66 protein-coding genes, 2 pseudogenes and 1 other annotated feature are annotated in these 86,798 nt (G+C 68.5%); of the genes and pseudogenes, 33 read left to right on the top strand and 35 right to left on the bottom strand.

The window, feature by feature from the left end; genetic code table 11:
- The 3 genes from DKT69_RS19845 to DKT69_RS19855 all read left to right on the top strand — a co-directional run.
- A partial coding sequence (locus tag DKT69_RS19845; RefSeq protein WP_109803023.1) for a replication initiator occupies positions 1–1,181 on the top strand: 1,181 nt, incomplete at its 5' end.
- Positions 1,178–1,375, top strand: a complete 198-nt coding sequence (locus DKT69_RS19850) for an excisionase family DNA-binding protein (protein ID WP_109803024.1) — start codon at positions 1,178–1,180, stop codon at positions 1,373–1,375. The genes DKT69_RS19845 and DKT69_RS19850, both read left to right, overlap by 4 nt.
- Positions 1,375–2,595 (top strand): tyrosine-type recombinase/integrase, encoded by a 1,221-nt coding sequence (locus tag DKT69_RS19855; protein WP_109803025.1) that lies wholly within the window; start codon positions 1,375–1,377, stop codon positions 2,593–2,595. The genes DKT69_RS19850 and DKT69_RS19855 overlap by 1 nt, the downstream gene beginning before the upstream one ends.
- Positions 2,596–2,970: 375 nt before the next feature.
- Here DKT69_RS19855 and DKT69_RS19860 read toward each other — a convergent pair whose 3' ends face one another.
- The 13 genes from DKT69_RS19860 to DKT69_RS19920 all read right to left on the bottom strand — a co-directional run bounded on the left by DKT69_RS19860 (position 2,971) and on the right by DKT69_RS19920 (position 19,163).
- Positions 2,971–4,671 carry an IS1634 family transposase gene (locus tag DKT69_RS19860; RefSeq protein ID WP_109803026.1) on the bottom strand — a complete coding sequence of 567 codons (1,701 nt, stop codon included), beginning with the start codon at positions 4,669–4,671 and terminating at the stop codon, positions 2,971–2,973.
- A 401-nt stretch (positions 4,672–5,072) separates the two neighbouring features.
- On the bottom strand, positions 5,073–6,581 hold the full coding sequence (locus tag DKT69_RS19865; RefSeq protein WP_201749755.1) for a CoA-acylating methylmalonate-semialdehyde dehydrogenase: 1,509 nt from the start codon (positions 6,579–6,581) through the stop codon (positions 5,073–5,075).
- A 465-nt stretch (positions 6,582–7,046) separates the two neighbouring features.
- Positions 7,047–7,868 (bottom strand): NAD-dependent epimerase/dehydratase family protein, encoded by an 822-nt coding sequence (locus DKT69_RS19870; RefSeq protein ID WP_161557896.1) that lies wholly within the window; start codon positions 7,866–7,868, stop codon positions 7,047–7,049.
- An 80-nt stretch (positions 7,869–7,948) separates the two neighbouring features.
- A complete protein-coding gene (locus tag DKT69_RS19875) occupies positions 7,949–8,878 on the bottom strand; it encodes a dihydrodipicolinate synthase family protein (RefSeq protein ID WP_109803028.1) in 930 nt (309 codons plus the stop codon).
- The gene (locus DKT69_RS19880; RefSeq protein ID WP_109803029.1) at positions 8,875–9,501 is read right to left on the bottom strand and encodes a thiamine pyrophosphate-dependent enzyme; all 627 of its coding nucleotides are present in this window, start codon (positions 9,499–9,501) and stop codon (positions 8,875–8,877) included. Before DKT69_RS19880 ends, DKT69_RS19875 begins: the two co-directional genes overlap by 4 nt.
- 15 nt (positions 9,502–9,516) lie before the next feature.
- Positions 9,517–10,143 (bottom strand): thiamine pyrophosphate-binding protein, encoded by a 627-nt coding sequence (locus DKT69_RS19885; protein WP_109803030.1) that lies wholly within the window; start codon positions 10,141–10,143, stop codon positions 9,517–9,519.
- A gap of 72 nt (positions 10,144–10,215) precedes the next feature.
- Positions 10,216–11,313: a mandelate racemase/muconate lactonizing enzyme family protein gene (locus DKT69_RS19890; RefSeq protein WP_109803031.1), complete on the bottom strand. Its 1,098-nt coding sequence runs from the start codon at positions 11,311–11,313 to the stop codon at positions 10,216–10,218.
- Positions 11,314–11,380: 67 nt separating this feature from the next.
- Positions 11,381–12,403 carry an ABC transporter ATP-binding protein gene (locus DKT69_RS19895; RefSeq protein ID WP_109803032.1) on the bottom strand — a complete coding sequence of 341 codons (1,023 nt, stop codon included), beginning with the start codon at positions 12,401–12,403 and terminating at the stop codon, positions 11,381–11,383.
- The gene (locus DKT69_RS19900) at positions 12,400–13,458 is read right to left on the bottom strand and encodes an ABC transporter ATP-binding protein (RefSeq protein WP_109803033.1); all 1,059 of its coding nucleotides are present in this window, start codon (positions 13,456–13,458) and stop codon (positions 12,400–12,402) included. The genes DKT69_RS19895 and DKT69_RS19900 overlap by 4 nt, the downstream gene beginning before the upstream one ends.
- A complete protein-coding gene (locus DKT69_RS19905) occupies positions 13,448–14,350 on the bottom strand; it encodes an ABC transporter permease (RefSeq protein ID WP_201749748.1) in 903 nt (300 codons plus the stop codon). The genes DKT69_RS19900 and DKT69_RS19905 overlap by 11 nt, the downstream gene beginning before the upstream one ends.
- Before the next feature lies 1 nt (position 14,351).
- Positions 14,352–15,311, bottom strand: a complete 960-nt coding sequence (locus DKT69_RS19910; RefSeq protein ID WP_109803034.1) for an ABC transporter permease — start codon at positions 15,309–15,311, stop codon at positions 14,352–14,354.
- A gap of 29 nt (positions 15,312–15,340) precedes the next feature.
- Positions 15,341–16,963, bottom strand: coding sequence for an ABC transporter substrate-binding protein (locus tag DKT69_RS19915; RefSeq protein ID WP_109803035.1), 1,623 nt, complete (start codon positions 16,961–16,963; stop codon positions 15,341–15,343).
- Positions 16,964–17,129: 166 nt separating this feature from the next.
- Positions 17,130–19,163 (bottom strand): CocE/NonD family hydrolase, encoded by a 2,034-nt coding sequence (locus tag DKT69_RS19920; RefSeq protein WP_109803036.1) that lies wholly within the window; start codon positions 19,161–19,163, stop codon positions 17,130–17,132.
- A 214-nt stretch (positions 19,164–19,377) separates the two neighbouring features.
- Here DKT69_RS19920 and DKT69_RS19925 point away from each other — a divergent pair, with 214 nt between their 5' ends.
- The 9 genes and pseudogenes from DKT69_RS19925 to fabG all read left to right on the top strand — a co-directional run bounded on the left by DKT69_RS19925 (position 19,378) and on the right by fabG (position 29,984).
- A complete protein-coding gene (locus DKT69_RS19925; RefSeq protein WP_161557897.1) occupies positions 19,378–20,118 on the top strand; it encodes an IclR family transcriptional regulator in 741 nt (246 codons plus the stop codon).
- Entirely contained in the window at positions 20,115–21,290 is a 1,176-nt protein-coding gene (locus DKT69_RS19930) for an aminotransferase class V-fold PLP-dependent enzyme (protein WP_201749749.1), read from the top strand. Before DKT69_RS19925 ends, DKT69_RS19930 begins: the two co-directional genes overlap by 4 nt.
- A gap of 43 nt (positions 21,291–21,333) precedes the next feature.
- A complete protein-coding gene (locus tag DKT69_RS19935) occupies positions 21,334–23,736 on the top strand; it encodes a thiamine pyrophosphate-binding protein (protein ID WP_109803038.1) in 2,403 nt (800 codons plus the stop codon).
- Positions 23,737–24,046: 310 nt separating this feature from the next.
- A complete protein-coding gene (locus tag DKT69_RS19940) occupies positions 24,047–25,159 on the top strand; it encodes an acyl-CoA dehydrogenase family protein (RefSeq protein ID WP_109803073.1) in 1,113 nt (370 codons plus the stop codon).
- Positions 25,159–26,427: a CaiB/BaiF CoA transferase family protein gene (locus DKT69_RS19945; RefSeq protein WP_109803074.1), complete on the top strand. Its 1,269-nt coding sequence runs from the start codon at positions 25,159–25,161 to the stop codon at positions 26,425–26,427. The genes DKT69_RS19940 and DKT69_RS19945 overlap by 1 nt, the downstream gene beginning before the upstream one ends.
- On the top strand, positions 26,424–27,224 hold the full coding sequence (locus DKT69_RS19950; protein ID WP_109803075.1) for an acyl-CoA dehydrogenase family protein: 801 nt from the start codon (positions 26,424–26,426) through the stop codon (positions 27,222–27,224). The genes DKT69_RS19945 and DKT69_RS19950 overlap by 4 nt, the downstream gene beginning before the upstream one ends.
- Positions 27,221–27,979, top strand: coding sequence for an SDR family oxidoreductase (locus DKT69_RS19955; RefSeq protein WP_109803039.1), 759 nt, complete (start codon positions 27,221–27,223; stop codon positions 27,977–27,979). The genes DKT69_RS19950 and DKT69_RS19955 overlap by 4 nt, the downstream gene beginning before the upstream one ends.
- Entirely contained in the window at positions 27,972–28,883 is a 912-nt protein-coding gene (locus DKT69_RS19960; protein WP_161557898.1) for a 2-hydroxy-3-oxopropionate reductase, read from the top strand. Before DKT69_RS19955 ends, DKT69_RS19960 begins: the two co-directional genes overlap by 8 nt.
- 344 nt (positions 28,884–29,227) lie before the next feature.
- Positions 29,228–29,984 (top strand): annotated as a pseudogene (gene fabG / locus DKT69_RS19965) (3-oxoacyl-ACP reductase FabG).
- 762 nt (positions 29,985–30,746) lie between these two features.
- On the opposite strand, the gene DKT69_RS19970 reads toward fabG, so the two are convergent.
- Positions 30,747–31,799: an ISAs1 family transposase gene (locus DKT69_RS19970; RefSeq protein WP_236648107.1), complete on the bottom strand. Its 1,053-nt coding sequence runs from the start codon at positions 31,797–31,799 to the stop codon at positions 30,747–30,749.
- Between the two features lie 306 nt (positions 31,800–32,105).
- Entirely contained in the window at positions 32,106–33,332 is a 1,227-nt protein-coding gene (locus DKT69_RS19975; protein WP_109803041.1) for an XdhC family protein, read from the bottom strand.
- Between the two features lie 232 nt (positions 33,333–33,564).
- Here DKT69_RS19975 and DKT69_RS19980 point away from each other — a divergent pair, with 232 nt between their 5' ends.
- From DKT69_RS19980 to DKT69_RS20015, 8 genes are read left to right on the top strand one after another with little or no spacing between them, the layout of a single operon-like run.
- Entirely contained in the window at positions 33,565–34,410 is an 846-nt protein-coding gene (locus tag DKT69_RS19980) for an ABC transporter substrate-binding protein (protein WP_161557899.1), read from the top strand.
- 47 nt (positions 34,411–34,457) lie between these two features.
- On the top strand, positions 34,458–35,612 hold the full coding sequence (locus tag DKT69_RS19985; RefSeq protein WP_109803043.1) for an amidase: 1,155 nt from the start codon (positions 34,458–34,460) through the stop codon (positions 35,610–35,612).
- Between the two features lie 18 nt (positions 35,613–35,630).
- Complete coding sequence (locus tag DKT69_RS19990) at positions 35,631–36,452, top strand: amidohydrolase family protein (RefSeq protein WP_201749752.1); 822 nt, start codon at positions 35,631–35,633, stop codon at positions 36,450–36,452.
- On the top strand, positions 36,449–37,138 hold the full coding sequence (locus DKT69_RS19995; protein ID WP_146231146.1) for a CoA transferase subunit A: 690 nt from the start codon (positions 36,449–36,451) through the stop codon (positions 37,136–37,138). Before DKT69_RS19990 ends, DKT69_RS19995 begins: the two co-directional genes overlap by 4 nt.
- Before the next feature lies 1 nt (position 37,139).
- A complete protein-coding gene (locus DKT69_RS20000; protein WP_109803046.1) occupies positions 37,140–37,811 on the top strand; it encodes a 3-oxoacid CoA-transferase subunit B in 672 nt (223 codons plus the stop codon).
- A gap of 1 nt (position 37,812) precedes the next feature.
- Positions 37,813–38,343 carry an acetyl-CoA carboxylase biotin carboxyl carrier protein gene (locus DKT69_RS20005; protein WP_109803047.1) on the top strand — a complete coding sequence of 177 codons (531 nt, stop codon included), beginning with the start codon at positions 37,813–37,815 and terminating at the stop codon, positions 38,341–38,343.
- 5 nt (positions 38,344–38,348) lie between these two features.
- Entirely contained in the window at positions 38,349–39,707 is a 1,359-nt protein-coding gene (locus DKT69_RS20010; RefSeq protein WP_109803048.1) for an acetyl-CoA carboxylase biotin carboxylase subunit, read from the top strand.
- The gene (locus tag DKT69_RS20015) at positions 39,704–41,146 is read left to right on the top strand and encodes a pyruvate carboxylase subunit B (protein WP_161557900.1); all 1,443 of its coding nucleotides are present in this window, start codon (positions 39,704–39,706) and stop codon (positions 41,144–41,146) included. Before DKT69_RS20010 ends, DKT69_RS20015 begins: the two co-directional genes overlap by 4 nt.
- Positions 41,147–41,253: 107 nt before the next feature.
- Here the strand turns inward: DKT69_RS20015 and DKT69_RS20020 are convergent, their stop codons facing one another.
- Genes DKT69_RS20020 through DKT69_RS20030 form a run of 3 tightly spaced genes read right to left on the bottom strand, consistent with a single transcriptional unit; the run spans position 41,254 to position 43,654 of the window.
- Positions 41,254–42,084 carry an ABC transporter permease gene (locus tag DKT69_RS20020; RefSeq protein WP_109803050.1) on the bottom strand — a complete coding sequence of 277 codons (831 nt, stop codon included), beginning with the start codon at positions 42,082–42,084 and terminating at the stop codon, positions 41,254–41,256.
- Complete coding sequence (locus DKT69_RS20025; protein WP_109803051.1) at positions 42,084–42,863, bottom strand: ABC transporter permease; 780 nt, start codon at positions 42,861–42,863, stop codon at positions 42,084–42,086. The genes DKT69_RS20020 and DKT69_RS20025 overlap by 1 nt, the downstream gene beginning before the upstream one ends.
- A complete protein-coding gene (locus DKT69_RS20030; RefSeq protein ID WP_109803076.1) occupies positions 42,860–43,654 on the bottom strand; it encodes an ABC transporter ATP-binding protein in 795 nt (264 codons plus the stop codon). Before DKT69_RS20030 ends, DKT69_RS20025 begins: the two co-directional genes overlap by 4 nt.
- Before the next feature lie 265 nt (positions 43,655–43,919).
- On the opposite strand from DKT69_RS20030, the gene DKT69_RS20035 reads away from it, so the two are divergent.
- Both DKT69_RS20035 and DKT69_RS20040 read left to right on the top strand, forming a co-directional pair.
- Positions 43,920–44,729 (top strand): IclR family transcriptional regulator, encoded by an 810-nt coding sequence (locus DKT69_RS20035; protein ID WP_161557901.1) that lies wholly within the window; start codon positions 43,920–43,922, stop codon positions 44,727–44,729.
- The gene (locus DKT69_RS20040; protein ID WP_109803053.1) at positions 44,726–45,937 is read left to right on the top strand and encodes an MFS transporter; all 1,212 of its coding nucleotides are present in this window, start codon (positions 44,726–44,728) and stop codon (positions 45,935–45,937) included. The genes DKT69_RS20035 and DKT69_RS20040 overlap by 4 nt, the downstream gene beginning before the upstream one ends.
- Positions 45,938–45,997: 60 nt before the next feature.
- Here the strand turns inward: DKT69_RS20040 and DKT69_RS20045 are convergent, their stop codons facing one another.
- The 7 genes from DKT69_RS20045 to DKT69_RS20075 form a co-directional block, all read right to left on the bottom strand.
- Positions 45,998–47,443, bottom strand: coding sequence for a UbiD family decarboxylase (locus tag DKT69_RS20045; RefSeq protein ID WP_109803054.1), 1,446 nt, complete (start codon positions 47,441–47,443; stop codon positions 45,998–46,000).
- Positions 47,440–48,237 (bottom strand): alpha/beta fold hydrolase, encoded by a 798-nt coding sequence (locus DKT69_RS20050; protein WP_109803055.1) that lies wholly within the window; start codon positions 48,235–48,237, stop codon positions 47,440–47,442. Before DKT69_RS20050 ends, DKT69_RS20045 begins: the two co-directional genes overlap by 4 nt.
- A complete protein-coding gene (locus DKT69_RS20055; RefSeq protein ID WP_109803056.1) occupies positions 48,234–48,695 on the bottom strand; it encodes a (2Fe-2S)-binding protein in 462 nt (153 codons plus the stop codon). The genes DKT69_RS20050 and DKT69_RS20055 overlap by 4 nt, the downstream gene beginning before the upstream one ends.
- Positions 48,692–51,028, bottom strand: coding sequence for a xanthine dehydrogenase family protein molybdopterin-binding subunit (locus tag DKT69_RS20060; RefSeq protein ID WP_201749753.1), 2,337 nt, complete (start codon positions 51,026–51,028; stop codon positions 48,692–48,694). Before DKT69_RS20060 ends, DKT69_RS20055 begins: the two co-directional genes overlap by 4 nt.
- Positions 51,025–51,858, bottom strand: a complete 834-nt coding sequence (locus DKT69_RS20065; protein WP_109803058.1) for an FAD binding domain-containing protein — start codon at positions 51,856–51,858, stop codon at positions 51,025–51,027. The genes DKT69_RS20060 and DKT69_RS20065 overlap by 4 nt, the downstream gene beginning before the upstream one ends.
- On the bottom strand, positions 51,855–52,496 hold the full coding sequence (locus DKT69_RS38415; RefSeq protein WP_161557902.1) for an SRPBCC family protein: 642 nt from the start codon (positions 52,494–52,496) through the stop codon (positions 51,855–51,857). The genes DKT69_RS20065 and DKT69_RS38415 overlap by 4 nt, the downstream gene beginning before the upstream one ends.
- 355 nt (positions 52,497–52,851) lie before the next feature.
- Positions 52,852–53,601, bottom strand: a complete 750-nt coding sequence (locus DKT69_RS20075) for an isochorismatase family protein (protein WP_161557903.1) — start codon at positions 53,599–53,601, stop codon at positions 52,852–52,854.
- Positions 53,602–53,883: 282 nt separating this feature from the next.
- Between DKT69_RS20075 and DKT69_RS20080 the strand changes: the two genes are divergently transcribed.
- Together DKT69_RS20080 and DKT69_RS20085 are read left to right on the top strand one after the other, a co-directional pair.
- Positions 53,884–54,846 carry an ABC transporter substrate-binding protein gene (locus tag DKT69_RS20080; protein WP_161557904.1) on the top strand — a complete coding sequence of 321 codons (963 nt, stop codon included), beginning with the start codon at positions 53,884–53,886 and terminating at the stop codon, positions 54,844–54,846.
- A 4-nt stretch (positions 54,847–54,850) separates the two neighbouring features.
- A complete protein-coding gene (locus DKT69_RS20085; protein ID WP_201749754.1) occupies positions 54,851–55,510 on the top strand; it encodes an isochorismatase family protein in 660 nt (219 codons plus the stop codon).
- On the opposite strand, the gene DKT69_RS39965 is transcribed toward DKT69_RS20085, so the two are convergent.
- Positions 55,472–55,867, bottom strand: a complete 396-nt coding sequence (locus DKT69_RS39965; RefSeq protein ID WP_368666263.1) for an integrase core domain-containing protein — start codon at positions 55,865–55,867, stop codon at positions 55,472–55,474. The two genes, DKT69_RS20085 and DKT69_RS39965, sit on opposite strands and share 39 nt — an antisense overlap.
- Before the next feature lie 236 nt (positions 55,868–56,103).
- On the opposite strand from DKT69_RS39965, the gene DKT69_RS20095 reads away from it, so the two are divergent.
- A complete protein-coding gene (locus tag DKT69_RS20095) occupies positions 56,104–56,679 on the top strand; it encodes a nucleotidyltransferase family protein (protein WP_109803078.1) in 576 nt (191 codons plus the stop codon).
- 917 nt (positions 56,680–57,596) lie between these two features.
- Here the strand turns inward: DKT69_RS20095 and DKT69_RS20100 are convergent.
- Both DKT69_RS20100 and DKT69_RS20105 read right to left on the bottom strand, forming a co-directional pair.
- Positions 57,597–57,878, bottom strand: a complete 282-nt coding sequence (locus DKT69_RS20100) for a YrhB domain-containing protein (protein WP_109803062.1) — start codon at positions 57,876–57,878, stop codon at positions 57,597–57,599.
- Positions 57,879–58,024: 146 nt separating this feature from the next.
- Positions 58,025–58,435: a hypothetical protein gene (locus DKT69_RS20105; protein WP_236648108.1), complete on the bottom strand. Its 411-nt coding sequence runs from the start codon at positions 58,433–58,435 to the stop codon at positions 58,025–58,027.
- A 122-nt stretch (positions 58,436–58,557) separates the two neighbouring features.
- On the opposite strand from DKT69_RS20105, the gene DKT69_RS20110 reads away from it, so the two are divergent.
- From DKT69_RS20110 to DKT69_RS20120, 3 genes are all read left to right on the top strand, one after another.
- Positions 58,558–59,394 (top strand): hypothetical protein, encoded by an 837-nt coding sequence (locus tag DKT69_RS20110; RefSeq protein WP_109803063.1) that lies wholly within the window; start codon positions 58,558–58,560, stop codon positions 59,392–59,394.
- Positions 59,395–59,809: 415 nt separating this feature from the next.
- Positions 59,810–60,706, top strand: coding sequence for a hypothetical protein (locus DKT69_RS20115; protein WP_109803064.1), 897 nt, complete (start codon positions 59,810–59,812; stop codon positions 60,704–60,706).
- A 520-nt stretch (positions 60,707–61,226) separates the two neighbouring features.
- Positions 61,227–62,000, top strand: coding sequence for a hypothetical protein (locus DKT69_RS20120; protein WP_146231150.1), 774 nt, complete (start codon positions 61,227–61,229; stop codon positions 61,998–62,000).
- A 977-nt stretch (positions 62,001–62,977) separates the two neighbouring features.
- Here DKT69_RS20120 and DKT69_RS20125 read toward each other — a convergent pair.
- Together DKT69_RS20125 and DKT69_RS20130 are read right to left on the bottom strand one after the other, a co-directional pair.
- Entirely contained in the window at positions 62,978–63,604 is a 627-nt protein-coding gene (locus DKT69_RS20125; protein WP_109803080.1) for a maleylpyruvate isomerase N-terminal domain-containing protein, read from the bottom strand.
- 142 nt (positions 63,605–63,746) lie between these two features.
- Positions 63,747–64,306 (bottom strand): annotated as a pseudogene (locus tag DKT69_RS20130) (TetR/AcrR family transcriptional regulator C-terminal domain-containing protein); the annotation flags it as partial.
- A 77-nt stretch (positions 64,307–64,383) separates the two neighbouring features.
- On the opposite strand from DKT69_RS20130, the gene DKT69_RS20135 reads away from it, so the two are divergent.
- Entirely contained in the window at positions 64,384–65,448 is a 1,065-nt protein-coding gene (locus DKT69_RS20135; RefSeq protein WP_109803081.1) for an integrase core domain-containing protein, read from the top strand.
- A 413-nt stretch (positions 65,449–65,861) separates the two neighbouring features.
- Here the strand turns inward: DKT69_RS20135 and DKT69_RS37830 are convergent, their stop codons facing one another.
- The 3 genes from DKT69_RS37830 to DKT69_RS20145 all read right to left on the bottom strand — a co-directional run bounded on the left by DKT69_RS37830 (position 65,862) and on the right by DKT69_RS20145 (position 76,086).
- Positions 65,862–66,311, bottom strand: a complete 450-nt coding sequence (locus tag DKT69_RS37830; protein WP_146231151.1) for a hypothetical protein — start codon at positions 66,309–66,311, stop codon at positions 65,862–65,864.
- A 50-nt stretch (positions 66,312–66,361) separates the two neighbouring features.
- On the bottom strand, positions 66,362–73,117 hold the full coding sequence (locus DKT69_RS20140; RefSeq protein WP_109803066.1) for a polymorphic toxin-type HINT domain-containing protein: 6,756 nt from the start codon (positions 73,115–73,117) through the stop codon (positions 66,362–66,364).
- 215 nt (positions 73,118–73,332) lie between these two features.
- On the bottom strand, positions 73,333–76,086 hold the full coding sequence (locus tag DKT69_RS20145; protein WP_236648109.1) for a LamG-like jellyroll fold domain-containing protein: 2,754 nt from the start codon (positions 76,084–76,086) through the stop codon (positions 73,333–73,335).
- Between the two features lie 704 nt (positions 76,087–76,790).
- Between DKT69_RS20145 and DKT69_RS20150 the strand changes: the two genes are divergently transcribed.
- The 3 genes from DKT69_RS20150 to DKT69_RS20160 all read left to right on the top strand — a co-directional run bounded on the left by DKT69_RS20150 (position 76,791) and on the right by DKT69_RS20160 (position 79,527).
- Positions 76,791–77,423, top strand: a complete 633-nt coding sequence (locus DKT69_RS20150; RefSeq protein WP_109803067.1) for an adenylate kinase family protein — start codon at positions 76,791–76,793, stop codon at positions 77,421–77,423.
- A gap of 430 nt (positions 77,424–77,853) precedes the next feature.
- Positions 77,854–78,114: a hypothetical protein gene (locus DKT69_RS20155; protein WP_109803068.1), complete on the top strand. Its 261-nt coding sequence runs from the start codon at positions 77,854–77,856 to the stop codon at positions 78,112–78,114.
- A gap of 339 nt (positions 78,115–78,453) precedes the next feature.
- A complete protein-coding gene (locus DKT69_RS20160; protein WP_109803083.1) occupies positions 78,454–79,527 on the top strand; it encodes an integrase core domain-containing protein in 1,074 nt (357 codons plus the stop codon).
- Here DKT69_RS20160 and DKT69_RS37835 read toward each other — a convergent pair.
- Positions 79,502–79,975, bottom strand: coding sequence for a hypothetical protein (locus tag DKT69_RS37835; RefSeq protein WP_146231152.1), 474 nt, complete (start codon positions 79,973–79,975; stop codon positions 79,502–79,504). The genes DKT69_RS20160 and DKT69_RS37835 overlap by 26 nt on opposite strands.
- A gap of 760 nt (positions 79,976–80,735) precedes the next feature.
- Positions 80,736–81,970, bottom strand: a protein-coding gene (locus DKT69_RS20165; protein ID WP_438361846.1) for an IS3 family transposase whose coding sequence is annotated in 2 segments (ribosomal slippage) — positions 80,736–81,691 and positions 81,691–81,970 — 1,236 coding nt in all. Because the reading frame shifts where the segments join, the coding sequence is not laid out codon by codon here.
- Positions 81,564–81,695: a sequence feature (AL1L pseudoknot), on the bottom strand. It overlaps the preceding gene by 132 nt.
- Before the next feature lie 323 nt (positions 81,971–82,293).
- On the opposite strand from DKT69_RS20165, the gene DKT69_RS20170 reads away from it, so the two are divergent.
- A complete protein-coding gene (locus tag DKT69_RS20170; protein WP_161557905.1) occupies positions 82,294–86,397 on the top strand; it encodes an NACHT domain-containing protein in 4,104 nt (1,367 codons plus the stop codon).
- Positions 86,398–86,798: the final 401 nt, after the last annotated feature.

Below are 86,798 nucleotides of genomic sequence, written 5' to 3' on the forward strand. Positions count from 1 at the left end.
CCTCGTTCGGCGCGGTCCACCACCGGCACGTCCCCCGCCACACCTGCGCCACCCGGCAGCGCTGTGACTGCCGCCCCGCCCCGTGCCGCGCCCGCAGTACCTCCGGTACCTGCCCGCACGGGCAGCCCGCGGTGTGCTTCGCCCGTCACGACGCCGACGATCCGCGGCTCGGGCAGCCGTTGTGCCTTGACTGCTACAACCACGGCCACCAGGTCGTGTGGAACTACTTCTCCGGGGAGCTGTGGCGGCGCACCAAGCAGGCCATCGAACGCCACCTCGCCACCCTCTGCCGCCGACGCGGCATCCCCTTCGTCCGGGTCGTCACCGCCTCCGGCAAGGCCCGCTCGGTGCCGCCGGTACGGGTGTCACACGGCAAGGTCGCCGAGATGCAACGCCGAGCAGCCGTGCACTTCCACGCCCTGCTGCGCCTCGACGGCATCGATCCCGACGACCCGGATGCTCTCGTGCCACCACCGGCCGGCATCACCGTCGACGACCTGGAGGCTGCCATCCACGCCGCCGCCTCCCAGATCACCGTCACGACACCTCCGCACCCCGATCGGCCGCAGGGCTGGATGGTCGCCTGGGGCGAGCAGGTCGACGTCCGGCGCATCAACAGCGCCAACGGCGAGCTGACCGACGACAAGGTCGCCGCCTACCTCGCCAAGTACGCCACCAAGGCGACCGAGGCCACCGGCCACTGCTCCACCCGACTCACCCCCGCCACGGTCGACGACTACGCCAACCCGGAAGGCGACCACCTCGCCCGCCTCATCGACGCCTGCTGGCGACTCGGACGCCCCACCCAGCACGCCACGGCCATGGGCGCCCCAACGGTCGACGACCGTCAAGGCCACCTTGACACCAAACCGAACCCCTACGCCGGGCTGCGGCGCTGGGCGCACATGCTCGGCTTCGGCGGCCACTTCCTCACCAAAGCCCGCCGCTACTCCGTCACCTTCGGCCAGCTCCACGACACCCGCGCCACCTACCGCCGCATCGAGGACGACGAACCCGCCGACACCATCAACGTCGGCACCCTCGCCTACATCGGGGCCGGCTGGCTCACCGAAGGCGACGCACTCCTCGCCAACACCGCCGCCAGACAACGACGCGAGAGCAGACGCGTCGGCCGGGAAGAACTCGCCCACGAAGCTTGGCTCATCGGGGCCGCCGCATGAGCCGACACCTCAACCCTCGCTGGTACTCCCCCGCCGAGGTCGCCGTCCTGCTCGGCTTCGGCATTTCCAAGGTGAAGATGAAGATCGCCACCGGCGAGCTGCGCTCCATCAAGGACGGCAAGTACCGCCGCATCCTCCCCGAATGGGTCGACGACTACATCCGCGAGCAGGTCGAACGCCAGGAGGCCGCCTGATGCCCGCCCGTGCCCGCGCTAACGGCGAAGGCTCCATCTTCCCCTACCGCAACGGCTTCGCCGCCTACGTCTGGGTCACCAAGCCCGATGGCAGGCGCACCCGCAAGTACGTCTACGGCAAGACGCGGGAGGCCGTTCACGACAAGTGGATCAGGCTGCACCAGCAGGCGAAGCAGGGGCCAGTGGCGACCAGCGTCCCGATGGTCGGCAGCTTCCTCACCTACTGGCTGTCGGAAATCATCGAGCCCAACCGGGCACCCCTGACCTACGCCACCTACGAGACGTTCGTCCGCCGTTACATCGCCCCCGGCCTCGGGTCCAAGCGGCTCGACCGGCTCCAGTCGCGCGACGTGCAGAGCTGGATCAACCAGGTGGCCCGCACCTGCCAGTGCTGCGCCCAGGGCAAGGACGCCGCCCGCCGCAAGGACAAGCGCCGCTGCTGCGCCGTCGGCCGCTGCTGCCAGGCCGTCCCGTCGACGCGCACGGTCAGCGACATCCGCGCCGCGCTGCGAGCAGCCCTCACCCACGCCCAAGCCGAAGACCTCATCATCAAGAACCCGGCCGTGGCGGTCACCCTGGCCACCGTCCGCCGCCGACGCGGCAATTCCTGGTCCAGCGACGAGGCCAGCAAGTTCCTGGAGTCCGCCCGCCACGACGAGGACCCGCTCTACGCCGCCTACGCCCTGGTCCTCGTCACCGGCTTGCGCAAGGGCGAGGCGTTAGGGCTCACCGGGGAGGACGTGAACCTCGACGCCGGGGAGTTGACCATCGGCCGCCAACTGCAACGCGTGCGCGGCCAACTCCTCCACCGCGACACGAAGACCCAGGCATCCGACGCCACACTCCCCCTGCCGGGCATCTGCTTAACGGCACTAGCAATCAGAAAGGCACAACGGGACGAGGCACGGATAACCGCCGGCAAGGCATGGCACGAAACCGACCTCCTATTCACCACCCGCTATGGCTCGCCCATCGAGCCACGCAACTTCCAACGCTCCTGGCAGACGAGGTGCGAGAAAGCCGGAGTCAAGCCGATCACTGTCCACGACGCCAGGCGTACCTGCGCCACCCTGCTCGCCGACCTCGACGTCCACCCGAGAGTCGCCATGCAGGTGCTTCGGCACGCCCGGTTCTCCGTGACCATGGAGATCTACACCCAGGTCTCGTCCAAGGCGACCCGGGAAGCACTCAAGCGCCTCGGCGACTCCCTCGGCCGCTGACGCCGCTGCTGTACTTCACTGCTGTACGACAGCAGAAAGGCCACCTCCCAATACCGGGAAGTGGCCTTTGACCTGCGTGGGCGATACTGGGATCGAACCAGTGACCTCTTCGGTGTGAAGCGGGACGCTGCGATGCGTCTGACCTGGGAAGACGCAAAACCGCAGGTCGGGGCCCGTGCTGTTCAGCGCAGTTCAGTGCTGTTCGACGCAGTTGAAGGCCGTTCGGCGCACCCCGCTGCTCCCAATCCGCTCCCCGGTCCCGCCTGCGTTCCGCAGCTTCGCTTCGATATAGTCCGCGAATCTGGGGCTTGAGCTGGGCAAACACGGGTCGGCCCGGTGAAATGGCGTGTCACTAGGCCGGGGTGTTCGTGCTGGTCAGGCGGTTGCGGGTGTCGCGTTGATGACGCGTGGCGGTTCGGTGATCTTCAGCTTGGCGAACAGGGCCTTCTGGGGCTGCGACAGCTCGGTGCGCTGGCAGAAGGTGCCGGCGGCGCCGGTGAACACGCCGACGTGCAGCCGCTCGGCGTCGGCGCGGATTTTGCTCCAGGTGTGGCCGGTGGTGGTCTCGGCGACGCGGATGAGCAGCAGCCCCAGCCAGCACAGCAGGATGTGGGCGCGGATGCGGTCTTCGCGGCGGTGGAACACCGGCCGCAGGTCGAGGGTGGTCTTCATGTCGCGCCAGCCACGTTCGACTTCGAGGAGCTGCTTGTAGCCCAGGGCGATGTCCTCGGCGCTCAGCTTCGGGTCGGAGCAGCGCAGCAGGTACTTACCGTCCAGGCGCGCCTCGGCCTTGACCGCCGCTTGGTCGATGCGCAGCAGGCCGCCCGGTGTGACACGTAGGTAGCGGTGCAGGCCGGGCTTGGTGGAGATCACCCCGCGTAGCTCGGCGCGCTTCGTGGCGCTCAGCTTGTCCGAGCCGTCGATTTTGGCGGTGAGCTGGGCGATCAGCCGCTCGCGGATGGCGGCGTCACGCTCGGCGGCGTCGGGGTTGAAGCAGATCACGAACCGGTCATCGGCGCCGATGTTGACTTCCTTGACCTGCAGGTTGTCGGCGACGGTGGCGTAGTGGTCCTGCCGGGCCAGGGCGGCGTCGGCCTCGGCGGTGCCGGCGCGCAGCTTCTCACCGAGGATGTAGTTGCCGCCGCCCTGCTGCAGGAACCTTCTGTTCTCCGCGGAGGCGAAGCCGCGGTCGGCGACCCACACGACACGGGCGAGGCTCCACTCCCGCATGTCGGTCTTGACCTGGCGGATCAGCGCCGAGTCACCCGTGTTACCCGGCCAGCACCACACCCGCACCGGGATGCCGGTGCGGGTGACAGCCATGCCGACCACGACCTGGGGCAGGTCGTCGCGGTGGTCCTTGCTCTTGCCATGAGTGCGAAATCCGGCCTGCTTGACCGCTGCCGGGTCGTCTTCGGTCACGACCTTGCCCTTGTCGTCGCGCCAGAGCACCTCATCGGTCTCGTCGAGTTCGAAGTAGGTGCTGGTCGTGTCGAAGAACAACAGGTCGACTTCGAGGTTGAGCAGGTCGGCGATGCCGTCGTAGATCGCGCGGGTCAGCGCGGGCTCGACCTCGATCAGGTCGTCCATCGCCCGGTAGCAAGCGTCGTCGGTGACCGACGGCAGGCCGGGCAGGTGCACGTCGTGGCAGACCCACTCGGACGCGGCCAGCTTCGATGACGGCTTGAGTGCCCGGTTCGCGACCAGCGCGAACAGCACCCGTTCCACGTCGACCTCCCGGCGGCCAGCGCCGACCATGCCGCGCATGATCTTGTCGATGCCCAGCTGCCGCCACAGGCCGTCGAGCAGCCACGCCCCGCCCAGCGGCCGGGACTCCACGAACGACAACCCCGCCGGGGCGGCCGCGGCGAGGGCGTCGGCCGGGTCCAGCAGCCGTGACAGGGCCTCGACCAGCCGGCGCACGCCGGCCACATCCAGCTGGTCCTCACGGCCGAAGGAGTACAACACCCGCGTCCTGGACGCCTTCGCCACCGGATCCCACTCGTTGTGGGCCAACTGCAGGTAGCGGATCGCCTGCCCGTCGCGGGTCTTACGCGTCGACGCCTTCACGTACACGCGCCAGACCGTACACCGACTATGACGCCCCCGATAGATCCCCAGCTAGACGAAGTCATCCACGGTCAGGCGTGTCACTAGGGGTTTTCGCCGTTTCCACCAGTCTGCAACGCCCTGACCTGCACCTTCAGGCCCGGGCGCCGACTATATCGACGCGAACCTGCGGAACGCAGGTCCCGGGGCTAGCCGCGACGGCAGATCTGCAGTGGTCTGCCCCGGGCTCTCCAAAATCGCGTTGATGAATTCTGATGTCACCCGCCCGTTAGAGAGCGTGACGTGACGCGGCGTGGCTACTGTATCCACCGGAGCTCCGGCGCAAGATCCTGGATCTGATCGGGGCGGGTCGGCCAGTGACCGATGTCGCGCGTCATTCTGCCACCGGCGCCGGGCTGTGGAGGATCTCAGTCGTTTCGCGGAAAGCCCAGGTTGAGCCCACCGTGGCCCGGGTCGAGCCAGCGCGAGGTGACGACCTTGCCGCGGGTGTAGAAGTGGACGCCATCCATGCCGTGGGCGTGGGTGTCGCCGAAGAGGCTGTCCTTCCACCCACCGAACGAGTAATAGGACACCGGCACCGGGATCGGCACGTTGATGCCGACCATGCCGACCTCCACTTGATTCTGGAAGCGCCGCGCCGCGCCGCCGTCGTTGGTGAAGATGGCGGTGCCGTTGCCGTACGGGTTGGCGTTGATAAGGTTTAGCCCCTCCTCGTAGGACTTCACGCGAACGACGGACAGCACCGGGCCGAAGATCTCGTCGCGGTAGATGGACATCTGCGGGGTGACGTGGTCGAAGAGGGTCGGCCCGAGCCAGAAGCCCTGGTCGCCGCCATCGAACTCGTCCTTGCGCCCGTCGACGACCAGGGTCGCGCCCGCATCGACGCCTGCCTCCACATAGCTGGCCACCTTGTCGCGGTGCGCGCTGGTGACCAGTGGCCCCATGTCGCATCCGCGGGTGCCGTCACCGGTGCGCAGCTTGCGCATCCGGTCCGTAATCTTTTCGATGAGCTCGTCGGCGATGGTGTCGACCGCGACGAGCGCCGAGATCGCCATGCAGCGCTCGCCGGCGGAACCGAAGCCCGCGTTGATCGCGGCGTCCGCGGCCAGGTCGAGGTCCGCGTCGGGCAGGACCAGCATGTGGTTCTTGGCGCCGCCGAGGGCCTGAACCCGCTTGCCGTGCGCCGTCGCGGTCTCGTAGACGTACCGGGCGATCGGGGTGGAGCCGACGAACGAGACGGCCTTGACGTCAGGGTGGGTCAGCAGCGCGTCGACGGCTTCCTTGTCCCCGTGCACCACGTTCATCACGCCGTCGGGAAGACCGGCCTCGCGCCAGAGCCGCGCCATGGCCACGGCCGCCGACGGATCCTTCTCGCTGGGCTTCAGGACCACCGCGTTGCCGCAGGCGATGGCGATGGGGATGAACCACAGCGGGACCATGGCGGGGAAGTTGAACGGGGAGATCACGGCGACGACGCCGAGCGGCTGCCGGAGCGAGTACACGTCCACCTTGGTGGAGGCGTTCTCGGTGAACCCACCCTTCAGCAAATGCGGGATCCCGCAGGCGAACTCGGCGACCTCCAAGCCCCGCGTCACCTCGCCGAGCGCGTCGTCGAGCACCTTGCCGTGCTCGGCGGTGATCAGCGCGGCGATCTCCTGCTTTCGGGCGTTGAGAAGCTCCCGGAAGGCGAAAAGTACCTGCGTTCGCTTGGCCAGCGACGTGTCGGCCCAACCCTCCCACGCGGTCCGGGCCGTGGCCACGACCTCGCCTACGAGGTCCGCGGATGCCAGGTCGACACGGCCGGTCACCTCCCCGGACGCCGGGTTGAAGACTTCGCTGGTCCGTCCGGAGGTGCCATCCCAGCGGCCGCCGATGAGATGTGTGATGCGGGCGGGTTCGGTACCCAGGGTGCTCATGCTGATAGTCCGTCCGCGTACGGGCGGTGTGCCGAGTGGTCGTGGGATTTCGGAGCCGGGTGAGGGCGATTGAGCTAGCGGCTCAAGGGCGCGCAGCGTCCACGACATGATCAGCTCTGAGACGCATTCACAAACTCGAAATTCTTGTTCACCACGTTGGCCAGCGGCGCCAATGACGTAGCTCTGAAGGCTTTGGACGGACATACACTGCGAGCACGCCTTCGCGGTATCCGTACCGCTTTGGGTGCACCACCGACAGGGACGGAGCGACGCGGGAGGCTCCATCCATGCCCTGGTCGAGGTGCGGAGCGGGTGCCGTTGCGGGCCGTCGGCTGTTGTTCGATGCAGTTCGGCGCCGGTCAGTGCACTCCCTGCTCCCAACCCGCTCCCCAACTGTCGTTGGACAAACGTCGGAATCCAGATAGGCGTGGCGATACGATCCGGCCGCCCTTAATGTCCAAAATCTCATGATCTCGTGAATTTAGCGCGGATGGGGCGCTGTCTGTCGAGGGTGTAGGCCGGCGTCGCGAGGACGCCGCCTTGGACGCTGTCCGTGGCCGGCTCCCAGGTCGACCCAGGCGGGTGGCACTCGGCGCTCTCGCTCGGGTGGTAGCCGAGAGCGCGACCGGGCTCATGGTCCCACCATCCCAGTTCGTTTGCGGAGACGGCATAAAAGGTCGTGTATCGGAGATCGGGGGCTGCCATCGCCGCGACGAAGGCGGCCGTTGCGTCTCTGGGGCTGAGCCAGGTATGGCGGTGTCGAGGCTCGGTCGGACGGGGCAGACAACTTCCAATGCGCAGGCAGGCCACCTCAAGGCCAAACTTGTCGGCGTAGAGTCTGGCCACTGCTTCGCCCGCAGCCTTGCTGACGCCATAGAACCCGTCCGGGCGTACCGCCATGTCCGGGCCGACCGGTACGCCCGTCGGGTAGAAGCCGGTGACATGGTTGCTGCTGGCGAAGATGACGCGCCCGACGTTTGCCCGCCGGGCCGCCTCGAACACGTGGTAGGTACCGACGATGTTGACCTCGGTGAGATCCCGGAAGTCGGCCTCGTCGGCTATGCCGGCGAGGTGGATGACGCCCTGGACGCCGGCCATCGCCTCGGTGAGGCCGGTCAGGTCCTGCAGGTCCAGGCGGTAAACGCGCTCGCTGGACGAGTCGGCGGTCAACGGCTTGATGTCAAGTAGCCGCAAACCCTGCACGACGGAGCGTAGTCCGGTACGCAGAATTCCACCGATCTGCCCAGCGGCTCCGGTGAGCAGCCACTCGCCGTCCAGCCTTGTCATCTTGCCTCCCATGGGTGGGGCGTCGCTGGCACGGCGATCGCCCGAGCGGGTCGGCGCGGACACGGCTCGGCCATCGGGGGTCAGTCGACCGGTTGCAGCCAGGTCAGCAGCGCAGGGTCAGCGGCCAGCCTGGCATCGAGCGTCGCGCGTTGCTCGGGTGACAGGGCCGGCAGCGGGGACCGGGGTGCTCCGCCGGGTAGCCCGCGCCGGTCAAGCAGGTGCTTCGCGGACGCGATGTAGGGCAGCCCGGCCGTCGCGGCCTGCAACCGCGCGACGGTGAGCTGCAGGTCCCGGGCTTCGGCGAGGCGTTCCTGGCGGTGCGCGGCAACGATGGCCGCGAACAGTTCGGGAACCACGTTGGCCAATGTGGACACCGCGCCCGCAGCGCCCATCGTCAGGGCTCCCAGCAGCAGAACGTTGTTCCCTGTGTACACGATCGGCGGATCGGGCTGGGACAGGTAGGTGGTGATCCGGGCAAGCGAGTCCCCGGTGTCCTTGAGCCCGCGCAGGTTGGGGATCTCGCGAATCATTTTGATCACGAGATCCGGGCCCAGGGCGTAGCCGGTCCGGTCCGGATTGTCGTACACGTAGTGGGCACAGTCGGGCGCAGCCTCCGCGATGCGGGTGAAGTGCGTCAGCTGGGATTCCGGCGTGTACGGGAAGAACAGTGGTGGTAGCGACGCGAGTGCGGTGGCTCCGCACCCGGCCGCGTGGCGGGCAAGCTCCACCGCCGTTGCGGTGTCCGCGGCGCCGCAGTGCACGACTACGGGCACCCGGGACGAGACGAGTTTGAGCGCCGCCTCGGTGAAGGCCTTGCGCTCATCCGGCGAGAGCAGGAGGCCCTCCCCCGAGGTACCGAGGATGAACAGGCCGTCGACGCCGTGGCTGATCTGGAAGTCGATCAAAGCGGCCAGCGCGGTCTCATCCGGATTTCCGTCGGATTGGTACGGCGTCACGAGGGCGGAGAGAACGCCCTGTGCGTGCGGTGCCTGTGTCGCTGTGGTGCTCATGCCTGCCCCACCTGGCTCTGCTGAAGGGCGCGCATCACGGTGCGGGCCTCGTCGCCCATCCGGGAGAACTGCGAGTCAGGGGTCTCCTCTTGAAGGTTGACGCCCGACCACTGCGTCCGGTCCGCGGCGTCCTTGTCGATGTCCAACCGGATCAGGCACGGTCCGGCGGCGGCTAGAACTGTGTCAAGGTCGGAGGCGAGTGCGGCGGGGTCGGAGAAGCTGTACGTCGCCGCGTAGCCAGCGGCGGTCGCTAGTCCCGTCCAGCTGATCCGGTCCGCAGCGGGTAACGCGAAGTTGGCGCCACCCTCAAACCAGACACCGTTGTCGAAGACGAAGTGGTAGAGGTTCCTCGGCTGGACCCCGGCCACCGTCACCAGCGACCCGAGTTGCATGAGCAGGCTCCCGTCCCCGTCGAGCAGGAGCACGCTTCGGTTTGGTTGCGCAATGGCGATTCCCAGGCCAAGCGCCGACGCACCTCCCATCAGCGGCACGCAACTTAGGTTGAGCGGGCTCGGGGACAGCCGCGGGAACTGCCGCAGCGAAGACATTGTCGAGATGACGACGGCGTCCGGCGGCCGGTGGGCCGCGATCACAGACGCCGCTTGGGCCGTGCTCATTGCCATTGTCCTGACCCCCTGTCAGCGCTTCGCGTCGTGGACTTGTGCCGCGTCGGGCGCACCGCCCGCACCATCGCCATCGCTCGTCGGAACGCCGGGCCAGGCGGTGTACGTGCCGATCAGTGTCGCGCAGGGCCACTGCCGCTCCTGCGACAGTCGATACGCCTTGCTCACGTTGCCGACGTCCTCCGGTCGCTCGCATGCGATGTACGGGATGTCGAGAGCGTCGAGAATGCGCTCGCAATTGCGGACCAGCGGCCGTGTGGACTCCTGCCGCGACCTGCCGAGGTTGGCGTACTCCCGCCCGAACTGCCCGATCATCATGAACAGCGGCAGGCGCGCGTCGATACCCACGGCGCGAACCGCGTTGAGCGAGGCGTAGAGCCCCTGGTTCTGCATCATGACCATCGGACGCGCTCCGCCGATGTGCAGGCCAGCCGCCATGGTCACGGCCTCGTCCTCGGTGCACGTGTAGATCAGCTGCGGGTGCGTTGCCGGCTTCGCCTCCAAGGCGCGGTAGACCGACAGCATGACGTAGTCGGGGACGGTGATCACATGGGTGATGCCGCAGTCGAGGAGTTCGCGCACCACCGCCTCCGGGTCAAGCTGATGCGTTGGCGGACGGGTGTCCTGCTGGTCTGGATTCATCGCACACCTTTCTCAGTGAGCGTGGTTCGGTGTCGGGCGCCGTCGGTCATGCCGCGTGGGTCAGCGTCCGCGTCATGAGCGGGAGGTTCTCGTCACGCGCGTCAGGCGGTCGGTGGCGAAGGCCAGCCCATGCCCGGGTGGCGTCGCGGCGCGCAATCCGTCGCTGGTCAGGGTGACCCCGCTGGGCCGCGACAGCGCGCCGAGCGCGTCAAGTGACGCAGAGTCGATGTCCTCGACCAGCGCCGGCAGGGGCAGGCAGAGCGCGAGCTGTCCCGAGATGTCCGGTAGCAGGTGCGGCATGACGGGGATGTCGAAGGTCCGGGCGAGCCGGGCGATGCGAAGGAACGGGGTGATCCCGCCGACGCGGCAGACGTTGGGTTGGACGAAGTCGCATCCGCCGGCAGCGAGCAGATCCCGGAACTGGCGTTCGGTGTAGAGGCTCTCCCCCGTGGCGATGGGGATGTCGATCGCCTGACGCAGGTGTGCGTACCCCTGGGTGTCATCGGCGGGTAGCGGCTCCTCCAGCCAGTGGATGTCGAAGGCGGACAGGGCCTTCGCCGCGCGGCGGGCGGCGGGGACGTCCCACAGCTGGTTCGCGTCGATCATGAGCACTCGGTCGGGCCCGATGATGCGGCGTACCGCGGCGACCCGTTCGACGTCCTCGTCCAGCTCGGGCCGGCCGACCTTTATCTTGAATCGGGTGTGTCCCGCCGCGACCCAGCGGCGCGCCTGTTCCTCGAGCTCCGCCAGGGACAGGTGCCGGTTGACGCCGCTGGCGTAGACGGGCACCTGGTCGCGTTGCCGTCCGATGAGGTCGACGAGGCTTGACCCCGCCCGCTTCGCCGTCAGGTCCCACAGCGCGGTGTCCACGGCGGCGATCGCCAGGGTGGTGATGCCACCCGCGCCGGCCTCGCGCAGCCGCCACCACAACCGGTCCCACACGGCTTCGGGCGCCACTGGTCCGCCCTCGACGAACGGGCGGCAGTCCTCCTCGATCATCGTCTGGATGGCGAGGGCACCGATCTGGGGGGTCCAGCTGAAGCCCTGCCCGACCAGGCCGTCGCTGCTCTCCAGCTCTGTCACGATCAGGTATTGGCAGGTCACGTCGATGTCCCACGGTTGCGACATTGGCAGCCGGTAGGTGCTGGCGGTCAGGCGGTGCACACGCATGAGGTCGTCCTTCCGCGTCGAGGACTGGTCGGCTGGTACCTGGCGGGATCTGCTGCCGGCGTACCTGTCACACCGGCGTTCCGGCGGCTCTGATCTTCGACGAGAGGTGACAGCTCGCGAGGTGCCGGGAATCGACCTCGGCGAGTGGCGGCACCTCGCGGCAGACGGCTTCGGCAAAGCGGCAGCGGGGGTGGAAGCTGCACCCCGATGGCGGGTTCTTTGGGCTCGGTATCTCCCCGGGCAGCAGCAGCCGCCGCCGTCCCTGCCGGCGGTGGGGGTCGGGCTCGGACACCGAGTCGAGCAGGGCGCGGGTGTAGGGGTGGGCCGGGGCGTCCAGCACCTGCTCCGCGGGGCCGATCTCCGCGACCCGGCCGAGGTACATCACGGCCAGCCGGTCGGCCAGGTAGTCGACGATTCTCAGGTTGTGCGTGATGACCAGGTACGTCAGGCCGTGACTGGCCCGCAGCGAGCGCATCAGGCTCAGGATCTTCGCCGCGGCGGAGACGTCGAGGCCGGCCGTGGGCTCGTCCGCGACCAGGAAGTCGGGGTGCAGCGACAGGGCGCGCGCTATGCCGATTCGGCGGGCCTGCCCGCCGGACAGCTCGTGCGGGTACTTCTCGGCGAGCGTCGCCGACAGTTCGACCATCTCCAACAGCTCAGCGACCGAGTAGCGCTGGTCTGCCGGCACGTCGTGAATGCGGTACGGCTCGGTGAGAAGGTCCGACACGCGAAGCCGCGGCGAGAGGCTGCCGTGCGGGTCCTGGAAGATCATTTGCATCTTCGGTCGCAGTCGGCGGAACTCCGCGCCCCGGAGCCCCGTGATGTCCCGTCCCTCGAAGAAGATCTGCCCGTGCGTCGCGGGGGCCAGTCGTAGGATGGCGCGGCCCAGCGTCGTCTTGCCCGAACCGGACTCGCCCACGAGGCAGACCACCTCGCCGCGGCGGATGTCCAGGTCGACGCCGTCGACGGCGCGCACGGCGGCGGGCTGGCGGCCGCGGAGGCGCTGGAACCACCACTGCCGGTCGACGTAGTGCGTTCGCAGCCCTCGCACGCTGACGATGGCGTCCGGGCGGTCATGGTCGTTGGTCACGGCTGTTCCTTCCGCCCGGTGGTCGCCGCGCTCGGCTGGCGCAGGTTCGCGTGCCCCGACTCGGGGTCGTAGAGGTGGCAGCGCACCCGCTGCCCCGTCACCTCGACGTACCGGGGCCGCTGCTCCCCGCAGCAGGGTTCGGCGTGCGCGCACCGGTTCGCGAACGCGCAGCCCTCGGGAAGCTCCGCGAGGGACGGCACCCTTCCGGGGATTGTCGGGAGTTCGGACCCTCGCCGCCGTCGCGACGGGACGGACGCCAGCAGCGCCTCGGTGTAGGGGTGCAGCGGGCGGTCGAACAGTTCCGTCACCTCGGCCTCCTCGACGGTCCGGCCGGCGTACATCACCACGACCCGGTCGCAGATCTGGGCCACCACTCCCAGGTCGTGGGTGATGAACAGGATCGTGGTCCCGCGTTCGTCGCGCAGGTCGCACAGCAACTGGAGGATCTGCGCTTCGAGGGTCACGTCCAGGGCCGATGTGACCTCGTCGGCGATCAGCAGTGCCGGTTCCAGCAGGAGCGCCATCGCGATCATGATGCGCTGGCGTTGGCCACCCGAAAACTCGTGCGGGTATGACCTGAGGCGGGCCGCCGGATCGGGAATGCCGACCCGCTCCAGCATCTCGACGATGCGGCGCCGAGCCTCCGCGCGGTCCGCCCGCGCCGGGGAGTGGGCGCGCAGCACGTCGAGCATTTGGCTGCCAATCGTCAGCGTGGGGTTGAGGCTCGTCAGCGGATCCTGGAAGACCATGGAGATCTCGGTGCCCCGCAGCCGCCTGCGCTCCTCCGGCCCGAGCGTGAACAGGTCGCGCCCCTGGTAGAGCGCCCGCCCGCCGGTCACCTCGCCGTTCGGGGGCAGTAGTCCGAGCAGCGCGGCCGACAGCGTTGACTTGCCGCAGCCGGACTCCCCGACGATGCCGATGATTTCGCCCGGCCGGGCTGTGATGGTCACGTCCTGCAGGGCGGCGAGGGCGCGCCCCTGCGAGTGGTACGTGACGTCCAGACCGTCGACCTCAAGCAGGTACGGGTCGTTCTTGATGCGACCGTCATCGGTCATAGCGCAACCCCTTTGCTCCGGACAGGCGTGGATCGGAGACGTCGCGCAGGGTTTCGCCGAGTGTCGTGAACCCGATGGTGGTCAGCACGAGCGCGAGCGCCGTCCAGAGCACGGCCCACGGCGCCTCGTACACGTCCGCGAAGCCTTCGCTCAGGATGACGCCCCACGAAGGTGTCGGAGGCTGCACGCCCATGCCGAGGAACGACAGGCCGGCCTCGACCGTGATGGCGCTCGGGATGTTCATCGCCAGCAGGATGAACAGCGGCGCGATGACGTTGGGCAGCACGTGTACGCCGATGATCCGCAGGGTGCCGGCGCCCAGGGCCCGTTCGGCCTCGATGAAGGGGCTCTGCCGCAGGGCGAGCACGGACGCCCGGGTCACTCGCGCCGACTGTGGTGCGAAGGTGATGGCGACGACGATCACGAGGTTGGTCAACGAGGGGCCGAGCACCGCGACGAGCACCAGCGCGAGCACGACCGACGGGAACGCCTGGATCGTGTCCATGAACACGACGACGGCGTTGTCCACCCACCCGCCCCGGTATCCGGCGACGAGCCCGAGCAGGAGTCCGAGCACGAGTGAGGTGCATACGGCGGGGAGCGCGACGGCGAGTTCGATGCGGACGCCGAGCAGGATCCTCGACAGCAGGTCACGGCCGAGACCGTCGGTGCCGAGCAGGTGGCTGCCGGAGGGGCCCTGGAGCCGGTTGGGGATGTCCTGCGTCGCTCCGTCGTAGGGCACGACGTGCGGGGCGAACACGGCGACGAGCAAGAGCGCGGCGACAACCGCCACGCCGAAGGCGCCGGCGGGGCGCCGGACGAGGCGTCCGAGCAGCGGACGGAGGCCCGCCGAGGTGGGCGGTACCCGGTCGGGAGCGGGGGCGATGGTCACGTCAGGCTCCTACCGCGGACTCCTCGACGCGGATCCGTGGGTCCACCAGCCGGTAGGACAGGTCCGCGAGGAGGTTCGTGAGGACGTAGAACAGGGCGATCACCAGGACGGCGCCTTGCACGACGGGAAAGTTTCGCTCGGAGATCGCTTCCACGGTGAGGCGCCCGAGTCCCGGTCGGGAGAAGATGATCTCGACGAGGACAGCGCCGCCGAGCAGGTCGGCGAGGCCCGAGCTGAGTACGGCGAGCGTGGGGATGATGGCGTTCTTCAACGCCCACTTGTAGAAGATGATCCGGTCGCGCACGCCGAACGCCCGGGAGGTGCGCACGTAGTTGGAGCCGAGCACCGACAGCATGCTGGTGCGCACGAGCCGCGCCACGTATCCGATCCACGTGATCGCCAGCGCGGACGCCGGCAGGACCAGGTGTATGGCGTAGTCCAGGGGGTTCGCGAAGCTGCCCGTGCCGACCGCCGGTAGCACGTCCAGTTGGACGGCGAAGACGATCAGCAGCAGCAGTGCGGCGATGTAGGACGGCATCGTGATGAAGCCGATGGACAGCAGCGCCATGGCCCGGTCGGCCAGCGAGTTCTGCCGCCGGGCGGCGTAGACCCCGAGCGGTATGCCGACGAGCGCCGCGAGGGCCAGTGCCGTGATCGCGAGCACCACGGTGTGCGGGATGGCCTGCGCGATGAGCTGGGTGACCGGCGTGCGGGACAGGAAGTCCAGACCGAGGTCGCCCTGCAGGGCGCCGACGACGAAGTCCCACACCTGGATGGGGATGGGATTGTCGAGCCCCATTTCCGCACGGACGACCTCGACCTGGGCCGGCGTGGCCTGTGGACCGAGGACGATCTCGACCGGATCCCCGGGCACCAGGTGCACGAGGAGGGAGAGAAAGGTCATCACGGCGAGCACGACGATGACCGTCATGCCGAGCCGCTTGAGCAGGTACGTGGCCACGAGTTGTCTCCGGTAACTGTCGGCGCGGTCTAGGCGTCCCGGCCGAAGGTCCAGGGGATGAAGTCCCCGTCCGGGCGGACCGGCGCCTTCAGGCCCTTGCGCTTAGCCAGGGACGCCGTCGGCCACGCCACCCACAGCGCCACCGCGTCCTCATCCATGAGCTGCTGCATTCGGATGTACATCTCGTTGCGCTTGGCGGGGTCGATCTCGACGAGCGCCTCGTTGTGCAGGCGGGTGAACTCCTTGTTGTCCCAGTTCATCCAGTTCCACTCGCCGATCTGGTCGCTGGTGAACCACTTGGTCGACCAGGACGGGTCGGGCTTGGTGGAGTAGCTCATGTAGAAGAGCTGCTTCTGGGCGTTCGCCTCCGGCGTGGCCTGGTTGAAGACACCGCCCTCCTGGACCAGCACCTTCACGTCGAAGCCCACTTCGTTGAGGTTGGCCTGCACGATCTCGGCGACCTTGGCCCCGCCGGGCGTTCCGGTCGACACCGACATCTCGATCTTCATGCCCTGCGCGCCGGCCTTGGCCAGGAACTCCTTGGCCTTGGCCAGATCGCGCTGGTAGACGGGCGCGTCCTTCCAGTAGCCGATCGGCATCCCGGGCGCGACGATTCCGGTCGCCCGGGTCCATTGGCCGTTGAAGGCACCGGCGATGATGGAGGGAACGTCGATGCCGTGGATGACCGCCAGCCGCACGTCCTTGTTTTTGAAGTTGGGGTGGCCGGCGTTGATGCCGATCCAGTTGTAGCGCAGCGAAGTCTTCTCGATGACCTCGAAGCTGTTGTTCTTCTTGACCCGCGCGACTGTCGTCGGTCCCAGCACGGCGAAGTCGAGCTCGTCGGTCTCCAGCGCAATGGTCGTCGGGTTGTCCTCGGCGATGACGACGAACCGCAGTTCCCCCCACAGCGGCTTGTCCGCGTAGTTGGCCGCGCCGCCGTAGTTTGCGAACTTCTTGAGCACGACCTGCTGGTTGCGCTTCCACTCGACGAACTCGTACGGGCCCGTGCCGATCGGGCTGGTGCCAAACGCCTCGCCCCGCTCCTCGACCGCCCGCTTCGACACGATCTCACCCGAACCGACCGGCAGGGTCGTGGCGAGCAGAGGAGCAAACGGCTCCTTCAGTACGATCGTCCCGCTGTACTTGTCGTGGACCTCGACGCCCTTCAACGCAATCCAGTCCGACCGGTACGCAGACTTGATCTTCGGCTCGGTCAGGCCGGCGATGCGCTCGTACGAGAACTTGACGTCCTCGGCCGTCAGCTCTCCGTAGCCGCCGTGGAACTGGATTCCCTTCTTCAGGGTGAAGTCGTAGCGCAGCCCGTCGCTGGACGGTTCGAACTTCTCCGCCAACTCGTTGACCAGCTCGAACTTGTCAGGCCGGTAGGTCACCAGGTGCTCGAAGATGTTGGCCCGGACGGTCGTGTTGGTGTGCCCGGCGTTGAACGCCGGGTCCAGGTTTGAGATGTCCTCGTCGAGGTGGATCCGCAGCAGCTTGGTCGAGATGTTCGCCCCGGCCCCCTCCTCGCCGCCGCAGGCGGCCAGCAACGAACTCACACCGGCGAGGGATACGCCGAGCGCGGAGTACTTGAGCAGGTTGCGGCGGCTCAGACCGCCAGGGGTCCGGTTACCGATGTTGTTGCTCGCGTCCATGAGTTCCACCTTCGAACTGTGCAGATGGCGGGGGCAGGGGCCAGGGACCGTCTCGGTGTCATGCGGTGCCGTCGGCGACGGTGACCAGCCTCACGTTTGTTCCGCTGAGATGAAAACAGTTCTATCCAGCGAAAGTCAACAGTCTCTTCGGCGCCGGTCGGGGTGGTTAGCAGTGGTCACGGGGGACTTCGAACGCGCGGGTGTTCGCGAAGACGCGGACCTCGCCCTCGAAGGCCTCCACTGTGTTCGTCACCAGGAAGCTCTCGCCGTCGGCCGTCATGGCGCTGCGGGCCTCGATGCGGATGCGCCAGTCGTCGCGGGCCAGGTGGTAGGTCGTCTCGCTGCTCACCCTGGCGGAGAGCGGGTCGCCCTCAGTGATCGCGTACGTCTCGAGCCTGGATCGCCGTTTCGCGAGCCCGGTGGCGGTCACCGTTGTGTCGTCCTCCGACCTGCGCAGGATCTCCACCTTCCCGGTCGCCAGGTCGCGGACGACCACCCGCTGTCCGGCGGGGTCGCTGGGCCTGGACACCACCGGCGCCGGTGCCGCTACCTCAGGCTCGCCGAAGGACGCCAGGTGCCCGTCCTCGGCCCGGGGGGTGCGAACCGGCAGGTCCAGGCGGGTGGATCCGCTGGTGAACAACGACAGCGCGAACGGCTTCGGGGGCGGCCATACCCATGGCCAGTAGGAGGACGAGACGGCCAGGCGTAGCCAGTGCCCCGCCGGGATCGCCTGCGCGATGGCGTTCATCGGCACCGTGACCTCGTAGCGTCGGCCAGGTTCGAGGGCCCGGGGATGCTCGTGGCCGTCCGCGTGGCTGAGGTTGAGCACGCCGCGCGTCACGAGTAGCGACGAGCCGTCCGGCGCGACGTCACACAGCCGGACGACCACCGTGGCGAGCGGCTGCGACGCGGCCAGCGAGAACGTGACCTCGGGGAAGCCGAAGATCTCGATCCGGTCCGCCAGCGGCTCCGTGTCGAAGCACAGCGACCGGGCGTCCTCGGCCCGCTGGTCCAACGGGAGGTCGGCCGCACCGCCGCCCGGGCACCAGTCGCCGGCGTCCAGGCCAACGAGTTGAGTCCCGTCGATCTCCAGGCGCCGTTCCGCGACCGGGTGGTCGACGAGTGCTCCCGCATCCAGCGTGTACGTCAGGCGTTGGTCGTCCGTCCGGGGCCACGACGGCTCGGCCACCCATCGCCCGGGGCGCACGTCGTAAGCGGGCCGGGGCGGTACCGGCTCCTGCATCCAGGCGCGAAGCACGGGCTCGTCCATGATTCCGGTATCGATTCCCTTGAGCCAGTGGTCCCACCAGCGCAGGCACTCCTGGAGGAACCCGATCGCGGGGCCGGGGACTCCAGACTCCGGATACTGGTGGCCCCACGGGCCGATCAGTGCCTTGCGTGGACCGGGGAGGCCGGCGAGCAGACGCGGGATCGCGTTGGAGTATCCGTCCGCCCAGCCACCGACGGAGTACACGGGGCATTCGATCGCCGAGTAGTCCTCACAGACCGAGCCGTGCTTCCAGTAGTCGTCGCATCGCTGGTGGCTGAGCCAGGCCTCGACGAACGGCGGGCTGCCCTCCAGGCGCTCCAGCCACATCTCCCGCCAGCGCTCGCCGACCACGGCCGGGTCCGGCGGCAGCGCGTTGAAACCGAGCATGGTCGACGCCCAGGGCAGCATCTTCGAGGCGAGAACGGTCCCGCCCAGGTAATGGACGTCGTCGGCGTACCGGTCGTCCGTGGAACAGACAGTGATGATCGCGCTGAGCTGCGCGGGACGGCGAGCCGCGATCTGAAGCCCGTTGAAACCGCCCCACGACTTGCCGATGATCCCGACCTTTCCGGTGCACCACGGCTGCTCAGCCAGCCAGGCGAGCACCTCCAGCGCGTCGTCCTGCTCCTGGGCGAGGTACTCGTCCAGGAGCACGCCCTCGGACTCGCCGCTGCCCCGCATATCCACCCGGACCGCGGCGTAGCCATGCCCAGCGAAGTACGGATGCATCTGCGAGTCGCGCACGACCGTGCCGTCGCCCTTGCGGTACGGGATGTACTCCAGGATCGCGGGGACCGGGTCGGAGGACGCGTCCACGGGCAGCCACACCCGGGCGGAGAGCCGGACGCCGTCACGCATGGGGATCCAGACGTGGTCGATCACGTCGACCGGACGATCGAAGTGAGTCTTGACCTTACGGGCTCGTGCCATGCCGCCCCTCTGTCTTTCGCCCACCCGCATCTGCCGCTCACCGCGCCATTAGGTCGTCGTCGCAGGCCCCGGCGGAGGGCTTCTGCCGGCGACCGGGGTCGGCTACGTTGACGTTCTACGTTGGTTGACAACGGGCGGGCCCTAGTAGACCATTTCCGGCGAGATGAAATCAGTTCAAGCCAGCGAAAGTCAACACGTTGAGTCCCTCGGTCGGGTGCTCGACGTGCTGGAGCTGTTCACGGCGGCCGGGCCGGAGTTGTCGCTCACGGACATAGCCGAACGCCTCAAGTGGCCGGCGCCCACGGCGCATCGAGTCGTCTCGACGTTGCTGGCGCGTGGATTCCTGGCACGGGACCCACGCACCAAGCGCCTCCGCATCGGGATGAGCGTTATGCGGCTGGTCGGACCGCTCATGTCCGGCCTGGCGCTGCCCGACCTCGCCTTGCCGTTCCTGCGCGACCTGGCGCAGGACACCGGCGAGACGGTCAACCTCGCCGTTCTCGACGGCGCGGAGGTTCTCTACCTTGCCTCCGCACCGGGCAGCTTCCTGCTCCGCGTCGACACGACACCGGGGCTGCGCACCCCGGCGCACTGCACCGCGCTCGGCAAGTGCATGCTCGCCCAGCTCGACCCCGACGACGCGAGACAGCAGCTCGGCAAGGCGCCGTATGTGGCGCGCACCGATCGCAGCGTCCACTCCTGGAAGCAACTCGCCCCCCAGCTCGACACCATCCGCAGCGATGGCTACGCGCTCTCGCTGGAGGAGTACGAGGCGGGGCTGAACTCCTGCGCGGTCCCCGTCCCGACCCACAACGGGGTGATCGCGGCGATCAATATCGCGGCGTCCGCGATCCGGGTACCTGCCCAGGACCTGGTAGCCACGTTCGTCCCCCGGCTGAGGGCGACCGCCGAGGCCCTCGCGCGCGCCCAGGGACTCGAGCCGGAACCTACATGAGCACCAGTGCCGTCGCCCGCGACGACCTGCACGACCAGTTCCTCCTGGACCCCGGCCTCGTCCACCTGAACCACGGCGGGTTCGGCGCCTGCCCGAGGCCCGTGTTCGACGCCCTCCAGCGCTGGCAGCGAGACCTCGAACGCCACCCGTCCGCGATGCTCTCCCACGGTTACGACGCACTGATGGAGGGCGTACGCGAGCGCCTGGCCGGATTCCTCGGCTGCTCCGCGCGCGACCTGGTCCTCGTCCAGAACACGACGGCCGGTCTGAACGCCGTTGCTCGCTCGCTGCGGCTGCGACCCGGCGACGAGGTGCTGGCGACCGACCATGAGTACGAGGCGATGGACCTGCTGTGGCAGCACGTCTGCGCCGAGGCGGGGGCCCGTTACGTCCGCCAACGTCTGCCGCTGCCCGTCGAGGACCACGGCGACCTGGTCGAGGCGGTGTGGTCGGCGGTCGGCCCGGCCACCCGCGTCATCTTTCTCAGCCACATCACCTCCAAGACCGCTATCACCCTGCCCGTGGCCGAGATCTGCCGCCGCGCCCGGGCCGCCGGCATCATGACCGTGGTCGACGGGGCACACGCCCCCGGACAGATACCCTTGCGGCTCGACGCGCTCGGCGTGGACGTGTACGCGGCGAGTTGTCACAAGTGGCTGTGCGGGCCGCGGAGTACCGGCTTCCTCTACGTCCGCCCTGAGTATCAGTCCGGCATCCTTGCGCCGCTCATCAGCCACGGTTCCCAGCCGGGGTCGACCTTCCTCGAACGCCACCGGTGGCAGGGCACGCGCGACCCGAGCGCATTCCTGGCGCTACCGACCGCCATCGACTGCCAGCAGACCCCAGCGTGGGATGCCGCCCGGCGCCGCAGCCATGAGCTGGCCCGGGTCGCACGCGCCGCAGTCAGCGAGCTGTTTCACCTCGAACCGTTCACGCCGGACTCCGATGACTGGTTCGTCCAGATGGTTTCGGTGCCGCTGCCACCGTGCGACGGCGCGGCGATGCGGCGCCGGCTGTGGACCGAGCACCGGATCGACGCACCGGTGCGTGACTGGGCCGGCGGATCACTGATCCGCGTCTCAGTAAACGCCTACAACACCAGCGACGACCTCGACCGCCTGGTCGACGCGCTCGGCGCGCTGTTCACCACCCCTCGCGCCGCCCGACGGTGATGCGCGTATCCACCCGTCCGTGACCCCGAGAGGACCGGGCCCAATGACTGGCATCCAGGTAGCCGCCGAACCTTCTGCTCTCCCCGCGACCCACCATGCGGGCCTCGACATCGATGTCCTCGAGGAGATCCAACGGCGCGTACTGTGGCTGGCAACCCGCATCGTGGACGCGGCCAACCACGACCGCGACACCGGTGACGGCGTCAAGGTCGGCGGGCACCAGGCGTCGAGCGCATCGCTCGTGTCGGTGATGACGGCGTTGTGGTTCGCGCACCTCGATGCCGCGGACCGAGTGAGCGTGAAACCGCACGCGTCGCCGGTTTTCCACGCAATCCAGTATCTGCTCGGCAACCTTGACCGGTCCTACCTGACCAAGCTGCGGGCCCGTGGTGGGCTGCAGTCGTACCCGTCGCGGACCAAGGATCCTGACGACGTCGACTTCTCCACCGGCTCGGTCGGCTTGGGTGCCGCCGCACCGCTGTTCGCCGCGGTGACCCGTCGTTACGTCGATGCGCACTTCGGCGTCCGGCCGCGGTCGCGGTTCGTCGCCCTGATGGGCGACGCCGAACTCGACGAGGGAAACGTGTGGGAGGCAATCGCCGATCCCTCGACCCAGGGGCTCAGCAACGTCATGTGGGTGGTGGACTTCAACCGCCAATCGCTGGACCGCGTGGTCCCCGGCGTGCGCGTCGGGCAGTGGAAGCAGCAGTTCGCCGCCGCCGGCTGGCACGTCGTCGAGGTGAAGTACGGCCGCCGGGCACGCGCGGCGTTCCAACGGCCCGGCGGTGAGCGACTGGTGGCCTGGATCGACGCCATGCCCAACGAGCAGTACCAGTCGCTGTTCGGGCTGGGCGGGCCGGAGTTGCGCAAACAGTTCCTCGACGGCGCCCCCTCCGAGGTGGAGTCCTTCATCGCGGACCTGGACGACACGGAACTCGCCCGGTTGATCACGGATCTTGGTGGTCACGATCTCCCGTCGCTTCTCGAGGCCTTCGCGGCCTGCGATGCCGTGACCGACCGGCCGAGCGTCGTCTTCGCCTACACGGTCAAGGGATGGGGGTTGCCGATCGCCGGTAACCCGCGCAATCACTCCGCCCTGTTGTCCAAAGAACAGGTGGACCTGCTGCGCGCGTCGCTTGGACTCGACCGCGGCAACGAGTGGGACCGGTTCGACCCGTCGACCCCCGCCGGTCGGTGGATCGCCGCCCGGCGCACCCACCTGGCGCGACCCTCCGTCAGCAGGTCGCGGCCAGTCCAGGTGCCGGCCAGCAGTGGGCTGCGCGCCGGGAGGCAGACGTCGACGCAGGAAGCCTTCGGCCGGATCCTGAGCGAGCTGTCCCGACACCGCGAGGTCGCCCCGTACCTGGTGACGACGGCCCCCGACGTGGCCACGTCGACCAATCTTGCTGGCTTCATCAACCGCGCAGGCGTCTTCTCGCCGACGGAGCAGCGGTCGTGGAACACCGACCCGGTGCTGCGCTGGGCGGAGGGCCCAACCGGGCAGCACATCGAACTCGGCATCAGCGAGATGAACCTCTTCCTGCTCCTCGGCCAGCTCGGACTGGCTCGGGAACTGTCGGAACAGCCACTGCTCCCTGTTGGCACCGTCTATGACCCGTTCGTGCTGCGGGGCCTGGACGCCTTCATCTACTCGGTCTACTCCGGGGCCCGGTTCGTCGCGGCGGGAACACCGTCCGGGGTCACCCTGGCTCCCGAGGGTGGCGCCCACCAGTCAACGATCACACCCAGCGTCGGGCTCGAGCTGCCGAACACGACGTTCTTCGAGCCCGCCTACGCGGCCGCGGTCGACTGGCTGCTCTGCGATTCGCTGCGACGCATCGCCGACGGTGCCAACACCGGAGCCGAAGCAACGCCGGAGGAGTCCGGTGCCTACTACTTCCGGCTCACCACGCGGCCGCTGGACCAGGCACCGTTCGAGACGGCGCGGGCCCGGATAAGTGACGCGGTGCTGCGACGCCAGGTCCTCGCCGGCGCCTACCGGCTGGTCGACGCCAGCGACCTCGCCGCACGTGGCGCGCCTCAGGTGCACCTGGTCGGTTCCGGGGCCGTCCTGCCCGAGGTTCTCGCTGCCGCGGCTGAACTCGCCGACGAGGGCATCGCCGCGCACGTCGTGGACGTGACGTCCCTGGATCGGCTCTACGGCGCGTGGCAGAGCAGCCTGCGGCGAGGCATCCGCTCCGCGCGGGTGCCCTCGATCCCCGGAGTGCTGGCCGCTGCCTTCCCGGATCGCGCGCCGGTGGTCACCGTCCACGATGCGGCCTCGCACACGATGGCCTGGCTCGGGTCCGCGCTCGGCGTCGCCTGCGTTCCGCTGGGCGTTGACGCTTTCGGCCAGTCCGGCACGGTGCACGACCTGTACGAGCTGCACGACCTGCTGCCCGGCAGCATCGTCAACGCGGCGCTCGCCGCGCTGGCGTTGCGCTGACCAACGACTCCACCGTCGACGGCATGACGCTCCCGGCGCCGGGATCTCGACCCGGCTGGCCTTGACCGGCTCGCAGCGGCAATCCTATGCTTCCGGCGTGTGAAAGATGGTTCCGATGGATGGAACGTCTGCGCAGCCCCTCCGCGGCCCGACCGGCGGCGCGCTTCCCGCCCGCAGGGCTCGACGTCGCGGCCAACTCACCACCGTTCCGACTTTGGCGGTGGGGCCCGCAGCCGGCATCGCCGGTGGGCTTCGGCAGACACGTGCCGGCACGGATCGAAGCGACTGATTGGCGAGGAACGTTGTGGTGATGGGTGACCTGACAGACCGGGTGGAACAGTTCGCCGCCGCGTTGTCCGCAGTGCTCGCCGAGCGTGGCGAGAACAGGTACCAGGGCATGCCCTCCGATGCCGACTCCCGCTACGCGTACAAGGAGATGGGTAGGGCCGGGATGATCGGCCTGCACTGGCCGGAGCGCCTCGGCGGTCAAGGCATGAGCCCCCTCGACACGTTGTCCGCCGAGGAGCGGTTCGGCTACCACTGGCTCCCGCTGTCCAGCTACCTACTGTCCGTCAAGACAATCGGCAACGTCATGCTCCAGTTCGCCACGCCGGAGCTGCTCGAACGGTTACTTCCGCCAGTGGCGGCCGGCGATCTGGTGTTCTGCCAGGGCTTCTCCGAGCCCGAGGCGGGCTCCGACCTCGCCTCACTACGCACGCGCGCGGTGCTGGACGGCGATCGGTTCATCGTCAACGGCCGCAAGATCTGGACGTCGAGCGCCGAATACGCGGACTGGATTTACCTCGCCGTCCGGACCGACACCCAGCGGCCCCGGCACCGAGGACTGTCGGTGCTCGTCGCGGACATCAACACCCCGGGAGTCGAGGTACGCGTGCACGAGACACTCGGCGGTGGAACCCTCGGCGAAGTTCTCCTTGAGGATGTGGAGATCCCGGCCGACCAGATCGTCGGTGAGCTGCACGGCGGGTGGAAGGTGCTCATGGGCACCCTCGACTTCGAGCGGGTCACCAGCGAGAAGGTCGGCGTCGTCCACTGGCTGCTCGACCAGTTGGAGCCGCACTGCACGACCGCAGCCCATCGGCAGGCCCTGCGCCGGCTCCGCGGTGAGGTACAGGCCGCCCGGCTGCACGGGCGGCGGGCCACCGAGCTGCTCGCCCGGCAGCAGCCGGCGAGTAAGGCGTCGTCCATGGCGAAACTGTCGGTCGCCAAGCTGATGCAGCGGCTGGCCGGCGCGGCCGTCGAGATCCTCGGGCCGCAGGCGCTCATCGAGCCCGGTGGCGATGGGCCGGCAGAGGGTCGCATCGCCGCCTTTCACCGGGCCGCGGTGGCGACCACCATCGCCGGCGGCGCCTCGGACATCCAGCGACGGGTCATCGCCCGTCAGGGGCTGGGGTGCGCCTGATGGATTCCGCGACCACCGACCGCGCGACCGCACCAGCCCGGCGGTTACCGCTTGCCGGAGTCCGCGTGCTCGACTACGCACAGTACGTGGCCGGCCCTTTGGCGACGATGCTCCTGGCGGATCTCGGGGCAGACGTCGTCAAGGTCGAAGGGCCCGGCGGTGACGCCTGGCGCCACTACGAGCCGCACGCGCCCGGCCAGAGCAGCTACTTCTACTCCCTCAACCGCAACAAGCGGTCGGTCATGCTGGACCTGAAGACGGCGGAGGGACGCGCGGCGAGCGATCGCCTGATCGCCACCGCAGACGCGGTCGTGCACAACCTGCCAACAGCGCGGGTGGTGTCGTTCGGGCTTGACCGGGACAATGTCCGCCGCCTGAACCCCCGCGCCGTCTGCGTGTCGATCTCCGCCTTCGGCAGCCAGGGCCCCGACTCTGGGCGCCTCGGCTACGACCTGATCGCCCAGGCGCTATCCGGCCTGCTCATGGCCGACGTTCGGGTCGGCGACGAGGTACCGCGCCGCTCCGGCGGGATCCCGATGGCCGACCTCACCACCGGACTGTTGGCCGCCATCAGCGTCCTGGCCGGGCTCCACCAACGTGCCTCGGACGAGGCTCCAGGCATCGAGGTCTCGCTGCTTGGAGCGGCGCTTACCACCCAGGTGCAGCGGTTCGTGCGACTGGAGCGATCGGAGGCGGACCAGGTGCCAGCGCAGCCGCTGACCCGCGCCGACATCGAGGCCATGGCCAGGGCTACCGCGGCCGGCGAGGAGATGGAGCCCTACTACCGCTGCTATGAAACGGCGGACGGGTACGTCGCCCTGGCATGCTTGAACGTGAGCCAGCGACGCCATGTGCTGGAGGTGCTGGGCCTCGACGATCCATGGGTCGAGAACCCCCAGGCCGCTCCCGCCAACCCGGCCGAGCGCTTCCGCCGAGTCGCCACACATCAGCAGTTCGTGGCCGCGTTCCGGCAAAGGACGACCGCAGAGTGGATCATGCTGCTCGGATCCCGGAACATCCCGGTCGGCGAGGTGCGCCAACTCAGCCAGTTGTTCGACGACGAGCAGGTGCAGACCAACGGGCTCGTGCAGTGTGTGCACCAGCCCGGCGTGGGACCGGTACGGCTGCTGGGCAACCTGTTCATGATCGACGGCGTAGCTACGCCTGCGGAGCGGCATGCGCCGGGGCTGGGAGAACACACCCGCGAGGTGCTCGATTCGTTACCCGCGATCCACATTATCGAAGGAGGTCGAGCGTCGTGCCGATGACCGAGGTCGCCGCATTCACGTCGTCCATCCGATCCATCGTCGCCGACCACTGCTCCCCCGGCCCATGGCGGCCCGGCAGCACCGAGGACGACCGGCTGCCGGCGCTGCGAAAGCACCTGGACAGCGCCGGTTGGTTCGATCTGGCCGACGATCCGCAGGCCCTGCCATTCCTCGGTCCGGCCGCGGTGGAGCTAGGCCGCGGCCCGGCGGCGCTGCACGAACTCGACGCCCTGCTCGGCGGCAGCCCGTACGTGTCAGGGATGACCCGCTACGCCGAGCCCGGCGACCGCGCGATCGTGCCCGGCGGAGACGGCCTGCGGGTGGCGACCATCGCCGCGGTTAAACCTGTCCCGTACGGGGACTGCATCGCCGCGGCCCGCGCCCATATCGACGGCGGCGAGTTGATGGACCCCGCCGAGGCGGGCAGGCGAGAAGCTGCGTGGGTGACCGCGACCGTCGGGTACCTCGCCGGTCTGACCGCCGAGGCCCTGCGGCTGGCGCTGGAACACACGACGACCCGACAGGCGTTCGGCGGGACGCTTGCCGGGCTGGACAGCGTCCAGCAACGGCTCGCCGACGCCGCCCTCTGCGCCGACGGCCTGCTGCTGCTGGCAGAGGGTTCGCCCGACCTGGACGCCCTGGCGTACGCGGGGCCGGCGGCGTGCGCTGCGCTGGCCGAATGCCACCAGGTGGTCGGTGCGATCGGCTACACCCTGGAGTTCCCGCTCCAGCGGTACTCGCGGCGGGCGCGGGCGATCCATCTGTGGGCCGACGCGTGGATCGAGGCACGCTCGTGAGCACCTTCGTCATCACCGGTGGCAGCGCAGGCATCGGGTTCGGCATCGCCCGCCGCCTCGGCCGTGACGGGCACGAGCTGGTCCTGGTTGCGCGCGGCGAGGATCGGCTGGCCGAGGCGGAGCGGCGCCTACGTGAGGAGGGCGTGAGCTGCCGAAGCGCAGCCCTCGACGTGCGCGACGCCGAGGCCGTCACGGCGCTGATCAACCGGCTGCCCACAGTCGACGGCGTGGTCAACAACGCCGCCGGAAACTTTGCCTGCCCCACCGTCGACCTGTCGCCGAACGGCTTCCGGGCAGTCGTAGAGATCTCCCTGTACGGGACGTTCTTCCTGTCCCAGGCGCTGGCCCGTCGGCTGATCACCGAAGGGCGACCTGGGGTAATCCTGAACATTGTCGCCACCTATGCGTGGACGGGTGCGCCTGCCGTGGCACACTCCGCAGCGGCGAAGGCGGCGATGCTCGCGTTCACCAAGTCCGTGGCCCGTGAGTGGGGACCACACGGGATTCGCGTCAACGCACTGGCGCCCGGCTTCGTCCCGACGTCGGAGGCCACCGCCAACATCCTGTCCGACGACTCCGCGCAGGCCGCGATGCTGGACCTCATCCCGCTCGGCAGGTTCGGCGACGTCGACGACATCTCCGAATCCGCCGCGTTCCTACTCAGCGAGCGGGCCGCCTACGTGACCGGCGCCGTGCTCACGGTCGACGGCGGCAGGTCACTGGGCGTCGCGATGCACCGTGCAAAGCATGGGTAGCCCCACAGGAGGAACCGGAATGGCAACCAGACTGGCGTTCATCGGACTCGGCATCATGGGCACGCCGATGGCTGAGCACCTCGTCCGGGCCGGATTCGACGTCACCGGTTACAACCGGAGCCCCGCGAAGACCCGTCGTCTGGTGGAAGCCGGCGGCCGCGCCGCGAACAGCATCGAGGAAGCCGTCGCGGACGCCGACATCGTGTGTGTCATGGTGCCCGACTCGCCGGACGTGCGGGAGGTGCTGGCCGGCACTGGCGGCGTCTTCGACACCGCCCGGCCGGGAACGCTCGTCATCGACTTCAGTAGCATCCGCCCTGACGTCAGCAACGAACTCTGGCACCAGGCGAAGGCCAAGGGCTTCCGGCTTCTCGACGCGCCGGTGTCCGGAGGACAGGCCGGCGCGGTCAACGCCACCCTGTCGATCATGGTCGGCGGGGAAGTTGCAGACGTCGAGGCGGCGCAGCCGGTACTCCAGGCCGTGGGGAAAACCATCGCTCACGTCGGCCCGCCCGGCTCCGGCCAGACCGTCAAGGCGGCAAACCAACTCATCGTGGCCGGGCACCTCGAACTGCTGGCCGAGGCGATCGTCTTCCTGGAGGCCTACGGCGTTGACACGAGAAAGGCGATGACCGTCCTGGGTGGTGGCCTCGCCGGCAGCGCCGTGCTCAACCAGAAGAGCGAGGCGATGCTGACGCGATCGTTCCAGCCCGGATTCCGGGTGGAGTTGCACCACAAGGATCTAGGCATCGTCACCTCGGCTGCCAGGGAAGCAGGAGTGGTGATCCCGCTCGGGGCCCTGGTCGCGCAGCTGATGGCATCGCTCAAGGCCCAGGGCAACGCGGACGACGACCACTCCGCACTGCTGAAGCTGCTGGAGCGACTTAACGGTCGACGCAGCTAACGGTCTTTGGTGGTGACGCTCCTGGTCGGCAAGTGTTTACACCGAGTCGCGCCGGTGAGGATGGCCTGGTCTGGACCGCTCTACCACCTCGCTGCGAGGTACGGGGGAAGCCAGCCGTGGTGCTGCACGACGCGCTGGCCTGCGGCCGGGTCGTTGCCGGGCGTATGCATCATACGGCGCTCGCTGCACCCGCGAACGACTCCTCGGTCCCTCCGCCGGATTTCGGTACGGGCTGGAAACGATGTGCATCGGCGGCACCCAGGATCGTCGGGCGCTTGACGAAGAGGCGTGACTCAATCGACATCGATCCCGGCATCGGGAGCCTGGAAGGAGAGAGCAGGAAGATGAGTGATTCGCCCCGTGTCGCAGTGGTCACCGGGTCGGCGCGCGGAATCGGCGCCGCGACAGCGCAACGACTAGCGGCGGAAGGATTCGCGGTCGCCGTGCTGGACCTCGAGGTGCCGGCAGCAAAGACTACTGTGGATGCCATCGAGTCTTGCGGCGGCCGCGCACTCGCGGTCGGTGCCGACGTGTCTGATCCCGATCAGGTCAGCGCCGCGGTCGACCGGATCAGCACCGAGCTCGGCGCCCCGACCGTCCTGGTCAACAACGCCGGCGTGACCCGGGACAACCTGCTGTTCAAGATGACCCTCGACGACTGGGGCAGTGTCGTCAACGTGCATCTGCCCGGGTCCTTCCTCATGACCAAAGCAGTGCAGAAATACATGGTGGACGCGAGGTTCGGCCGCATCGTCAACATCTCGAGTACCTCCGCCCTCGGCAATCGCGGCCAGTCCAACTACTCAACGGAAGGCCGGCCTGCAGGGCTTCACCAAGACGCTCGCCATCGAGCTCGGCAAGTTCGGTGTGACCGCGAATTGCATCGCGCCCGGCTTCATCGTCAGTGACATGACGAAAGCGACCGCTGAACGCGTCGGAGAGGACTGGAACACGTATCTCTCCACCCGCACGAAACAGATCCCTGTGGGCCGCGCCGGGCAACCCGAGGACATCGCGCACGCCGTCTCCTTCCTCGTGAGCCAAGGCGCCGGATTCGTGTCCGGACAGGTCATCTACGTAGCGGGCGGGCCGAAGGCATGAGCCACGCCGCATTACGGGCAGGCTGTTGAAAGTCCAGGAGGTAGCTATGCTCGTCGGCCGAGGAGAACGTCGCCCGGCTGACCAGCGAGCCACGGATGCTGACGCCTTCGGGTCCGCCGAAGAGGTCACCAAGCAGGAGGCCCTGGTCAGCGCACTGCTGGTGGGATCGGAGTCTCAGCTCCTGGGACATGCACCGGCGCCTGCGCGGTTGGGGGCAGGGTCAGGCGTCGATTCAGCGGCCTCGCTCCTGGCCCGACCAGGTGTCCGAAAGATCTATCGACTCGGGTCGATCACAAAGCCACAGCGGAGTGACCACTTGGGTCTTCACTGGGAGGTCAAACAGATCCCGCCGCCGCATCATTGCTGGTCAGCCGCCTTAGCCGACGTGATGTCGGTTGACCACTTCTGTCGCGGTGACCACTTCGTCGACGTGCACCCAATCTGCTCCCAGCGCAAGGATCGGCCCTACCGCTGATTCCTTACCGCCCTGACCTGCACATACACCTTCACCAGGTCGACTAGAGCGTCGTCGAAGTTAGCGCGCTGCCGTTGAGCACTGCGGTGTGAAGCAGGACGCCGCACCGCCCCTGAGCAGGCAGAACGTAGAACCCGCTGGTAGGGCCGGTGCGATTGGGTGCAGTTCCGCGCCGTTCGGTGCAGTTCCGCGCCGTTCAGCGCACCCCGTTGCTCCCACCCCGTTCCCCCATCATCGGTGGGGCGGCCGTCAGGGCCGCTGCAAGGTAGGGATATGACCTTTTCAGGTCAGTCCGAGGAGTTGTAGGGCTCGGTGTGGGTTTCGGCTGTTGCGGCGTAGCGCTTGGCGATGGTGGTGAGACCGGACAGTCGGAGCAGGCTGATCACGGTGTTGCGGAGGGTGGCCAGGGCGCGGGGTGCGTTGCCGGTGCGGACGCGGCTGGCGTCTTCTCGGTAGGTGGTGTCGCGGATGTGGTGTAGCACCTCGATCGTCCAGTGTCCGCGGAGCCAGTCGGCCAGGTCGGTGGGGCTGGCCTGGGTGGCGGTGAGGTTCGTGATGGCGTAGACGTTGACGGTGCTCCAGCGTCCGGTGGCGGTGTGGAGGCGGCGCCGGCGGATCCGGATCGCTTGCACGGCGTGCGGGAAGTCCAGGGCGAGTGGCCCGGTGCAGGTGACCGTTTGCAGTCGGCGGATGTCGTGGCGGCCGTGGCCGCGGCCGCGGGTGGTGTCCAGCACCGGGATCTTTGCCCAGGGCAGCGCTTTGAGCTGCCGGTACAGGTGTGGCTGGTTCTTCTTGACCGTGAACACGTAACCCGCCTTGTTCTCGGCCAGCCAGCGGGCGTGTTCGCGTTGGGTGTGCAGAGCGTCGGCGGTGACGACCGCCCCGGCCAGGTCGAGTCCGGCCAGCAACGGCTGGAACCGGGTGATTTCGTTGGTTTTACCATCGACGTCGGTCTGCGCGAGCACCACCCCGGTGTGCTGGTCGACCGCGGCCAGCAGATGCACCTGATCGCCTGGGCGGCCGCTGCCCCGCAGCGTCTTGCCGTCCACGGCGATCACTCGGCGGGCTACGGCACCGGGCACGGCGGTCGCGCGGTTGATCAACCACCGCCCGACCGCGGTGTCCAACGCGTCCGCGTCGACCCGGCTCAGCAGCCGCCCGATCGTCGTCGCGTCCGGCGCCACCCGGGTCCCGGTCCACGGATCCCGCGCCGCCCCCAGCGACCCCAGAACGGCATCCGGCAGGTCAGCGGCCCACTCACCGATCGCCGCGGTCGACATCTGCCCCGCCGCCACCGCCGCGACAGCGACGGCCAGGGGACTCGGCCACGGATGGATCACCCCGCGCGGATCCCGCGGGTCCGGCACCTGCGCCAACACACCCAGCAGCCCCGACCCCCACCGATGCGCCTCACCCGACACGCCCTGCAGGCGTGCGGCCAGCCCACCAATCAACGATGATGACGCCACGAGCGCGGCCCTTCCGTTGTGACCATCCAGACTCGACACCTGAATGATCAACGGAAGGCCGCGCTCTCCTACGTAACATCACAACCCGGCGCGGCTACCACGAAGACCCCAATGCGGTCATATCCCTACCTTGCAGTGGCCCTGGGGCGGCCGTGGATGCGACGGTGGTCTCGGTCGTCAATTGGCGTCTTTCCCTTGATCAGCAGATCGGTCTTCATTTGTACAGTCCCCCATCGTTTGGTGGATCGGCCCGTCCAGCGTGGTCAGCCTGCTTCCGCTGCCACCCCACCGGCCGGCGATGATCTCAGCGGCGATGCTGACCGCGGTCTCCTCCGGCGTGCGGGCGCCCAGATCCAGGCCCAGCGGGGAGGCGAGCCGCGCCAACTCGTCCTCGGTCAGCCCGACCGCGCGTAGGCGGGCCAGCCGGTCGTTGTGGGTGCGTCGGGATCCCATGGCGCCGATGTAGGCGAGTGGCAGCCGCAGCGCCACCTCCAGCACCGGTACGTCGAACTTCGGGTCGTGGGTCAGCACGCAGACCACCGTCCGTTCGTCCACCCGGCCGGCTTCGACCTCCGCCCGCAGGTAGTTGTGGGGCCAGCCGACCACGACTTCGTGCGCCTCGGGGAAGCGGCGTCTGGTGGCAAAGACCGGCCGGGCGTCGCAGACCGTGACCCGGTAGCCGAGGAAGGTGCCGATCCGGGAGACCGCCGCGGCGAAGTCGATCGCGCCAAAGACGATCATCCTGGGCGGCATCGCGTGGGTGGACACGAACAGCAGGAGTTCATCCCCGCGACGCTGCCCGTCGTACCCGTAGCGCAGCATGCCGGTGCGGCCGGTCGCCAGCAGGCCGCGGGCGTCGTCGGTCGCCGCTGCGTCCAGCCGATCGCTGCCGAGTGAGCCGGCGGTGCGGTCGCCCCAGACGACGAGTCGCCGCCCGAGCCGGCCGGCGGGATCACTTTCGCCGCCGTCTCCGCCGGGGTCGCCGTCTCTGCTGGCGCCGCCATCAACTCCGGCGGACACGCAGGTGACCACCGCGACCGGGATGCCCGCCCGGATCGCCCCGGCTACCTCGCCGAACTCCGGGAAGCCAGCTGGGTCGATGCGCTCCACGTACACGTCGAGGATCCCGCCGCAGGTCAGCCCGACGGCAAACGCGTCTCCGTCGCTCACCCCATAGCGCTCCAGCGCCGGCACCCCGGCCTCCATGACCTCCTGAGCCACCTCGTAAACCGCGCCCTCCACGCAGCCACCCGAGACGCTGCCCACCGCGGTGCCGTCCGGGCCAACCAGCATGGTGGCGCCCGCCGGGCGTGGCGCGGAATGCCATGTCGCCACGACAGTGGCAAGGCCGACCGGCTTCCCGGCCTTCCACCAGCGGTCCAGCTCATCCAGTACTTCACGCATACTCGATCACCCAACAGCTGTCACGGTCCGGTGAACCGTGCTTGACGTCACGGAAGTCCAACCTTACTGTCCTCTATACCGGACGTCACGTCTCAGCCTGAGGGCATCTAGGGAGGACCCAATGCGTGTCCGCAAGGGCCTGATTGCATCACTCGCCCTCGTCGCACTAGGGGCAACAGCCTGCGGATCGAACTCCGGCAAGGGGTCCTCCGACTCCTCGGGACAGGTCAAAATGCGCATCGCTGGCAACACCAATGCGGCGGCCCTGCCGGTCTGGGTGGGGATTGAGCGCGGCTACTTCAAGGACTGCGGGGTCGACGCCAAGTACACCCTGGTCCAGAACATCACCACGCTGCCGGCGGCGCTCGGCAAGTCCTTCGACATGGCGCTCACCGTTCCGCCACTGCTCATCAGCGCCGCCGCCCAGGGGCTGCCCGTGGTCGAGGCGGCCGGGGCGACCCTGAACTCGCGGGAGAACCCGCAGACCTTCCTGGTCGCCAAGGAGGGCTCGGGCATCAACACGGTGGCCGACCTGCACGGGAAGAAGCTCGGCGTCCAGACGATCACCGGCAGCACGCACCTCGGCACCAAGCTGTGGCTCAAGCGCGCCGGCGTCCCCTACGACAGCGTGCAGATCGTCCAGGTCGACGGGCCCGCCATGGCCGACCAGCTGCGCTCCGGCCGCGTCGATGCGATGGAGACTCTCGCGCCGTTCTCGACCAGCGTCCTGAAGTACGGCAAGAGCATCGCCGACCCGCAGGCCGCGGTCGCGCCGACGGTCTCCGGCATCTTCTGGGCGGCGGATAAGAACTGGGCGTCCAGCCAGAGCAAGGCCATCAGCTGCTTCCAACAGGGCCTCAAGAAGGCCGCCGACTTCATCGGCAGCAACACGGACGAGGCCAAGCAGGTCCTGAAGCAGCAGACCAAGCTGCCCGACGACATCGTGAAGGACACGGACCTGCCGACCTACACGGCAGAGGTCCGGCCGGACGACCTGAAGCTCTGGGAGGACGCCATGAAGGAGGTCGGCGGCTTCAAGGGCGACGTCGACGTCAAGAACCTCGTCCTCGCCGGCTGAGAAGTACGAAAACCGTGAGTACGCGGACGGAAGGAGTGAGCGGGGCGATGTCGACGGTGCCGGCCGTCCTCCGGGCGGTCGACCTCCCCGGCGCTCCTTCCGGGCCGCTCGCGGGGCTCCGGTTCGTCGTCAAGGATGTCATCGACGTGGCTGGCATCCCGACGACGGCCGGCAGCCCCGCATGGGCGTCCTCGCACCCGACGCCCCACGAGTCCGCGCCAGTCGTCGACACCCTGCTCGCCGCGGGCGCGTCGCTGGTCGGCAAGGCCATCAGCGACGAGCTTGCGTTCAGCCTCAACGGCACCAACCCGCACTACGGCACCCCCCGCAATCCGGCCGCCGTCGGCCGCATCCCCGGCGGCTCGTCCTCCGGCTCGGCGTCCGCGGTGGCCGCCGGCGAGTGCGACTTCGCGCTCGGTACGGACACCGGCGGATCCGTCCGGATACCGGCCTCCTACTGCGGCGTGTTCGGCTTCCGACCCAGTTGGGGCCGGATCCCGGTGGCCGGGGTCACCGCCCTCGCCCCGTCTTTCGACACGGTCGGCTGGTTGGCGAGCGACGCGCGCACGATGCTGCGCGTCGGCCAGGTGCTCCTCGCGCCGCCACCGGCTGAACCGCCCCGCCCGCCGGTCTTCGTGCCCCTCGTCGAGGGCCTGGAGATCGCCGACGACGGGATCGCCGACGTCCTGCGCGCCACGCTGCGGTCACGCTTCCCCGGCCGGGTGGCCCCCGATCGGCGCCTCGGCATCGACGTGGCCCAGTGGGCCCAGATCCGGGGCGTGATACAGAGCTACGAGGCCTGGCAGCTGCACGGCGGCTGGGCACAGCAGCACGCGGACGAGTTGGGCACCGGCGTCGGCGCCCGGCTGCTGAACTGCGCGCAGACCACGCGGGCCGACTACGACCGGGCCTGCGCCGACCGGGACGCCATCGCCGCCCTGCTCGGCGGCGCCGTCGAACCCGGAGAGGTGCTGTGCCTGCCGGCAGCGCCGGGCCCGGCGCCCTCCCTCTCGGCGCCCCTCGAGGAGCTGGACCGGCAACGCGTACGGCTCTTCCGGCTCATGGCTCCGGCCGGCCTCTGGGGCGCCCCGCAGCTGTCCGTGCCGGCATGCACCGCCGGAACGCTGCCGGTCGGGCTGGGGCTGATCGCCCGCCGCGGCGACGACCTCTCGCTGCTTTCACTGTGGAACGACACCCCCTAACAACTGGAGACCTTGGCCATGCGCGCCATCGACGTCCACGTCCACCTGCACACGACCGAGGCCGACACCGCCCGCAAGGACGCGCAGCAGGTCTTCGGATCGAGCGGCAGCTCCGCCGACCTATTGGAGTACTACACCAGCCGCGACATGGGCGCAGTCATCTTCGACGTGGACAAGGAGACCACCACCGGGCAGCGGATCGACAACGGCGCGATCGCCGAGCTCGCGGCGAAGTCGGGCGGCCGGCTGATCGGGTTCGCCTCGGTTGACCCGAACAAGGGCGCGGCCGCGCTCGAGGAGCTCGAGCGGTGCGCCGCGCTCGGCCTTCGCGGCCTGAAGCTCCAGCCGATCACCCAGCAGTTCCACCTGGCCGACCGGCGGTTCTACCCGCTCTGGGAGTTCTGCCAGGCGCACAACTGGCCGCTGCTGGTGCACACCGGTACCACCGGCATCGGCGCCGGCTCCCCGGGTGGCCGCGGGCTGAAGCTCAAGTACGGGCACCCGCTGCCCGACGTGGACGACGTCGCCGCCGACTTCCCGGATCTGAACATCATCGCCGCCCACTTCGCCTGGCCGTGGCACCTGGACCTGCTCGCCATCGCCCGGCACAAGGCGAACGTCTGGGTGGACCTCTCGGGCTGGGCACCCAAGTACATCCCGGACGAGGTCGTCAAGTACCTGAACAGCGTCATCTCCGACCGGGTGCTCTTCGGGTCAGACTACCCGTGGCTCAAGCCGGACCGGTGGATGGCCGAGTTCCAACACCTGCCGGTCAAGGACGAGGTACGCGAGAAGGTGCTCCTCACCAACGCCCAGCGCCTGCTTGGGTGGGACGCGTGACCGCCGTGGCCGACGACCGGACGATGCTGAGCAAGGTCATGTCGGTCGAGGAGGCCCTCGCCCCCATCGCCGATCACTCCACCGTCATGGTCGGCGGGTTCGGCGGGGCCGGCACCCCGGTGGCGCTCCGCGAGGCCCTGGCGCTGCGGCAGCTGCGCCACCTGACGATGGTCGCCAACAACAGCGACTTCGGCAGCTTCCTCTACCCCGGCGGCCTCAAGCGGGTCATCTGCTCCTTCCCCGTCGGCCACACCGCTCCTCAGGTACTCGCGGCCGTCGAAGCCGGCGACGTCAAGCTGCAACTGGTGCCCCAGGGCACCCTCGCAGAGCGGATCCGGGCGGCCGGTGCCGGGCTCGGCGGGGTACTCACCCCCACCGGACTGGACATGGAGTTCGGCGCCGCGTACCAGGAGATGGAGTTCAACGGCCAGCGGTGGCTGCTCGTCCCGGCGCTCCCCGCCGACGCGGCGCTGATCAAGGGCGCGATCGCCGACACCCGGGGCAACATCGTCTGCCGCTACGCCGGCATCAACTTCAACCCGGTCATGGCCATGGCCGCGCGGTACACGGTGGCTCAGGTCGAGCGCGTGCTACCGGTCGGCGAGATCGATCCGCAGGCCGTGACGGTCCCCAGCGTGCTCGTTGACGCGGTCGTCGAGCTACCCACGAAGACGGCGGAGGGCTGACATGCCGCAGGAACGCATCGACATCGCTCGCCGGGTGGCCGCCGACATCGGACGGGGCTGGTCGGTCAACCTCGGCATCGGCATCCCCACCCTGTGCGCGCAGTTCATCGCCCACCCCGAGACGCTGGTGCAGAGCGAGAACGGCATCCTCGGCATGGGCGGGCCGCCACCGCCCGGACAGGAGGACCCGGACCTCGTCGACGCCGGTAAGCGGCCGGCCACGATCGTGCCGGGCGGGTGCTTCTTCGACTCGCTGATGTCCTTCGGCCTCATCCGCGGCGGCCACCTCGACCTGGCCGTGCTGGGCGCGTTCCAGGTCGGCGCCAACAGCGACCTCGCCAACTGGCGGCTGCCCCAAAAGAGCACCGGCGCACTCGGCGGCGCGGCCGACCTCGCGGCCGGTGCCCGCCGCGTGTGGGTGGCGATGGAGCACGTCGGCAAGGGCGGCGAGCCGCGGCTGCTGCGGACGTGCAGCTACCCGCTGACCGCCCGCGGCGTGGTCGGGCGCGTCTACACCGACCTCGCCGTCCTAGAGCCGAGAAGCGACGGGCGCTTCGAGCTGATCGAGCTGGCCGAGGGTGTCAGCTTCGACGAGGTGCAGGAGCGCACCGACGCCGAGCTGGTGCCGGCGACCGCTGCACAGACCCCGAGGGGAGAACACGCACGTGCCTGACATGCCTCCCGAGCCGCCGACCATCTCGACGGCGGAGCTGACCCAGATCGTCCGCGCCTTCGCCGACTCCGACCTGCGGGAGCTGCGCCTGGTGGTCGGCGACGTCGACCTGCTGGTGTCCCGCAACGAGCACATCGACGGCGCGGCCCCGGCCCGTCCGGCGGCCCCGGCTCCGGCGGCCGCCAGCGCTCCGGCTCCGGCTCCGACGGCGGCCCCAACGGCCTCCGCGCCGTCAGCTGCCTCTGCTATGGACAGCAGCACGCCGGCGGTCGACCGCACCGGCCTGATCCCGGTCCACTCCCCCTCCGTGGGGGTGTTCTACCGCCGCCCGACCCCGGAAAAACCGCCCTATGTGGAGGTCGGCTCCGCGGTCGCGGTCGGCGACCCGGTGGGGACGCTCGAGGTGATGAAGATGTTCACCACCGTACCGAGCGAGGTGGCCGGCACGGTCGCCGAGATCTGCGTCGAGGACGCGACGCTCGTCGAGTACCAGCAGGTGATCATGTACCTGTCCCCGGCTGCGGGCGCCTGACCGGCATGGCCATCCGCCGCGTACTCGTCGCCAACCGCGGGGAGATCGCCGTCCGGATCATCCGGGCGTGCCGGGACCTCGGGATCGAGACGGTCGCCGTGTTCTCCGAGGCCGACCGCGACACCCTCGCCACGCAGTTGGCCGACAAGGCCGTCTGCATCGGACCCGCCCAGGCCAAGCAGAGCTACCTGAACGCCGACGCCCTGCTGGTCACCGCCCTGCACACGGGCTGCGACGCGCTCCATCCGGGCTACGGGTTCCTGGCCGAGAACGCCGAGTTCGCCGACGAGTGCGCCCGCAACGGCATTCAGTTCATCGGCCCGCGCGGCGACACCATGCGCGGGCTTGGCGACAAGCTCCCCGCCCGGGACACGGCCGAGCGGCTCGGGATCCCCGTGGTCCCCGGCGGCACGCTGGACGGCAGCGCAGCCTCGGCCGACGCGGTGCTCGAACAGATCGGCCTGCCGCTGCTGATCAAGGCCTCGGCCGGCGGCGGCGGCCGAGGACTGCGTCGGGTCGACGACACTGCCGACCTCGCCGGCGCGCTCGCCCAGTCGGCCGCCGAGGCCGACGCCGCGTTCGGCAACCCGACGCTGTACGTCGAGCGGTACATCGAGCGCGGCCGGCACATCGAGGTGCAGATCGTCGGCGACCGGTACGGGAACGTCATCCACCTGTTCGAACGCGACTGCACGACGCAGCGTCGGTACCAGAAGCTGGTCGAGGAGGCGCCGTCGCCCATCCTGGACGACGCGGCGCGCAACGCGATCACCGACTCCGCCTGCCGCCTGGCCCGTGGCATGGGCTACGAGGGGGCCGGCACCGTGGAGTTCCTGTTCGACCTGGACACCGGCGAGCACTACTTCATCGAGATGAACACCCGCCTGCAGGTCGAGCACCCGGTGAGCGAGCTGCTGACCGGGCTGGACCTAGTGCGGCTCCAACTGCTCGTCACGTCCGGCGAGCCGCTGCCGGTGAGCCAGGACGAGGTGACGATGAGCGGTCACGTCATCGAGTTCCGGGTCAACTGCGAGGATCCCGGAAACGGCTTCCTGCCCGCCGCGGGGACCGTGCGGCGCTGGCGTCCCCCGGCCGGCCCGTGGGTGCGGTTGGACACCCACATGGAGCAGGGGCGGGCGGTGCCCCCGTACTACGACTCGCTGCTGGCCAAGCTGATCGTCTGGGGCGACACCCGCGAGCAGGCGCTCGAGCGGTCCCGGCGCTGCCTGGCCGAGTTCGCGGTGGACGGCGTCCCGACGACGCTGCCGTTCCACTCGTGGCTCGTCGCCCAGCCCGACTTCATCTCCTCGAACCTGCACACCACCTGGGTGGACAGCAATTGGAAAGGGGCTCGCCGACCGTGAGCAAGCGCGCGGGACTCATCGACACCACACTGCGGGACGGCAACCAGTCGCTGTGGGCCACCCGCATGACGACGGACATGATGCTGCCGATCCTGCCCGCCATGGATCGGGCCGGATACCACTCGCTGGAGTTCATGGCGACGGTCAACATGGACGTCTGCGTCCGGTTCCTGGGTGAGAACCCGTGGGAGCGGATCCGGCGGGTGCGCCAGCACGTCCGGCACACGCCGCTGCGGATGATGGGCATGGCCTACTTCTTCAGCATCTCCCGCGTGTACCCGGACGAGGTCGTGGAGCTGTTCAACAAGACAGCCGCGCGGGCCGGGATCGAACACATGTGGATCACCGCCGGGATGAACGACGTACGCACGACGGAGGTCGGGATCCGGGCGGCCCGGGAGGCCGGCTGCCGCACCGAGGGCTCCATCCAGTTCACCATCAGCCCCATGCACACCGACGAGTTCTTCGCCAACGCGGCCGCCGAGTTCATCGCGCTGGGCGTCGACGCGCTGATCGTGAAGGACGCCGGTGGCCTCCTCACGCCGGAGCGGGCCGCCACGCTGTTCCCCGCGCTGCGGCAGGCGTGCGGCGACGTCCCGATCTACTGCCACTCGCACTGCATCACCGGCATGGGGCCGGCGGCCAACATCGCCGCCATCCAACACGGGGCATCGGCGATCTGGACCTGCACGGCCCCGCTGGCCAACGGCCCGTCGCTGCCGGCCGACGATGCGATGACGCGGAGCCTGCGCTGGCAGGGGTATGAGACCGGCGTCGACGAGGAGGCGACCGCCGAGATCGCCGCGTACTTCCGCGACCTGGCGGCCCGCCTGGGCAAGCCGACCGGCACGATCGCCGAGTACGACCCCGGCTACTACGTACACCAGATGCCGGGCGGCATGCTCGCCAACTTCCGCGAACAGCTCGCCCAGGTGGGCATGAGCGACCGGCTCGCGGCGGTGATGGAGGAGATGCCGCGCGTCCGCGCCGAGTTCGGGTACCCGAACGTGCAGACCCCGTTCTCCCAGTTCATCGGTACCCAGGCGCTGCTCAACGTGGTGCACGGCCGCTACGAGATCGTCCCGGACGAGATCCGCAACTACCTCCTCGGCTACTGGGGCCGCACCCCGGCGCCGGTCGACCAGAACCTGCTCGACCGGGTCGCGCAGGGCGAGGAGCCGGTGACCGAGCGGCCCAGCGCGCTGGCCGAGCCGATCCTCGACCGGGTACGCAAGCAGCACGGCCCCTTCCACACCGACGAGGACCTGCTCCTGGCGACCCTGTTCATGCCCGAGGTACTGGAGGAGATGCGGGCCTCGCAGCGGAAGAGGGCGCGTAACAACCTCTCCATGGCCGACGCGGGGTCGATCGCTCAGCTGGTCCGCGAGGCGAGCAAGATCCCCGGCGTGAAGCACGTCCGCCTGACCGTGCCGCGCTGATCCGAAGCAGAAAGGGGGCGGGGACCGATCGGTCCCCGCCCCCTTTTCGCGATCTTGGACACTTGGCGGGCCATGGCACCGCCAAGTGTCCAAGATCGGCAACGGCGTCAGTCCGCCGCCCCGCCGGTCATTCGCATCGAGACGGCGTGCTCGGCGTGGGTCACCGCCCAGTTGACGAGGAAGCCGAGGGCACCGGCGATCACCAGTAGCCCGTAGACCTGGGCGGTGAGGAAGCTCGCCTGGGCGAACCCGAGCAACCCGCCCAGCCCGTTGATCCGCGTCACGATCTCGACGAGGAGCGTGATGATCAGCGCGAGCGGCGCGGCGATCCGGATGCCGAGCAGCATCGACGGCGTGAGCGCGGGAATGAGGATCTTGCGTACCCGCTCGCCCCGGCCGAGCCCGAGGGTGCGCGACATGTCCATGAGCACCGGGCTCAACGACCGGCGCGCGGTGCGCACGCTCAGCAGGATGGGCCAGGTCGCCGGCAGGACGACGACGAGGAGCTTCATCTGCATCGAGTAGCCGAGGACCAGGGTCGCGAGCGGTACGAGCGCGGCCGCGGGGAGCACCCGCAGGCTCTCCAGGGTCGGCCCGAGGGCGCGGTCGACGGTGCGGTTGGCGCCGATGAGGGCGCCGATGGCCGCCCCCACCACGGTTGCCAGCAGCAGGCCCAGGACGAAGGTGAGGAAGGACCAGCCGATGGCCGTCAGCAGCGACCCGTCCTTGACCAGTGGCAATAGGGCGCGGCCCCACTCACTGGGCGCCGGGAAGTACGGCGACTGCGCGGGCGCCAGCACCTGCCAGAGCACGAGCCCCAGAACCAGCGGCAGCAGGCCGCGTAGCGGGGCGCCGCCCCGGCGGCGCTTGGCTCGCGCAGCCGTGGTACCGGCGGACTCCTTGGGCGTGAGCGGTGTGGTGGCCGCGTCGGCGCTCATCACTTCTCCCCTGCGGCGGCCATCTGTCCACGAAAGACGATGCTGACCAGCCCGACGAGCAGGGCGTTGAGCACGATGCCCGACAGGCTGACGGTGACGATGTAGGCGAACATCACTTCCGGCTGGAGCGACTGGGACGCGGAGATGAGGGCGAAGCCGACCCCGGACGGGTTGCCGACCATCTCCGCGACGAGGATAAGCACCAGGGAGACGGCCAGGCCCAGCCGCATGCCGGTGACGATGTACGGCGTGGCCGCCGGCAACCGGAGCTTCCACAACTCGCGTACCCCGTCGACCCGCAGCACCCGCCCCACCTCGATCAGCCGCGGGTGCACCGCGCGCAGCCCGGCGACGGTGTTGAGCAGCACCGGCCACACTGCGGCGTAGAAGGCGACGACGATCTCCATCTGCGTCGTGAAGCCGAGCAGGAGCACCGCGACGGGTACGAAGGCGACGATCGGCAGCGAGCGGAGCGCGTCGATGCTGGCCATCGAGTACACCCAGACCGGGCGTACCAGCGCCATCAGCGTGCCGAGCAGGACGCCGACGACGGTGGCGAGCAGCCAGCCGGCGACGGTGGCCTCCAGGGTGTGCCCGAGGTTGGTCGGTAGCTCACCGCTGCTGACCAGATCCGCGCCGGCCGTCAGCACTCCGCTGGGGGCCGGGAGGTACTCGAAGCGCAGGATGCCCGTACGGACAAGCAGCTCCCACAGCAGGAAGAAGCCGAGGAGGGTGAGCAGGCCGAGGACGTTGACCCGGCGCAGGAGCGCGCGGGTCACCGCGGGACCTCGTGCCCGAGCGCGGCGTACACCTGGTGGCGCAGCTGGAGGTAGTCCGGCCGTTCCTTGGTGGTGATCTGGTCGCGCGGACGGCCCAGGTCCACGTCGAGCGACAGCCCGACCGAGGCAGGCTTGCCCGCGAGCACGACCACCCGGTCGCTGAGGTACACCGCTTCCTCGACGTCGTGGGTCACGAAGACGACCGTGGTGCCGGTCGCCTCCTGGACTCTCTGTAACTGGTCCTGGAGGGACGCTTTGGTCATGGCGTCGAGCGCGCCGAACGGCTCGTCCATGAGCAGCACCGAGGGGCGCATCGCCAGCGCCCGGGCGATCTGGACCCGCTGCTGCATACCGCCGGACAGCCGCCAGGGGTACTCGTCGGCGCTCGCCTGGAGGTTCACCATGGCCAGGGCTGCCTCCACCCGCTCCCGGCACTCCTGCTTGGAGCAGTTCGACTCGATGCCCAGCGCCACGTTGCGGCGGACGCTGCGCCACGGCAGGAGGGAGTTGGAGTAGTCCTGGAACACTGTGACCACGCCGTCCGGCGGACCGGACACCGCGGTGCCGTTGCACCTGGCCTCGCCCCCCGCGATGCTCTGGAGGCCGCCGAGCACCCGCAGCAACGTTGTCTTCCCGGAGCCGGAGGGGCCGAGGATCGACACGAACTCGCCGGGCTGGACGGCCAGGTCCACGCCTCGGAGGATGTCGACCGCCCCCGCGGCTCCGACCAGGGTCACCCGTAGGTCCTGGCACTCCAGTGCGGCGACGCCGCTCTTCTGAACTGTCGACATCGCGGCCATGGCCCTCTCTCGGTCCGGTCTAAGCTCTGACGTGCGCCGCAACGGCCCTAAACAGTGATCAACGCGGGTCTGATTGACTTGCATGGCATACGTCACGTCTCACCTAGGAGACTAGGGACGGGTCATGCCGCAGTCAACCGTTGCAGCCACGCCGTAAAGTTCTTACTCTGGTACAGATGCCTCGTCTGCTATAGGGGACAAACGTTCCTCTCCCCTGGAAAGAGCTAAGGGCTTCGAACCCATGTCAGGAGGTCGCATGCCCAGCGAGGTACCTGCGGTCGCATCGTCGGTCCGCATCCTGGAGACGCTGGCGGCCGAGTGGCCGGCCGCGGTCTCCCCCGGCCGGCTTGTAAGCGAACTGGGGCTCAACCGGAGCACGTGCTACAACATCCTCGGCACCCTCCAGTCAATGGGCTGGGCGGCCAACATGGGCGACCGCGCCGGATGGACCCTCGGACCGCGACTGCTCTCGCTGACCGGGGTCAACACCACGCTCAGCGCGGTGGTCGTCCAGGATGCCCTCAACGAACTGAGCCGTGAGCTCGCACTCGTCGTCTTCGCCGCGGAGCGTGACGGCTCCGGCGGCTACATCGTCACCGCCAAGGGTGAACGCCGGACCGGTGTCCGGGTCACTATCGGCATCGGGGACCGGTTCCCGTTCTCCGCACCTGCGATCATGCAGGCCTTCGAGGCGTGGGCGCCGTTCGACCAGTTCGAGGGGCGGGTGCGGCGGCACTCGCTGCAGAAGTTCACCGAGCACACGGTGACCGACCTCGACGAGTTGAAGAAGGTCTTCGCCAGGGTCCGACGGATCGGCTACAGCCAGAGCCTCCGCGAGTACGACCTCGCCCAGGGAGCGGTGGCCACCCCCGTGTTCGACGGGCGTGGGCGGGTCAACCTCGTGCTCACCACCATCGCCTTCTCCAGTGAGCTGAACGAGAATACGGTCGCGGAGTTCGGCGCGCGCCTGCGCGACGGCGCCGAGCGCCTCATGCAGCGCATCGGCGGCACGCGGCCCGCCCTGGCGGACGACGTGGAGGACGACCTCGAGACGACCCCCGCGTGAGACGGACGTCGACGCGGTACCACCCGGCGCCGGGCGCCCTGGCGAGCGAGCCGGTCAGCCGGGGGAACCTGCGACTGCTGCAGCTGACCTCGTTCACCAGCGCGCTGGACCGGGCCTCGATCGCCCCGATCATCCTGCTCATCGCGCGGGACCTGCACCGGTCCGTCGACGCCGTCGCACTCGTCGCAACCTCCTACTTCTTCGCGTACGGGATCATGCAGCTGGTCTGGGCGATGGTCTCCGAACGCCTGGGGCGGGTGCGGACCATGCGCCTGGCGCTCGCCCTCGCCTGCCTGTCCGGGGCGTTCTCCGTCGTGGCGCCCGGACTGCCCGCCCTGCTGGCGGCCCGGACGATCGCCGGTGCCACCTTCGCCGCCGCCGTCCCCGGAGCCCTGATCTACATCGGTGACATGCTCCCGATGCAGCGCCGGCAGCCCGCCCTCGCCGACCTCGCCACCGGCACTGCCCTGGGCCTCACGATCGGCACCGTCGCGGCCGCCGTCGTCGCCGAACACCTTGGTTGGCGCAGCGCCTTCGCCGTCACGGCCGTGGTGGCCGGCGTACTGGCGGTGCTGCTCTCCCGGCTGCCCGAGCCTCGGCGCGGCCCCCGTCAGCCGCTGTTCGGCCGGCTCCCCGCGCTCGCCCGCAACCGCGGCGCGCTGCTGGTACTGAGCATTTCCTGGCTGGAAGGCTTCACCGTGCTGGGCTTCCTCGTCTTCGTGCCCACCGTGCTGCAGACCCAGGGGGCCAGCCCGTCGGTGTCGGGGCTGGTGGTCGCGGTCTACGGTATCGGCGTGGTGGCCAGCGCGGCCGGCGTGAAGCGGCTGGCGCGACGGCGCTCCCCAGGGGCGATCATCGGCGCCGGCGGCGCCTGCCTGATTGCGGCGTTCACCCTGCTCGCGATGAGCCGCAGCGCGGTCGCCGCCTTCGGGGCCTGCGCGCTGCTCGGCGCCGCGTGGGCGCTGATGCACACGAGCCTGCAGGCGTGGGCCACCGACGTGGCGCCGGAGTCGCGGGCGCTGGTGGTGTCCGCGTTCGCGGCCATGCTCTTCATCGGCAACGCCGCCGGCACCTACGTCGGCGGCCTCCTGCTGGCGGGTCCCGCGAACCCGCTGCTGTTCGTCCTGCCGGCGGCCATCGGAGTGCCGCTCAGCGTGGTGGCGACCTTCGGCCGGTCCCAGCACGTAGCCTCGACCCCGGCCGGCTGACCCCTGATGCGCGCCGGCCGCCAGACCAGGTGGTGTGGCGGCCGGCGGGGGACGGGGTAGTCAGTCGAGGAACTGCCCCCAGCGCTGCTGCACCTCGCGCAGGTAGGCCGGGTCGCTCTCCGCGACGCGCGGGAACGACTTCAGCCGGTGCCAGGGACGGCAGGCGTCGATGACCGCACGGCTGTTGTACGGCGTCTGGTCCGGCTCCAGCATGGGGTCGAGCTTGCTGCCCCAGGTCCTGTTCATGATCTCGATGTCGGTCGCCGGATCGCTCCGGGTGGACATCGCCCAGACCACCTCGCCGAGGTCGGTGACGTCTATGTCTTCGTCCACGACCACGACGTAGCGGTTCATGTAGGCCGCCGCCGGGCACTGCGCCGCCAGGTAACCCACCTGCCGGGCGTGGCCGGCGTAGCGCTGCTCGATGGCCACGGCGATGAACAGCCGGCCGCCGCCGGTCTCGTGCGCCCAGGCCGACTTCACGCCCGGTACTCCCATGGAGACCAGCTCGTCCTGGATCATCGCGGACTTCATCACGGTCCGCATGTAGCTGTAGTCATGCGGGGGCTTGCCGGGCGGGGCACCGAGCAGGATCGGGTTGTCCCGGTAGTAGATCCGGTTCACTCGCAGGTTCGGCGTCGGGCGCGGCGAGCCGGCGTAGTAGCCGGTCCACTCGCCGAACGGGCCCTCCACCCGGCTCTCCTCGGGCGTGAGCCAGCCCTCGACCACGATCTCGGTCCCGGCCGGGATGGGCAGCCCGGTCTCCTCCCCGAGGACGACGGGGACCCGCTGACCGAGCACCGCGCCGGCGTACTCCAGTTCGGAGATGCCGCCGGGCACCTCTGTGCCGCCCAGCGCGAGCAGGAGGGGGTCGTGACCGAAGCTGACGGTGACCGGGGCCCGGCCCTCCCGGGCGAACCACCGCTCGATGTTCTGCGCCCCGTGTTTACCCGGTACGGCGGCGATCGTCGTCGCCCGACCGTCGTCCTGGACCTGCATCCGGTAGCACCCGCCATTGTGGACGCCGGTCTCCGGGTCGCTGGTTACCACCAAGCAGCCGGTACCGATGAACCGGCCGCCGTCGTGGCCGTGCCAGCGCGGTACGGGAAACGCCAGCAGGTTGGCGTCGTTCCCCTCCAGCACGTTCTCGTGGAACGGCGCCCGCTCCACCACCTCTACCGGGAAGTCGCGAGCGGCCGCCGCCCACTTCGATGGCTTGCCCCGCAACGCCTCGACCAGGCCGAAGTCGTCGAGGTCGTCACCCAGCCGCAGGGTACGGCCGAAGCGCCTCGACGTGCCCGTGCTGCCGACCAGCAGCCGGTGGCCGGACGGGTAGTCGACGATGTCGTCGAAGAGCAGCGCCTGCGGCTTCGGTCGGCGGTAGCTCAGCTCGGCGATGCCGCCGATCTCAAGGTCCCAGTGTGCACCGTGGACGTGCCGCAGCTCCCCGATCCGCTCCACGTCCTCGATGAACGTACGCAGGCTGAGTAGCGGTTCATCGGTCATCGCGGAAGCCTCCCGTCCACCAGGTGCGCGGCCAGAATAGGCCAGTAGTCCGGGCGCTCGAGCAGCGACATATGGCGCGCTCCGGGGAGCACCTCCAGCGCGGTCCGGGGGATCCCGTCGGCGAGCACCGCAGCCATCTCCGGCGGCGTGGCGTAATCCCCCTCGCCGACGACGACCAGCGTCTCCGCGGTGATCCGCCCCAGTTCGGCGGTGCCGTCGAAGCCGCCCATCGCCCGGGACGCGGCGGCGTGGGCGGCGGAGTCGGTAGCCAGGAAGATGTCTACGAGCCGCTGCACTTCGTCCGGGTTTTTCTCCCGGAAGGCATCACTGAACCAGCGAGTGACCTGGAAGTCAATCAGCTCCTGGCGGGGCTTGCTTTCCACGTTCCTCGCCCGCTCGGCCCAGTTGGCCTCGCGGTCCGGGCCGTAGCAGGCGGTGGTGTCCGCCAGCAATAACCGGTCGACCAGCTCGGGGTGGCGCTCGGCGAGGGCGATCGCGGTGCAGCCGCCCATGGACATGCCGGCCAGCCGGGCCGGCGCGCCTCCGGTCAGCGTCCGCAGCACCGCCGCAGCGTCCTCGGCCATGTCGTGGATGGTGAACGGCTTGCCGTCCCAGGCCGTGGCGCCGTGCCCGCGGGCGTCGAGCGCGAACACCTGCGCCCGCTCGCCTAGGACGGCCGCGATCGGGTCCCAGAACCGGCCCGACAGCGCCAACGGGTGCAGCAGCAGGACCACCGGCCCGGTGTCTCCGGTCCGGTGCACCTCGAACGTGCCGCGCTCGGTCTCGACCCTCATGCCCGCGCCCTCCGTTCCGCCGCAACCTCCACGGCCCGGCAGATCTCCTGGTACGTGCCGCACCGGCAGATGTTGCCCTCCAGGTGGGCGACGATCTGCTCGCGGTCCGGCTGCGGGTTCTCCGCCAGCAACTCGTGCGCCATGAGGACGAACCCGGGGATGCAGTACCCACACTGCATGGCCCGCGACTCGACGAACGCGGTCACCACCGCGTCGTCCTCCGGCAGCCCGTCCGCGGTCGTCAGCTCGGCCCCGTCGTACCGCACCGCCCGCGCCAGGCAGCTGCTCACGCTGGTACCGCCGACGAGGACGGTGCACGCGCCGCACGCGCCGACCCCGCAGCCCTCGCGGACGCTGTAGGCGCCGATCTTGTCGCGCAGGACGTCGAGCAGGAGCTCGTCGTCGTCGACGGGTACGTCGTACCGGCGACCGTTGACGGTCAGCTGGATGAGCTTCACTTCTCGACTCCTGCCTCGTCCATCGCCTGCAGCACGCGCTCCGGGGAGAGCGGCAGGCGGGTGATGCGGACCCCCACGGCGTCCCGCACCGCGTTGGCGACGGCCGGCGCGATCGGGATGATCCCGGTCTCGCCGACGCCCTTCGCCCCGAACGGCCCGGTGGCGTGCGGACTCTCGATGATGATCGGGGTGAGCTTGCCGGGCAGGTCCTTGACCGACGGGAGCTGGTAGTCCAGCAGAGTCGAGTTCAGCATCTGGCCCTGGTCGAAGACCAGCTCGTCGAAGAGCGCGTGGCCCAGGCCCATGATCGCCGATCCGGCGAGCTGCTGCTCCACAAGGGTCGGGTTGATGGCGCGCCCGACGTCACCGGCCACGACGAGGTGCTCGACGCGTACCCGTCCGGTCCACCGGTCTACCAGCAACTGCACGGCGACGGCGCCGGCAAACCAGTGCTCGGTCGCCTTCGCCGACCGACCGGTCTCCTTGTCGTACGGCTGCCAGCTGGTCGTGTAGTTGAACTCCTCGGTCAGCGTCGCGCCCCGCGCTCCGAAGTGCTCGTGGATGAGCTCGGAGATGCGGTAGACCTCGCCGCTCGCCGTGTTGAGCACACCGTCGGCGGTCAGCTTCAGGTCTCTGCTGGAGCCGCCCGCACGCTTGGCGGCGAGGTCGACCAGGCGCTCGCGCATCCGCTCGGCGACACCCCGCACCGCGTTACCGGTGTGGTAGGTCGAGCGGCTGCCAGCGGTGATGGTGTCGTACGGCGTGACGTCGGTGTCGACGGCGACGACTCGGATCCGCTCCGCGTCCATGCTCAGCACCTCGGCCACGATCTGCGGCATGATCGTGTCGCTGCCCTGGCCCATGTCGACCGTACTGATCATCAGGGTGGCCGACCCGTCCTGGTTCAGCTGCAGCACGGCGTTCGCGACGGTGGGCGTGAGGACGGCCTTGATGCCGACCGCGACACCGCGCCCGCGCCGCCAGCGACCCGAGCCACGGTCGAGTGGCTTGTCCCAGCCGATCGCCTCGGTCACCGCGTCCAGGCAGCCGACGAAGTCGGCGCTGTGCATGACGGTGCCCATGTAGCTCTCGTCGCCCTCGCGCAGCAGGTTGCGGCGCCGGAACCCGGCCGGGTCCTCACCGCGCGCGCGGGCGAGTTCGTCGATCAGCGTCTCGTGCGACCAGGTGACCTGGGGGACGCCGAAGCCGCGAAACGGGCCGGCCGACGGCTTGTTGGTGTAGATGCACCGGGACCGGATGGCGACGTTCGGGATCTTGTAGGGGCCGGCGGCGATCATCCCCGACTTCGCGGTGATGCGCGGGCCGACGTCGGCGTACGCGCCGGTGTCGTAGCGGACGTCGGCGATGGCCGAGGTGAGGTTGCCGTCGGCGTCCGCCGACATGCTGCTGATGACGCCGGCCCCGTGGCGGGTGGTCAGCAGGAAGGCCTCCTCGCGGGAGGCGACCATCCGCACCTCGCGTCGGTGGAGCCAGGCCAGCGCCGCGATGAGGGGTTCGAGCCGGTCGTACATCTTGGACCCGAAGCTGCCACCGAGCGGCGCCACGCGGATGCGCACGTGACTGAGCGGCAGGCCGAGCATGTCGGCCACCGACTGGCGCACGTAGGACGGCGTCTGCGTCGTCGAGTACAGCTCGAGCCGGTCGGCCTCCACCCAGCCGATGGTCGCCGGCAGTTCGATCGGCACGTGGTGCACTGGCGGCGCCCAGAACTCGAAGCCGACCGAGGTGCCCTGGGTCGCGGCGCTCTCCGGGTCGCCGAGCTTCAGGTTGTACTGGTACGCGATGTTGGTCTCGGTCTTGCCCGACAGGTGCCGCAGGTCGCCGAAGACGACCGACGGCCGCAGCGCGTCGTGCACGAAGGCCCGCTCCGCGAGGGCGTCCGCGACGTCGTAGATCGGCTCGAGGTCCTCGTACTCGACGTACACGAGCTCTGCGGCCTCGCGGGCCGTGGCGACGTCACGGGCCAGGACCGCGACGACCGGCTCGCCGACGTAGCGGACCCGGTCGACGGCGAGCGGCGGCTGGTCGGAGAAGGCCGGACCGGTGAACATCCGGTCACCGAGGACCTTGTACAGGTCGGCGCCGGTGACCACGCCCTCGACGCCGTCGAGGGCGGCGGCCTCGGAGACGTCGATGCTCGTGATCCGCGCGTGCGGGCGGGTGCTCCGGTGCACCGCGACGTGCGCGCAGCCGCCGTGCGGCCGGTCGGCGACGTGCCGGAGCTGGCCAAGGACCTTGCCGGCGGCGCCGACGCGGGACCGGCGGGAGCCGACGCCCGTGTCGACGCCGGGTTCGGGGGTGGTCTGCGTCATCGGGCTTCCTCCCATGCGCGCCGGACGGCGTCCTCGGTTGCGACGAGGCCGAGCTTCCGCTTGTAGTCGGCGCTGCCGCGGACGTCGGGAATCGGGTCGAGCTCCGGCTCGACGGCGGCCGTGGCCGCGGCGACCGCCGCGTCGACGCCGCCACCGTCGAGCGGGACCTCGACGTACCGGGGCACGTGGGCCAGCGCGCCGAGCCCCAGCCGGAGCGTCCGTCGCTCCGCGTCTACCTGCGCGGCCACGGACGCGGCGGGCCAGTCATTCTCCCCGAGGCTGCTCATTTTCACGAAGGTCGACGAGTTCCCGGCCGGAGCGGCCGGGATGTGCAGCGCGGTGATCAGCTCCCCCGGCTCCACGGCGGTGACCTGGAAGTCGACGAAGAAGTCGCGGATGGGCACGGTACGCGTACCGCGGACCGAGGTCAGCTCGACGCGGGCACCGAGGACGAGCAGCGCCGTCGGCGGGTCGAGCCGGTAGTCGCCGTGGGCGATGTTGCCGCCGACGCTCGCGGTGTTGCGGACCCGCGGGTTGGCGACGTGGCCGTAGGTCTGCGCGGCCAGCGGCACCCGGCGACGGACGACCTCGCTGGTCTCCATCCGCCGGAGCGTGGTCATCGGCCCCACCCGAAGGCCCTCGGCCGTCTCCTCAATCTCGGCGAGTCCGGGAACCCGGGAGAGGTCGACGAGGTTACCGGCGAACAGCACCCCCTGCTTGATGAGGATCTGGATCGCCGTACCGCCGCCGTAGACCATCGTCTCCTCGAGGGTGTCGAGAAGCTCGCACGCCTCGGCCAGCGAGGTCGGCTGGTGCAGTGGCGGCTTCATTTGCCACTCCTCGCGCGCCGCCGGCCGAACAGCCAGGCCACGAACGCCAGCACCGCACCGACCAGCGCGGGCTTCTTCACCGGCACCGGCTGCTCGGCGAGCGGCGTCTCCACCACGGCCACCGGCTGCGCGACACCACCGGCCTCGGCGGCGGCCGGAGCGGCGCCGGTGGCCGGTACCGCCTTCGCCTTCCCGCCGGCCCTGACCTCGTCGATCGGGACGCCGGTGCAGATCTGGGTGAACTTCTCGACGAACTGCTTCTCCACCTCCGCGGTGCGCCGCCGGAAGATGGACTCGCCCATCCGGCCGAGCTTGCCCCAGAGCGCCATCTCCATGCTGTAGCTGACCTCGGAGCCGTTGCCGTTGGGAAGCACGCCGAGGACGGCGTCGAGCTTGAGGGAGCTGCCCAGCCGGCGGTCCTCGCCCTTGAGCACGGCCCGCACCTCGCGCGGCGGGTCGAGGCCGACGATCTCCGCCGAGAAGGAGGCGTTGAAGCGCACGTGCGCGATCTCGTTGACCAGGCGCCCGGAGTAGTGCCGCTCGTCGACCTGTACCAGCTCTTCGCAGCCCGGGATACAGGCCGCCATCGTGTGCGGGTCCAGGAAGAGTTCGAAGACCCGTTCGCAGTCCACGGGCACGGTGAAAGTTGAACCGATTTTCATTGATAGACCGCCAAGCGAGACGTGGTGTCCTGTAGACAGGACACTAGGTTTCATCGACGGATACGTCAAGGCCGCCGGAAGGCACTGCGCCGATTCACCCGTACGCAGTGAGCGGACGGCCGCCGGCCGGGTGATAAATAGCCATGAATTCCAACCACCCAGAGCCGGACCTGGCGGTGAACGACCAGACGGGCGAGGCGAGCCCCGGCGTGATCCGATCGGTCGAGGAGCACCCGAGCGGCGACATCCCGGCCTCACCGACGCCAGAACCGCCGGAGACCGCCGAGGAGACCCAGGCGGCCCGGCGTCCTCCGCCGGGCGCTAAGCCCGCTCAGCCGCGGTCGGACCCGGCGGCCATCTCGCCGCCGAGCAACGTGTTCGCGTACAGGTCGCGCGAAAGCCCGGCGAAGTGAGCCACCGTGTCGGCGAGCGACCGCACGTCCGCGTACTTCTGGTGCAGGTCGAACAGCGACATCGCGTGCGACGCCTCGCCGCGGTCGAACGTGCACTCCTCGACCACGACCACCCGGTAGTTGAGCGAGAAGGCGTCGGTGACCGTCGCCCGTACGCACCCGCTCGTGGTGGTACCGCAAACGACCAGCGTGTCGGCCCCGAGGTCCACGAGGTACGAGGCGAGCATCGTGCCGAAGAAGGCGCTGGGCCGCCCCTTGCGCACCACGATCTCGTGCGACAGCGGGGCCAGGGCGTCGACGATGTCGTTGCCACGCGGATTGGCCTGGTGCTCGCGGGACCGCGGACTCTTGTCGTTCCAGCGGCCCCGGTCGAAGAAGGTCGACCCCTCGCGGAAGCCGCTACTGAAAAAGACCGGCATGGCCGCCGCGCGCGCCGCCGCGAGCAGGGTCTTCGTCCGCTCCACAGCATCCCACGCCTGCGGCCCGCAACTGCTGGGCCAGCGGTCGACCGACTCCCGCAGCGGCAGCCGGTACTCACCGCAGAAGTTGTAGTTGATGTCGACGACGAGAAGAACCGGGCGGGCGCCGAAGCCGACCGAGCCGCCGAAGCCCGAGCGGTCGAAGATGTCCCGGTCGCTGTCGGTCAGGAAGCGATCCCACGGGCGCACGCGAAGCCCCTTCGTCTCACCCACGCGTCCACGAAAGACCGCGCGCCGCACGGCGCGGCAGTTGACTCGCGACGAGGACAGGATGTTTTGTCAGCGGGACGATAGGGCGATCCACCGGCGGCAGTCAAGGTCCAGACACTCGACCGGGGTGACGCGTTGACGGCCGCCATGGAGGTGGCTACTGTCCTGCAAAATGGACACCATGCCTCGCAGAGAGGTCAATTAGCGAGCTGCACCCCTCCCACCCGAGGCGTCCGCCGCACACGATCGAAAGAGGGACCCGTGCGATCGAAGAGCTGGTTCTTGGCGGCGGCGGCCGCGTTCACCCTGATGGCCGCGGGTTGCGGAGGATCGACCGACGGCGGCTCCGGCAGCAGCGGGAGCAAGACCACGCTGCGGGTTGCCAGCAATTCGAACAGCAGCGCTCTGCCGCTGTGGGTCGCGGTCGAGAAGAACCTGTGCGACAAGCAGAACCTGAAGATTAACTTCACCAAGATCGAGAACGTCGGCACGCTGCCGCCGGCCCTCGGCAAGAACTTCGACATCATCTTCACCACGCCGGTCCAGGCCATCACCGCGACCGCGCAGGGCATCCCCGTCACGGAGATCGCCGGCTCCTCGACCGACACGAAGGACAACGCGAACAGCTACCTGTTCGTGCAGGACAAGTCCCCGATCCGCAACGTTAGCGACCTCGCCGGCAAGAAGATCGGAGTGCTCACCGAGGTCGGCACCCTGCACTACGCCACCCTGCGGCTGCTCAAGCAAGCGGGCGTCGACCCGAGCTCCGTTCAAATCGTCCAGGTGGACGGCCCGAGCCAGGCCGACCAGCTGGCGGCCGGACGGGTCGACGCGGTGGAGACCGTACGGCCGTTCAACGCGGCCATCAAGGCGAAGGGCGGCCGGAACATCGGCACCCCGTTCTCGTCCCTGGGCGACGAGATCAGCGTGATCTGGTGGGGCGCCAACCGCCAGTGGGCCGAGTCCCACTCCAGCGCCGTGCAGGCGTACCAGAGGTGCCTCCAGGACGCCACCACGTACATCAAGGAGCACGACGCGGAGGCGCGCCAGGTCCTGCAGAAGTACACGAAGCTGCCGGAGGAGGTCGCCAAGTCGTTCGAGCTGCCGCTCTACGACCCGTCCGTGCGCCCCGACGACGTCAAGCGGTGGCTGGACGCGATGAAAGAGCTGGGCCTGTTCAACGGCGACGTGGACGTCAGCAAGCTCGCGTACCAGGCGAAGTGAGCCGATGATGCACCTCGACTACACGAGGGCCGAGGCCCTCTACGCGAGCCAGGACCTCGGGCAGGAGATCGGACTGGGCGAGCGTCCTGCGCTGCTCGTGGTGGATTTCCAGCTCGGCTTCACCGACCCGGCCAGCCCCATCGGCGGTGACATGTCCGCGGCGATCGAGGCCACCGTCGATCTTCTTGCCGCGGCACGGACCGCGGACGTGCCGGTCTGGTACACGGTGGTGGGCTACCGGCCGGACCTCGCCGACGCCGGGGTGTGGCCGCTCAAGTATCCCCGGCTGGATGCCCTCCGGCGGAACACGCCAGCCGTGCAGGTCGACCCGCGGGTGGCCCCGTCGGATGCGGAGGTCGTCATCCTCAAGCAGTACGCGTCCGCGTTCTTCGGCACGTCCCTGCACTCGATGCTGGCGGCCGCGCGCGTCGACTCGCTGATCGTCACCGGCTGCACCACCAGCGGCTGCGTACGGGCGACCGTCGTCGACGGGATGCAGTACGGCTACCGCGTCGTCGTGGCAGAGGACTGCTGTGCCGACCGGGACGAGGCCCCACACCTGGCCAACCTCTTCGACATGCGGACCAAGTACGCCGACGTGGCCCCCTCCGGGCAAATCATCAAGTCACTGGAACTCCGCAGCGGGCAACCGTCCCGTACGTAGCAGGGGGAAGGACCAGCGCCGCTGCCCTTGCCGAAGACCTCGTCCATGCATTTCACGCGGCATGCCGGTACTCGTTGAGGATGCCGCCGAGGCGTTGGCGTCTTCGTATATCGAGGCGAGCCAACTTGTCCGGATCGGCGACCGGCGGAGGCAACGGGTACAGCGGGCGCGTTCGCAAATGCCCTGGTGCGGGCGGTGCCCGTTGTAGAACTGTTCGAAGTCGCGCAGGGCGTGGAGCAGGTGCCGCTGGTTCCAGATCAAGCTGCGGTCCAGCAGTTCGCGCCGCCCCGTCTGCACCCACCGTTCCATAACCGAGTTCATTCGCGGCATCCGGACGCCGCTCAGGACGACGTCCATGCCCGCGTCTGGGAGGACCGCGTCGAGCAACTCGGGGAGCTTCCCGCCCCCACAGGAACCGCGCCCGGCAACCGGCGGCGTCCTCGATGTCCATGACAAGGCTGTTCGCCGTCTGCACAGTCAGAGGCAGTTAGGAGTGGTTCGGCGACGTGCGGCCATGCCCCACTATGGCGCGGCGCGCCGAACCGGCTACCTCCCGGTTCAGCGGCCGTGGCGATAGCGTTGCCGGTATGCCGATGCGCCTCGCCGGGTTGGTCCTCGCGGCCGGCGCTGGCCGCCGTTTCGGCATGCCCAAGGCGCTGGTCCGCCACCACGGGCGGCTGCTGGTCGAGCGCGCGATCGAGGTAGCCGTCGCGGCGGGCTGCGCGCCCGTGGTGGTGGTGCTCGGGGCAGCGGCGGCCGACATCCGGGCGGTCGCCGAGCTAGGCGCAGCGGTTGTCGTCGACAATCCCGACTGGGAGAGCGGTATGGGCTCGTCGCTGCGGGCCGGGTTGGCGGCACTCGCCGCAACCGATGCCAGCGCCGCGGTCGTCCTGCTGGTCGACATGCCGGGCGTGACGGCGGCAGCGGCCCGACGCGTCGGCTCGCTCGCCGACGCGGACGCGCTCGCCATGGCCGGCTATGGCGAGCGGCGAGGCCATCCCGTGCTGCTCGGCCGCTCGCACTGGACCGGCATCGCCCGGACGGCCATCGGCGACGTCGGTGCCCGGCCCTACCTACGACGGCACGCAGCCGAGGTGCAGGTCGTGTCGTGCGTCGACGTCGCCGACGATGGCGACATCGACATACCCGCGGACATCCGCGAAGCCTGACCCCACCTCCGCCCGCCGCGTTCGCCTCGCCCCGGATGGTGACCGGCGGACCTCGCCGAAAGCCGCTCCGGCCGCCCGCCGCACGGATCTCCCCCGCCTCCGCCAATCGGCTACAGATGAGCACGTCTCGTGATCATGTAACGCCCCGGCGACTGACGCCTTCGGGGTCGCCAAAGAGGTCTCAGAGCAGGAAGCGCTGGTCATCGGACTGTCGGTGAGATTGATGTTCCAGCCCTTACGACGGGCGCCGCCACCCGAACGGGGACATGCAGCGACAGATGTCGATTAGCTCCTTCCAGCAACGTCCCGCTGAGGCGGCCAGGGAGAACCGGCGAGACGGTCGGATCCATAGGGCCTGCAGGTTGACCACTTCGGTTTTCTCTGGGAGGTCACACCGACGCGCTCGCCTGCATCGTCGCAGGTCACGGCGTTCCCTCCGTCTGGCCTCGGTGAGACCACTTCGGACGGGTGACCACTTCGCCAAGCTGCGCCCGATCTGCACCCACCTGTAAGGCCCCAACTGCTACAAGCCCCTGACCGCCCTGACCTGCGGATACTCCCCTACCAGCCGATATAGAGTGCCGTCGACTGCTGTTCACTGCCGTTGAGTGCAGTTGTGTGAAGCAGGACGCTCCGCCGGCTCTGACCTGCGAAAACGCAAGACCGCAGGTCGGGGCGTATGCCGCTGAGCGCCGTTCGGTGCCGTTGAGTGCAGTTCAACGCCGTTCAGTGCACCCGACTGCTCCCAACGTGCTCCCCCGATCCCGGCCCCAACCGACCCACACGGTCAGCCGGGACAGCCTGCCTAACGCAGGGCCGCCCGCCCCGCAGCACGGAGCGAGCGACCCGACGGTGGGCACGGACAGTGACGAGCGCGCTCACGGACGCCGCGCTTTGTCAGCGGCATGTCAGTGCGTTCATCCGAGGGTGGGCCGGCCCTCGGAGATCTGTTCTTCTACCGGCCGACCGGACCAGGCCAGCCATGGGTCCGCGCCGGACTTGGGCACGACCACAGGCCCGTTGCCGGCCAACGCGTCGGAGATGCGGCCTGACTCGATGAAGGCGCGGGACTGGTAGCCCACGGACCAAGCGGTCTCGTGCTCCCACGCACCGGTGATCACCCATCCACCGGTGCGGATCTCATCCATGCGGTCAGCGAGGAAGGCAAGTGCGATCTCGCGAGCCTCTTCATCGGTCATGCTCGTGACCCTAACGCTGGAACGATGATGCAGGACCGAGCCAACGCGCTGTCATCGGCACGTCCGTGCGCGTGCCGCGGAGGCTTGTCGTGACGCTGAGTAGCGCGCTAATCGTGGCATGTGGGTATGAATGGTCCGGGGACCTGTCACCTCTTCGGCGGCCACGGTGACGGTTTGCGGGAGATCCACCAGTAGCCGGCATAGCGCGGGTTGTGATGCCAGCGGGATCGGCGCACCTCGTCCGTCCGGGGCGCCCAGTCCCGGTACGGCAGCAACGCCATTCGCGACGCGATCTGACCCGCCATGTATGGCCACGCGATCACAGTGATCAGCGCGTCCCGACGGCGGTAGGACACCCGAGGCGCGAGCCATGGCATTACCACGACGGGCAGCACCGACCCCGCCAGATACCCGAGCCAGTAGCTGTCGGTCGCATCCCAAACGACATAGTGAAGCACGACCGCTGGCAGCCCGATAGGGGCCCAGATGAGCACCGCGCGCAGGCCCCGGGCCAGCCCTTCGCGCGGCTTGCCTGAATCCAACGGATCATCTGGCATTCGCGCGACGGTAGCCTCGCCGGTTGCAAATCTCAAGGGCAAACGCAACGCTCATCGGCAGTTCCGGATACGAGCGGACGGCACCGCTGTCACGTTGCGTGGCGCGCGGATCGCGGCCAGATGTGTGCGCTGCAGTCCAGCCGTTCGCCGGCTGCCTGCCGATCGGGCACGGCCCGTCGGGCACTGTCCTCGTCGCCGACATCGACCCCAATCGCCTGCACGAGGCCTGGCAGGCTGCCGACGCACTGGTGCCGGTCATCGGACGCCGACCCGTCATGGTCACCGACGACTTCGACAACACGCTGAGGATCCGGCCCGAGCCCGAGCCGGGTCCGTCGGAGTCGGAGCTGCGCGCGTTCGCCGAGGCGGCCGAGTCTTCCGAACCCTGGCTGGCCTACCGCCACTACAGCGAGGACGACGAGGTCGACGAGGGCGAGGTCGAGTACTACGCGCGTGGCATGGCCAGCGTCGACCTGGACCTGACGGCCCTGGTGTCGGATGGGGCGCTGCCGACTCCGCGCCAGGCGCTGGAGCGGGCGCTGTACGATCGGCTGCTCGCCGACGCCGACCTGTACGCCCGGGTGCTTGGCCGCGTGCGGTTCGTGACGCAGACCGACTACTGGTACACGCCTGACAGCGTCCTGCTCATGTTGTTGCCCACCAGCGACGTCCCCAGCTCGGGGTACTGGGTGGACTTCTTCGGTGCGCTCACCCGGGAGTACCAGCGGACGCTCGCCGAGGTGTTGGCGCAGTGGCGTCACCGGTGGGACGCCCGCCTGGTCGCGTCGTGGGGCACCATGCTGCAGTTCCAGGTGGGTTGTCGCCCGGCACCGGGTGACGAGGCGTGGACCGCGGCCGGCCAGCTCAAGGCGCTCGCCCCGAACCTCGACCTGAGCCGGTGGGAGGTCGCGGTTGCCTTCCCCGCCGGTGACGCGTGGTTCGTGCACAACCGGCCCTGACAAACTCGACCAGACCGTGACCCGCCGAGCTCGGCCGTGGCCCCAGCTCGGCCGAGCCGCCCCCTCATCGGCACGTCCGGACGTCCCTCGGGACGCCGGCGGTAACGCTCCGCAACGCGCCGTCCGCGGCAGAATCGGGCACTGACCTTGGCTGCGCCCTTCACGGCCTGGTGCCCCGCCATCAGACCACCTTCACGACATGTGGATGGCCCGGCGGAGGCTCAGCCAGTCCTAGTCGCTGCGGTAGCGCCACGAGGCTGATGACAGCTTGCCCCGATGTTGGCAGGATGATCGGGTGCGTCGGATCGAAGCGGAATGGGTACGTCGACTCCCGGATTTACAACTGGATCGTGTTCTTGCGCCACCTTCGCTGGAGCCGGTAGTCAGATACCACTTACTCGACCGAACAGTAAGTGTGCTGGACGAGCAGTTGCAGCCGATCCAGCGGCTGTTCTTGGACGTGCCACCCACAGCAAAGCTTCTTGCCGCAAGTCCGGACCTGGCGACCGTCGTCGTGACCGACACCCGTCGGGTCATCATCATGGCGGCAGGCCGGCCAATCCCGGTCGAGATTGCGGCAGCCGATTCCGCGACGCTGCTGCCGGGCGGCCGTCTGCTGGTCACCGCGCCGACACTCGAACGGCTGGAATACAAGGGCCGCGAGTACGACGCCAAGGGCGAGCACCTGGTGTTCCTGGTGGATCTAGGTTCGGGACATGTCCTGGACCAAGCCGTTCTTGATGCGGTGGACGCCAGCGTGACCACCGTGCCTCATCCGCACGACGGGTCGGTGGTCCTGGATGCAGCTATGGGTCAGGACGGCGCTTTGATCTATGTCGCCCGGGTGCTGGACGACAGGATCAAGGTGGAGCTTGTCGCCGAGAACGTGGTCGCGGCGAGCTTCGCACCGTCCGGAGATCGCCTGCTGCTCATGCCTCACCCCAGCTTCGATAACAAGATATCCGTCCTGGAATGGCCGAGCCAGCGTCCCCTTGCTCGGCTCCACGCGGACGATCTGGCAATCGACGACTTCGTATTCACCCTGTACGGATGTTTCCTGAGCGACCGGCGGGTACTCCTCGACACCTACGAACACGGGCTGTTGCTGTGCTCCGGCGAGCTCAGCCCTGTGGCGTGGATCAGCCTGAATCCGCCCTTTGAAACGAGCGACGTGGAGGTGTCGACAATGCGCGTGTCGCCAGAGGCCGTGTTCGGTGTCGCAGAGGACGTGTTCGCTGCCGACATCCGGGATGGGACGTCCCTCTCTTGGACCCTTTGGCGAATCCCGCCTTCGAGAGTTGATGCAGGCTGATAATCGAGGCGAGCCCGGGTCTCGCGCCATGGGGTACGTGCCACGCCGGGGAAGGCGGGTCTCCTGTCGGACAGTCGTAGACCGCCCAGCCTCCTCGGACGGGTACCAGGCGCAGCACGCCCCCCGGGCTCCTAGCACTGGGGAAGATCGATGATTCATGGTCTGAAGGCAGCACTTGTACCCAGGCCCAGGCATCGATGTCCAGTTAGCGAGGCCTTGAAGCTACGTCGCCACGATGGCATCCGCTTCTCGGCAGATGAGGACGTCGCCCGGTTGACCAGCGCGACCCACGGACGTTGACGCCTTCGGGCCGCTGAAGAGGTTACGGGGCGGAAAGCCCTGGTCTGCGCGCTGCAGGTGGATGGTGCGGGCATCAGTACTTCGCTCCGAAGGGGTGTTCTCCAAGCCGGTCAACGGGGATCGCGCCGGCTGGGCTCGCACGAGCGGTGGTCGGTGCATTCGCAGGCCAACCAGAGAGATCAGCAAGCCGCAATGCGAAGGCATCAGTACGCTCGCGACCATGGTCGAGGGCTTCGTCTACGTAGAGAACGAGCGGCCGGGTGTCATGGCCAGGGCGACACCCGGGACGAGGGTGGCGAAGACATCGTTCGAGCCGCCGTGGATCGTCGTGGACCGCTCGCTCGAACAGATCATCGTCGCACGGTGGCCCGGCAGGTTGTTCCGGGTGGCGGTCGTACCACCGTCCTCGGCCGCAGAGCGGGCCGCGATGGCACGCGCCGCCCAAGGGCTGGTGTCCGGCGCCGGCTACGTTCGCGCGCTGGCGGTGGACGTACTGGCCGAGCTTCCGCCGGCGCTGCTTTTCGGTTCCCAGGGCCGAGCCATCGTCGAGGTGATCGAGGTGGCCCGGTCTCTCACGGAGGAGAGAGCCACACTGCTCGCGTCGGCGGACCACCCAGCGGCGGGCGAAACCTACAGCGCCGCATGGGCCAGGTGGACGGGCACCGTCCACGCTGCAGATGAACGAGACCGGGACCATTCCGCGACGATCGGCCACCACCAGCCCGGCCGTGCCACCTCGCCCATCGGAGCGGGCTTCACCGTGCTGCACACGGCCGTGACCGACAGCGCCCAGCTCCGCGGCCGCCCCGGCGCCCTGAGAGTGAACCCCGACGGCGAGCAACTGCTCGACGAGACCTGGGCGACGGCCGGAAGCGCACTGCTCCACGCCGCCATGGCCTTCGGCGCGCCGGAACTGGTCACCGGCGCCGAGGCCGCCGTATTGACAGCCGCGTGGCGAGCCGTGCTCAGCGACGAGCGGCGCGGCACCACGTGACGCTCCCTGTTCACTCACCAGGCAACGACAGGGACCGGCACACGGCGGACACGGCACTGACATGCCCCCCACCAGCCGGACACCGCGCAAAGCCTGCCGTCGTCCGCCCACGACGGCGACCCCTTCGGACTCACCGAAGAGGTCACCAACGTGGAAGCACTGGTCAGCGCGTTGCCGGTGGGAAAACCGTCCCACGTCCCGGAATCCGTCGTGACGTCCGCCGGCCTGCCACCATAGCTGCCAATCAATACACACCCTCACCGGCTGACTGCTCGGTGGCCCGCCGACGCCGCCAATGCGAGCCGACCGCGAACGAACCGCGAGGTGACCTCTTCGGTCTTCACTGGGAGGTCAAACAGATCCCGCCGCCGCATCATTGCTGGTCAGCGCCTTAGCCGACGTGATGCCGGTTGACCACTTCTGTCGCGGTGACCACTTCGTCAACGTGCACCCAATCTGCTCCCAGCGCAAGGATCGGCCCGGCCGCTGATCCCTTACCGCACTGACCTGCACATACTCTTTCACCAGGTCTAATAGAGCGACGTCGAAGTTAGCGCGCTGCCGTTGAGCACTGCGTGTGAAGCAGGACGCTGCACCGACTCTGACCTGCAAAAACGCGAAGCCGCAGGCAGGGGTGGGTGCGGTTGCGTGCAGTCGGATGCCGTTCGGTGCGGTTGAGGGCCGTTCAGTGCACCCTGTTGCTCCCAACCTGCTCCCCCGATCCTGGCCCGTGACCGGGTTGCCGCAGCCAGGCTGAGACGGGCCGTCTTACAGGTCGTTCGCAGAGTTCGTGGCCGCTTACCGCTTGCCCGAGCGGCCCTGGCTGGCGTCGGCGTCCGGCCAGCCACCGTTAGGCTCAGCCGCTCCCGACCCGCTCCCACGACCCGCTTGTCAACCGGACGTGCTCAGGAATACCGCCGCCCCATCAGCGGCAGATGACGGCACCGTCTCGACGCCGCGAGCGGGGCTCTGACGGTTCAGAGGGCGGCGATTGAGGCGGGAGCTCGTTCTTGCCGAGCCAGCGCACGTATTACGTTCAGGGAACCGTGTCGCCAGACTGCGAGGCTGCTCAGCAGCTTGATTGTCGCTCCGGCCGCTGTCTCTGGCATCGCTGGCGTGGGCAAGCCGAGACTGACTGCCAGGTCGTCGACATGCACGACCAGCTCCACGACCCGGGTCAGTAGGAAGTCATCGACCTGCAGACTCCAGTCGCCGAGGTCCACGATTCGGTCCGCCGGTTGTGCCGGCACCATGGCACGTAGGTCGGTCAACGCAGCGTCGACAATGTCCGCCAGCTCTGTAGCGGTGGTCGACGCGGCTGCCTGCTCGCTGCGGCGGCGGATGCCGACGTTGTCAGCGCTGTCGACGCCTGAAGTTACCCAGGCGTTGCCGGTGAAGTGCTCCAGCACCGAGATAGCTGATGCTCCTGGCGCTGCGGCAAGGAAGGTCACGGTGTGGGTGACCTGGTTAGCTAGATGACGGGCGAGGCCGCCGGTGGAGAAGTCGGGCAACGCGCTGGGGGCGGACCATCGCTCGACCAGCAGCGGTTCACGTAGAAGGACCGCAGCGGTCTTAGCGACGTCCAGGAACGCAGGTCGGATCATCGAGTGCACGTTATACGGGCGCGGCGTCTATCGTCGCCCGTGCTCGCGCGCCTGTGAGGAGCGGATCTTGGTCGGCGTGCACGCACATCGGCATGTCCGGAAGCCGGCTCGTCGGATACGTCGTCCAGACGCTGTCGTCGTGTCAGGACCGGTTGTCGGACGTCCACCCCTGCTGGTGGAGCCTTTCGAACCCGTCGAGCACAGGTCGACCGCAAACTCGAACTCGAACTGGTCATCGCAGCCGTGGCCCACGACCGACGCTTCGTCATGGCTGGCGGCCATAGCTATCTCCGCGATGTGGGGATACCTGCCTGCCATCTCGTCGAACATGGCTTTCTGCATATCCGGGTCGGCGGGTAGCGGTGAGGCGGGAAAGAGTTCCTGAGTGAATCCCCACACGCGGCTTCCTAGAACGTGCATCACATGGTGGGTGAGGTCGACGGAGAAGCCGCCGGCCCGGAACATCCCGACGATTGAGTTCAGGTAGTCCAGCACGACCGGGGTGGGCTGGGGACGGGACTCGATGACGCGCGACGCCCAGGGGTGTTGCAACAAAACTTTTCGGGCCGAAAGGATGCGCTGGCGGATCCCGGCCTTCCAGTCGGTGCCGGGGACCGGTGGATCGATCTCGCCGACGACGACGTCGACCATCCCGTCGAGGAGCTGTTCCTTGTTGGCCACATGCTTGTAGAGCGTGTGGGGCTCGAATACTCGGTTCGGCTGTCTGAAGTGCGGTTCTGTGCGAGCTCGAGCCCTGCGCAGCCGTCATGCTCGTGGCCATGAGCGCGTCGTTGCTGTACCTGCTGTTTCGCCAGATCCTGCAGATGTTGTCCCAGATCGCCCGCCACGGTGGGGCCAAGGATGCGGAAATCCTGGTGCTCCGCCACCAGGTGGCGGTGCTGCGCCGGCAGGTGCACCGCCCCGACCTGCAACCCGCCGACCGGGTGGTGCTGGCAGTGTTGTCGCGGCTGCTGCCCCGCCACCGTTGGTCGGCGTTCTTCGTCACCCCGGCCACGCTGCTGCGGTGGCACCGTGAGCTGGTCGCCCGTCGCTGGACGTACCCGCACGCACGACCCGGCCGGCCACCTGTCGACAAGCAGGTCGGTGACCTGGTGCTGCGACTCGCGGCGGAGAACCCGACGTGGGGGCACCGCCGGATTCAAGGCGAACTGCTCAACCTCGGGCATCAGGTGGCGGCCAGTACGGTATGGAAGATCCTCCACCGGGCCGGGATGGACCCGGCACCACGCCGGTCCGGACTGACCTGGCAGCAGTTCCTGACCTCCCAGGCGCACACGATCCTGGCGTGCGATTTCTTCACGGTCGACACGGTGTTGCTCAAGCGGATCTACGTGCTGTTCTTCGTGGAGATCGCCACCCGCGAGGTCCACGTCGTCGGGGTGACCGCGCATCCGACCGGCGCCTGGGCGGCGCAGCAGGCGCGAAATTTGCTGATGAACCTCGATCAGCGTGCTGCTGGTCTGCGGTTCCTGCTCCGCGACCGGGATACCAAGTTCACCGCCGTCTTCGACGGGGTGTTCGCCGCCGAAGGTATCGACGTGATCAAGACGCCACCGCAGGCGCCCCGGGCGAACGCGTTCGCCGAACGATGGGTGGGCACCGTACGCCGGGAATGCACCGACCGGATGCTCATCGTCGGCGAGCGCCACCTCGCGGCCGTCCTCACCGAGTACACGGCCCACTACAACAGCCACCGCCCACATCGATCGCTCGCCCAGCAGCCGCCCAACCCGCCGTCGGGAGTCAGTGACTTGACCGCCGCCAGGGTTCGACGGCGCCCGATCCTCGGCGGGCTGATCAACGAGTATTCGCAGGCAGCGTAGCCGAACCGGCTTTACGAGCCCCACACGCTTCACCTATATCAAGAGCGCCCGACTACGCCGGACGCACGCGCGCGCTACACCTACGGCCCGCGCGCACGCACCCACGCAACTGGGCGTCAGAACAGCGAAGGCAGCCTAAGCCGAGGCACGCTTGGCCGTGACGATCGCTTCACGGGTCGGCATTGACGTAGCAACCGGCGATCGACGCCACGCCGCTAGCGACGTGCCACCGAGGTGCCCAGCGAACTGTCGCTATCGGACAGACGACATCAATCAATTCGCATATAACCGCATCGTCTGACAGCAACCCTGACAGCAACCCAGGCGGACAGACACGCCCGCCAGCGCACACCGGATCGGCGCCAACACGTTCCGTAACTGCGGACAATCGAGCCCATCGCGAAGCCCCAGGACTATTGAACGCCTTCCCAAGACTTCCAGACTTGGTCATCGTTCCGCATCAGGTCTGGGCTGATAAGAGCCATATGCAGAACCCTAGCGAGCCGCGAAAACACGACCTGCGACGAGCCAATCTCACCTGCCAGAACCACTACTACGCACAACCCAAGCTCTCGTGCAGACTTACGGATAATCGCCTCGTACTCCGGCTCGGACATCCCGTCAATTACACGATCACCTGAAACAGAGATGCTAGCCGCCAGTTCCGCATTGAGCCCTGGGTCAACCAGCACCTCAGCATTATCTGGTGAAAACCTTCCCGCTACCAGCCCGTAGGACGATGGGTGGCCAATTCGCCCACGGTACTCCACGCCAACGGTCCCCTCATCCAGCGGCACCGGACCGTCTTGACCTGCCCAGATCGTGATGCGCGACAACGCCCCGCGCTTGAATTCACTGATCATGTTCGAATTCTCCCTTTGTCACGTCTGGGCAGGGTTCAACAATATGGGGGTCAGCATCCCCTCGGAGGCAACCCATTCTGCTTGCGCCACCACGGACCAAATGACTCGTCCTTGTCAATGATATCGATATCATAATTCTGGCCCGGCGGATGAGTACGCAACGCCGCCTCGTGTGCCTCTTCATAGCTCATCCCATTTGCCATGAGATTTGCCTCCGTAAGCTCATGACTCATGAAGTTCTGTTGACTGCTGGACAAGGGTGCTCCGCTGGAAATTGACCCCCTGATTCGAGCAATCATCTCGTCATTCGCTGGCGACCAATACTCGCCAGAAAGATGCTGTGCAACGATATCAATATCATTGATCGAATAGCCGCCTGAGTACCCACCGTCATTATGTACGAGTACCGGCGTGTTACCGGCCAGGACGTAGTAGGTGTGGAACTCATCGACGGTGAGGTTGTGCATGACCTTGGCGCCGGTGTACGAGCGGACGGTGGTGACGGTCATGGTGTGACCGTCGGGGGTGGCTAGGTGTTCGCCGGTTTGGAGGTCGGCGGCGTCGACCCACTGGTGGCGGGTCTGGCTCCAGAAGGGGTGGTGTTGCGTGGTACTGAGGACGCTGGCCTTGCCGTCGTCTCCGATGATGGTGACGTCGGCCAGGTCGGTGTCGTTGTTGGTGTGGACGGCATTGACCGCGCGGGTCTCGGTCCGTCCGGTTTCTGGGTCGGTGGTCAGAACCTTGTCACCGACCGACAGATCTTTGATGGGCTTGCTGGAGCCGTCTGCCAGTTCAACTTGGGTTTCGGGGTCGAAGCTATTGGCACATGCCTTGAAGAGGCGTAGGCCGGCCCCTTCAGCCTCACCGGCGAACTTCCCTGTGATGCCGGCCCCAACCATCGCACCGGCAACCTCGGGGTCGACCCAGCCTTGGTAGTAGCCTGCGGCTTGCATGCAGGCGCCGATGCCGAATGCGAATCCGGGCGTGTAGTACCCGCATTGCATTGAGGCTTCGACCTGTTCCGGCGGCAGCCCTGACTCCAGGTTCTGTCGGGCGACATGACAGGAGCTGGGCGAGACCTGGCATTCCTTGTTTTGCGGGCCGTAGCGGAGCTTAACGTTGAGCTTGCGCGCGTTTAGCGTTGGTTCGAAATGCTTGTTGCACGCGTTGTCATTGACGCAGGGTCCTGCGGATTCGCTGCCAGGCTGCTCTAGCGCACCATCGGGATCGTGGCCGTCATAATGACATCCACCGCCGCCGTGGATACACGGGTCGAGGCCGGACGGGTCCGTCAGCGTGGCAGGGTTGTTGTCGCTGTAGCTGTACCCGTTCCATTGTTGCGGATTATTGAAGTCAATCAGCGGATCTACGGAGGTGAATCGCCCGATGAATGGGTCGTATTCGCGGGCGCCGAGGTGGGTGAGACCGGTGGGGTCCTGGGTGCCGCCGACGAAGCCCTTGTCCATGCCGGGTGCCCATGTGCCGATGGTGGCGCCCCGCGGTTCGCCGTAGGGGAGCATGTGGCGTTTGGCGACGGCGAGGGTGGTGGCGTTGATGGTGAGTTCGGCGGTGCCGTGGTGGTCGCTGGCGATCCAGCTGAGGCTGGTGGCGGTGCGGATGGCGATGGTTTGGCCGGCGTGGTTGTAGTAGCGGGTGGCTTTCTTGGTGGCGCCGCTGGTGGTGTAGCGGACTTCGGTGCCGCCGGGGAGGTAGAGAGTTTTGCCGGTGGGGTCGGTGCGGATGAGTCGGTTGCCGTCGACGTCGTAGATGTAGCTGGTGGTGGCGGAGTCGGTGGAGCTGAGGACCTTACCTTCGCGGTCCCAGGTCAGGGTTTGGGTGGCGCCGGTGGTGGTGGGTCGGGTTTTGGTGTTGCCGGCGTTGTCGTAGGTGTAGTTGCGGGACCAGGTGGCGCCGACGCTGGCGGTGACGTTGGTGACGGCGTGTGGCCTGGCCGTGCCGGCGGCCGGGTAGGTGTAGGTGTAGGTGGTGTTGGTGGTGCCGTGGCGCAGTTCGGTCTTGCGGTTGCCGTTAGGGTCGAGGGTCCAGGTGTGCCAGTACGGGTAGGCGGAGCCGTCGATCTGGGTCCACGCGGTGGGCTTGGTAACACAGCTGCCGGACTCGGGGGTCCAGGCTTCGGTCATCTGCTGCAGGTAGTCGAGGGTGAAGCACTGGTGGTCTGCGGTGCCGCCGTTGGGGGTGTCGTGGATCTCGCTGACGTCACCGGCGTCGTCGTAGGTGTAGTTGTAGTTCGCCGCCTCCGGCTTGAGTTCCGGAACGACGTTGGTGCTCTTCAACCGGCGGGTGGGCTCGTCGACGGTCGAGGTGACCGCGACGCGGGAGCCGTATGCGCCGAGCTGCCGTTGGGTGAGCTGGCCGAGCTTGTCGTAAACGATGTCGTAGACGTAGATCTGCGATGCCGACAGCAGGGTGCCGGGGTCGCCGACGTCGGTGTAGCCGAGGGTCAGCTTCTCCGAGGGGAGGTCGGCCGCGGCGGGCATGGTGACCTGGTAGGGCTGGCCGTTGGCCCGGTAGCTGGTCGTGGTGGTGTAGGTGCAGGTGTTGGGTGTGGCAGCGGCGCACAGGTTCGACTCCGCCGCGGGCAGCACCACGGAGGTGGAGGTGGGCCGGCCGAAGGTGTCGTAGGCGTCGACCCGGGACGTGTACTGGTTGCCGCCGGTGAAACGGGTGGCGGAGGTCAGTTTGCCCTTGCCGTAGGGCAGCGTGTCGTACACCCAGTTGGCACGGAGGGCGCCATTGATGCTGTCGTCGCGCATGGTCGTCTTGCGGCCGAGCTCGTCGTAGGTATATGCGGTGGTTGCAGTGCCGGTGCCGATAGGGCTGGTGGCGGTGACGACGTTGCCGGCAGCGTCGTAGGTGGTGCTGGTGGTGCCCTTGTCGGGGTCGACGGCCTGGGTTTGGCGGCCGCGCAGGTCATAGGTGTAGGACCAGACGTTCGCGCCGGTGACGTCGGTGACCGTCTTCAACTGCCCGAGAAGGGTGTAGGTGTATGTGGTCTTGTCGAACTTGGCTGGGTCGTCGCTGCCCACGTCGGCGCGGTTCTTGTACTGCCGAAGCGTGGTGGTGCGGCCCTGGGCGTCGGTGATGGTGGTGGTGGCAGTGCCGCCGGCGGGTGGGGTGCTGCTGACGCGGTCGCCGCCGAAGGCGGTGGTGGCGCGCCATTTCTCCGCACCGTTGGCGAGCAGGATCTGCGCGGTCTGCCGGCCGGCACCGTCGTAGATGTTCTGGGTGATGGAGGGAATCTGTCCCTGCGGGGTGGCCAGGCTCGTGTTGACGGCGGTGTTGGTGCTGTCGTAGTAGGGGGCGGAGGTCCAGGCGGTGGCGCCGAGGCTGTTGGTCAGGGTCTCGGTGATCGTCCGACCGCCGCCGGTGGCTTGGAGCTGGTTCTGCCGCAGGCGCAGGAATCCGTCGTAGAGGTTCACCGACTTCCGGTACGCCGTGCCGGTCGGCAGGAGGGACTCGGTGGTGACCGCGGTAGGGCTACCACTGTTGCGCACCGGGTAGGTGAACTTGCTGCTGGGTGTCTGCGTGGCCTTGTCCCGGCCAGGAAGCCACACGTTGGTGAGCCCGCCGGCCCCGTCGTACGTGAGGTCGGTGACGGCGCCGTTGACGTCGGTGACCTTCGTCGGCGTCCCCCAGGCGGGTTCCATCAGGGTCGTGACGGTGTGGCCCTTCGCGTTGGTCACCACGGTCTGGATGACCTGGCCACCGTTGGCGGTGGTGTAGGCGGTGGTGGCGGTGTAGCCGCGGGGGTCGGTCGCCGACGCGACACGGCCATTGGTGTCGTAGGCGGTGGTGGCGATGCGGGTGTAGACGGGGGTGGCGCCGTTGAACTTCTCCAACTCCTCCGTGCGGACCACGTTGCCGCGAGTGGGGGCCTGCCCGAAGGAGGTGTCGTCGACGTAGGCGTCGTAGAACGACCGGGCCCGGTTGAGCACGGTGGCCGGGTCCGCCGGGGTCGGCGCTCCAGCGCATCGGACGGACAGCGTTTCGGTCTGCGAGACCCGGTCGATCATCCAGCTCGTGTCGTTGCGGGCGTAGGTGGTGCGGGTGCAGGTGTCGTCGGTGGTGATGGCCTCGTCGCCCTGGTCCTCGGCTGTGGTGGGCAGGCCGTCGCTGTTGAAGCTGGTGATGGTCTTGGTGTAGCGGTAGCCGCCGGCGGCGAGGGTGGTGCGGGTGCGGGTGATGTCGGTGTTGGTCATCCATGCCCGGGTGGTGATCCCGTCTCGGGTGCGGGTGGCGGTCGGGCCGTTGATCCACGGGTCGTTGCGGGTGGAGGACACCTCGGCTCCGCCGGGGCCGTTGTAGGTGATGGTTTGCAGCTCGAAGCCCTGCAGGGCTTCGTGGTCTTCGATGGTGCCGCCCCAGGAGTCGGTGACCCAGACGTCCTTGACGCCGCTGGCGGCCTTGTCGCCGTCCAGGCCGCGCAGGTAGCGGTGTTCGACGGCGGTTTGCTGCCCGGCGGGGTCGCCGTGGCGGACGGTGACCGTGCCGTAGCCTCGCCAGTCGCTCCAGGTGCGGTACTTGTCCTTGGTCAGCTCGTCGTTGTTGTACGCCCAGGCGGGGGTGTCGTAGTCGTACATGGTGACTTCGGTCGGCTGGTCGGTGACCGTGTCGTCGAGGTCGATGCGGGTGACGACGTACTTGTGGAACCAGTCCAGGCTCAGCTGCTGCCCGGCGGGGGCGTAGAAGGAGGGCATGCACCGTTTTGTGTTGCTGGCCGGGGACGGCAGGGTGGTGCTGGTGCAGTCCGGTCCGGAGTAGGTGACGATGATGTCGCCGCCGGTTTCGGTGTGCACGGTTTTGATTCGCCACCGGTTCAGCGCGGAGCGCTGGTCGTTGGGGCCGTCGACGCGGTTGGGCAGCGGCAGGTCACCGGTGTCGAAGGTGATTTCCGGGTCGGAGACGGCGGTGCCGCCGGCGGTGGTGACGTGGCCGGTGCGGGTGAGACCGCGCAGCCACATCGGGGTGGACTCGCCGGTGCCGGCGTTGATGAACTCCTGCCGCAGCGACCACGACTCGACGTCGGCGTAGGTGGACGCGCCGTTGCGGGTCTGCGCGGTGACCTTCGTGAGCCGGCGGGCGGTCCAGAACGTGGGAGAGCCCTGGGTGGTGCACTGGTCGCCGGACTTGCAGTACTGGTCCCACGGCGTGTCATACCACTGCGCGGTCACCGGGTCCGAGGTCCAGGCCGCGCCGGTCCAGCAGCCGGACAGGCACCGCTCGGCGGTGTCGAAAACGACCCGCAGCGGCGCGGCCTGGCTGTACTCGGCGTCCTTGCGCATGCCGTACTCGATGCGCTGCAGGTAGCCGCCGCGGTCGTAGGTGGTGCGCTGGGCGGGGTCGTTGTCGCGGCCGTAGGCGCCGGTTTCCTTGCCGTAGAAGTAGGCCATGGTGTTGGAGTTCGGGTCTACGACGTAGTCGAGGTTCCACCGCCAGGCCTGGGTGCAGGAGGCGTTGGCGAACGTCGAGTCGTAGCAGGGCTCGCCGGAGTTGTTGCCGTAGACCGGCGCGGTCCACACCGAGTCGGTGACCGGGTCTCCGCTGGCCCAGCCGGGCAGCTTGTGGTAGCCGAAGTAGTACTGGGTGCCGTCGGTGGTGGTGACCTTCCAGTATTCGTTGTCGTTGTCACCGTTGCCGCGCGCCGAGTCGGTCAGCTTCTCGACCTTGGTGCCGTCGTCGTTGCGCAGCCGCCACACCGACCCGTCCTTGATCAGCTCACCGGCGTGGCCGTTGAGTGACAAGGTGGCGTTGTCGTTGAACCAGCACAGGTCACCGGTCTTGTGATCGGGGTTGTCATCGGCACACGACTGGTACTTACGTTCGATGAAGCCGGGCCACGAGTCCCAGCCGTCACCAAGCCAGGAGCCCTGGTTGTTGGTCAGGGCGGTCTTCCCGTCGATGCTGCCGGAGGAGTAGGAGAAGCTGATCTCCGGGGCGGGCCCGCCGAGCGACGGCGGCACGCGCAGTGGATAGGACCAGGAGAAGTCGCCACTCTGGGTCGACACCTGCCACTGCCCGGCGGGCGAGAGGCTGGTCGCGGTGTAGTCACCGCTGTCACCGGACGCGCCGGACTCCGCCGCCAGCAGCGTCGAGGTGCTCGATGCGAGGGAGATGTCCGCCGACAGAAGGCTGTCGGGGGTGTCGTTGACCGCCGGCAACGGGGTGCGCTTCTGGCAGGACGCCAGCTGCGGGGTGGTCAGCGCACAGGCGGGAAGGGCTACCAGCCGCAGGCGGGAGGCCCAGTCGCCGCCGTAGGCGTCCGCGAACCCGGCATAGTCCACCTGCAGGCCGGTGCGGCCGTTGGTGGTCTTGCCGTCGGCGCGGCTCACGGACATCAGCAGGCCCTGCACCCCGACCTTCGCCGTCGCGGTCCGGTCGTGCACCGTCACTTTCACTGAATTGACGGCGTCGGCCGCGGAGTTGGCGCTGGTGCCCGACGGTGCCGAGATGGTGACCGGCAGGGTTCCGGCACGTGCCCGGACCGGCCCGGTCAGGCCCGCCCGGGTGCTGCGGGCGTTGGCGGCTACGGCCGCTGCGAGGGCGAGGTCGGCGGTGCTGGTGCCCGCTGGCCAGGCGATCTTCCTGGTGCCGGTGACCACGCTGGAGAAGGCGTGGTAGGAGCGACTCTTGCCGGGCTTGGCGTCACGCACCAGCACGCCAGCTGCCTCTTTCGGCTTCGGCGCCGTCCACTTCGGTGCCGCCTCCGCACGCTGGACCGGCTGACCCAACGCGCTCACGGTCAGCGCGACCGACAGAGCGCCGGCCAGCCACACCGACCGCCACATCCGCCGACCGAAAACCATTCCCCGGCCCCGGCCGGAATCAATTCCACTCACCACGACGCTCCCCACGCGTACGGACGAAGACCAAGACCGGCGTTGCCGGTGTGTTGCTAGAGCCCTTCACCGGGTGATCACCACCCGTCTTCCACGACGCCGCCTCTCGGTCGGCGTCGCCACCGCAGCCGGGGCCATCAGCTCCGGCTGCGGTGGCATCGGTGCTACTGGGATGCCTGCTGGCAGATCTCGGAGTCCGACAGGACCCGCTGGTAGGCGCGGGCGTCGTCAATGTCGCCACGCCAGTAGGAGACTCCAGCGCCACTAGACCAGCCACGTCCGATCGCGAACGACCCGGTTGCGGACCATCCGGCCGGCGCCGTTGCCTCGGTCATCTCACCCGCACAGGACAGCGGGTCGCCCATCACGTAGACGCGCATCTTGCCGGTGACCTGGTCGTAGCGGCCGGCCACGTGCACCCACGTGTTGTTCGATGGCAGCCCCACCGACTGCCCGGTGGCGCAAGCGGTGACGGCGCCGCCGCCGCTGCTGTCAGCCGACATCGTGAAGCACCAGCCACCCGCACCGCCGTTGGCGTCCTTGCGATACTGCAGCTCGAACCGAGAGGCCGTCGCACCGTCCTGCGCGAGGATCGTCTGCTCGGTTTGGGCCGCCAGATCCGCGGCTCGGACCCAGGCCATCACCGTGAGACTCTTCGTCGTGTCCAGCACCGGCCCGCTGGTCGTCACCCGGTCCGCAGGCGGGCCGGACAGGTGCACCGCGTTACCGAGGTAGCCGGGCACGAAGTGCGCCCCGCCGCCCAAGGTGCCGGGCGAGTGGCTGCTGAAACCGGTTCCGCTGTCCGCGGCGGTGGTCGCCGGGTCGCTCTCATCGAACGTCCACAGCGCGTAGGCGTTCGTGGCGGGCGAGACCCAGAACTGGTGGTCGTAGGTGCTGCTGGTGTTGCCGGCCTTGTCCTTGGCCTTGACATGCATGGTGTGCACCATGTCAGTGGCTGGCGTGTACGTCACCGACGTCGACGCGGTGGCCGTCGCGCTACCGCCGTCGACATCCCACGTGTACTCGTCCGCCCCCGACGCGGTGAAGGCAAACGTTCCCGCCGTACCCACGGTGGCGCCCCATTGCTTCAAGGGGTACTGGGTGGACCCCACGCTCGGCGTCGTCGGTGGTGTCGTGTCGATCGTGAAGCTGTACCACGGCCCCCAGCCACTCCACAGACCCGCCTCGTCCACCGTCGTGGCATGCCAGTAGTAGGTGCTGCCAGAGGTCAACATGGCAGCCGGCACTTGGGAGGTGGCGATGCCGGTTGCGTTACCTACCGTGGTGACGTACGAGCGGGGCATTGTCGTGCTGCTCACGACGATCGTCGCCGTCAGGCTCGCGGCGGTGCGGATCTCGAACGCCGTCTGCAAGGTCCCGCCGTAGGTGTCCTGTACCTGCGCGCGCAGCGTCGGGGTCACATTGCGCACCAGCGCCGGCGACGAGCACTGCTGGTAGCAGTCCGAGGTGGTCGTGAAGGCCAAGCCGACGGGCGGAACCGGTTTCACATCGAAGGTGGCGACCAGGTACGTCTGGTCGGTGTAGAACTTTTTCCACCGCTGCTGGTCCGACTCGTACTGGTCGCTGTCGTTGCACGCGCACAGCCCCACCCAGTACGAACTGGTGGACTTCACCTGCGATTGGAGATCATTGAGTAGCGTCGTACCCTCGAACACCGCGTCCGCGTTCTGCTGAATCGTTCCGCAGCCACCGGCCTGGTTGGCGTTACCCGCCCATGAATCGAGCCAGGTGGCCGCCGAGCCCAAGGGCGCTGTCGTCCAGCTGATCCGGCCGGTGCTCGTGGACCAGCTTGGCGTGCGGTACAGGTGTACCCACGTGGGGTCGCACGAGTACGAGTGGTCGAGCTTCATCTGGATCTCCGCCGTCAGTACGGTCGTGTCACTCATGGCCGCGGTGTTGAAGCTGAAGTACGACCGGTACCGGGCACCCGAATCGGGGCTCAGACCGACACGAGCCGCTGTCAGGTCATTGTTCTCTCCGTTGCTCGTCGCGTATGCCCACTGCGACCGCCCCCGGTTGAACGCCGGATCGATGAACAGGGGAAACGCTGACACAGGTGCCGAAAGCATCTGCGCATCCGGCGTCAACACCAGATCATCCCCGGACACAGTCAGCCCGACCTGAGCCGACGCTGCCAAGTCACCCGGCCGCTGCGCGTTCGAGATCAGGTCCGTCACGTCCTGGGAACCGCTATCGCCCGCCTCCACGGCGGCCGCGTCACTCTCCGCCCCAAGAGTTGTGGCCGAGACTCCGCCTGACGTGGATACCGACGCGGGCTGCGTCGCGTCTGTCGAGATCGACGAGTCCCACATCACCGCCGGGGATGCCTGCACCAGGACCTTGCCGGCCGCATTAGCCAGGTCAAGCCCACCGTTAGCAGTACGCGTCGCCCGCATGGTCCCGCCGAGCCCGTAGCGGATCTGCTGCAACGCTGGATTAGCGGCCGCCTCGGGCGTCAGCACCTCAAGCACATGTCGAAAGCCGGACCGGCCCGCGGTGACATGCAGATTCACACCCGGCAACACGCTGTCATAGATGGCCGTGTCACCGTCAATCCGCGGCGCAGGCAGTGCAGAGGGCCAGGTCAGCTCGAGGGTCGAATCGCCCTCGTGCCACGTCACCAGAGGCCCCGCACCTCCACCAGAGAATTTCATGTCCGCCGTCGACGCCACCGGCGCGAAGCCGTCACCCGCCGGCCGGAGCGTGGTATCGATGTCAGCCCAGCTACCGTCCCGACGGTGCACCCGCTGCGGCACCACCGACGACTCCAGCCGCCCAACGCCAGAGGCATCCACATATACCTGCGTCGTCTCGGACCGCTCGCTCAACACCTCCACGCTCTTGCCACACGCGGTAGCAATCCGCTCAGCGGCCAGCACATCAGCCACCACGGACACTGAGCACTCCTCCGCAGCAGCGGCCGAAGCAGGCACCAACACCGCTGGCACCACCGCAGCGACAGTCGCCACCAGGCCAACGACGAGCGCATGCGCCCCCGCCAAACGGCCCCACATCCCCTGCCGCGCAGACCTTCTCATGACCTCGACGCCCCCGTAGATCGATAGGTAGCGGAACCGTAGAGCAACCAGCGTCAGCGCGATAGATCCAAGATCGGCTCCAGGGGCATCCCCACATCGCTACGCTGCCCACGTACGCTTCAGCAGAGTCGACAGTGGACAAGCTGGAGCCACAAAACTCCTGGTCACGACACAGCAACCGAGCGCACACTTCCCGTTGAGTGAGAAAGTGATCTACGTCACAGACGTAGGTCCAAACTCATGCATGGGAACGGGCTAAGCAGGCCTAGAGATGCTCCCCTGGAAGGCCGGCGAGCAGCCGGTGGTGAAACCTCTGGCAGGACGCCGGTGGGTGGCGCTTGACCGGCCCTCAATCCCCAGCGCGGTGGCCACGTTGTTGCCACCCGCAAGAACCGCCCGGCCCCTCGCGCGCCGGCTGTTGTGGCACCCGGCTCTTGTCGTCATCTGATACGGGCGATCGAGATCACTACGACGCAGACCATTGTCCGCCGCCGACCGTGGCAGCGAGCAGCAGACACAAATGCGACGCGGAGGTGGGCGGCTGAGGGCGATAGGTTGCGCCGATGCGCCTGGCCGTTCTCGGACCACCCGGCTCCGACCGAAAGACCATCGCCGGCACCATAGCCGCGCGTCTCGGCGCTCCCGCCATCAGTCTGGCAGACACCCTCCAAGCCGAAATTCGGGCGAGCACCCCGGCGGCGCTCCAAGCCCTACGGCACATGAACGCTGGTGAACTCGTACCTGACCAGGTACTCCTGTCCATGATCCGCAACCGCCTCACCCAGCCCGACGTTGCCGCTGGCTTTGTCCTCGACGGCTTTCCCAACCAGGCCGTCACCGCGGTGGCGCTCGACGCCGTGTTGTTCGACCTCGGCACACCCATCAACCGGGCGATTGACCTCCTCCTGCCCGATGCCGAGGTCCTGCGCCGCCTGGCCGGCCGCCGCACCTGCCGCGACTGCGGCGGAACCTGGCACACCGAGTTCGCCGCTCCAGCGCGCCCCGATGTCTGCGACCGTTGCGGAGGCGAACTGTCCCAGCGCCACGACGACAGCCCCGAACGCATCACGGCGGGCCTGCAATCCTACCGACCAGCTGCGGCAGTCACGCTCAACCACTACGACGCACTTGGCAAGCTGACCTCCATCGACGCGACCCTCACACCGGCGGAGATCACCGCCAAGGCACTCGCATGACCCGGAGGGCTGCCCCGCCAGCCGGACACTGCAAAGCCACCCACGCGTCAGCTCGGTGAACTATTCGGATGCACCGAAGAGGTCACCGAGCAAGAAGTCCTGGTCAGGCCGTTGCCCGTGAGATCGATGTTCCAAACATTGGAGAGGCGCCGGTGGCCGACAAGTGATCCACAGCGATATCCGTGGATCTAGTTGTCAAACCCTGACCGACCCGGGCGGTGCGCCTCGTCGGCAAAGGACCTTCCGCCCGACAGCGCCGTCGGCCTGACCACTTCGGTCTTCCCGAAGAGGTCACCGACCAAGACGTTCTGGTCAGCTTTGTCGCACCCGGACACGGTGCGCATCACCTAGCGGTCGTAGCCGGGCCGATTCGGAGTGGGGCCTATGCAGCTTCCTTGCCCGCCAGCCCCCGGCGTGACAGCATCTGCGCATGGGCATCTTCGACTCCATCGCACGCGGCTTGGGTAGCCTCCGCCCGCTGTCCGTCGCGGAACTCGAAGACGAGCGCGAGGCGTTGCGACAGCGCTACGTGTCCAGCGACAATGTCGGCGAGGCGTCGAACCTCTACAGCGAGCTGCACCGCTACGACGAAGAGATGACGCGCCGCGCCAACGAGGCCTACGAGCGCGACAACCCGGACGCAACCACCAGGCACCGCGAACACGGCTGGTACCTGCCGAACGACGACTAGCCGGGGCGTGTTCAGGCGGCGAGCGCCGCGCTGAGGCGCTTGTGCACCTTCGATACGGCGTTCTCAGTCCACAGTGCGCCGGTAGCCGTGGTGAGTGTCCTTTGCCAGTGAAGTCTGTCCGTGTCATCCGAGTACGTCCGGGCCGGATTCGTGCCACTGAAGTCTGTCTCTGGGCCTGCTGAGCTGCGGTTATCTGCAGCCTGCAATCGGTCATGATCTGCCTGTGCTACTCCAATACTCGGTCACCAATCGTGAGCTGCGGGTTCGAGTGTCGGGCTGTGTCTCGCGGTGCGGACGTCGCTTCGTGTTCGGAGTCCTAGCCCGTCATGATCGGTGTTCGTGGCCGTGCGACTGATGTACCAGCTCCTCATCCAAGTCTTCTCGTGGCTGGCCTTGCTGGCGCAGTCGTCGGCGTCAAAGGACGCGGAGATACTCGTCCTGCGTCACGAGGTCGCGATGCTTCGCCGCGGCAACCCGAGACCGCGTTTCGACTGGACCGACCGTGCGGTCCTTGCCGCGCTCGCGCGGATCCTGCCGAAGATACTGCGAGCTCACCGGATCGTCGCGCCTGCGACGCTGCTGCGCTGGCACCGTCGCCTGCTCACCGCGAAATGGCGCCAGCCCAGACCACCGGGCCGCTCACCGATCAGCGACGAGCTGGCCGCGCTCATCATCCGCCTGGCAAGAGAGAACCGGACGTGGGGCGTGGTCCGCGTCCAGGGCGAGCTGCGCCGCCTTGGCCACCGGGTCGGCGCCTCCACGATCCGCCGGATCCTACGTTCCCACCGCATACCGCCGCCACGACAGCACGACGACGCCTGGCGCACGTTTCTTCGCGCCCACGCCGGCACCATCTTGGCCACGGACTTCTTCCACGTGGATTGTGCGGTCACCCTCCAGCGCCTCTACGTCGCCTTCGTGATCGAGGCCAAGAGCCGCCGGGTGCACCTCCTCGGCATCACCGCCCACCCGACCGCGGCATGGGCCACCCAGCTCGCCCGCCAGTTCACCGCCGACCTCGAAGACTCCGGCCGGCGGTTCACCCACCTGATCCGCGACCGCGACAGCCGCTTCACCGACGCCTTCGACGCTGTGTTCACCTCTATCGGCACCGAGATCATGAAGACCGCGCCACAGGCACCCCGCATGAACGCCTTCGCCGAACGCTGGGTGAAATCGGTCCGGGTCGAATGCACCGACCGGATGCTCATCGCTGGCGAACGACACCTTCGAATAGTCCTGGACACGTATGTGCAGCACTACAATCGAGGCCGCAGCCATCAAGGCGACGGACTCGGCCTCCGCGCCCCCGACGACGGCAACAACGTCATCGCCTTCCCCGCTCCGACCGATAGCATCCGGCGCCGAACGATCCTCGGAGGCCTGATCAACGAATACGAGCCAGCCGCCTAAGAGCCCGGTCAGACCCTGCGGCTACGTTTTGGACCAGCACACGGAGTTTGCCGCGCTCGGTGCGCTTCGCTTGGTCAATAAGGAAGTTTCGGATTGCTGCTAGCAGCAAACGCTCGAACGCCGGCCCCTCGGGGGCCTTCACGTAACAGGTCAAAACAAACTTATGCCCCGAACCCGGTCGGCTGAACATTTCCGCAAGCAGAACCTCGACCGCCTCGTCGTTCCACGTCGAGTAACCCTCGGGTGGAGGGAAGCTGTGCGAGCGCACGAATTGCCAACCAAGCCGCACCAGCAACTCGACGGTGGCAGGGCCAACCCAACCCGATGACCTGAGCTCCTCAAGAGCATGCTCGCCGTCCGAGCGGCTCTCGGTAAAGCTCTCGCCCGGCACGGACCGCTGCCCGACGAAGCCCCCTCCCACCCGCACACCGTCTTGCTGCCGCGTCATTCAAACCTCACCCAAGCCAGCCGTTCCCCTAACTGCAAACGATCGAACGATGAGGAGGTTACGGCCTGTCGTCTCTCGCTGCGTCACGATCTGGGTGCCGATTGGCAAACCGCCAGCCTCGCTTGGAGCGCCTAGCGCCATGCGCGGCATGCCTGTTGCGAGGCGATGCCAGCTGTTGCTGATCTTCGATGATGTGCATGGTGTGCTCTCCAGCCGGTGCCATGCTGGGTCCACCGGCGCCACGCGGGGCCAACGGGGATCAAGGATCAGGATCGCTGGCGCGGCCCGTGTGGTCCACGTGTGGTCCTCGCACCGGCCAGGCGACCGGGATTAACGCGGGTAAACGGGACCAACCCCTGGCGCATCCCGCGTCAACGCGCAGGTGGCTAGACTGACGACTCGCGCCCTCGTAGCTCAGGGGATAGAGCAACGGTTTCCTAACCCGACGCTCCGCTTGTGTCCGCAAGCCGACGACCTGCGGCTCCTCTCTTTCAGTGCCCCTGCCCTGGTCGCACGCGCGGGGCGCTGTGATCGCCTGCTTAAGATCAGCAAAGAAAAACCGACCCCCGCCACGCCTTGGTGATCCCTCAGACCACGGGGTCGGATAGCCCTGCCCACAGGGGCTTGCTAAAGACCCAGGGCGACATAGGCGGCCTCGACCGGCACCGGCTATGACACGACGGCGAGGTCGAGCGACAGCTGGTTGGGACGGCAGCACCGGTAGGCGGATTGTCAAGCCCCGGGTTTGATGGAGACGGGATTATCTGGTTTTCAGGGTTGCGTTGACCGGGTGGGTCATCGTGTGTAGGGCTTCGTACTCGGCGGGCGGGACGTGCTCGAGTTCGCCGTGCAGGCGCCGGTTGTTGTACCAGTCGATGTACTCGACGGTCGCGATCTCCAGGTCGTCCAGGCCGCGCCAGGGTCCCTTGTTGCGGACGAGTTCGGCCTTGAACAGCGAGTTGAACGCCTCGGCCATCGCGTTGTCGTACGAGTCGCCGACCGAGCCGACCGACGCCACCGCGCCGGCCTCGGCAAGCCGTTGGGTGTAGCGAATCGCACGATATTGGACACCCCTGTCGGAGTGGTGGACCAAGCCGGCTAAGTCCGCGCCTGCGGCCTGCCGACGCCAGATCGCCATCTGTAACGCGTCGAGGGCCAGGTCCGTGTAGAGCGAGGTGGCCACCTGCCAGCCGACGATCATGCGGGAGAACACGTCCAGGATGAACGCCGCGTACACCCATCCCGCGCTCGTGCGGACGTAGGTGAGGTCCGCGACCCACAACTCGTTCGGGCTGGTCGCGGTGAAGTCGCGTTCGACGAGGTCACCGGGGCGTGCGGTCTCGGGCGCGGGCGGCGTGGTCCGCGCGGACTTGTCCCGCAGCAGCCCTCGCAGGCCGGCGGCGCGCATGAGCCGCTCGACCGTGCACCTGGCGACGGTCACGCCCTGCCGGTTCAGTTCGTGCCACACCTTCCTGGCGCCGTAGACGCCGTAGTTCACCTCGTGCACGTGCTCGATCTTGGTGATCAGCTCGCCGTCACGCACCGCTCGGGCCGAGGCGGGGCGGGTCTTGACGGCGTAGTAGGTCGACGGTGCGATCTGTGCCGGCGTGCCTTGCAGCGCCTGCAGGACCGGCTGGACACCGTGCTCCTCCCGCTGGGAGTCGACGAACTCGACCTTCATCGCGACGGACGGTCCAGCTCCGCCGCGAAGAAAGACGCCGCGGACTTCAGGATCTGGTTCGCCCGCCGCAGCTCACGAACCTCCCGCTCCAACTCAGCGATCCTGGCCGCCTCCGACGACGTCGTCCCCGACCTGGCCCCGACGTCGGTCTCGGCCTGCTTCACCCACGTCCGCAACGCCTCCGGATGCACGCCGAGCTGGTCCGCGATCCGCCGGATCGCCCCGATGCTCGACGCCGGGTCCCGCCTCGCCTCGACCGCCAACCGCGTGGCCCGCTCGCGCAACTCGTCCGGGTACTTCCGTGGTGCCGCCATGACAGTGAATCCTCCGGGTGTTCGATGTCTCCATCAAACCCGGGGCGGGACAGATCGAAGAAGTCGAGCCGTTCTCGTAGCGTGTGTTCATGCCCCTGGCAGGACCGATTTGGCTCGACGACGGAGACAAGATCTCCTCCATTGCCAGCGCAGTCGTCGCGGTCGTGTCGCTCGTAGTCAGCCTCGTCCAGGCTCGGCGCTCGGCCCTGCCAGCCGGGCAGCCCGCCGCGCCGCGGCGTTGGCGCCTGGCAGTCAGTGGCGGGTGCGCTGCGGTGGGTACGGGGGCAGCGGCTGCGGTGGCGTGGGCCCCCCATGACTTCCGAGTGGCCAGCGTAGCGGTCGGCGGCTTCGCGGCCGCCGTCGCGCTCGTCGTGGCCGTTTCGGGGATCGTTGCATGGCTCCGCGCCCCGAAACGGCTGGACCCAGCCGTGCGCAGGCTCTTGGACGCCCAGCTCGGCGAGGCGGACTACCACCAGTACACGTTCGGCTCGCTGCCATTGCCCGGTGTGAGCCTGATCTACGTGGAGCAGCACCTGGGCGCTGCCCCATCCGCGCGAGCGGCCACCCGGTTCCTCGACGCCGACGAGTTCGTCAGGAACAGCCCAAAGGCGATCGTTGTCGGGGCGCCCGGTGCAGGGAAGTCGACCTTCGCGGCGCACGTCGTGGGGACGTCGGCGCGCTGGTGGACGCAGGCGCGGGTCATGTCCCGCACCAGCGCCTCGCCGATCGGCCGGCTACTCCCGGTGCTCCTGCCGGCGAAGGCGCTGGCGGATGGCAACGTCGCACACGCGCTGGCCACCCGGTGGTCGCAGGCGAGTGTAACCGCAGAGATTTTCACCCGACCCCCGCACCGACGCGTCAACTGGCTCATCATCGTGGACAGCCTCGACGAGATCTCGGCCGGCGAGGCGCGCACGCGGCTGATCCAGAGCCTCGGCGCCTTCATCGCCTCCGGAACGCGGTCACACTTGATCGTCACCACCCGGGCCCTCACGACTGGGGAGCTGGCCGACCTGACCGTCCGAGGGGCCCAGGAGTTCCACCTACGCCTGTTCGAGCAGCGGGAGCTGCAGCGCTTCGCGACGCGGTGGTTCACCGCACGGGGTGGCGGTGAGGTCGACGCGGTCGCCGAAGCGGCGCGATTCCTAAGCCATGTGCGCACCTCCTCGCTGACGTCGATCGTCCGCGTCCCGCTGCTCGCCACGATGGCAGTGCTCGTATACGAGAACGACCGGGATCGAACGCTGCCGACCAGCCGGGCTGGCCTGTACCACGAGTTCATCTGCCTGCTGCGCGGCGCACGCGACGTGTCGGTGGCCACGCCGTTCGAGATCTGGCTCGCCGACAACCTCGATCGCCTGCTCTGTGAGCTAGCAGCCGCCCTCATGCGCGACGATTCGCTGCGACTGCTGCCCTGCGCCCGCGCCTGGATCGCGGCCAACGCTCCCGCCGAGCTGCTGGCCGGGTCCGAGGCCGAGCGGCTCGGCGTTCTGCGTAACACGCTCATCGCGAGTGGACTCTGCATCTTCGCCCCGTCGCTGAGTGCCGACGGCACGATGGACGGCAGTGTTGGGGAAAGTCCCGGCATCGGCGCGCCGGGGCCGTCGCCCAGCCGCGGCGCGCCGCAGGTCGGCAACGACGTCGAGTTCGTGCATTTCACCATCGCCGAGTACCTCGCCGCCGATCCGTCAATCCACGCCTTCTCCTACGACGAGTTCCAGTCGCTCATGGCGAACGGGCGCAGCCGTGGGTTGGCGCTCTTCGGCCTTGCCCGGAGCTCGGCCGATCCATCGCAGGTCGTCGGATCGCTCCTGCGCGACGAGGACCCGATCAACGCCGGGCGGATCGTCGCCGACGGCATCCCCGTCGGCGACGAACTCCGACGGCGCGTCATCGACGCCTTGGTCGAGCGTGTGACCCGGGACCATTCGACGGTGGTGGACTGCGTCGCGGTCCTCGGCGACTTGGCCACCGACCCGGAAGTGTGGGCACGTTTGCGGGCGCTGGTGGTCGACCCGGGCCAGACGCTGTGGGCGCGCGTCTTCGTCGCGGACGCGCTCGCCGAACTCGACGTCGACGGCCCGCAGCTGCTGCAGGACCTCGTGGACCAGTCGCGCGACGGCGACCCGGAGGCGATCTGGTGGGCAGGACAGCGGCTGGCCGCCCGCGCCGGCTCGATTCCCCAGGTCGACGAGGCGACGCCCGGCTACATGGCCAGCGCCCGGTCGCTCGGCGAGATTGGCCGGCAGGCGTGCAGCAGGACAGCCACGGACAGGCAGCAGCCTGCGGCGGTCCGCGTCCGCGCCGCACGGATCCTGTACCAAGCGGGCGACCCGACGGGGGCGAGCGTCCTACACGAGCTCGTCCGCGGCGCGGGCCTGGCCCCGGACCTTCGCCTGCAGGCCGCCCGCTCGCTGGTCACCGGCAGGGACCGGTGCGGCTGCGGCGTCGAGGCTTTGCAGGCGCTCGCGCTGGCCGATCCGAAGGCCGCGACGCGCGTACCGGTTGAGATCCGCCGGGCGGCCGCCAACGAACTGCTCGCCGAGGGGAATCCTGCGGGGACCGAGGCGCTGCGCCGGCTCGCCCGCGATCTCGGGCTCTCCGGCAAGGAGCGCCGCCAGGTCATCGAACAGCTTGTGGCGCGCGACGACCCGCTCGGCCGGGAACTGCTAGCGCAGCTGCACCAGCGGCAGGCCCGCCGCGGTGCCTTGATCCGGTTCGCCGGTGCCGGTCTGGCCGTCGCTGGCCTGGTGGCTGTGGCGAACCGGGCGCTGCTGACCGGGCAGCGGCTGCCGGTCGCCGGCATCGCCTTCGTCGTGGCCGCCACCACGTTGCTCCTGACGGAAGATGTGAGGCTGCTCGGGGTCGGCAGGCCACGGGCGCTGCGAGACCGGCCGGTGCGCAGGTGGCCGCACGGCCGCGACCGTGCGACCGGGACCGCCGAATACCTCGCCACCGCCATCTCCAATACCCTCCGCGACACCCAACGGGCGCTTTCGGGCGGCGCCGTCCAGACGCGCCTGGCCCCCGTTGGGCAGGCCGTCGCGTCGCCGTCAGTGCTGGACCCGGCCGAGCTCGCGAGATGGATGCAGGACCACCCGCGCCTGCCGGTCGTGATCCTCGGCCCGCCGGGCTCCGGGAAGACGCATGTCGCAACCACCCTCGTGCTCGAGCTCTTGCGCCAGAGAGACGCGGGCGGGGCGGTACCCGTGCTGCTCCCGCTCTACAACTGGTCGGCGTCCAACCGCACCATCGAGGAATGGATGGTCGACAGACTGTCGAGGGACTACGCCGTGCCGGCTGGCGACGTCGTCGACCTGGTCGCCGCAGGCCGGATCCTGCCCGTCCTAGACGGGCTCGACGAGGTCGCGAGTGAGGACCAGCTCGGACGCGCATGGTATGAGATCAATGCCATGGCGATGCGGGGCGTCCCATGCGCCATCACGTGCCGCACCCCCTATTACGGAGGGCTCGCAGGGGGGAACGGCGCGGTGGACGCGGCCGTCTTTGAGATCCTGCCGCTGAGGCCGCAGGACGTCGCCGCGTTCATACGCGCCAACCTCACGGGCGACTGGGACAGGGTGTGGACGGCGATCATTCGGGAACTCGAGCACGACCCCACCGGCCGGTTCGCCGAGCTGATGTCCACCCCGCTGGCCGCCACGATCGCCCTTCGGCCTTACCTTGCGAGAGGGCGCAACCCGGAGCGCCTGCTACGACAGGCGTATTCGCGCGGCCGGCGGGGAGAGGCTCCAGCCGACCGCCTCCCCGATGACTACATGGACGCGTATCTCGCTGACACCGTGCGCGAGATTGACGGCTACGCGTCCGACCAGAGCTGGCATTGGCTCGCGACGATCGCCCGGCAGGCGCAATTGCAGGGCGGGATCTGGTTCAGCTGGCGCAGGGTGCAGGACTGGCTCCCATTCCCGGTGCTGCGCGCGGTCGCGGTCGCCTCCACGGTGCCGGCGCTGATCACCGCGGTCGCGGGCCTGCTGTCTGGCACGGCGCGGCTGCCGGCGGTCCTGGCCGCGAGCGGGATGGTGCTCGGACTGCTCATGATTTCCATGCGGGGCAGCGGCGGGTCGGCCGGTAACCGACCGGGCTGGTCGAGCGGCACAGCCACGGTCGCGTCAGTCGTGCAGGCCAGCGTGCTCGCCGTCGGTGCCGCGCTGCTTGGGTACGCGGGAACGGGCCGGCTCGGGGACGCCTTGGTGCTCGCCGCGGCAGGAGCGGGCTCCTTCTGGGTGACCGACGCGGGTCGGTTCCAGCTCGGCCGAGCGTGGCTCGCGCTGACCGGCAGGCTGCCGTGGCGGCTGGAGCGGTTCCTCGGCGCCACGACCCGCGCCGGCATCACTGCCTACGACGGCACCGCCCACCGATTTGCCCATGTAATGGTGCAGGATCATTTCGCCCAGGAGGTCTGATCCAGAGCCAGCCCTGAGATCCTCGAGCGCACGACGGCGGGCGGTGGTCCTCCGGCCGCCGGGACACCTGCCGCCTGTCTCACCACTTCCGGATGACGGGGCCCCAAGCTATCTACGGCAACGCTGGAAGCAACCGCACCGGACAACGGCGGACGCACCGAACCTGCACCGGTAGGCGGAGTCAGCAGCGAGTCAGCAAACGGGTTACTGCCGGCGGTGACAGAACGGCAAGGAGAGAAAGAGCAGGATCAACCGGTGTACCAGCACTAGGGCGTGTCCTGCCGATCTTGTAGTGGTTGATCGCTGACGATGTGTCGGTGGTGCGTCGTAGTGAACTGACCGATGAGGCGTGGGCGGTGATCGCGCCGCTGCTACCGGAGCCGGGCAGCGGTCGGGGGCGG

It is taken from the genome of Micromonospora sicca (assembly GCF_003172935.1).
GTDB lineage: Bacteria > Actinomycetota > Actinomycetes > Mycobacteriales > Micromonosporaceae > Micromonospora > Micromonospora sicca.

Coding starts and splice junctions, on each gene's coding strand:
- DKT69_RS20000 (WP_109803046.1), top strand. CDS start 37,140: ATGCCGCAGGAACGCATCGACATCGCTCGCCGGGTGGCCGCCGACATC.
- DKT69_RS37830 (WP_146231151.1), bottom strand. CDS start 66,311: ATGATCAGTGAATTCAAGCGCGGGGCGTTGTCGCGCATCACGATCTGG.
- DKT69_RS20085 (WP_201749754.1), top strand. CDS start 54,851: ATGATGCACCTCGACTACACGAGGGCCGAGGCCCTCTACGCGAGCCAG.
- DKT69_RS19940 (WP_109803073.1), top strand. CDS start 24,047: ATGGGTGACCTGACAGACCGGGTGGAACAGTTCGCCGCCGCGTTGTCC.
- DKT69_RS20105 (WP_236648108.1), bottom strand. CDS start 58,435: ATGCCAGATGATCCGTTGGATTCAGGCAAGCCGCGCGAAGGGCTGGCC.
- DKT69_RS37835 (WP_146231152.1), bottom strand. CDS start 79,975: ATGACGCGGCAGCAAGACGGTGTGCGGGTGGGAGGGGGCTTCGTCGGG.
- DKT69_RS19930 (WP_201749749.1), top strand. CDS start 20,115: ATGAGCACCAGTGCCGTCGCCCGCGACGACCTGCACGACCAGTTCCTC.
- DKT69_RS20020 (WP_109803050.1), bottom strand. CDS start 42,084: ATGAGCGCCGACGCGGCCACCACACCGCTCACGCCCAAGGAGTCCGCC.
- DKT69_RS19950 (WP_109803075.1), top strand. CDS start 26,424: ATGACCGAGGTCGCCGCATTCACGTCGTCCATCCGATCCATCGTCGCC.
- DKT69_RS20065 (WP_109803058.1), bottom strand. CDS start 51,858: ATGAAGCCGCCACTGCACCAGCCGACCTCGCTGGCCGAGGCGTGCGAG.
- DKT69_RS20150 (WP_109803067.1), top strand. CDS start 76,791: ATGCGCCTGGCCGTTCTCGGACCACCCGGCTCCGACCGAAAGACCATC.
- DKT69_RS19885 (WP_109803030.1), bottom strand. CDS start 10,143: ATGAATCCAGACCAGCAGGACACCCGTCCGCCAACGCATCAGCTTGAC.
- DKT69_RS20095 (WP_109803078.1), top strand. CDS start 56,104: ATGCGCCTCGCCGGGTTGGTCCTCGCGGCCGGCGCTGGCCGCCGTTTC.
- DKT69_RS19865 (WP_201749755.1), bottom strand. CDS start 6,581: ATGAGCACCCTGGGTACCGAACCCGCCCGCATCACACATCTCATCGGC.
- DKT69_RS19985 (WP_109803043.1), top strand. CDS start 34,458: ATGTCGACGGTGCCGGCCGTCCTCCGGGCGGTCGACCTCCCCGGCGCT.
- DKT69_RS19870 (WP_161557896.1), bottom strand. CDS start 7,868: ATGACAAGGCTGGACGGCGAGTGGCTGCTCACCGGAGCCGCTGGGCAG.
- DKT69_RS19900 (WP_109803033.1), bottom strand. CDS start 13,458: ATGACCGATGACGGTCGCATCAAGAACGACCCGTACCTGCTTGAGGTC.
- DKT69_RS20030 (WP_109803076.1), bottom strand. CDS start 43,654: ATGTCGACAGTTCAGAAGAGCGGCGTCGCCGCACTGGAGTGCCAGGAC.
- DKT69_RS19915 (WP_109803035.1), bottom strand. CDS start 16,963: ATGGACGCGAGCAACAACATCGGTAACCGGACCCCTGGCGGTCTGAGC.
- DKT69_RS19980 (WP_161557899.1), top strand. CDS start 33,565: ATGCGCATCGCTGGCAACACCAATGCGGCGGCCCTGCCGGTCTGGGTG.
- DKT69_RS19960 (WP_161557898.1), top strand. CDS start 27,972: ATGGGTAGCCCCACAGGAGGAACCGGAATGGCAACCAGACTGGCGTTC.
- DKT69_RS19990 (WP_201749752.1), top strand. CDS start 35,631: ATGCGCGCCATCGACGTCCACGTCCACCTGCACACGACCGAGGCCGAC.
- DKT69_RS19850 (WP_109803024.1), top strand. CDS start 1,178: ATGAGCCGACACCTCAACCCTCGCTGGTACTCCCCCGCCGAGGTCGCC.
- DKT69_RS19890 (WP_109803031.1), bottom strand. CDS start 11,313: ATGCGTGTGCACCGCCTGACCGCCAGCACCTACCGGCTGCCAATGTCG.
- DKT69_RS20100 (WP_109803062.1), bottom strand. CDS start 57,878: ATGACCGATGAAGAGGCTCGCGAGATCGCACTTGCCTTCCTCGCTGAC.
- DKT69_RS19935 (WP_109803038.1), top strand. CDS start 21,334: ATGACTGGCATCCAGGTAGCCGCCGAACCTTCTGCTCTCCCCGCGACC.
- DKT69_RS20010 (WP_109803048.1), top strand. CDS start 38,349: ATGGCCATCCGCCGCGTACTCGTCGCCAACCGCGGGGAGATCGCCGTC.
- DKT69_RS19945 (WP_109803074.1), top strand. CDS start 25,159: ATGGATTCCGCGACCACCGACCGCGCGACCGCACCAGCCCGGCGGTTA.
- DKT69_RS19880 (WP_109803029.1), bottom strand. CDS start 9,501: ATGGCAATGAGCACGGCCCAAGCGGCGTCTGTGATCGCGGCCCACCGG.
- DKT69_RS20135 (WP_109803081.1), top strand. CDS start 64,384: ATGAGCGCGTCGTTGCTGTACCTGCTGTTTCGCCAGATCCTGCAGATG.
- DKT69_RS20050 (WP_109803055.1), bottom strand. CDS start 48,237: ATGAGGGTCGAGACCGAGCGCGGCACGTTCGAGGTGCACCGGACCGGA.
- DKT69_RS20155 (WP_109803068.1), top strand. CDS start 77,854: ATGGGCATCTTCGACTCCATCGCACGCGGCTTGGGTAGCCTCCGCCCG.
- DKT69_RS19875 (WP_109803028.1), bottom strand. CDS start 8,878: ATGAGCACCACAGCGACACAGGCACCGCACGCACAGGGCGTTCTCTCC.
- DKT69_RS19855 (WP_109803025.1), top strand. CDS start 1,375: ATGCCCGCCCGTGCCCGCGCTAACGGCGAAGGCTCCATCTTCCCCTAC.
- DKT69_RS20060 (WP_201749753.1), bottom strand. CDS start 51,028: ATGACGCAGACCACCCCCGAACCCGGCGTCGACACGGGCGTCGGCTCC.
- DKT69_RS19975 (WP_109803041.1), bottom strand. CDS start 33,332: ATGCGTGAAGTACTGGATGAGCTGGACCGCTGGTGGAAGGCCGGGAAG.
- DKT69_RS20045 (WP_109803054.1), bottom strand. CDS start 47,443: ATGACCGATGAACCGCTACTCAGCCTGCGTACGTTCATCGAGGACGTG.
- DKT69_RS20125 (WP_109803080.1), bottom strand. CDS start 63,604: ATGATCCGACCTGCGTTCCTGGACGTCGCTAAGACCGCTGCGGTCCTT.
- DKT69_RS19920 (WP_109803036.1), bottom strand. CDS start 19,163: ATGGCACGAGCCCGTAAGGTCAAGACTCACTTCGATCGTCCGGTCGAC.
- DKT69_RS20140 (WP_109803066.1), bottom strand. CDS start 73,117: ATGTGGCGGTCGGTGTGGCTGGCCGGCGCTCTGTCGGTCGCGCTGACC.
- DKT69_RS20120 (WP_146231150.1), top strand. CDS start 61,227: ATGGTCGAGGGCTTCGTCTACGTAGAGAACGAGCGGCCGGGTGTCATG.
- DKT69_RS20035 (WP_161557901.1), top strand. CDS start 43,920: ATGCCCAGCGAGGTACCTGCGGTCGCATCGTCGGTCCGCATCCTGGAG.
- DKT69_RS20005 (WP_109803047.1), top strand. CDS start 37,813: ATGCCTCCCGAGCCGCCGACCATCTCGACGGCGGAGCTGACCCAGATC.
- DKT69_RS39965 (WP_368666263.1), bottom strand. CDS start 55,867: ATGGACGTCGTCCTGAGCGGCGTCCGGATGCCGCGAATGAACTCGGTT.